Here is a 109993-nt window from a genome sequence, read left to right on the forward strand (position 1 = left end):
GAAGATCAGTGAGTGAGGCCCCGGCCCGCAACCCCCCAGCGCACCCGGGCGGTCACTACATACCGTCTAGTTCGCTATTGAGCTTCAATGGGCCCCGCGCCCCCAGAGATGTCGTCCCGCGGCATTAGCATGCATAAACAACGGATCCACGCCGCTGAGGACCAACAGAAGTGCCCACCGCTGGGTCACCCTGTTCAAACGTCAGTGGGTTTGTCCAAAGTCCGGCAATCGAGCTGGACGCTGAACCCACCCGGGAGGGCTCGCCATGGCCAAAGCTCACACTGAAGGTGTTGACGGGATCGACATCGACGACGCGAATGATGACGACCGGAAGGTCGTCGAGGACGAACGAGCCAAGCTACGGGATTTCGTCAAAGGGCTGAGCCCGGACGACATCAAGTCGGGAGGATGGTTTACCAAGCTCAGCGCGCAGGCCCTGGGCTCCTACACCGACAAGGTCAACTGGCAGTACTTTCAGGAACGGTACGAGGGCGTACCCGCGGACGCCATCGTCGACCAGCGGATCAGAATGGCAACGAGGTACGCCGCGCTCGAAGGCGGGCTCTCCGCTGGCGCCTACTCGGCGGCCATCATCGCTACCCTCGGGAGCCTCGGGGGCGCCTCGGCGGCGACTGTCCCGGCCGCCGTCACGACCATGATGGTCGATGTCGCGTACATCACCCGGCTCCAGCTCCGACTGGCCTACGACGTCGCGGTCCTCTACCGAGTTCCACTCGACCTGTCCGACCCTGATGACCTGTGGAAGCTCATTAGGGTGGCCTTCACGATCAAGAGCGGGGAAGCCGTGAGTGGGGGCGTGGTCAAGGCCGTCCCTGCCGTTATGCGGCCGGTGATCAAGCGCTTCTATTCCAAGGGAGTCCTGGCCGCTGGGAAGGGGCTTCCGGTAGTCGGCAAGTTCCTTCTGCAGCGCAACGTCATCAAAATCGGCATTCCGCTCGTTGGCGTTCCGCTCGCGGTGGTGCTGAACCGCTACACGACGTTGGTCGCGGGACGGCACGCGCAAGCTGTCTTCCGGAACGAGGCGCGGGTGATCGAACTCGCTGAGAATCTGAGTGAGTGGAGTCGGCATCCGCAGCTGATGCTGTGGGTCGCCTGGCTCGTCATCATGGCGGATGGCAAAATCACCGACGACGAGGCCCTGCTGATCCGTCACCTAGTGAGGCTGGTCCGGGATCAGCACCAGGTGGTCGATGAACAGCTTGCTCGCCTCGTCGACATAGACCCCGACAAGGTGTGGCGACGCCTGGACGCCGAACCAGGGAACCTGAGCGACGTTGTCGACGCAGCCGAGCGGGTGGCAACTGTGGACGGCGCCGTCAACACGCGTGAGAAAGCAGTCATTGCCGAACTTCGCGAGCGGTGCACCTGAAGCTGAAGGTCTGGCCGGAATATGGTGAGCCCATGACCCGCCCCGATCCCGCCGCCCTGCTGGCCGACCTGCGCCAGGAGGGAGACCTGCTCGAGGAGCTGCTGCGGCCGCTCTCCGCCGAGGACTGGGACCGCCCCACCCCGGCGGAGGGGTGGACGATCCGCCACCAGATCGCCCACCTCACCTGGACGGAGCGGACCGTGCTGACCGCCCTCGAGGAGCTGGAGGTCTTCGCGCAGCTGCGGGAGCGGTTCCGGGCGGAGGCCGACGTCGTCGACCGCGGTGCCCAGGAGGGTGCCGCACGGCCCCCAGCCGAGATCCTGGCGTCCTGGCAGGACAGCCGACGCCGCGTGCTCGAGCGGCTCGCCGCCGTGCCGGAGAGCGAGCGCATCCCGTGGATCGGCCCGCCCATGGGCGCACCCATGATGGCCAGCGCCCGGATCATGGAGACCTTCGCCCACGGCCAGGACGTCCGGGACGCCCTCGGGGTGCTCCCGGTGGCCTCGCACCGGCTGCGGCACGTCGCCCACCTGGGCGTGGCCACCCGCGACTACGCCTTCAAGCAGCGCCGGATGGACCCGCCGGCCGAGCCGTTCCGCGTCGAGCTCACCCACGAGGACGAGACCTGGACCTGGGGACCGGCCGAGGCGGCGCAGCGCGTCCACGGTCCAGCCCTGGACTTCGCCCTGCTCGCCACCCGGCGGCGGCACCGCCGGGACGGCAGTCTCGTGGCGGAGGGGCCCGATGCCGACGCCTGGCTCGACATCGTTCAGGCCTTTGCCGGGCGGCCGGGCCCGGGGCGGGCGCCGCTGACGCGGACCGCATGATGAACAGGCACGGGCTCAGCGGCGCCGGCCCGTTCCTTGCGGCGCGCACGACCGCGCCACAACACTGACCGATCCGGTGTTCAGCTCCTGCCACTCGCGGTACCGGGCCTCATTGGCCTCCTCGGCGTCCGAGGAGTAGTAGCGCCGTTCCGCTTCGAGGCGGGACATCCTTCGGCTGGTCCCGGTCGAGGCCGCTCGGCCTTTCGGGGATTGATCGGTCTTGAGCCCGGGCGTCTTGTCCTCCGCCGACGCCGCTGATCTCGACGCTCGCGGCGTCGGCAGTGCCTCAGGGCGGCCCGTGGCCTCCGGGGCGACAACCCTCTGCACCACCCGCCACGTCACCCGACGCTTTTCCCCGGCCAGGAACTCGGCACCGCTGCGCACACAGACGGACCGGCCGTTCACGGGGGAGCAGTGACGCGGGAACCGCCCCTCCAGTGAGAACGTCGGCTCCTTCGCCCCGCATTTGGTGCAGGTGACGGTGAAGAGCAACTGGTATCCATCCGGTGGCACCGGGAAGCGCCGCGGCGGTCCCGCCGTCGTCCGTTGTCCTCGTGAAGCCACCGTGGCACTCCTTCCGAAGCACTGCGCCAGATGCCTGGATCGTATGCGCCTGCATTCACTACTGTGAATGGGCAGATGTGGGGACGCCGGGGATCTTGCGCCGGCCCCGCTTACGTGGACGACAGGAGCAGTCATGGAAACAGCAGCAGTAACCCAGTGGATGTTCGTGGCCGAGTGCCCCATCCCGAACGACGTCGCCGAGCTCATGGTCCCGGGAGAACAGCCTGTGGCCGCCTACAAGACCTTCCGCGACAGCGCTGTCTTCACCACCAAGCGGTTGATCGTCCGCGACGCCCAGGGCATGACCGGTCGGAAGGTCGAGGTGTACTCCCTGCCGTACTCGGCGATCACCATGTGGTCGTCCGAGAACGCCGGCACCTTCGACCTTGACGGAGAGCTCGAGCTCTGGACCCGCGCCGGGCGCATCAAGATCAGGGTCGGCAAGAAGATCGATGTCCGGCGCCTCGACATGCTCATCGCGCACTCGGTGCTGGGCGTTGAGCACTGAGGCATAGGCCCACGAACACGGTCCCCCGCACGAGTGACCCGCAGACCGGTCTCCTGCGCCTCCGCACCACATCCGAACGCCGGCGCTGGCTTGATCCCCTCTGTGATCGGTTTCCGAGGCGCCCTGTGACATGACAACTTTTTTCGGCGTCCGAGCCCCAGGATACGTTTGCGCAGGTAATCATCCCCCGTCCGTGAATGGCGCCATGAAGTTCAACACACCCCCCAACTGGCCCCAGCCGCCCTCCGGCTGGACACCTCCGCCGAACTGGTTCCCCGACCCGGCGTGGGGTCCCGCACCCGACGGCTGGCAGTTCTGGGTCGAGGACGCGCATCCCGCCGCCTCCCCGTCCGTCACGAGGAAGAAAAAGAAGACATCGTCCTTCCTGACGCGGCTGAAGAAGATCTGGGCCTCCGCACTCTCCTCCGACAGTCGGCACTGGATCTTCGGCGGCACGGGTTTGATCGCCGGACTGCTTCTGGGAGTGATGGTGGGCGCCGGCGCATCGGGCCCGGTCACGCCTGCCGCTTCGGGTTCCGACATCACGCCGGACGCCGGCACCGCCGACATGGGCTTCGGGTCCACCGACATCGAGACCGCCGTCGAGGACTGCGGGCTGACGGACGCCGTCGGCATCACGATCGGGGACGAGGGGCACAGCGTATCGATCCAGACCATCGGCGAGGACAACACCTATGGTGCCGAAGTCTCCGAAATGGCGTGCGTCCTGCGGGGACTGGACGCCTCGGACAGCGTCATCGCTCGCATGGACAGCACGCGCGCCCTCGACGGGCGACAGACGGGCACGTGGGACGACTTCGAGGCGTCCTGGGGGTACCACCCCGACGACGGCATCAACCTGGTGATCGAGGAGGTGAAGTAGCGTGCCGGATCTGGACTTCGTGGCCGTGGACTTCGAGACGGCCAACGGAAAGAGGGAATCGGCGTGCGCCGTAGGCGTCGCTGTCGTCCGGAACGGCCGGGTGCAGTCCTCGGAGTCGTGGCTCGTCAAACCCCCACCGCCGGCGGATCACTTCGAGCGGAGGAACACCGCCATTCACGGCATCACCCGGGAGCAGTGCATGGCCGATGGACTCTCCTGGCGGGAGACCGTGCAGCGCTTGCACCGGCTCTGCGCCGACCTGCCCGTCGTCGCGCACAACGCGTCCTTCGACGAGTCCGTGTGGCGGGCCGCCAACCGGGCCTCGGGCGTGGAGGCTCCCCTGCCGCGGTTCCACTGCACGCTGCAGCTCTCGCGAGGCCATCTCGATCTGGTGGACCACAAGCTCCCCACCGTGGTGCGCCATCTCGGCCTGGACGACTTTCCGCACCACCAGGCTGAGGCCGATGCCCTGGCCGCAGCGCAGGTGACCGTCGAGCTGGCCCACCGCACCGGGGCGTCCACCGTGGACGAGCTCTGGCAACGAGCGTCGCGCCGTTCCGCCACTGGATCGTCGCCCGCACGTCCGGCGAGCTCCCGGCGTGCCCCGGAATCGGTGTACCGCACGTCCGTGGATCGGCCGGCCACCGGCCCGTCGCTCGCCGATCCCACCGTTTTCGCGCCGACCTCCCTCGAGGGCGAGGTCGTGCTGATCACCGGGGATCTCTCCTTCGGAACTCGCGAGGAGATCCAGGAGCGCATGCGCGGGGCCGGCGCCGTGGTCGCGCAGAATCTCACGAAGAAGGTCACGTGCCTGGTGATCGGCGCCGGGGCTCACGTCCGCAATCCACCGCTCACCGGCGCCACCGGCAAGGAGAAGAAGGCCGCCGAGCGCATCCAGGAGGGTCAGCGCATCGCCGTGATCGGGGAACCGGAGCTTCGGGAGCTGCTGGAACGGGCAGAGGCCGGAGCACCGGTCGAGGACGACGTCGACCCGCCCGCGGTGCTCGACGACGCAATTCCTGTGAACTCCATCCCTCCGGATTCGGCCACGGCCCCGCCGGAACCGCAGGTCGCCTCGGAGCAGTCCAGCACGTCCGTGCCAGACGCGGCGAGCCCAGCGCCTGCTGAGACCTGGACCGCCGAAACCCACGCGGTGCCGAGGATGGAGGCTCCGCCCCGGCCGGGTTCCGCGGAGTCCTCCTCGGCGCCGTACGCCGCCCCACCCCGACAGCCCTGGGACCCCCCGCTGTCCGTCCGCCCGCGGCAGCCGTGGGACCATCCGTTGCCTGCCGAGGCGTCACCGCAGGTGAAGCCGCGACGTCGCTGGGTGTTCCACGTCGTGATGTGGTCGATCATCCTGTTCCTGGTCGTGGGCATGACAGTCGTCGGCGCATTGTTGAGCCTCGTCGGGGTGCCGGAGTCCGTCTGGGCTGCCGTCGTCGGAATCTCTTGGCTGATCGCTCCGCTCGTGTTCGTCGCCTGGCTGGTTGTCACCGTCATCCGGTGGGTGAAAGGGCGTCAATGACGGGTCCATCGCAGGCGGGACGAGGACGACCTTCTACGGCAACCACCCGGAGATGGCCGATGCTTCCGGGCTCAGCATCCAGCGCTTCAGGACCGCACATTTCTGCATTGTGACCGCTCGGTAAGAAAGGGCGCCCACTCCCCGTTACGTTTGTGCTTGCAATCTCCGCTCGACCCCCTGGATGTCTCCATGCGCTTCAACGCTCCCCCCACCTGGCCGCAGCCCCCGGAAGGCTGGATTCCCCACCCCGGATGGTCCCCCGATCCCGCGTGGGGTCCGGCGCCGGACGGATGGCAGTTCTGGGTCGACGACGCCGAGGCCGATGCTGGTACGGGAAAGAATGGGCCTCTGACCCAGCCCCTGCCGGCCAGTGCTCCGGAAGCCGCACACGATGTGGGCGGTACGGACCGTCCCGCCTCTCGTCGCTCCGGCGCGGCACTCGCCGGTGCCTGGACGCGCGCCACGACGTCGTTCCGCCGTGACCGGTCCGGCATCGGGGCCGATTCGGCCGCCCCGGATCGGCAGAAGAGCAGGACCAAGCCGATCGTCATGGCGGTGGCCGGTGTCGCGCTCTTCGCAGGAGGCCTGGGCATCGGAGGTGCCGCGGCTTCGGACCCCACCTCGAGTGACGAGTACATCGCCCTGGCTTCCGCCAAGACGGGCGTCGAGGAGGACTACGAGTCCCTCCAGGAGGACTACGACACGATGTCGTCCGGCCTCCAGGACCGGCACACGGAGCTGCAGAAGCGCGAGGACGAGGTCACCGCTGCCGAGAAGGCGCTCGAGGAACGCGAGGACGAGGTCAAAGAGGCGGAAGACGCCGTCAAGGAACGTGAGAACGCTGTCTCCGGAGCCGAGCAGAAGAAAGCGGACAACACCATCCGCGAGGGCACGTGGACCGTCGGCGTGGACATCGATCCCGGCACGTACCGGTCAAGGGACGACGTGGGGTCGAGCTGCTACTGGGCCATCCTGACCTCCGGCACCAACGGGGACGACATCATCGCCAACGACATCCCCGGCGGCGGCCGGCCGTCCGTGACCCTGGCCGAGGGACAGGACTTCGAGACCAAGCGCTGCGGCACGTGGGAGCTCCAGTAACTGCCGGCTGTTGCTGATCCGGGAATCCCACTGACGCGTCGGGGCCTCTTCGGACGGACACGGAGCACACCGGGATGACGTCCCAGGCGGCGTCGCAGGCTCCGGCGCGTCGATTCCCAAGAACCACAGCCGTGGCTCACTGCTGGGATGTCGGCCCCACCGTCGCGTCCAGCGGCCGGTCCTCCCGCATCCGGGTGGTCAGCTCCGTGAAGAACGCCCGCAGCCGGGCCACAGCCTCCGCGTCGGCGCCCTCACGCAGCAGGTGCAGCATGTCCTGCCAGCCCTCGACCCACAGCGGCACCAGGTGCCCGGAGGGATAGAGCGTGATCCGCCGCAGCGAGCGCAGCATGACCTGCTCCGCCATGGCGGTCAGCTCGTCGTTGTCGGCGGCCGCGAGCAGCACCCGCACGGCGTCGATCAGGCCGGTGCGGGACTCCTCGAAGTGGTGCTGCCCCACCTCCTGGGTGAAGCGGGTGACGGTGTCGGCGAGCGCGTCGAGACGGCCGGCGTGTTCGTCTACCTCCACGGCGGCGGCTGGGTGCTGCAGGACATCGACGGCTACGACACCCTGGGCCGGCAGCTGGCCGAGAAATCGGGCTGCGCCGTCGTCCTCGTGGACTACCGCAAGGCCCCAGAGCACCCCTTCCCCGCCGCGGTGGAGGACTCCTGGACCGCTCTGACCTGGGCGGGCGAGCACCTGGCGGAGCTCGCCGGGGCGCAGGTCCCGCTCTACGTCGGCGGGGACAGCGCCGGCGGCAACCTCTCAGCCGTCATGGCCCTGCGGGCGCGCGAGAACGGCGGGCCGGCGATCGCCAAGCAGGTGCTGATCTACCCGGCTACCGACGCCGACTTCACCCGCCCCTCCTACACCGAGGAGGAGAACCAGACGCTGCTGACCACCGAGTTCATGTCCTGGTTTTGGGACCAGTACGTGCCCGACGCCGAGCAGCGCAAACACCCGGATGCCGCGCCGTTCCACGCCGAGGACCTCTCCGGCCTGCCCCCGGCCCTGGTCATCACCGCCGCCCACGACGTGCTCCGGGACGAGGGCGAGGCCTACGCCGAGAAGCTCCAGGAGGCGGGGGTCGAGGTCCACCAGCGCCGCTGGGAGGGCCAGATGCACGGCTTCTTCTCGATGGTCAACGTCCTGCCGGCCAGCGCCGAGGCCCTGGACTTCGTGGTGGAGTCGATCGCCTCGGACGTCCACGCCGAGCTCGAGGAGGCGGGCGAGCGATGAGCACGGTGCGCGAGCTGGACGTCGTCGTCGTCGGTGCCGGGTTCTCCGGCCTCTACCTCCTCCACCGCCTGCGCGAGCAGGGTCGGTCCGTGGCCGTGGTCGAGAAGGGCGACGGCGTGGGCGGCACGTGGTACTGGAACCGCTACCCCGGGGCCCGGTGCGACGTGGAGAGCCCCTACTACTCCTACTCGTTCTCCCCGGAGCTGGAGCAGGAGTGGGAGTGGACCGAGCGCTACCCCACCCAGCCCGAGATCCTGCGCTACCTCAACCACGTGGCCGACCGCTTCGACCTCCGCCCCGACATCCAGTTGGACACCGAGGTGGTCTCCGCGGTCTACGACGACGCCACCGCGCGGTGGGCCGTGACCACCCGCTCGACCGTGGACGGTGCGGAGGAGACGGTCAGCGCCCGGTACTGCATCATGGCCACCGGCTGCCTCTCGGCCGGGCGCGTGCCGGACTTCGAGGGCCTGGCCGACTTCACCGGAGAGGTCTACCACACCGGCTCCTGGCCGCACGAGGGCGTGGACTTCACCGGCAAGCGCGTCGCGGTGATCGGCACCGGCTCCTCGGGCATCCAGTCGATCCCCGAGATCGCCCGGCAGGCCGAGCACCTCACGGTCTTCCAGCGCACCCCGAACTTCAGCGTCCCGGCGCGCAACCAGCCGCTGGACCCGCAGGAGTGGGCGCAGATCAAGGCCGAGTACCCGCGGATCCGGGAGATCGCCCGGCAGACCCCGACCGGGCTGCCGTTCCCGCCCAGCACCGCCTCCGCGCTGGAGACCGACCCGGCGGAGCAGCGCAAGGTCATGGAGGAGCACTGGACGCTGGGCGGGTTCCGCCTCGGGCAGTGCTTCTCGGACCTGGCGATCAGCAAGGAGGCCAACGACGTCGTGGCCCAGTACATCCGCGAGCGCATCGACGAGATCGTCGAGGACCCGCAGGTCGCGGAGCTGCTCAAGCCCTACGACCACCCCGTGGGCACCAAGCGGATCTGCGTGGACACCGACTACTACACGACGTTCAACCGGGAGAACGTCTCCCTGGTCGACGTCCGGTCCGCGCCGATCACCCGGCTGACCGAGCGGGGGCTGGCCACCACGGAGCAGGAGTACGAAGTCGACGCGATCGTCTTCGCCACCGGTTTCGACGCCATGACCGGGGCCCTGAGCCGGATCGACATCCGGGGCACCGAGGGGCTCGCCCTGGCCGAGAAGTGGGCCGCCGGCCCGCGGACCTACCTCGGGCTGGCCACCGCCGGGTTCCCGAACCTGTTCCTGGTCACCGGCCCCGGCAGCCCGTCGGTGCTCAGCAACATGGTGACCTCGATCGAGCAGCACGTCGACTGGATCACCGACCACATCCGCTACCTCGAGGACCAGGGCCTCACCCGCTCCGAGGCCTCCCCCGAGGCGGAGGACGCGTGGGTGCAGCACGTCAACGACGCCGCGGACATGACCCTGTTCCCGCAGGCGAACTCCTGGTACCTGGGTGCCAACGTGCCCGGCAAGCCGCGGGTGTTCATGCCCTACGTGGGCGGGGTCGGCGCCTACCGCGCCAAGTGCGACGAGGTCGCCTCCCGGCAGTACGAGGGCTTCAGCGTCGCCTGACCGGTTGAACAGCCGAACGGAGGGCTCCGGTGCCGCGGCACCGGAGCCCTCCGCATGCCGGCAGGCCGGGGCTCCGGGGCGCATCCCCTCCTCGGCAGCCTGGTGCTCGGAGGACGCCAGGAGAGCGAGATCGACGCGCCGGAAACGCATTTCTTTCTTTTTGCGAATTCCTGACAGGACAACGGAGATCGCCGGAGGAGGTTGTTTTCCCGACCCAGGAGGAAGGGGCCGATCCCGTCGGCGATCTAATGTTCTGTGGACCTTTCCCGGCAAACAGTCACACCCTGCCACGGGTGCCGCCACCCGGCACTAGACCCCGGACAGGGGCATGCTTGCCCATCGGCATGACTCGGGCAGAGCCCCAGGTCAAGCCCACTTTCGTCTCGAGCTGAGCCTCCCGGGGGATTCCCTTGGGCACGCCTCATCGGACCACGGCGTCCGGGCGCGGAGGTGCAATGCCAGATCAGCACCAAAGCCGAGACGCGCCCGTGATCTAAACGTGACTTTCCCGTTATTTTTCGGTTAGTGTTCTCTCCGTGCTCATCGCATTAACGATCGGCATCTCCGTGCACATCGCCGAATTCTGCCGGTGCCCGGGGCCCCCAGACACATCGCTCGGCAGAAGCGGGGGAACCAGAAACGGTCCCTCCCCCGGGACCTAGGGGTTAAGTCGTCGGGGCCCCCACCCTGACGACCGGGTGTCTCCCACCCGCATCCAACAGCTCACCTCGCAGGCAAGAGGGAGGACATCACTCATGCCCGTTTTCCAGTCCCGCACGCCCCGCCATCGCGCCCAGAGCCCGTTCCGCCTCGGGCGCACCGCCATCCTGGCGGTCGCCGGCGGCGCCTTGGCGCTCAGCAGCGTGGCCCCGGCCCAGGCCGCCCCCGTCGCAGCCCCCCAGCAGGTCCTCAGCACCCAGTCCCAGGCCGGCAAGGCCGCAACCATCGCCGCCGCGGCGCGGAACCAGCTCGGCGTGCGGCAGGACTGCACCGCCCTGGTCACCAAGGCCCTGCGCGCGGCCGGGGTCAAGCACCACGGGTGGCCGGACTCCTACCTGAAGCTCGGCACGCGGGTCTCCGCCGCGCAGGCCCGGCCCGGCGACCTGGTCTACTACGCCAACGGCGGCATGGGCTTCGCCCACATCGCCGTGTACATCGGCGGCGGCAAGGCCGTCCACGGCGGCTGGAACGGCAACCAGACGGTCATCCAGACCGTCAACGTCGGCTCCGGCCCCGTCTACCTCCGCGTGCACTGACACTCCACGCCTGATGCGGGTGTGCGGTTCCCGTCCCGACGGGAGCCGCACACCCGCATCCCATGCGGCCGGCCTCTGAGCGCGAAGAACCTAGCGGCGATGTCCACGGTGGAAATCCATCGGGGAACCACTCTTCCCAGGCTGATATATGAGTCGTATGCTCGGTGCGGGTCCGCCAGCGGATCAATCACCAACTCGACGAGGAGTGGAACAGCATGCGGGAACTCGCACACCGGCTCGACCGGCTGGGCACCGAAACCGCCTTCAGCGTCGCCCAGGCCGCCGCCGCCTGGAAGGCGAAGGGGAACCGCGTGTACCCCTTCCACCTCGGCGACATCAACATCCCGACGGCCCCGCACATCGTCGAGGCGATGGACCGGGCCATCGCCGACGGCTACACCGGCTACGGCCCCGGCCCCGGCATCCCGCAGCTGCGCGAGGCCCTCGCCGAGGACATCGGCTCGCGTCGTGGCATCGACCTCAGCCCCGAGAACATCGTGGTGATGACGGGCGGCAAGCCCGTCATCACCAAGTTCCTGCAGGCGGTCATGAACCCGGGCGAGGAGGTGCTCTACCCGAACCCCGGCTTCCCGATCTACGAGTCGCAGATCGAGTACCTCGGGGGCACGGCCGTGTCGTACCGCTACCTGCCCACGGAGGACGGCTTCGCGATCGACCTCGACCAGGTGCGTGCCTCGATCACCCCGAACACGGTCGCCATCATCTACAACGACCTGCAGAACCCCATCTCGGCCGAGTCGACGGCGGCCGAGCGCGAGGCCGTCGCGCAGCTCGCCCAGGAGCACGATCTCTGGGTGCTCTCCGACGAGGCCTACTTCGAGACCCGCTACGAGGGGGTCTCGAGCTCGATCGCCTCGCTGCCCGGCATGGCCGAGCGCACCGTCATCCTCTACACGTTCAGCAAGAAGTTCGCCATGACCGGCTCGCGCCTCGGCTGCGCCGTCGCGCCGCGTGAGATCGCCACGGTGCTCAGCACCCTCAACACCAACGACGAGTCCTGCACCACGCACTACGTGCAGTGGGCCGGCATCGAAGCGCTCCGCGGCACCCAGGAACCCGTGCAGCAGATGCTCGACGTCCTGCGCGAGCGCCGGGACGCCGCCTGCGAGCTCGTGAACGCCACCCCCGGCATGCACGTGGCCGTGCCGCAGTCGACGTTCTACCTGTTCCCCGACGTCACCGCCGCCATGGAGCGCATGGGGTACACGGCGGTCGGAGACTTCGCCACGGCGGCGCTGCACGAGACCGGCGTCTCCTTCTGCACGCGCGAGCACTTCGGCCGGCGCCAGCCGGGCGAAGACCGGCAGTACATCCGGCTCGCCTACTCGGGCATCGACGTCGCGGACATCCGCGACGGCCTCGGCCGCCTGTGCCAGTGGATCGAGTCGGCATGAGCCGGGTCGTCGTCACGGGGCGGATTCCCGACGCCGCGATCGAGAAGCTCCGCGCCGAGCACGAGGTCGACGCCTGGCCGGAGGCCGGGCCGATCGGTCGCGAGGAGCTCCTGCGCCGGGTGGCCGGCGCCGATGGCGTCGTGAGCCTGCTCACCGAGCGCGTCGACGCCGAGCTGCTCGACGCCGCCGGCCCGCAGCTCCAAGTGGTCGCGAACGTCGCCGTCGGCTACGACAACATCGACGTGCCGGCCTGCGCCGAGCGGGACGTGGTGGCCACCAACACCCCCGGCGTGCTCACGGACGCCACCGCCGACATCGCGTTCGGCCTGATCCTCATGGCGACCCGCCGGCTCGGCGAGGGGGAACGGCTCATCCGCTCCGGCCAGGACTGGAAGTGGGGCATGTTCTTCCTGCTCGGCAGCAGCCTGCAGGGCAAGACCCTCGGCGTCGTCGGCATGGGCGGCATCGGCCAGGCGACCGCGCGCCGGGCCAAGGCCTTCGGCATGGAGATCGTCTACCAGTCGCGCAGCGAGATCGACCCCGGGATCGTCGCCGAGCTGGGCGCCCGGCGGGTCGAGCTCGACGAGCTGCTGGCCGTCTCCGACGTCGTGTCGCTGCACTGTCCTTATGGGCCCGCCACGCACCACCTGATCGGCGCCGAGCAGCTGGCGGCGATGAAGGACACGGCCTACCTCGTCAACACCGCGCGCGGACCGATCGTCGACGAGGCGGCGCTCGCCTCCGCGCTGCAGGAGGGCCGGATCGCGGGCGCCGGGCTGGACGTCTTCGAGCACGAGCCCCAGGTGCATCCCGAGCTGCTGGAGCTCGACAACGTGGTGCTGGTGCCGCACCTGGGCTCCGCCACCGTGGAGACACGCACCGCGATGGCGGTGCTCGCCGCCGACAACGTGCTCGCCGTGCTCGGCGGCCACCGACCGCCGACACCGATCGGGTAGCAGCAGGGCCGTCCGTCGCTCGGGAAGGACCACCGGCCCCACCTTGATTCCCCCAGAGCGCGGCCAACGTGATGCTCTTGTGGCCGTGCCTGGGGACGTTTCACCTGGCACCAGAGAGGAGCCGCCAGCCCGCTCGGACATCTTGCGCGACGGTAGAATCGGTCACCAGGAGGAGAGGAGGAGCAATGTCCCAGGACACCGAGATGAACCGGTCAAGCCTGCGCACCCTGTTGCTCCACCGATCGCTGGTCCCCAAGTTGAACGAGGAGACCCTGTCCTCCTGGACACCGCAGATTCTCCAGAACCTCGAGCGACTCAGCAGCTCGGTGCAAGGGCATCCGCACGTCGAGAACCTCGGCCGCTGGCGCCGCATCGTGGAGACCCGCGATGTGGAGACCCTGCGCACGGTCCTCGATTCCCCCGATCCTGGCAGCATCGAGATGCGCGAGGTCTCTCCCATGGGTGGCCTGATCGGCCAGGAAGAGCGGCTGTCCATCCTGAGAATGCCGCGCAACGGGGCCCTGGACGCCCTGGTCGAATCTGCCCGGTGACGGTCCGGGAGCTCGGCCAGTAACGGACCACGGACCGTTCCGACCGGATGAAGGAGTAAACCCAACGGGTCGACGGGTGCCGGCTGAGCTCATCGTGCCGCCCGGAACACGCCTGTCAGTGCTGGCGAGCACATTCCTCATGAGGTGCCGCGGAGCCAGTCCTCGAACCGTGTCGGGGCGGTCGTGAAGTCCCCTCGGGGCAGGAGGCCGCCGTTGCCGAGGGCGGTGAAGGACACCGGCACCCGGAGGATTCTCCGGTGTCCTCCGCGGCGCTCGGCGAGCGCACGGGCCAGCTCCGCCATGTCGCGGACCTCGGGGCCGGCGATGACGACGTCGTCGGATGTCGCGGTGCCGGAGGGCCCCAGAGCGCGGTCGGCGACGAACGCGGCGGCGTCCTCGGCGGCCAGCGGCCGGGAGTGCATCCCGGGCACCATCGAGAGCGGGCCGATGCGCAGCTGCGACAGCAGGGTCTCGGCCAGTTCGTACCACTGCGCCGAGGCCACGACCGTGACCGGGACCGGCCCGGCACGGTAGGCCTGCTCCTGGGCGGCCTTGCCCGCGTAGTAGCCCATCCACCGGTGCACCTCCGGTTCCCGGGCGTTGAGGATCGTGACGCACACGATCCGGGACACCCCGCTCCGCTGTGCCGCGGCCTGCACGTTGCGGGCGGTGGTGGTGAAGAAGTCGACGGCGCGCCGGCGGGACAGCGTCGGCAGGTGGAGGCAGTCCACCACCGTGGAGACCCCGTCGAACGCGGCTTCCAGGCCTTTCCCGGAGTAGACGTCGGTGCCTTGTCCGCGGGAGACCTCGACGACGTCGATACCGCGCTGGCGCAGCTGCGCCACCACCCGCGAGCCCAGCTCCCCGGTCGCCCCCAGGACCGCCACCTTGCGGCGCTCGCCCTCACCCGTGCTCACCATCGTCCACCGCCCTCTTCCCGTCCACCCGCACTTCGGTCCTGATGGCACCGATTCTCCTCATTTGCTCGCCCCACGACGAGTGGCATTTTTGCGGCTGTCATCGACTTCCTGCCGCCCTGCTGGAAGCATGGACCCATGATCAGCAACGTGGCCGTCATCGTGTTCGGCGAGGTCTCCCCCTTCGAGCTCGGTGTGGCCTGCGAGGCCTGGGCGATCGACCGCTCCGCCGACGGGCTGCCGGTGATGGACTTCGCGGTGTGCAGTCCCGGCGGGCGCCCGGTCCGCACGATCGCCGGCTTCGACGTGGCCGTCCAGCACGGGCTCGACCGGGTGACCGAGGCGGACCTCGTGGTCCTGCCGGCGATGTCCCGGGACCGGGAGGTCCCGGCCGAAGTGATCGACGCGCTGCGCGCGGCCTCCGACCGGGGTGCCCGGATCCTCTCCATCTGCTCGGGCGCCTTCGTCCTGGGGACGGCCGGGCTGCTCGACGGCCGCCGCTGCACCACCCACTGGATGCACACCGCGGAGCTGGCCGCGCGGTTCCCCGCCGCCCAGGTGGTGCCCGAGGTCCTCTACGTCGAGGACGGCGGCATCCTCACCAGCGCCGGCACCGCGGCGGGCCTCGACGCCTGCCTCCACCTGTGGCGCCAGGAGTTCGGCTCGGCGGCCGCCAACACGGTGGCACGGCGCATGGTCGTGCCACCGCAGCGTCAGGGCGGACAGGCCCAGTTCATCAAGGACCCGGTCCCCGAGCGCCGGGCCGAGACGCTGGACCCGCTGCTCACCTGGATCGTGGGACACCTCGACGAACCGCTCGACGTCGACGCCCTGGCCCGGCGCGCGGCCATGTCCCCGCGCACCTTCGCCCGCCGGTTCCGCGACGAGACGGGCACCACCCCGCACGCCTGGATCACGGCGCGGCGCCTGCACCGGGCCGAGCAGCTGCTCGAGGAGACCGACCTGCCGGTGGAGCGCATCGCCGCGGACGTGGGCTTCGGCAACGCGGCCACGCTGCGCCACCACTTCACCCGGATCCGCCGGCTCAGCCCGCAGCAGTACCGCCGCCGCTTCGCGACCACCTCCTGAGCACCGTCTCGGCCACGACAGCGCGGCCGAGGCGCTCCGTCATGGTCGCGAGGAGGACGGGAGAACTACCCCCTGCCCGCTCCGAGTCGAGGCGTGAGGAAGATGGCAGAAAATGATCGAAGACAGTCATTTCTGCCACTCGTGGGGAGAGTGCCGAGCGACCAGGCTTGTCAGCGTGAGAGTGAGCCGGATCGGCCGGCCCACGACGAGCAAGGAGCTCATCATGATCGCGTTCCTGTTTCTGCTGACAGCCACAGCCGCTGTGCTGTCGGTGTACATGGTGATCGGGCGCCTGGCTGCGCCCCTGGACGAGCGGGTGCCGTGGCGCGACCTCGGGTGGGACGGCTGGTCGCATACGCTGCGGCGCAGCCTGATCTTCCTGGGTGGCTCCGCCCCGCGCGGCGGTGCCCGCACCTGCTGAGATCGCCCGACATCCCGCCAGGCCGGATGTGCAGGCGAACCCGACCGTTTCCCGGAACGAGCGGCCGGCCACAGGTCCGGCCGCTCGGCGGGCTGCTCGACGCGACGGACCGGGCAGGAGACGATGACCTGATGAAGATCCTGATTCCCGACACCACCGACATCGACTCCGGCGACCTGACCGGCCACGAGGTCGTCCGCTACGCGGCAGCGGAGCCCGTCCCGCCGGAGCACGCCGACGCGGAGGCCGTCGTCGTCTGGGGCACTCCCGGCGACGTCCTGCAGGAGACGGCCCGACGGCTTACCCGTGTGAAGCTCGTCCAGGCGCTGGCGGCCGGGCCGGACAGCGTGCTGGCGGCGGGGTTCCGCGCCGAGGCGGTCGTCTGCTCCGGTGTCGGCCTGCACACCCGGCCCGTGACCGAGCACGCCCTGGCGATCCTGCTGAACCTGGTCCGCCAGCTGCCCGCCGCGGCCCGGAGCCAGGGCGAGCGCACGTGGGACCCGCAGCTGGGCGGCCTGCAGCCGCTGCACCCCGAGGGCCGGGTCACCACGCTCCTCGACGCCCGCGTCCTCATCTGGGGGTTCGGCGCCATCGGGCAGCACCTGGCCGACCTGTGCACCGCTCTGGGCAGCCAGGTCACCGGGGTCGCGCGGAGTTCCGGCGAACGGGGCGGGCACCCGGTCATCACCCCGGAGCAGCTGCCCGAGCACCTGCCCGGGACGGACGTGCTCGTCCTCGTCCTGCCCCACGACCCCGCGACGGAGCGCGCCCTGGACCGCGAGACCCTCGACGCCCTTCCGCCGCACGCCCTCGTGGTCAACGTGGGCCGGGGATCGACCGTGGACGAGGACGCTCTCGTGGAGGCCCTTAGCACCGGGTCCATCGCCGGCGCGGCCCTCGACGTCACCGCCCAGGAGCCCCTGCCCGCGGACTCCCCTCTGTGGACGGCCCCCAACCTCACCATCACCCCGCACATGGCCGGTGGCCGGCCCATCGGGGCCGCCGGCCTGCTGCGCGGGAACCTCGAGGCGTTGGCGCAGGGAGGCGGGTTCACCAACCGGGTCGCCCGGGCGCGAGCCTGAGATGGGGGCGGCCGTGGGACCTCAGGGCGTCCACCCGAGGACCGCTTCCCCGAACGTCATGACCGCGAACCAGGTCACCCCGGCCACGACGGGGACGAGGAGCACCAGGTAGGACCGGCGCTGCACCAACCGCACGCCGACGTAGGTGAGGAGCACCCACCACACGCCCAGGAGCACGATGGCCCACAGCGGTGCCATCAGGCCGCTGGCCATGTAGAAGTACCCGGCCACCAGCTGGGCCAGGGCCGCGATCACCACGGCCAGCACGAACAACGGCGTCGTCGTTCTCATAGCAGAACTGTGCGCCTCCGGGGAGGCGTCCGCAACAGGGACCACGCTCCCCGGCTCTCCTGCGCCCGGGCCCCGGCTACGTCCGGCCCAGCTCGTCCCACAGGTGGGCGAGTGTGGCGGCCCCGGCCAGCAGCAGGTCCGTGCGGACGCTCTCGTCGCTGTTGTGCCAGTTGTCCTCGAGCAGCCCGGTGCCGAAGAACACCACCGGTGCCTCCAGCGCGGTGGCGAGCAGGTCGGCCGGCCCGCCCCCGGCGTTGCCCATCCGCCCCACTTCGTCCACTCCGAAGCCGGAGGCCATGGCCCGGCCCAGGGCCTCCACCACGGGGTGGTCCGGGGTGCGGTAGGCCTCCTGGGAGGTCGTCGTCGACACGGTCAGCTCGTACTCGTAGCCGTCCCCGACCCGCTCGGCCACCCAGGTGCGCAGCTGCTCGGCCACCTCCTGCACCTTCTGCCCGACCACCGTGCGGATGCTCAGGTCCATCGCCGCCATCGAGGGGATCACCGCCCTCGAGACCTCCGTGGGGTCGCCGGCGATCAGGGCGATGACCTCCAGGGCCGGGCGTTCCCACAGCCGCTCCAGCACGGTGTAGCCGGCTTCCCCGCCGATGCTGCGCGTGTGGGTGCGGGCCAGCCAGTCCCCCTCGTCGAAGGGCAGCGCGGCCAGCTCCGCCCGCCGGGCGTCGGGGATCTCCGGGACGCGGTCGTAGAAGCCGGGCAGGGTGATCCGGCCGTCCTCGTCGTAGAGCTGGGCGAGGACCCGGGCCATCTCCAGGGCGGGGTTGGGGGCGACCCCGGACACGGCCCCGCTGTGGATGTCGGTGAAGGGCCCGTGGATCTCCAGGTGCGCGCTGAGCATCCCGCGCACCCCGGTGCACAGTCCCGGGTGATCGGCCCGCCACAGCAGCGTGTCGGAGAAGATCACCACGTCCGCGGCCAGCTCCTCCGGGTGGTCCTGGATCAGCTGGGCCAGGCCGGGGGACCCGGCCTCCTCCTCGCCCTCGACCAGGAACTTCAGGTTCACGGCCGGCGCCTCTCGCCCGGTGGCGGCCAGGTGCGCCCGGACGCCCCACAGGTGAGCGAGGACCTGGCCCTTGGCGTCCGAGGCACCCCGGCCGTAGAGGCGCCCGTCCCGGGCCACCGGGTCGAAGGGGGACGTCTGGTCCCAGTTCTCCTCCTTGACCGCCCGCACGTCGTGGTGGCTGTAGACCAGCACCGTGGGCGCACCGGGGGCCGCGCACCAGGCGGCGTGGACGGCCGGGCCGTAGGTACCCGGCCAGATCTCCGTGACGGGGAAGCCGGTGTCGCGCAGCGCCCCGGCCAGCCAGTGCGCCGAGCGCAGCAGGTCGTGCTCGTGCTCCGGGGCCGCGGCCACCGAGGGGATCCGCACCCACTCCTTGAGCCCGTCCAGCATCCCGGGCAGGTGTGCTTCCAGGTAGGAGTGCATCTCGTGGTCGGCGGTCACGGTCACCTCCGCGAAGACCTCCCGCGGCCGGGTCCTAGAGCTCGCGGTCCTCCACGACGTCGAGGTCCCGGAACACGGGCTCCCCGTCCATGAGCTCGGTCAGCTTCCGGGCGTACTCCTGGGTCTCCGGGAGCTGCGAGTTCTCCATGGCGGACTCGTAGGAGTCGAAGAAGACGATCTCGACGAAGCGCTTCGGATCGTTGCGGTCCTTCGCCGACACGACGCGGCGAGCCGTGCGTTTCCCCTGGGAGGACCGCTGCCACTCCGCGAGGACCCCGGCCACCTCCTCCGGCCTCGAGGTGGTGTATTCGATCAGCTGCACGAAAGCCATCACGCACGCTCCTCCGGAAAAGTCCGTTGCGGGTCTCCATTCTAGGTCCGGGCGGCCGGGGCTGGTCCGGACGAACGGGAGATGACGGCCTGCCCCCGAGAACGCGAGGTCCCCCGAGGCCTTGGGGCGCGCCGTCGCGCCTTCCGTGCTGCACTTCTGAACGCCGCCATCGCTTGGACGGGGCCGGTGTGGAGCAGCCCTGTCAGGTGCTCTTGAGCCAGGCGTGGAGGGCGTCGCGGATGACCTCGCTGGCAGTGGTGTTGTCGGCCTGCGCCCGCTGCTTCAGGGCGGCGTCCAGCTCGGGGTCCAGGCGGACGGGAACAACTCGGGCCGCGGCGGAGCCGATCGGCCTGCGTCCGCCGGATCGCCGGAGCTCCGCCGGATCGTATCCGGCCTCCGCCTCCCGAGCGAGGCGTTCGATCTGGTTCTCGGTGACAGGGCGGCCCTTGGAGGTCCGCGGTGTGCTGGTCATAGCTCTCCTCCTCATGGCAACAGGTCGAAGTACTGGGGTCTGGCTTTCATGGCGTGGATGACGAGTTCATCGCCGCTGTCGAGAAGCAGGACGACGATTTCGAGCAACCGACCGTGGGTGTCGAACCCGAGCCGAAGTTCCCGCACAGGGGCGTCGTCGTCGATCCGGTAGGCGACCAAGGAACTGCCCGCGGCGTGGGCGATGTCGGCGTCGCCGATGCCGTGCTTGCGGGCGGATCGGTGGATCTCCACACCATGAATCGTATTACGAAACCGGCCCGGCAGGAAGAGTCGTGGGCGCGGTCGTCGACGATCCGTTCGCGGTATTGGTGTCACACAGCACACGTGTTGAAGGGGCTGGGGCTAGGCTGACGCTGATCTTTTCCGAACACGTGGGGGCGTGCACATGAAGCAGAGACTGGGCGGACTTCTCGGTGGGGCGGCGGCGCTGAGCCTGCTGGCGGGACTCGTGGTTCCTTCGCCGGCAGCGGCCGTCATGGTGAAGGGCTACGAGATCGACGATCCGAAGAGCCCGACGGTGGTGGTGAACAAGCACCGTCCGCTGAACCCGGTCACCCACGTGCCGCAGCCCCTGACCCGGATCAAGACCGAACAGCTGCGCGCCGACGCCGCGCAGGCGTACCAGCAGATGGTCAAGGACGCCAAGGCGCAGCGGGTGAACATCGTGGCCGTCAGCGGGTACCGCTCCTACGACCACCAGGCCAGCCTCTACGACAGCTACGTGCAGCAGTACGGGCAGGAGACCGCCGACACCATCGCCGCCCGGCCCGGACACAGTGAGCACCAGACCGGCCTGGCCATGGACGTGGGCAACGCCTCGGGGGCGTGCGCGCTGCAGGACTGCTTCGAGGGCACTCCGGTGGGGGCCTGGGTGGCCGAGCATGCCTGGAAATACGGGTTCATCATCCGCTACCCCCAGGGCGAGCAGGGCACCACCAGTTACAAGTACGAGCCCTGGCACCTGCGCTACGTCGGGACCGACCTGGCGAAGAAGATCAAGGCGGGAGCCGTCGCCGGAAGCACATCCGACATCGACACCCTGGAGGAGTTCTTCGAACTCGGGCGGGCCCCGGACTACCTGTACTGAGACCTGGTCTCACGACTGCTCAGTGAGCCCTTCCGGAATCCGCACAGGATCGTCATATCCTTCAAGCCTCGGCGAGAGGTCTCAGAGCGGCCCTAAAATGGCGGTGCGTTCTGCTGCCGATGGATTCGCGGGCAGCGCGACGCGCTCGCCCCGACGGATGACCGGAGGTGAGGGCGGTGCGAGCACACTCCGAGTCTGCGTGGCAGTTGCCGTTGTTCTTCGTCCTGGCGTTCGCGATCACCTGGTCCGTGCAGATCCCGGCGATCATCTATGCGCACGGTCGCGGGCATTTCCTGAGCAACGAGGCCAACCTGCACCATCTGATGTCGCTGGCCCGTGGCGAGCTGGACTCCGGGTTCGCTGTGGTCCTGCTGCTGGCTCTCTTCTCGTTCGGCCCCAGTCTGGCCGGGGTGATCGTCACGGGACTGTTCCACGGCCGGGCAGGTCTGAGGGACCTGGCGCAGCGGTCGCTCAAGGTCGGCGTGCCCGCCCGGTGGATTCTGCTCGTCCTGCTGATGCCTGTGGGGCTGTGTGCGGGAAGCCTGCTGGTCGGGTGGGTGCTCGGCGGTTTCGCCCCGTATCGATTCGATCCGCTGGTGCCGTTGGCGTGGTCGGTGCCGTTGCTGCTGTACATGCTGGTGTTCACCGGTCTGGCCGAGGAGCTGGGCTGGCGCGGCTACGCCCTGCCGCGGCTGCAGCGCCGGCACACGGCCGAACGCGCCAGCTGGATCCTCGGTGTGCTGTGGGGGCTGTGGCACCTGCCGGCCAATCTGCTGGGCCCGTACCTGCGGGGGCAGCTGAGCGTTCCGATGGTCGTGGCCGTGCTGCTGGGACTGACCGTCGGGATCGTGGGCTGGACGATCGTGCTGACCTGGATCCACAACAACACCGGCAGCCTGTTCTGGATCATCGTCCTGCACGGGTGGGCCAACACCGTGCAGTCCTACCTGGTGCTCTCCTCCGGCAGTTTCACCGCCCAGGTCGCCTACGGGGTGCTGCCCTGGGCCATCGCCGTGGTCGTCCTCAAGCGCTGCGGTGCCGCGACCCTCACCGGCTCCGACCACGATGTCACCGGCTCCGCGGCACCAGCCTCATCGGACCGCAAGGATGGCACCGGCAGCATTGCGCACTGAGGCCGGGTCTCGTGATGTCACCCCAGTGAGTCGGCGCAGTTTGATGCGGACCTTGATGCACGCCGGCGCAGACAGCACCGACACCTCGGGGAGCCGTCGCCCTTGTCCGCGTACAGCTGCTTCACCCTGCGCCGGGGCCGGTCAGCTCGCCCCCGCTCCACGCGAAGGGCCCGCCCCCGAACTGGGGACATCAACTTCCCAGGTGATTGCATCTGCATTCGTAGACTGAAGGGGAACTGACGACTTCCTGACAGGACCCCCCGTGACGCCTCCCCCGGTTTCCCTCCGCCTGGGCGCCTCCGCCCTCGTCCTCCTGCTCCTGACCGGCTGCGGCGGATCGGCGGCCTCCAGCGACGCAACGCCGTCGTCGTCGAACACCTCCTCGACCGCAACGTCCGCCGCCCCGGAGCTGCGCGGCGAGCGCGCCGTGGTGGAGCGGGTGATCGACGGCGACACCGTCGACGTCCAGCGGGACGGCGAGGTGGTCCGCGTGCGGCTGCTCAACATCGACACCCCGGAGACCAAGGACCCGGACGAGATCGTCGAGTGCCTCGGCCCCGAGGCCACCGCCCTGCTGGAGGAGCTCCTGCCGCCGGGCACCGTGGTGGGCCTGGAGTACGACCAGGAGCGCACCGACTCCTACGACCGCACCCTGGCCGGGGTGTTCCTGCAGGACGGCACCCTGGTCAACGCCGAGATCGCCCGCCAGGGCCTGGGCACGCCGCTCTACATGGCGCCCAACGACCGGTTCCTGCCGCCGGTGGAGGAGGCCTTCGCCGAGGCCGAGCAGCAGCAGGCCGGCCTGCTCGACCCCGCCCACGGCTGCACCGTCCCGGCGCAGGTGCGGCAGGCCGCGAGCGCGCTCGCCGACGCCGCGCCGGCGGACCTCGCCGACCCGGCCGGTGAGGTCGCGGCCGCCGTCGCCTTCCTGGCGGCCCTCGACGCGATCGACGGCGACGCCCACCCGCACGTCCGCCACCTGGTGGGGCTGCCGTCGCTGAAGCGCGGGATCGCCGGAGTCCGCCAGGACGTCGCCGCCCTCCAGGAGCGCGCCGCCGAGCAGCGCCGCGCGGCGGAGGCGGAAGCCGCAGAGCGCGCGGCGGCCGACGAGGAGCGCCGACAGGCCGAGGCAGCACGCCAGGCGGAGGCCGACCGGCAGGCCGAAGCGGCCCGGCAGGCGGCAGCCGACGCCGCCCGCCAGGCCCCCGCGCCGGCACCGATCCCTGCGCCCGCGCCGATCCCTGCGCCCGCTCCGGCCCCTGCGCCCGCCCCCAGGCCGGCGCCTGCGCCCGCCCCGAAGCCCGCTCCGAACCCGGGCGCCAACATCGTCAACCAGGCCCCTCCGGGGTACTACGCGGACATTCCCGGCTACACCGGCCCGCGGTGCTACGCGCCGGGCGGAAAGTTCTTCAAGCCCTGCTGACCCTGACGGGTCCGGATCGCCCGGAGCCCGGGAGACGGCCCGGTCTCACCGACCGGGACCCGCTGGTGGTTGCCGGAGCCGGGGAGGATCATAGGACCCAGCACGACCTGTGCCCCGTTGCACCTCGAGGATGAGGGTCCTGACATGACCATCCACACGCTCCTGCCCCGCCGGGACACCCGGTCGGTCCTCGCCGCCCCCGGTGCGCGGCCCGGGCCAGGGGGGTGGATCCGGTGAGCGAGGCCTACCACCTCGAGCTGGCGGCCGAGGACCCGGAGGCCGTGATGCTGCTGTTCGACACCATCGGGGCCCGCTTCTCCTTCCAGCCCTCCGAGCGCGGCCTGTCCTACCGGGAGGAGAGGACCGGGGACGAGGACGTGTCCCTGGCCCGGGTAGAGGTGGAGGGTTCCTACTCCTCCTGGGGGGACACCGAGATGTTCAGCGTGGTCCAGCGCACCGCCGGCCGGTGCGACTGGTCCACCCGTACCGAGTCCGGCACCGGGATCGGCGCCCCGGTGCTGATCACCCCGTCCAGCCCGACCCTGTTCGTGGTGGACTCCCTGCGGGCCAGCAACGTCTACCTCACCACGGACCTGGTGCAGGACATCGCCGAGACCGTCTACGGCACCGAGAACACCCCGGTGGCGTTCTCCTCCGCCCGCCCGATCACCCCCCGGCTGGGGCAGTACTGGTCCTCCCTGACCGGCCTGGCCCAGGAGCTCGTGGACTCCGGGGCCTTCGACGCCCCGCTGGTGCGCGCCGGCCTCACCCGGCACCTGGCCGTGGCGCTGCTCGAGTGCTTCCCCCTGGTCGGGGACCAGGAGCTGCGCACGCTGTCCATGGCCGCGCAGACGCGCCGCTACCGCATCGCCAAGCAGTTCATCGACGACCACGCCCACCAGCCGATCACCGTCGACGACGCCGCCCGGGCGGCGAACACCCCCACCCCCACCTTGGTCCAGGCCTTCCGCGCCAACCACCCGCACCGGCTCAGCCCCACCGAGTACCTGGCCCAGGCGCGGCTGGCCGGGGCCCACGCCGAGCTCCTGCACGCCGATCCCACCGCCGGGGAGACCGTGGCCGGCATCGCCGCCCGGTGGGGATTCGCCCACTCCGGGCGTTTCGCGTCCCACTACCGCGCCGCCTACGGGGTGCCGCCCAGCGCCACCCTGTACCGCTGACGGCTGCCGTGTCGGACGCGCCGAGGACCCTGGTCCCTGAGACGATCGTCCTCCCAGCGACCCCGAGGAGCCCACCGTGGAGAAGACAGGTCAGCCCGTCGAGGAACACCTCGCCGGCGTCACGCCCCGGAAGCGGCAGGCCGATGCCGAGCGCCTCCTCCCCCTGTTCGCCCGGGTCACCGGGCAGCCGGCGGAGATGTGGGGCACCATCGTGGGCTTCGGGCAGTACCACTACAGGTACGCCAGCGGGCACGAGGGCGACGCCCCCGCGGCCGGCTTCGCGGCCCGGAAGGCGGCGACGACGGTCTACGTGTACGACGGCGTCGACGCCCACCGGGAGAACCTGGCGCGCTTGGGCCCGCACACCACGGGCGTGGGCTGCATCTATCTCAAGGACCTGGATGCGGTGGACCTGGACGTGCTCGAGCAGATCGTCGCCGACTCCTACGCCAAGCTCGGTGACGGCCCCTGGACGGACCGCGCCCGCGAGGGCGCCACGGGCTGACCGGTCCCGCGCGCCGGGCACGGGAGCTGCCTTCCGGGTCGTTCCTGCCGGAAACCCGGCCTCCCCGCCGGTCAGCCCGCCGGCCGGGTCGGGTCGGCGATGGTCGGCTCCGGTGTCATGGGCACACCCTCGGCGGTCCCGCAGACGGCCGACCCGAGGGCCGGGGCGGCCTCGTCCTCCGCCACGCCGTGACGGCGCTCAGCCCTGCGGGGCGCTGAGTCCCTCGAGGTGCTCCGCCTTGAGCCGGCGGTAGTGCGGCATGAGCTCGGCCGCGGTGTAGGTGGCGGTGGCGGTCACGGGGGTGCCGGCGTGACCGTGCTCGGCCAGGAGCTGCTGCAGCGCGGACTCGTGCTGGGCGAGGATCGTCTGGTTGAAGTACCCGTGGTGCAGCAGGGCGGCGATCCCCCCGGCGTAGGCCCAGGTCGGGGAGCCCTCGTCCATCGGTGCCCGGGGATCGTCCCAGTCGGCGGGCCCGCCGGTGGAGGCCAGTTCGGAGGCGAGGACGTTCTCGAGCACCTCGGCCTGGAAGGACAGGGAGAGCTCGGCGACCTCGTCGACGATCTCGAACCGGTCCACCCGCACCCCGGGGGGCGGCGCGGCCTGCACCAGCTCCCGGACGGCCTGCAGGATCTCGGGGGTGGTCATCGTCGTCTCGCTTCCTGGGGGGGGGAGGGCACAGAGCTCAGGTCGATGTGTTGTCATCAGCCTACTGGCTACCCGCGAGTCACAATTCAGCGGCTCTGTCCCCACAAGGGCCTACGGACGCGAGGCGGTTCCGTGGCCGCGACCCCTGCCACCCAGGGGGTCCCCGCGCTGGTGGGGACCCCCTGACGTGCACCGGGAGCTCCGCACGGCCCCGCTACCCGCCGCCCGGAGCCGCCGCCGGCCGGGACGTCACATGCACCCCGGGGCGTTTCTTGTGAAAACTCGTTGACCTAGGGTACGGGTCATCATCCGCACACCGGGACCAGTTGGGGGACAGATGAAGGTCACCGTGTTCGGGGCAACGAGTCCCATCGGCCAGGAGCTCGTCGAGGACCTCCTGTTCCGCGGCTACGAGGTTGCCGTCCTCGTGCCCGGCACCGCGCCGGTGCCGGCCGCATGGGGCGAGGAGGTGGAGGTGGTCACCGGGGAGATCACCGACCCCGCCGCGGTGGACGCCGCGCTCCGGGGTGCCGGGGCGGTGATCAGCACCGTCGATCCCCGGCTGCGGCCCCGTTCCCGCCGTCCGGACCTGGTCGAGGGCACCGCGCAGATCGTGGCCGGCATGCACCGCCACGGGATCCGCCGCTACATCGGCCACGGCACCCCGGTGGTCTCCCTGTGCCCGAAGGAACGGCCCACCGTCCACCTCCGGATCCACCGCGCCCTGGCCCGCCGCCTCGACCCGCACGCCTACCGGCAGATGACCGGGATGCTGCGGGTGGTGGCCGGCTCCGGTCTGGACTGGACGGTCGTGCGGTTCCTGCACGCCACCGCCGGGACGGCCCGCGGTCTGAAGTACGTGGGGTTCTTCGGTCCGGACGGGGCGGGGTCCTCGGCCACCGCGGCGGACATCGCCCGGTTCACCAGTGCCCAGGTGCTGGAGACCGCCTATATCCGTGACGCCCCGGCCGTCAGCAACTGACCCTCGACGGCAGCACCCGGGCCACCGGTGCGCGGCGCGGCCCTGGGCTACCGGTGCGCGGCGCGACGCCGGGCCGCCGGTGCTCAGCGCGGCCCCGGGGGCGGCCCGGACGCGGGGGACTGCCCGGTCCGCGACCCCCCGCGCGTCCGCACGGCCCGGCCCGCGCCGGCTGCCGTGGCCACGGCGGCGAGGGCGGCGTTGCGCACGGCCGTCCCGTGCCGCGCGGTGCTCACCCGGTTCGCGAGGCGGGCCAGGCGCACCGTGCGGGTGGTCGGGCGGCGGCGGACGGCGTCGTAGCGGCGCAGGGCACCGGGCACGTCGGCGGCCTCGGCGAGGGCGCCGACGAGGACGGTGGCGTCGATCAGCGCCTCGCCGGCGCCCCGGCCGAGGTTCGGGGCCATGCCGTGGGCGGCGTCGCCGAGGAGCACGGTCCGCCCCTGCACGTAGGAGGGCAGCCGGGGCACGTCCAGGAGCGTGCGGCGGTCGACCGCGGTGTCCTCGAGGAGCTCCAGGACGTGCCGCACGGCGGGGTGCCAGTCCCCGTAGAGCCGGCGGAGGAGCTCCGGCGCGCCGGTTCCGGATGCCGCAGGACCGGGCACGTCGGCACCGAGTGCGTCGGTGCTGAGGAGGTCTGCGCGGACGCTCGCGAACCAGTAGGTGTGCTCGGGGTCCTGCGGGGTGATGCCGAAGAGCCGCCCCGGCCCCCAGGTCTCCGTGGTGCCGTCCGACGCCCCCGGCACGGTGCCGCGGAGGGCGACCGTGCCCAGCGGCCGCGGGGCCGCCCCGAAGAGGGCGGCGCGGGTGGGGCTGTGGATGCCCTCGGCGGCGACGACGAGATCGGCCGCCGGCAGGGCGCGGTGGTCGTCCACCGGGGTGTTCCAGGCGACGGCGTCCGCGGGCAGGTCCTGCGCCAGGGCCGCCAGGAGCACGGTTCGCGGGAGCATCCGGACCGTGCGCTCGAGGTCGAGCCGGGCGATCTCGGTGCCGTCCGGGCGCAGGAAGCGGGCGCCGTGCTGCGCCACGGAGGCGGCCCGGACGGGGGCGCCCGCGTCCAGGCGGTCCAGGGCGTCCAGCGCCGCGGGCCACAGGCCCAGGGCCGTGCCGGTGCCGGGCAGGCCCGGCGAGCGCTCGAGCACGTGGACGTCCCAGCCCGCGGCGAGCAGGCCGCGGGCGCTGGCCAGGCCGGCGATGCCGGCCCCGATGATGACCGCTGACCCGCGCACGGCGCCTCCTGGGGTGGGTGGTTGCCGGGTCCGGCACGGCGCCGGCCCGGGCGTCGGCGCCGAGCCGGACCACGGGTGTCCGGGGCGCCGTGCGTCCAGTGTCTACCGCCGGGCCGCCCAGACGGTACGCCCGGACCGGAAGCGCAGGTCCTGGCGGTGCGGCAGGGCCTCGGGGTCCTGGGAGTCCAGGAGCCGGTCCAGGACCGCGAGGTCCCCGGCGGTCATCCGGTCCTCGAGGGCCGGGCGCAGGTGGGAGAGCCAGGCCTGGGCGTAGGCCACGACGCCCGGGGCCTCCGGGGATGCCGCGGTGGTCACGGTGTGCGGACCCTGGACGGAGAACCCGGTCCGTTCCAGCAGGGGGCTCCAGTCCGGATGGGCGTTCCACCCCGCCTCGGCCAGGACCCGGTGGCACCGCTGCTCGAGACCCGCGCGGCCGATCCCGAGGTCGTCGGGAAGGACGCGCGGCAGACCGTCCAGCTCGACGACCACCAGCAGCCCGCCGGGCCGCAGCGCCGCCCGGACGTTCGCCAGCACCTCCTCCGGGTGGGCGACCTCGTGCAGGACCGAGGAGGCCCACACCAGGTCCGCGAGGCCCGTCCGGGGCCAGGCGGTGTCCAGGTCGGCCTGGACCGGCCGCACCCGGTCCTCGAGGCCCTGGTGGCGTGCCGCGTCCCGCAGGCGATCGAGCATGGCGGTGGACCGGTCGACCGCCACCACCTCCGCGGCGGGGAAGCGACGGGCGAGGGCGATAGCGACGGTGCCCGTCCCCGTGCCGAGGTCGACGATCCGCGCCGGATCGCCCCGCAGGTGCTGCGCGGCCCACGCCGTCACCTCCTCCCAGGCGGCGGCGGACATGGCGGCGTCGAGGTCCAGCAGCCGCGCCAGATCGCCCTCGTGCCGGGGCCCGTGGGCGGGATCGAGGTCTGTCGGGGTGTGTGCGTGCCGGTGCATGCCGCCACCATAGCCTCCTCCTGCTCTGACAGCATCACTCCTTGCTGCATAAGCAAGATGCGGGCGCCGGCCGTGGCACGGCGGACTACCCTGGAGCACGCCCGGCCGGTAGGCCCAGAGCTCCCCCGGTTCCGGGGAGCTCGGCACCCCGGAGGTCATCACCGGGGAGTTCGGCGCCCGAGAGTTCGGCGCCCGGGAGTTCGGCGCCGAGGAAGCCGGCGGCGGCCCGCCGGCGGCACCGAGGACGGAGGTCCCCATGGACGAGCTGGAGCGGATCGCGGCCGCGTTCCCCGCCCTCACGTGGACCCGGGCGCGGCGGATCACGGAGGGCTGGGACCACGTCGTCGTCGTCCTGGACGACGCCCTCGTGTTCCGCTTCCCGCAGGAGGCGTCCTACCGGCAGGCCCTCGTCCGGGAGGTCGAGGTCCTGGACCACCTCGCCCCGCTGCTGCCCGTGCGGATCCCGCGCTACGACCGCGTGGCGCCGGACGGCTCGTTCGCCGGATACCCCCTGCTGCCCGGCCGCACGCTCACCCCCGCGGTCCTGGCCTCCCTGGACGGGACGGCCCGCGAGACGCTCGTGGACCAGCTGGCCGGCTTCCTCTCCGCCCTGCACACCGCGCCGGTGCCGGGCACCCCGCTGGAGCGCGTCCCGTCGTCGTCCCTGGCGGAGGACCAGGAGGACGTCCGCCGTGCGGCCGCCGCGCACCTGCCCGCGGTGCTGACCCCCGAGGAGCTCGACGACGTGGAGCGGATCCTCGCCGACGTCGACGCCCTGCTCGCCGCCGACCTGCCCGAGGCGGTCGTGCACAACGACGTCTACAGCCGGCACCTGCTCTGGGACGACGCCGCGGCCCGGCTCGGCGTCATCGACTTCAGCGACATGTGCCGCGGCGACCCGGCCGTGGACTTCGCCGAGCTCCACGAGTACGGCGCGGACTTCGTGGCCGCGGTGCACGCCCGCTACGCCGGGCCCAGGGATGTCGGGCTCCTCGACCGGGCCTGGAGCTACCAGCGCTGGATCGGGGTGTACATGCTCACCGACCACTTCGACGTCGGCAAGACCACGTGGGAGGTCGCCCGCGAGACCTTCGACCGCGTCCGGGACGGCCGGGGCGAGGGCTGACCCGGGCGCCGCTGTGGTCCGCGCGGCGCCCGCTTCCTAGGCTGGGGGCACGGACGGCACCGTGCCGCCCCGTACCGAGGAACGACCATGACCGCCACTGCGTTCACCATCCGCCCGGCGACCAGCGAGAGGTTCGACGACGTCGCCACCGTCCTGGGGCCGCGCAACCCCGAATCCCGGGTGTGCTGGTGCCTCACCTACCGGCTCCCGTCCCGGGTCAACCGCTCCCTGAGCGCCCGGGAACGCGCGCAGACGGCCCAGGAGCTGTGCGCGCGGCCGATCCCGCCGGGCGTCCTCGCCTACGACGACGACACCGTGGTCGGCTGGTGCGGAGTCGCCCCGCGGGCCGAGCTGCACGCCTTCACCCACGGGAGGACGATCCCGCACGTCGACGACCTCCCGGTCTGGGCCGTGTGGTGCTTCCGGGTGCGCGGCGGCCACCGGGGCCGGGGGGTGGCACGGGCCCTGCTCGAGGGCGCCGTGGAGCACGCCCGGGAGCACGGGGCGCCGGTTCTCGAGGGGTACCCGGTGGACAACGGGGACGAGAAGGTCGACACCACCATGGCCTACGTCGGCACCCGCGCCATGTTCGAGCACGCCGGGTTCACCAAGGCCGCGGACACCGGCTCGGTGCTCAACGGGTTCCCGCGCGTGCTCATGCGGCTGCCGCTGCGCTGAGCGCCACGTCCCGGTCACGCCGACCTGGCCCTTCGACGTCACGTTGCGCACGATCGGGACCGGCGGGTGTGAGAGTGCCCACTCGGACCGCGCATTCCCCGGTCCGTCCGGATAATGGGAACGGCTGGCCCGAGCAACGTCGCGGGGATCAGCACCCCCTTCCCCGCCAGCGAAGCAGGACAGCATGACTCTGGAACGACCACGCACCGAGGCCCCCGCGGCCGAGGACCATCCCCAGGCCCCGGTCTCCGCCGAGGCCGCCGAGCAGCCCGAGAAGAAGAGCCCGGCCCTGAACGTCCCCGGCCTGCTGGCCGGTGCCGCCACCGCCGCGACCATGTCCGTGATCGGCGGCCACCTCAGCGTGGTCGGCACCGTCCTCGGCGCCGCACTGACCAGCATCGTCTCCGGCATCGCTGTGGTGGTCTACTCCACTTCCCTCGAGAAGAGCCGCCGCGGCCTGCGGAAGGTGCGGACCACCGTGGCCGAGCGCGTCCTCGCCCGCCCCGGCCTGGACGCCTCCGGCTCGGACGGCAGCACCGCCGTGGCCGCGGAGAGCCGTTGGAGCACGCTGCGCCCCCGCTTGAAGCCCATCCTGGTCAGCACCGGGGCCATCCTCGGCCTGGCGGTCGCGGCGGTCTTCGGGATCCAGGCCCTCACCGGCACCGAGCTCTCCGGCGGCACGGGCACCATCCAGCGCTCCGTGACCGGCAGCGAGTCGGTGGCGGTGCGCAGCGCGTCCACGCCCGCACCGGCCGAGGACCCGGCGGCCGGCACCGGTGAGCTCGCCCCCGCGGAGGGCACCGCCCCGACCGCGGAGACCACCTCGGCCCCCGAGGGGATCGTCCCCGCCGAGACCGCCCCCACGGCGGGAACGGTGACCGGGGACGCCGGCACGTCCGGCGGGGAGCTCCCGGACACCGGCAGCCAGCAGCTGGACAGCGGCCAGACCGGGGCCGTGCCGCCGGACGCCGCCGGCCAGGGCGTGGCCGACGCCGGAGCGGTGCCCGCCGCGCCGTAGCCGGAAGCCGGCGGCGCCGGGACGGGGCGGGGACGTGGACACCACGTGCCCGCCCCGTCCCCGTTCCGGCACCGCTGTCCGGGTGCCACTGCCCGGGTGCCGGCCGCGCCATCTTTCGTCATCTTCGATTCCCGCCCCTGACCAGGCGCGATGTTCTCGGTGCCGTCCCGAGGTCTGGACTTAAGTCGACAGACATATGCCCTGGACGGCACCTAACTTGGGCTCACCCGGATGCAGCCGCAGACGGGCCGGAGACGACGAAGGGAAAGACCGTGGCAGGGGTTCGAGAAGTCCGTGGACATCAGGTGGCGCAGTGGCTGACGATCGCGGCGGTCGTGCTGTTCGTCGCCAACGGTGCCGTCCTGGCCCTGGGGTCCCAGGCCTACGGGTGGGCCACGCTGCTGTTCGCCGCGGCCGCGTACTCCGCGGTCTCCACCGGGATCGTGGGACGCCCCCTGCGGCAGCACTGATCTTCCGCGGGAGCAGCTGTCGGCGCGTCACTCGGACCGGGCCGGCTCCTCGTCGTCGTTCCGGCGGCGGTTCTGCACCACGGTCCGGCCGATGAGCCCCAGGATCAGCCCGGCGGGCACGCCGACGGCCACACCCAGGCCGATGTCCCCGATCAGCACCCCGAGGACGACGCCGAACGCCGGGCCGAGGGCAATGCCCAGGACGAACAGTTCGTCGCCGGGTGCTTCACGATCGCTCATGCGCTCACCGTAAGGCACGGAGTCCGGTCCCGGGCGGCACCCCGGCGGCCGTGTCGCCCTCAGGGCGCGCACGGCGGGCTCTGAGCCTCCTTGTCCAACTGGTATCGTCCCGGTGGTCCACCCCACACTGCGCACCCAGCGAGGACCACCATGTCGCGCTCCCCTGCCCCGCGGACGATCTCCGCCGACGCAGAAACCACCCTCTCCCCGACGACCACGACCCCGGCTCCGCCCCACACGGCCGCGACCCCCACGCCGGCCCCCGCTCCCCGGAGGCGGCCGTCCGCGGTCGACACCGGCTGGACGCTCGGCCTGTTCGGCACCGCCATCGGCGCGGGCATCCTCTTCCTGCCCATCAACGCCGGCGCCGGCGGCCTGTGGCCGCTGCTCGTCGTCACGGTCCTCATCGGGCCCATGACCTACCTCTCCCACCGGGCCCTCGCCCGCTTCGTCTGCGCCTCGCCGAAGCAGGGCGAGGACATCACGGTCGTGGCCCGGGACCACTTCGGGCAGGGCGCCGGACGGGTCATCACCGTCCTGTACTTCCTGGCGATCTACCCCATCGTCCTGATCTACGGGGTGGGCCTCACCAACACGGTCGACAGCCTGTGGGTCAACCAGCTGGGCCTGCCCCCGGTGCCCCGCGTGCTGCTCTCGGGGGTGCTCATCGCCGCGATGATGCTGGTCATGGTCGCCGGTCAGCGCCTCATGCTGGCCGTGACCCGGTGGCTCGTCTACCCGCTGATCCTCGCGCTGCTGGGCGTGACGGTCTACCTGGTGCCCACCTGGCAGCTGGGCGACCTCGCCGCGGTGCCGTCCGCCGACGAGCTCGCGCTCTCGGTGTGGCTGATCATTCCGGTGATGGTGTTCGCGTTCAACCACTCCCCGGCCATCTCCCAGTTCTCCCTCGCGATGCAGCGCGAGCACGGGGCGCACGCGCCGGAGGCCGCGTCCCGGGTGCTGCGCCGCACCACGGTGCTGCTGGTGGTCTTCACCATGGCGTTCGTCTGGTCCTGCGTCCTGTCCCTCGGCACCACCGGACTCGAGGAGGCCCGGGAGGCCAATCTCCCGGTGCTCTCGCACCTCGCCAACGTGCAGGGCAACCCCTGGATCGGCTACCTCGGGCCGGCCGTGGCGATCGTGGCGATCGTCTCCTCGTTCTTCGGCCACTACCTGGGCGCGAGCGAGGGCGCGGCGGGCATCGTGCGCAGCCTCCTGCCCGCCCGGGTCCCGCAGCCGCGGGATCGGACGCTCCGCCGTGCCATCGCGGTGTTCGTCTTCCTCACCACGTGGGCGGCCGCGGTCCTCAATCCGAGCATCCTGGGACTGATCGAGTCCCTGGCCGGTCCGGTCATCGCCGTGATTCTGTATCTCATGCCGATGTATGCCGTGCGCCGCATCCCGGCCCTGGCGCCCTACCGGGGGCAGCTCTCGAACGTGTTCGTGACCGTGGCCGGGATCGTGGCCATCAGCGGCATCCTCTTCACGCTCGTCCGCTGAGTCCGGGCGGCAGGCCTCGTGCGCTGAGTCCGGGCACTGAGCGCCCGTGCCGCCGTCGCTCAGCGCACGGAGTCAGCGGGCGAGGGCGGCGGCGCCGGGGCCCGCGAGCTCCCCGGGGCGGACCGGGCGCCCGGACACCGCGAGCAGCAGCGCGAGAACGCTCCCGCGGACCTCCGGTCCGGTCCCGATGGCGAGGTCGGCGTCGGTGGCCACGAGCCGCAGTCCGGCCGCCCGCTCCTTCCCGCCGCCGAACGCGCCGCGGGTCCGCACCTGGTACCGGAGGGCCTCCGCGACCGGCCCCGCCGGATAGGCGCGTCCCAGCCCGAGCGGGCGCCGGATGTCCTCACCGTGCACGAACGCCTCCACGAGCCGGGTGACCGGCGCCGCGGGGGCGCTCGTGGTGCGGTCCCCGACCGCGCGGAACGCGGCGAGGGTGTCCTGGGGGTCCGCCCGGCGCTCCCGGGCGACCCCGCCGGCGTTGCAGCGGTCGAAGTCGAACCGGGCGGCCGCGAGCCGGCGCAGGAAGCCCAGGCGCGTGGTCCGCGCGTCGTCGACCAGGTGGGCCAGGACGTCGTGCACGTCCCAGCCGGGGCACAGCGAGGGCGTGGACCAGTGCTCGGCCGGCAGGTCCGCCAGGTCGCGGGCCAGCGCCCGGCGCTCGGCGTGGACCACGGGCCAGATCCCGGTCATCCCGCCCCCGCTCCACCGCGCCGGGCCCGCGGGCCCTCGAGGTCCGGGCACGGCGGCTCCCGCCCGGGAACGGGATCGTGGTCGTCGGCGGGACGGTCCGCGCAGAGATCCGGGGTCATGCCTGAACGCTACCGGGGCGGGCACGTCCGGGGAACGCGCGTGCTCGTCGGCCCGGGTCCCGGAGGCCTCAGGGGCGCACCCGCACCCGCGCCGGCTCCCGGGTCCGGCGCAGGTCCCAGCCGGCGGCGTCGTCGTCGTCGGACGAGCGGACGGCCGCTCACCGGACTAGCGGACGTGCTCCCGCAGGAAGGCGACCGCGCGCTCCCAGGCCGCGGCCGCGGCCTCGGGACGGTGGTTCGGCCGGTTGCGGTCGTTGTGGAAGGCGTGCGGGGCGTCGTAGTAGTGGAACTCCACCACCGGGGCCGAGCACTCCCGGCGCAGCTGCTGCTCGAGCGCCTCGGCCGTCTCCACGGGATAGGAGGAGTCCTGCCGGCCGTAGTGGCCCTGCACCGCGGCGCGCACCCCGTGGAAGGCGTCCGGCACGCCCTGGCCCACCCCGTAGAACGGGACCGCGGCACCGATCCGCTCGCCCTGGTCGGCGGCCAGGGCGAGCACGAAGCCGCCGCCCATGCAGAAGCCGATCGCCCCGGCTGTGGAGCTGGTGACCGCCTCGTGGCCGAGCAGGAAGTCGACGGAGCCGGCGAGCAGCCGCACGCCCTCCTCCTCCGGCAGCCGGGACATCATCTCCGCGGCCTCCTCGCCGTCGTGGGTGATGGACCCGCCGTAGAGGTCCGGGGCCAGGGCCACGAAGCCCTCGGCGGCGAGCCGGTCGGCCACGTCCCGGATGTGGTCGGTGAGCCCCCACCACTCCTGGATGACGATCACGCCCGGGCCCCGGCCGGACTCCGGCAGCGCCAGGTAGCCGTGGGCCTCGCTGCCGGCGGAGGGGAAGGTGACGTTCTGGTGCGGGGTGGTCTCCACTGCGGTGCTCCTTCGTGATCGGGGCTGCGTCGGGACAGTGTAGGCAGGAGTGTGGACAGGCGGATCCTCGTCACAGTGCGCGGAACGGATGACGTCCTCTGTTTGCTTTCGTACACTTCACCACGGCGGCACGACCGCCCGCCCGAGCACAGAAGCCAGGAAGCATGCACCAGTCCGGTGGTACCACGCCGCATCGGGGAGCGTCGCCCCGGAACCGCGACCAGCACACCGCCGTGGCGCGCCCCCGGACCGCACCGAGCGGACGCACCCCGCAGTGGGTCCTGGACGACGCACTGGGGCAGCATCGGCAGGCCCTGATGGGCCCGGGCGCACGGCGGCGCCGGGACCGGCGGTCCGCCCGGCGCTGGGCGAAGGTGCCCCGCAGCCGCGGCAGGGCGTGGCGCGCGACGCCGGCCGTGGGCGTGGTGCTGGTGCTGATGCTCTGGTTCACCCCCGGGCTCGTTCAGGACTACGCGATGCCGGCCCTCCGCCCCTACCTCCCCAACGCGTCGGCGCCTCCGCGCGATCTCCAGGCCGCCCGGGAACCGCTCGGCACGCCGCCGGCGGTCGAGGACGCCGGCGGCTACCGCTTCATGGGCTCCCCGGATCCCGGTCAGCCGGTGGTCGCCTACGACCCGTGCCGCCCCGTGCGCTGGGTCGTGCGCCCGGACGGCGCCCCGCCGGGCGGGCAGCAGCTCGTCGAGGAGGCCGTCGCCGAGATCGCCGCGGCCACCGGCCTGCGGTTCGTCGCCGAGGGGACGACGACGGAGGCCCCGTCCGCGCAGCGCGCGCCCTATCAGCCGGAGCGCTACGGCCGGCAGTGGGCGCCCGTGCTCATCACGTGGTCCGACGCCACCGAGGTCCCGGACCTGGCCGGGAACGTGGTGGGGCTCGGCGGCAGCACGCCCCGGCGCGGGCCCGGGACGCCGTTCATCTACGTCACCGGCCAGGTCACCCTCGACGCCCCCGGGCTGACGGAGGTGCTGGACGGGCCGGGCGGGGCGGACCAGGTCCGCGCCACGATCGTGCACGAGCTGGCGCACGTGGTGGGGCTCGCCCATGTCGACGACCCCGCGCACCTCATGCACCCCGGCGGCGGGGCCACCGTGCTCTCCGCCGGGGACCGGGCCGGACTCGCGCGGCTGGGCTCCGGGGAGTGCGTGCCGCGGCTGTGACCCGGAGCGGCCGGCCGCCCCGCGGCGCGGGCCGTCAGCCGCTGCGCGCCCGGTCGCCCTCGTCCTCGCGGACGCGGTCGTGGCCGCGCCCGGCCCCCGGTGCCCACCGGGAGATCCCGACGAGGACCGAGGCCGTCGCCGTGATCGCCGCCGCGAGCACCGCGATCCACACCGCCACGGACCCGTAGCCACCGGCCGATTCGTGGGGGTCCAGGAACGGGTACGGGTACCACCACGGGTTGCCGGTGCCCTCGTCCAGCACGAAGGGCGCCCGCACCAGGGTGTAGACGGCCCACAGCACCGGATAGGCCACGACGGCCCCGACCGTCCACCACCGCACCGGGCGCCGCCCGGGGGCGAGCAGCCAGTCCAGGAGCGCGTACACCGGGACCACGGCGTGCAGGATCTCGTTGGACCACGGCTGCTCCAGGCCCGGGTCCAGGGGCAGCCCGCGCAGCAGCGCGTTGTAGACCACGCCCGTGGTGACCGTGTACGTCGCGGCCGCGGCGCGCAGGGCGGCGAGCCAGCCGGGGTCCGCGCCCCGCCGGGCGAGCAGGAACCACGCCCCGAGCGCGAACACCACGGCGTGGAACAGCGAGGACTGGATGGTGAAGTAGCTGAAGAAGTTGGCGACGTCCACCGCGACGGCCCGGTCCCCGCGGGCGGTCCAGAAGCGCAGGGAGACCTGCAGCTGACCGGTCACGGCCGCGACCAGGGCCAGGGCCGCCAGCACGCGGGCCACCGCGAAGAACCGTCTCATCCGTGCCTCCTCCGGTGCCGCAATCTACCCTGCGCGCCGACCTGCGAGAATAGGACCCCCGAGACCACCGGCCGGAGCGGAGGGCACACCGTGCGCAGCACCGCAGCACCGCGCGCCCGGGCCCTGGGGGCGGCGTCCGTGCCGCTCCTGCTCGCCCTGGGCCTGCTGGCCGGGTGCACCCCGCCGGCCCCGGAGGCCGCCTCCCCCGCCGAGCGGACCCTCGCCGCGCTGCCCGTCGAGGACGCCGGCGCCGGCGACGACTACGACCGGCTCGCGCAGTTCGGGGACTGGGCCGACCCGGACGGCAACGGCTGCGACGCCCGCAACGACGTCCTGGCCCGGGACCTGACCGGGGTGGTCGTCGGCGACGACGGGTGCACGGTGCTCTCCGGGACCCTCGAGGACCCCTACACGGGGCGGACGATCGCGTTCCGGCGCGGCCCCCTGACCTCCGCCGACGTGCAGATCGACCACGTGGTGGCGCTGAAGAACGCGTGGGTCTCCGGGGCCGACCGGCTCGCCCCGGAGACCCGGACGGCCCTGGCCAACGACCCCCTGAACCTGCTGGCCGTGGACGGGCCCACCAACGGCGAGAAGTCCGCGGCCGACGCCGCCGCGTGGCTGCCGCCGGAGGAGTCCTTCCGGTGCGAGTACGTGGCCCTCCAGATCGCGATCAAGACCCGCTACGAGCTGGCCGTGACGGCACCCGAGCGGGACGCCATGGCGGACGTGCTGGCCGGCTGCCCGGACCAGGAGCTGCCCGGCGGCACGGCTCCCACCGGGAACGCCGACCCCACGGGGCGGTCCGCTGCGGGCTCCCCCGCCACGGAGCCCTCCGCGCCGAGGTCCGCGGCCAGCGGGTCCGCGGCCGACGGGTCCGCGGCCACGGACGAGGTCCACTACGCGGACTGCGCCGCCGTGCGCGCGGCGGGCGCGGCTCCGCTGCGCTCGGACCAGCCCGGCTACCGCCCGGCACTGGACCGGGGAGGGGCCGAGGGCCTGGCCTGCGAGTGACCCCTCTCGCCGCTGGTGCCTGGGAACGCCGGCGGAACTCCTGCAGGCGCCCGCAGCGGATCGCTCAGGGAGCGGACAGCGCTTCGCCGACCCGGGGGGCGGCTCCGCGCCCGAGCCATCGGGCCACCGGCACGAGCACGATCAGGGCGAGGAAGCCGGCCAGCACCACTGTCGGCACAGCCAGGGAGTCCTCGAAATTGGCGATCACCACCACGGTGGCGGCGCCCATGTTCCGCTGGGACGCCGAGATCCCCAGCACAGCCCCACCGCCCGGCCTCCAGAAACCCAGGACCCATCCGAGGCCGAAGTTCAGGGCGATGAAGGCCAGGATCGCCATGATGGTCCCGGTGCCGACCAGCCCGGCCAGCTCCCGGTGATCGGCGACGAACTGGTTGGCCAGCATCACGACCATGGCCACGAGGCTCAGCCGACCGACGTGCCCCTGTGCCAGGCGCGCGGCCGTCGGGGTGAACTGGCGCAGCAGCACCGCTCCGACCAGGGGCAGGAACATGGTGAGCAGCAGCACGGAAGCGATGGCGCCGGGGGCGACCTCGACACCGGGCAGGAGGACGGGCAGCGCCACGGGCATGTACCCGATGGTGGCGAGCAGCATGACCGCCAGCAACGACGAGGACACCGCCATGTCCGCGCGCGCGAGCTTCGACAGTTTGAGCACGAACGGCGCCCCCGCGGCGCAGGCCAGCACCATGAGCCCAGTCCGGGCTTCGCCCGGGATGCCGAGTGCGGCGACGACGCAGAAGGCCACCGCCGGGGCGACGACGAAGTTGGCCGCCATTCCCGCCAGCACGAGCCGCACGTCCCGGAGCGGTGCGAGGAACTGCTGGACCGTGTGCCCCAGACCGACGGCCACCATGCTGGTGACCGCGAAGAGAGGCACCGCGACGGCGGCCACGGCGTCGGTGGCGGTCTGCAGGTCCATACAGCTCATTGTGGGCAGGCGCCCCGCTAGACTGGCCCCAGATTTCCATCCAGTGGAAGAGGAAAGCATGGCTGGGAACTCGGACGTCCCCGGACGCTCCGTCACCTCCCGGGTCCTGGAGGTGCTCGGGTCCTTCGATCCCACGCACACGAGGCAGACCCTGTCCCAGATCTCCCGGCGCAGCGGGATTCCGGTGGCCACCTGCCACCGGCTCCTGAAAGAGCTCTCCGGGTGGGGGGCGGTGAGCCGCCAGCCGGACGGCACGTACACGGTGGGGCCTCGGCTGGCCAAGCTGGGGATGCTCGCCCCCATCCAACGAGGGCTCCGTCAGGTGGCCGCTCCCTACATGCAGGACGTCCTCTTCGCCACGCGCCAGGTCGTCAACCTGTTCGTGCTGGACGGCACGGAGGCGCTGCTCCTGGACCGGATCGCAGGCACTCACGTCGGCGCTCCGATCGCCCGCCCCGGTGACAAGCTGCCGCTGCACACCAGCGCCGGGGGAAAGGTGCTGTTGGCCTACGGGCCCGCCGAGCTGTGGGAGGCCTGCACCCGGGCGCTCGTGCGGGAGACCTCGCACAGCATCGTGGACGTCCCCCGACTGGAGCAGGAGATGGCCTCGGTGCGCGAGCGCGGGTACGCGACGACCGACGGGGAGCACTCCCCCGGTGCGCACGGCCTCGCGGTGCCGATCCGGGACGCCGGCGGCAGCGTGATTGCCGCCCTGGGCATCGTCACCCTGGCGAGGATCAAGGACTCCCAGCGCATCGTTCCTGCGCTGCAGGTGGCCTCCGCGGCGATCACCCGTTCGCTGGGGATACCCGCCTGACACCCGCCCGGTGGGTCAGGCGGAACTGGTCGCGCGGGTGCCGGCGGGCACGACGGTGTAGACCTCGCCCGGACGTGCCACGCTGACGGGTCCGGCGTACTCCGCCGCGACCCCGGCGGTCCACTCCGCGTCGGTGGCGACGCCGGCCAGGTGGGACAGGACCACCCGGGCAGCCCCGGCGCGGGCGGCGACCCGGCCCACCCCGGCCGGGGTGGTGTGCGAGATCTCCTGGTGGTTGAGGAACTCCGGTCCGAAGTCCCGGGCCCGGTAGAAGTCGAGGTTCACGGCCTCGTGCACGAGCAGGTCCACACCGCCCGCCAGCGTCGCCGTGTTCAGGCTCTCCGTCGTGTCCCCTGAGACCACGACCGATCCGTAGGCGGTGTCGAAACGGAAGGCGAAGGCCGGGAAGATCGGCGGGTGCTCCACGAGGATGGCGCTCACCCGCACGAACTCGTCCTGGTAGACCACGAACGGGTCCATCTCGGGGGTGTGCTCGCCGTCGGCCCCGGCCGCGGAGTCCGGCAGCTCGATCTCGCCGACCTGCACGAGGTCGTACAGCGGCGGACGGCCCTCGTCGACGATGCGGACGTCGATGTCGTAGGAGTAGGCCTGCAGCACGTGCTGCACGAGACCTGCGATCCCGACCGCCCCGGCCCGGGGGTCGGCCGGGCCGGGGCCCAGGATCGGCACCGGCGCGGTGAAGCCCTGCACGGGCCGGCCCCAGTTCCACAGCAGGTAGGCGGGGATCTCGGCCACGTGGTCCGAGTGCAGGTGGGTCACGAAGCAGGCCTTCAGGTTCTCGCCGCGCAGGCCCGCCGCATGGGCGGCCCGGGTGACTCCGAGACCGAAGTCCACGAGGTAGAACCGGCCGTCCACCACGATGGCGGTCGCGATGCCGGGGCACTCGGACCGGATCGCGGGCCCGGCGGCCGTTCCCAGCGTGACCACGCGCAGACCGCCGGCCTTGTCGAGGGGGGCGTCGAGGGCAACGCGGTCAGTCATGGGGAGGCCTTCCGTTCGGGACGCATCCTGCACAGACGGGCAGGCGAAGTGGTCCCACTCTGCCCGAGCTCCCCGAGCGGGAGAACGTGTGCTTTTCACTGACCGGAAAACGTCCTATGTGCTCCAGTTCACAGACTCCTAGATTCGCAGGGACACTTCACCACGGTCCGCACTCTCTGTGGGTGCATGACGGGAGATCACCACCATGACCACCACTGCCGCACCCCGATCCGCCCAGCCGGTCCCGCCCGGACCGGGCATCGACCCCAAGGACCCGCGCCACTGGAGCGGCAGGAAGCGTTCCCGCTACGCCTGGATGCTGACCTTCCTCCTGCTGTTCCTCATGATGCTCAGCTGGGCGGACAAGGCCGTCCTGGGTCTGGCCGCGGTGCCGCTGATGCAGGAGCTGAACATCACTCCGGAGCAGTTCGGCCTGGTCGCCAGCGCCATGTTCCTCACGTTCGGGCTGGCCCAGCTCGTGGCCGCCCCGCTCGCGAACAAGTTCAGGGCCAAGTCCATCCTGCTGGTCCTGTGCCTGGTCTGGTCGCTGTCCGTGATGCCGGTCGTGGTCTTCGCCACCCTGCCGGCGCTGTGGGTCTCCCGGCTGGCGCTGGGCGCCGGAGAGGGTCCGCTCGCCCCGGTGCTCATGCACGCGGTCTACAAGTGGTTCCCCTCGAAGAAGGGGGCGACCCCGGCCGCGGTGGCCTCCTCCGGAGTGACCCTGGGGATCGTGGCGTTCGCGCCGGTGCTCGCCTGGGTCATCGCCCAGCACGGGTGGCGCGCGGCGTTCGTCGCCCTGGCCGTGGTGGGTGTGGTGTGGTGCACGGCGTGGATGATCCTCGGCAAGGAAGGCCCGTACACTTCCCTGGCGGCCGAGCGCGAGATCGAGGGCACCGAGATCGCGGTCTCCGCCCCCGGGGCCTCCCGAGTCAACGAGGAGAAGGTTCCCTTCTTCCGCAGCATCATGAACCCGACGTGGATCTTCGCCGTCATGGCCTCGTTCTTCGCCTACTGGACGTTCACCCTGGCCATGTCCTGGGGCCCGGCGTACTTCCAGAACGTCATGGGTTTCAGCGGCCAGCAGGCCGGCTCGCTCATCGCCCTGCCGGCCGCCTGGGGCGTCGTCGCCACCATCGGCCTGAGCGTCCTGATCCAGCGGATGGACCAGCGGGGCGTGCCCAGCCGCCGTTCGCGCGGTTGGACCCTGGGCCTGGCCGGGGCCGGTGCAGGCACCGCCCTGCTGGCCTCCACGTTCGTCTCCTCCCCGGTGCTCGGCGTGGCGCTCATGAGCATCGGATTCGGGACGGCACCGGCCATGTTCGCCATCACCTACCTGGTCGTGGGCGAGCTCACCACGATCTGCCAGCGCGGCGGGCACCTCAACGTGGCCAACGCCGTGCTGACCACCGGGGGTGTGTTCGCCCCGGCCGTCGGTGGTTTCCTGATCGGCGGGGCCGCCACCCCGGCCGACGGCTACCGGCTGGCCTTCCAGGTCACCGCCGTCCTGCTGACGGTCTTCGGCGTCCTCGCCCTGGCGTTCGTCAACCAGCAGAAGCAGCGTCTCCGGCTGGGCATCGAGGCCTGAGCAACCCTGCCCGGCAACGAGGGGCCCCGCACCGTTTTCCGGTGCGGGGCCCCTCGTTGTCCGTGCCGCGGGCGTCAGCCGGCGTGCGGGCGGGCGTTGACGGTGCGGGGCTCCAGGTACTCCTCCAGCCCCCAGCGGCCGCGCTCACGCCCCAGGCCGGAGCCCTTCCACCCACCGAAGGGCGCGTCCAGCTCCACGACGGTGTGCTGGTTGATCCACGCCGTGCCGACCTCGAGCCGGGAGGCCACCTCGTGGGCGCGCTCCAGGTCCGGGGACCACACCGAGGCCCCCAGGCCGAACTCCTGGGCGTTGAGCTCGTCCACGGTGGCGTCCAGGTCGTCGTAGGCCACCACCGGCAGCGCCGCGCCGAACTGCTCGCACGCCACCAGATCCGTGTGCTGCGGGGCGTCGGCCACGACGGTCGGCTCGAGGAAGTACCCCGGCAGATCGGTGCCCTGGTCGCCGCCGTGGGCGATGCGCCCGCCCTCGGCCACGGCCCTCGCCACGTAGTCCTTCACCAGCTGCTGCTGTCCGCTCGTGTGCATCGGCCCCATGGTGGTCCCTTCGGCCACACCGTGGCCGACCCGCAGAACGGAGACCGCCTGCACGAGGGCCTCGGTCAGGGCCGCCGCCTGCGCACGCGGGACGTAGACCCGCTTGACCGCCATGCACACCTGGCCGGCGTTGCGGAAGGCCGAGCCGGCGATCCGAGCGGCCGTGAGCTCGAGGTCCGCGTCCGGGAGCACGATCGCCGGATCGTTGCCGCCCAGCTCCAGCGTCACCTTCTTCACGGTCGGCGCGGCCTGGGCCATGATGGCGGCGCCGATCTCGGTGGACCCGGTGAAGGAGATCTTCCGCACCCCCGGCAGCTCCGACAGCGCCCGGGAGAGGACACCGCGGCCGGTGACGACCTGCAGCACGTTCTCGGGCAGGAACCGGTTGAGCACCTCGGCGAGCGCGCGGGTGGACATCGGGGTGGACGGGGACGGCTTGGCGATCACGGTGCATCCTGCCACCAGCGCCGGAGCCAGCTTCACCGCCAGCAGGGAGATCGGGAAGTTCCAGGGCGTGATGGCGCCCACCAGACCCACGGGGGCGTACTGGACCTGGACGGAGCGGCCGTCGCGCTGGGGCAGCACCTCGACCAGGTCCCAGTCGAGGTCGGCGTAGTGGCGCAGCAGCCCCGCCGCGACCTTGAACTCCTGGGTGGCCTCGGCCCAGACTTTGCCCTGCTCCAGCGACAGGATCCGGCCGAGGTCGTCCGCCTCGGCCAGCACCGCCTCGGAGGCCCGGCGCAGTGCGGCACGGCGGGCCTCACGGTCCGCGGCCCAGGGACGGGAGACCGTGGCCGCGGCGGCAATGGCTCGCTCGACGTCCTCGGGCCGGTGCAGAGGCACCTCTCCGACAGGGTCCAGCGTGGCCGGGTCGATGACTTCGTAGGTGGCAGGCACCGGATCTCCTTCTCGATCGTATTCCGGAAGTGCCCACCGGCCGGCAGACGGACTTCCCTGCCTCCAGCATCGAGCTCCCCTGTGACCGGACACACGCCATCTTCCACCCAGTGAAAAGCAGAGATGATCCGGCGTGCGCCGCGCCACATAGTGGAGGAGAACAGCCGAACCGCACGCGAAGGACCTCTCCAGCGTGCGGGGCCACCCTCCTGGAAGGACCACGTCCATGACCCTCGACGGACAGACTTTCGTCGTCACCGGCGCCGCCTCCGGCATCGGTGCTGCCACCGCTGCCCTGCTGTGCGATGCCGGTGCGGAGGTGATCGGCGTGGACCGCAACACGGCCGCCGACTTCCCGGGGACCTTCGTCCAGGCGGACCTCTCCACGGCCGCGGGCGTCGCCGCGGCCGCCGGGCAGATCCCGGAGGGCATCACGGGCCTGCTCAACATTGCTGGCGTCCCCGGCACCGCCCCGTGGCGCCTCGTGCTCTCCGTCAACGTCTTCGGCGTCCGCGACCTGACCCGGGCCCTGCTGCCCAAGCTCGTCCCGGGCGGTGTGGTCGTCAACCTGGCCTCCAACGTGGCCAGCGGCTGGGCGGAGCGCCGCGAGCAGATCATGGCGTTCACGGCCGCCGAGAACCGGGAGGCGGCCCTCGACCTGGTCGGCGCGGATCCCGAGGTCACCGGCAACTCCTACCGGTTCTCCAAGGAGTGCGTCCGCTGGCTGACCCTGGAGGCCGCCGCCACCGCACTGGGGACGGTGCGTGTCGTCTCGGTCAGCCCTGGTCCCGTCCAGACCCCCATCCTGGAGGACTTCAAGACGGACCACGGCCGGGACAAGGTCGAGGGCGCCGTCGCCCTGCTGGGCCGCGCCGGTCAGCCGACCGACATCGCCCGCGCCATTGGTTTCCTCGTCGGCCCGGAGGCCGCCTGGATCAACGGCACCGACGTCTGCGTGGACGGCGGCCTGAGCGCGCACCGCGCTGTGGCCGCGTCCTTGTCCGTGACCGCCTGACTGGAGGAATCATGACCACCGTGAACACCGTTCCCAGCCCCGTCACCGGGGGTCAGCCCGCGAACGGCTACCGGCACGAGGTCGAGGAGGTCCTTGTCGACCGGCTCGAGACCGTGGCGGAGGGCGTCCGCCGCGTGACGCTGCGCCTGCCCGACGGTTCCGACTTCCCGCAGTGGGAACCCGGCTCGCACATCGATCTGATCCTGCCCCACCACATGCGCCAGTACTCCCTGTGCTCGCCGCTGGCCGACCGCAGCCGGATCCAGGTGTCGGTGCTGCGCACCCGGGACTCCCGTGGTGGTTCCGCCTACGTGCACGAGGATCTGGCCGAGGGCGACACCGTCCACATCAACGGCCCCCGCAACAACTTCCCCTTCCTCGAATCCCGCAAGTACCTGTTCGTGGCCGGGGGCATCGGCATCACGCCGATCCTGCCGATGATCGAGGCCGCAGAGGCCGCCGGCCGCGAGTGGCGCCTGGCCTACGGCGGACGCAGCCGGGCGTCGATGGCCTTCGCCGACGAGCTGGTGGCCAGGTACGGGGACCGCGTCCTGCTCTACCCGGAGGACGAGGTCGGCCGCCTCGACCTGGAGGGCCTGCTGGCACTGCCCCGGGCGAAGATGCTGGTCTACGCGTGCGGGCCCGAGCCGTTGCTCCGTGTGATCGAGGACTACTGCACGGGCTGGCCCCCCGGCGCTCTGCACCTGGAGCGCTTCGTCGCGGCCAATCTCGATGCAGGGGCCAGCGCCGAGCCCTTCGAGGTGGAACTGACCGATACGGGCAGGACCGTCACCGTGCCCCCGGATCGCACCGTCCTGGAGGTGGTGGAGGAGCACGGGGTCCGGGTGCTGTCCTCCTGCCGCGCCGGGGTGTGCGGCACCTGCGAGACCCGTGTGGTGGACGGGGAGGTGGAGCACCGGGACGCCATCCTCAACGAGGAGGAGAAGCACTCGGGCGACGCCATGATGATCTGCGTCTCCCGCGCCGCGGCCGGGTGCCGCAAGCTCACCCTGGAACTCTGAACCGCCGACCCGCCACAGGAGCCACCATGACTGTCACCGCCACGAGGCACGAGGCCGTGTCCCTGCCCGACGATCCCTTCTCCGTGGAGAACATCTCCGATCCCTACCCGCTGCACGAGAAACTCCGGGACGCCGGTCCCGTGGTCTGGCTGGAGAAGTACGGCTGCTACGCCGTGACCCGCTACGAGTGGGTCTACGAAATCCTCACCGACTTCGAGTCCTACTGCTCCAGTGGCGGGCTCGGCCCCAAGGACATCCGCAAGGAGGCCGAGTGGCGCCCGCCCTCGATCCTGGAGTCCGACCCGCCCACGCACACCGTGATGCGCCGAGGCCTGGCCGGAGTCATCTCCCCGTCCACCATGCGCCGGCTGCGGGAGCAGTTCAGCCCCTTCGCCGAGGAGCTCGCCGATCAGGTGGTGGCCCGGGGCGACGTCGACGGCATCAAGGACATCGCCGAGCCCTACCCCCTGAAGGTGTTCCCCGACGCGGTGGGCCTGCGCCCGGAGGGCCGGGAGAACCTGCTCCCCTACGGTGCGATGGTGTTCAACGCCTTCGGCGCGGACAACGAGATCCGGGCGGAGGCCTTCACCGAGGGCGAGAAGGTGGCCGCGTGGATCATGGACAGCTGCGCCCGCGAGAACCTGTCGATCACCGGTCTGGGCGCCGACATCTGGAAGGTCGCCGAGGAGGGGCGCATCGCCCCGGAGCAGGCCACCCTGCTGGTGCGCGCCTTGCTCTCGGCAGGAGTCGACACCACGGTGTTCGGCATCGGCAACACCCTCTACAGCCTCGCCCGGCATCCCGAGCAGTGGGAGAAGCTCAAGACCGACCCCAAGCTGGCCAAGTTCGCCGTCGACGAGGCCCTGCGCGTCGAGTCCCCGTTCCAGATGTTCCATCGCACGTCCACGGTCGACACCGAGATAGGAGGGGTCCGGATCCCCGCGGACGCGAAGATCCTGCTGTTCATGGGCGCGGCCAACCGGGATCCCCGCAAGTGGGGCGAGAACGCCGACGTCTTCGACCTCGACCGCAGCGCCTCCGGTCATGTGGCCTTCGGCATGGGCCTGCACCAGTGCGTGGGGCAGCCCATCGCCCGGATCGAGATCGAGCTCGTCCTGCAGGCGCTGGCCAAGCGGGTGGACCGGATCGAGCTCACCGGCGAGCCGTCCCCGTGGGTCCACAACGTGCTGCGCGGCTTCGCCCGCATGCCCCTGCGCCTGACGCCCCTGGTGCGGACGAGCTGATGCACGTCCTGCGCACCGCCCGGGAGCGGACATCGGCTGCGGCGCAGGACGCGAAGGCCTCCCATGGATGAGCCGGCGCCCGAGCCAGAGCGACACCGGCTCTCGGCCCGCGTGCTGGGCGGCGGGACGGAACCGGACCCCCGGTTCACCCTGGCCAACGAGCGCACCTTCCTGGCCTGGATCCGCACCTCCCTGGCGTTCCTGGCCGGTGGCATCGCGGTCGAGGCGTTCACGGAGGATCTCTTCCCTGACGCGATGCGCACCTCTCTGGCCGTGGTCCTGCTGCTCCTCGGTGTGCTCATCAGCGCGGGTGCCGCGTGGCGCTGGGTGGGGGTGGAACGCAGCCTGCGACGCAAGTCCCCCCTGCCGCTGCCGCTGATCGCCCCTCTGCTGGGCATCGGCGGGGCCATCGCTTCCGGGGCCCTGGTCGTGTTCGTCCTCCAGACCTGACCGCGTCCGATCGATGAACAGTTCTCCCCCACGGATTCCGCGCTCGCGGACGACGGGAACGTCGCACGACGACCCCGGCCTGCAACCCGAACGGACCAGCCTGGCCTGGGGACGCACCGTGCTGGCGCTGATCACCGCCGCCGCCGTCTGCCTGCGCTGGGTCTCCCACCACGGTTCCTTCGTCCTGGCGCTCTTTGCGGTCGCCGTCATCACCGGCACGGCGATCTACGCGACCCAGCGGAGCCGATACCGGCGCAGCGCCTCGGGGATCACCGCCGATCGTGTCGCCGCCGACGTCCGCGGGGTGCTGGGCCTCAGCGCGGCCACGGTCGTTCTCGGGTCCCTGGCCATCTACGTCGTGGTGGTCCTCGCCTGATCGAGCAGCTCGGTGCCGGAGAGGACGATGCTTCGCCGCAGGCCGAGATGCGCAGCTCCGCCTCCGAGGTGCGCCACCGGTTCACGACGGATGGGCGGTGCCGGGCCCGGCCCGCCCGTCGGGCCGACGTCGCCCGGACCTCGCCTGCGCGTCACCTCGTGTTGATCCTGCCGTCTCTTCGGTCCCGTTGGCTGGGCCGTGCCACCGAAGTCGACCGGAAAGACACCCCCCATGAGCCTCCCCCGCCCCGTGCTCCGTCCGCTCCACGCCGCTGCTGCCGGTGCCCTGACGGCCGCCAGCGTGATCGGGGTGTCGGCCCCTGCTGCGGCCGCCCCCACCGGGTCCGCCGACACCGCGCCCCCGGCCGCCTCCACCGCCGCGGTGGACCGGCCCCTGGTGATCGGCCACCGCGGTGCCGCCGGCATCGCGCCCGAGAACACCGTGTCCGCGTTCAAGGACGCCCGCGCCGCCGGGGTCGACTACCTCGAGATCGACGTCCAGCTCAGCGCCGACGGGGTGCCCTTCCTCTTCCACGACAACACCCCGGCACGCACCACGAACGTCGCCGAGGTCTTCCCCGGCCGTGAGGACGACCCGATCACGTCCTTCACCTGGGCCGAGCTCCAGCAGCTCGACGCCGGCGCCTACTTCGACCAGAAGTTCACCGGCGAGAGGATCCCGCACCTCGACGACGCCGCGAAGATCGCCACCGTCAACACCGGCGTCTACATCGAGATCAAGTCCCCCACCAACTCCCCGGGCATCGAGCAGGTCGTCGCCGACGCCCTGGAGCAGGACAAGGACTGGGCGAAGCTGCTCGAGGCCGGCAAGGTCACCGTCATCGGCTTCGACGAAACCTCCAACCGGACCTTCTCCGAACTCGCCCCCGATGTGCCCCTGCAGCAGCTCACCGGCACCGTCCCCGACACCGCGACGCTGGAGCGGTGGGCCGGGTTCGTGGACTCCGTGGGCACCAACTACCGGGCCCTGGACGCCGCGGGCGTCGCCCGTGTGGACGCCGCCGGCCTGGACCTGGGGGTCTACACCGTGAACTCCCCCGAGGCCGTCCAGCACGTCGTCGACCTCGGGGTGGACATGGTCACCGGGGACTTCCCCGTCCAGACCGACCGCTACCTCGACGGGCAGGACCCCTATCCCGCCGACCACGGCGTGGTGATCGCCGACTCCGTCAACAACGTCCCGGGCGACGACGTCCAGCCCGAGACCGGCGAGCACGTGGTGCTCACCAACACCGGCACCCGCACCGTGGACGTCAGCGGATGGCTCCTGCGCGACGCCGCCAACAACGTCCTGGCCGTGGGCGAGAACTACCAGCTGGCCCCGGGCGCGCAGCTGCGCGTCCACACCGGCCCCGGCACCGACACCGCGGACGCCTTCTACAACGGCGGCACGTCCTCCGTGCTCAACAACGGCGGCGACTCCGTCGCCCTGTGGACCGACGAGGACACGCTGCAGGACGTCTTCGCGAACTGAGCCCGGACCGCTCCACCCGCTGCCGGACACGCGCTGCCCGGAGGGCGACCCGCCCTCCGGGCAGCGCGGCCCGGACCGGATCGGCGGCACCTCCCGGAGCGGGTCCGGCCCCGGGCGGCGGGACCCGTCACCGGTCCGGGTGCCCGGTGACGGACGCCGCGGCCGGGGCAGGGCCCCGGACTACACTGGGTGGCGCCGGCACGGTCCGTCCCGGCAACCGCCACGGACCGTTGCCCAGGCGTCATCCGATCTCGAAGGGCGTGATCCGATTGACCGACCGTCGCCAGGACAGCGCGGGGCCCAGGCTGCTCTCGGGAGGCAACCCCCAGATCCCCAAGGGCGAGGGCAACGGCCCGGTGCAGGACTACATCGCGGCCATGCCGGGCTGGAAGCGCGACCTCGGCCGGCGCCTCGACGACCTGATCGAGCGCACGGTTCCCGGGGTGCACAAGGCCGTGAAGTGGAACCAGCCGTTCTACGGCGCGGGGGACGAGGGCTGGTTCCTCGCCTTCCGGTGCTACGCGCACTACGTGCAGGTGCAGTTCTTCAAGGGCGCCCTGCTGGACCCGCCGCCGCCCAAGGCGTCCAAGCACCCGGAGGTCCGCTACCTCGACATCCGGGAGACCGACGAGCTGGACGAGGCCCGGCTCCGGTCCTGGATCGAGCAGGCCGCCCGGCTGCCCGGGGAAAAGGTGTAGCCGGGCCGCCGGACCTCGCCCTGCCTCCGCGCACCACCGGTGACGGGCGACCCGGCGCGCGGCACGACGCACGGACTGCCCGCCCTGACCGCCGGCGGGCCGCGGCGCAACGGCGCAGGAGCGGCCCGGCCGCACCCGCGGGGCGCAGCCGTTCAGCCGTCCTGCTCCGTGCCGCGCAGCCGGTCCCGGCCCACCCGGTGGACGCACTCGGTGATGCGGTGCAGCCGGGGCGAGTCCAGCGCCCAGCTCTGCCAGTAGAGCGCCACGTCGTGGTGCGCGTGGTCCTCCAGCAGGTCCAGGGACCCGTCCGCGAGGTCCGAGCCCAGCTGCAGCTCCGGGAGCATGCCCCAGCCCAGGCCCGCCCGGACGGCGGCGAGGAAACCCTCGGCGGACGGCACCGTGTGGGTGGGCGGGGGCCGGTCGACGCCGCGGGCGCGCAGGGCGCGCAGCTGCAGGTCGTCCTTGGCGTTGAACCGGAGCACGGGCATGGCCGCCCAGTCGATGCCGGTCGCGGTGCCGAAGCGCCGGCGCAGGGCGGGGGCGGCCACGGGGACGTAGCGCATGAAGCCCAGCCGCTCGAGCCGGCACCCGTTCACGGGCGAGGGGTCGGAGGTGACGGCGCCGATGACGTCCCCCTGGCGCAGGAGCCGGCTGCTGTGGTCCTGGTCCTCCACGTGCAGGTCCAGCGTGGTGTCGGACCACCCGGCGGCCTCGTGCAGCACGGGCACGAACCACGTGGCCAGGGAGTCGGCGTTGACGGCCACCGGGGTCACCGTCCGGGCGGTGGCGCCGTGGCCCAGGGAGTGCAGGGCCTCCGCCTCGAGGACCTGCATCTGGCGGGCGGTGCGCAGCAGCACGGCCCCGGCCTCGGTGGGGACGCAGGGGACGCCGCGGCGCACCACCACCTGCCCCACGGAGGTCTCCAGCGCCTTGATCCGCTGGCTGACGGCCGAGGGACTGATCCGCAGGGCGTCGGCCGCGGCCTCGAACGTCCCCTCGTCGACGACGGCGGTCAGGGCTCGCAGGTGCTCCAGGTTCATGAAGCAAATCTAATGCAGGCGTCAAATCATTCGTTTGTCTGCATCGCGCTTCCTGACTAGCGTCGGGCCCATGGTGAGCATCTGGGGAGCCGGCGCGCTGAGCGGCCTGGCACTGATCGTCGCCATCGGTGCGCAGAACGCCTTCGTGCTGCGCCAGGGCATCCGCCGCGAGCACGTGGGCGTGGTGGTGGTGCTGTGCGCGGTCAGCGACGCGGTGCTGATCCTGGGCGGCACCGCCGGGATCGGGGCGCTGGTGTCCCGGTTCCCCGGGGTCCTCGACGTGCTCCGGTGGGGTGGCGCCGCCTACCTGGCCTGGTGGGCCGTCCGGTCCTTCGTCTCGGCCCTGCGGCCGGCCGCCCTGACGGCCGAGGCCCCGCGCTCCCGCGGCTCGGTGGTCGCCACCACCCTGGCCCTGACCTACCTGAATCCGCACGTCTACCTCGACACCGTGGTGCTGCTGGGCAGCCTCGCCAACCAGCACGGACCCGACACCCGGTGGGTCTTCGCGGGCGGGGCCGTGGTGGGCAGCGTCGTCTGGTTCTCCGCCCTGGGCTACGGCGCCCGGGCCCTGTCCGGGGTGCTCAGCAGCCCGCGGACCTGGCGGGTGGTGGACCTGGTGATCGGCGTGGTGATGCTCGCCCTGGCCGTCAACCTGGTGTTGGGCTGAGTCCACCGCCCGCCCCCTCCGGTGGACGCGCCCCGGACGGCCCGCGGCGGCCCGCCGGCCACGGGACCGGTGTAGGTTGTCGCTCATGCCCTTGGAAGAGGCCCTGTTCCGCGCCCGGGTGCGCCGGCTCACCCGACGCTACGGGGCCCGCTCCCCCCGGGGTCTCCCGCGGCGGTCGCGGCGGAGCAGCGATCCGCGGGAGGTCACGCCGGCCCGGACCGCGCAGCTGATCATCGGCGGGTTCGCACTCGCCCTGGTCACCGGCACCGGTCTGCTCATGCTCCCGGGCGCACGGGTGGGCCCCGGGGGCGCCTCCTTCATGGAGGCCTTCTTCACCGCCACCTCCGCGATCTGCGTGACCGGGCTGATCGTGGTGGACACCCCCACCTACTGGACGCCCTTCGGGCAGGGGGTGGTCCTGGCCCTGATCCAGATCGGCGGGTTCGGGGTGATGTCCTTCGCCACCGTGCTCGGGATCCTGCTGGCCCGGCGGCTGGGCCTCACCGCCCGGATCATGAGCTCGACCGAGACGAAGAACCCGGGCTACGGGGACATGCGCCGCGTCCTGCTCCGCATCCTCGCCACCACGCTGGTGATCGAGGCGGCGGTCGCGCTCGCCCTGTCCCTGCGCTTCGCCGGCCACTACGGCTACGGGCCGGCGCAGGCGGCGTGGCACGGGGTGTTCCACGCGGTCTCGGCGTTCAACAACGCCGGGTTCGCCCTGTACACCCTCTCGATCATGGACTTCGCCACCGACCCGTGGATCAACCTCTCGATCGTCGTGGCCGTGGTCTCCGGCGGGCTGGGGTTCCCGGTGCTCTACCAGCTGCGCCGGGAGTGGCGCCGGCCCCGGCGGTGGAGCATGAACACCCGGGTCGTCCTGTTCGGCACCGCGGTGCTGCTCCCGCTGGGCACCGTCTTCCTGTGCGCGGTGGAGTGGTCCAATCCCGCCACGCTCGGACCCATGCGGGCCGACGAGAAGGTGCTGGCCGGGTTCTTCCAGTCGGTCATCGCGCGCACCGCCGGCTTCAACAGCATCGACATCGCCGCCATGCACCCGGTGTCCTGGCTGGGCCTGGACCTCCTGATGCTCATCGGCGGGGGACCGGCCGGCACCGCGGGCGGGCTGAAGATCACCACCTTCGTGGTCCTCGGCTTCATCGCCTACACCGAGATCACCGGCGGCGCGGCGGTCAACGTCCTGGGCAGACGCCTGTCCCGCTCGGTGCAGCGCCAGGCCATCACGGTGGTCGTGCTGGCCCTGGGCGCGGTGACCACCGCCACGATGGTCCTGATGCTGATGCACGAGGACCTGGGCCTGGACCGGATCCTGTTCGAGGTGATCTCCGCCTTCGCCACCGTGGGCCTGTCCACCGGGATCACCGCCGCTCTCTCACCGGCGGGCCAGGGCGTACTCATCGTCCTCATGGTCCTGGGCCGGCTGGGACCCATCACGGTGGCCACCGCCATGGCGGCCCGCCCGCGCAGGGCCCTCTACGAACTGCCCAAGGAACGGCCGCTGATCGGCTGATCCCCGGTCCCGCGCCGCGCACGGCGCCGGCGACCCCACGACCCACCCCGATCCCTCACGGAGGTTCCCCGATGTTCCCCTCGCGCCCCGAGACCACCCCGCACCGCCGCTCCGGCCGGCGCCGGCCGCCCGGCACGGTGGCCGTGATCGGCCTGGGCCGCTTCGGCGCGGCCCTGGCCCTGGAGCTCGTGCGCAACGGCGCCGAGGTGCTCGGCATCGACATCGACGAGGGCGTCGTGCAGGAGCTCAACGGGCAGCTGACCACCGTGGTGCGGGCCGACGCCACCCAGGAACAGGTCCTGCGCCAGCTCGGGGTCGACGAGTTCGACAAGGTGGTCGTGGGCATCGGCTCCGACGTCCAGGCCAGCATCCTGGTCGCCTCCCGCCTGCTGAAGTTCGGCCACCCCGAGATCTGGGCGAAGGCCATCACCACCCCGCACGCCGAGATCCTCGAGCAGCTCGGCGTCCACCACGTCATCAGCCCCGAGCGGGACATGGGCGTGCGATCGGCCCACCTGATCCAGGGACGGGTCCTGGAGTTCGTGGCGATCGACGAGGGCTTCGCGCTCATCCGCTGCGCGGCCCCGGAGACGGTCCAGCAGCGCCCGCTGGACACCCTCGCCATCCGCCGCACCTACGGGGTGTCGATCGTCGCGGTGCGCCGCCCCGGCCAGGGCTGGGAGGCCACCGAGCCCGGCACGGTCCTCTACGACAACGACCAGATCCTCGTCACCGGCCCCACGGCCGAGGCCGAGGCGTTCAGCGACCTGATCTGACGTCCTCCGCGGCCGGATCGCCGTCCGCCGGCCCCGGCGCCCCGGGGACCGGCTCCTGACCGCCGGGCTGGCCGGCGCCGGGCTGCTGGGTGCTGGGCTGCTGGGTGCCGGGCTGCTGGGTGCCGGGGTCCTCGGCGCTGGGGTCCTCGGCGCTGGGGCCCTCCGTGCCCGGCTCCTCGGCGCTGGGGCCCTCCGTACCCGGCTCCTCGGCGCTGGGGCCCTCCGTACCCGGCTCCTCGGCGCTGGGGCCCTCCGTACCCGGCTCCTCGGCGCTGGGGCCCTCCGTACCCGGCTCCTCGGCGCTGGGGCCCTCCGTACCCGGCTCCTCGGCGCTGGGGCCCTCCGTACCCGGCTCCTCGGTGCCCGGCTCCTCGGTGCCCGGCTCCTCGGTGCCCGGCTCCTCGGTGCCCGGTTCCTCGGTGCCGGGTTCCGGTGCGGCGGGTTCGGGCCAGGAGGGGCCCGGCTCGCGGGGCACCCCGGCGAGGAAGGCCTGCCGGACGGCCTCGGCCTGCTCCTCGGGCCCGGCGTGCTCGGCCGCGGCGATCACCGTGACGAACGCCTTCGTGTCCTGGACGAGCTCGGTGATCGTCTCGGGCGAGTCGACGCACCAGGCGTAGGCCGTCGCGTAGTCCACGGGGCGCCCGTTGGCGAGCACGGTCCCGTGCTCGTCGATCTCCACGCTCATCGGTCCTCCTCGGTCGGTGCTCCGGCGCCGGGGCGGGCCGGGCGTACGGCGAGAGTACCGCCGGGCAGCACGACGGGCCCGGAGGCGGTGTCCCGCCGGCCGGATCCGGTGCCGCCCACCCCGCCCCGCCGCCACCGCGGTGACAACCTGTCGTCAGGGCGTGTCAGCACCCCTCCCTAGACTGGAGGGGTGCAGGCCTGGCTGGAGTCCCTCCCCCTCGGCGCCGCGATCCTGTTCTTCTGGGCCGGGGCCGTCGTGCGGACCTGCACCGTCTTCGCCCTCGGCCGGGCCGCCACCACCGGGGGGAGCCGGCGCTCCGAGCGCGTCCGCGGGCTCATGGACACCGCCGTCTACCGGCGGGCCCAGCAGCTCGTGCACCGCTGGGGCGTCCTGGCCGTCCCGGCGTGCTTCCTGACCGTGGGCCTGCAGACCGCCGTCATCCTCACCACCGCCGTCACCGGCATGCCGCTGCGCCGCTGGATCCCCGCGATGCTCGTGGGCACCCTCATCTGGGGCGTCGTCTACGGCACGGTGGGCATGGCGGTCGTGTGGGCGTGGCTGGAGCAGCCGTGGGTGGTCGCGCCGGTCGTCGCCGTCGTGCTCCTGGCGGTCCTGGCCCGCGCCCTGCGCACCCGGTGCCGGAGCCGCGGCGAGCGCCGCGCGGAGGAGCTGCCGCTCCCCCGGTGACTCCCTCGGCTCCGGCGCGTCCCGGACCGTTGTGGTGTGCGGCGGGTCACAGTACGGTGGCCCCAGGATCCGGCGTTCCGCACCGCGGCCGCGCGCCGGGCGGCCCCCCGAGCGTGAGGATCTCCCGTGAGCCTGAGCTGGAGCATCGAAGAAGCCACCATCGACACCGTCCAGTCGGCCTACCGGGAGGGGAGGTCCACGGCCCGCGAGGTGGTGCAGGCCTACCTGGACCGGATCGCCGCCCTCGACGGCGCCGGGCCGGAGCTGAACTCCGTGATCACCGTCTCGGCGACGGCCCTGGACGAGGCCGACGCCCTGGACCGGCAGCACACGGCCACCGGCGAGCTGTCCGGGCCGCTGCACGGAGTGCCGGTCCTGGTGAAGGACCAGGTGGCGACCGGCGGGCTGAGGACCACCTACGGCAACCGGAACACGGCCGAGCACGTCCCCGAGCGGGGCGCCACGGCGATCGCCCGGCTGAGGGCGGCGGGAGCCATCATCCTGGGCAAGACCACGATGCCCGACTTCGCGACCTCCTGGTTCTCGACCTCGTCCGTGTCCGGGGTGACGAAGAACCCGTACGACCTCTCCCGGGACCCCGGGGGCTCCAGCAGCGGCACCGGCGCGGCGATCGCCGCGAACCTGGCGCTGGTCGGAATCGGCGAGGACACCGGCGGTTCCATCCGGCTCCCGGCGTCGTTCTGCAATCTCGTGGGGGTGCGCGTGACCCCGGGGCTGATCAGCCGGGACGGCATGTCCCCGCTGGTGGTGCCCCAGGACACGGCCGGACCGATGACCCGGACGGTGGAGGACGCCGCGAAGGTCCTCGACGTCCTGGTCGGCTTCGACCCGGCCGACGCCTACACGGTCGCGGTCCGGCAGCGCCGCCGGAGCCCGTCCTTCGCCGAGGCCGCCGCGGCCGGTTCGGTGCGGGGCCGGCGCCTCGGCGTGCTGCGCGGGGCCTTCGGCGACCGGGCGGCCCCCGAGACCGCGGCGGTCGTCCGCGTGGTCGAGGACGCGCTGACGCGGCTGGCCGAGGCCGGGGCGGAGCTGGTCGACGTGGAGATCCCCGGCCTGATGGACTACGTGGGCTTCACCTCGCTCTACTTCACCCGCTCCCGCCAGGACATGAACGACTTCTTCGCCGCCCACCCGGAGACGGGCATCCGCAGCGTGGACGAGGTCCGCGCGAGCGGCGGCTACGACCCGCACCTGGACCTCTTCGAGGGCATCACCGACGGCCCCGAGGACCCGCGCACGGACCCCGAATACCTGGACAGGGTGCTGACCCGCGAGGACTTCGTGCGTGCCGTGCAGGCGCAGTTCGTGGACCTGGACCTGGACGCCATGGTCTTCCCCGACGTCCAGCTGGCCGCCCCCACGCACGAGGACGTGCTGGGCGGCCGGTGGACGTGCCTCACCTATCCCACCAACACCGTGATCGCCTCGCAGCTGCACTTCCCGGCGGCCACCGTGCCGGCGGGCTTCACCGAGGACGGGCTGCCGGTCGGCCTCGAGATCATGACGTCCAGCTTCGAGGAGAACGACCTTTTCGCGGTGGCCCGCGGGGTGGAGGCGGCACTCGGCGCGCGCAGGGCACCCCGGCTGGAGCCCTGACCGGGTCACGGTCCTGTCGCACTCCGGGCGACCGGCGCCCGCGGGAGAACGGCCGTCCCCGCACTCCGTCTCAGGGTTCTCTTAAGAACGCAGGGTAGTGTTCCGGCAGTGATGTCAACGATGCACACCCCCGTCCCCCACATATTCGCCGCGCCCCTCTACGCCGCCGAGCGGCTGCTCGCCGAAGCCATCCACGACGAGCACGTCAGCGTCGACGCCGTGGTCGTCCTCGACGCCCTGGCCGAGCACGTCACCGAGGAGGAGCCCCCCGCCCTCGAGGCCGTCGCCGAGAACACCCAGCTGACCCGGGAGGAGCTCGCCGCCGCGCTGGGCGACCTGGACGACCTGGGCTACCTCGAGGAGCTGGCCGAGCACGCGCCGCCGCTGTCCCAGCTCCGCGCCTCGCTCTTCGGGACGGCCGCCTGACGGGACGGCCGCCCCGGGCCCGGGACGAGCTCAGTCCTGCTGGTCGGACTCCTCGTTCTCGGCGTCCCCGTGCTCGTGCGGGACCGGGGTCATCTCGGTGGTCATGTCGGCGTCGTCGTTGGAGGCCGCGTCCTCGATGGGGTCCGGGCCGGAGGTCGGCTGATCGCTCACAGGGTGCTCCTTCGTCGGGCGGGCTGGTGCCCTCAGACTACGGCCCCGGCCGGGGCCGCGGACAGCAGCCGCACCGCCTCCCGGGCGGCCGCCCGCCCCGCGCGGGTGGCCCCGAGGGTGGAGGCCGAGGCGCCGTAGCCGACCAGCAGCACGCGCGGCTCCCGGAGCACGCGCACCCCGTCCGTGCGGATGCCGCCGCCCGGTTCGCGCAGCCCCAGCGGCGCCAGGTGGTCCAGGGAGGCCCGGAAGCCGGTGGCCCACAGGATCACGTCCGCCCGGACCGCGCGGCCGTCGGCGAGCACGACGCCCTCCGGCGCCACCGCCCGCAGCGGCCCGGCCGAGACGAGGGTCCCCGCGTCGATCCCCGCCCGGTACTGCTCGGTCAGCGGCAGCCCGGTGACCGAGACGACGCTGGCCGGCGGCAGCCCCGCCCGGGTCCGCTCGGCCACCCGCCGCTCGACGTCCCGCCCCCAGTCCGAGTCGAACTCCCGGTCCGTGAAGCGCGGCGGCCGGCGGGTGACCCACGTGGTGGTGGCGCCCGCCTCGGCGAGCTGGAGCAGGAACTGCACGGCCGAGGTGCCCCCGCCCACGACCACCACGTGCCGGCCGCGGAACTCCTCCGCGGACCGGAAGTCGTGCGTGTGCAGCTGGCGTCCGCGGAACGACTCCCGGCCGGGGCAGTACGGCCAGTACGGGCGGTCCCACGTGCCGGTGCCGTTGATCACCAGGTCCGTGCGCCAGGTGCCGGCGTCCGTGAGCACGTCGAGCGGCCCGTCGTCGGACTCCGCCTGCACGCGGCGCACCGCCACGGGCCGGTGGACCGGCAGCCCGAAGCGGCGCTCGTACTCGCCGTAGTAGCGGGTGACGACGGCGGAGGCCGGCTCGGCCGGGTCCGGCACCCCGAGGGGCAGTCCCGGCAGGTCGTGGATCCCGTGCGCGCCCCCGAAGGTGAGGGAGGGCCAGCGGTGCCGCCACGCTCCCCCGGGACCGGGGTTGGCGTCGAGGACCGCGAAGTCCTCCCCGGGGACCAGCCCCCGGCGAAGCAGGTGGTGGGCGGCGGACAGCCCGGCCTGTCCCGCCCCGATGACCACGACCTTCATGCCACGCTCCTCATTGGTTGATGTATCACCAATTGCGGAACCGACCGCGCCCCGCGACTATTCCGCCCGGCTACCCTTCCGCGCGGAGCCGGCGGTCCGTGCCGGGCCGGGCGCCCCCGTTCCGGTGGCGGTCCGTTCCGGGCCGGGCGCGCCGTTCCGGTGGCGCTCCAGCCGGCACGGCGTCCGTCTCCTCCGCGGGCACGCACTGCCCGGGACGGCCGGTCCGACAGCGCCGGAGCGGACGAGGCGGCCGCGGAGGGCGCACCCTACTGGCACGCGGTCGTCACAGTTTGACAAATGACTTCTGATGACATCCGGCCTACCGGGACCGCCTGCGGGAGTCTACCGTCGCTTCCGGTTCGGGGTGCAGACCCCGATCGCTCCACCCCGTGGCTGACCGCCGAGCCGGACGCCCACCGCTGCTCCTGGAAGGATGCGCATGCGTGCACTCATCGTCCTGGCCGTGATCGGCCTCTTCGCCCAGCTCGTCGACGGTTCCCTCGGCATGGCCTACGGGGTGACCTCCACGACCCTGCTGCTGCTGGCCGGCATCGCCCCGGCCTCGGCCTCGGCCATCGTGCACCTCTCGGAGGTCGGCACCACCCTGGCCTCGGGAGCCGCGCACTGGAAGTTCGGCAACGTCGACTGGCGGGTGGTCGGGATCATGGCCGTGCCCGGCGGGATCGCCGCGTTCTTCGGCGCCCACGTCCTCGTCGGCCTGGACGGGGACGCCGCCAAGCCGGTCGTCTCCACCATCCTGCTGGTCCTGGGCGTCTACGTCCTCTACCGGTTCCTGCGCATGCCCACCTCCCGGCCCGTGTTCCAGGGCACCCTGCGCAAGCGCCTGCTCGTGCCCCTGGCCGTGGTCGCCGGCGCGCTGGACGCCATCGGCGGCGGCGGATGGGGCCCGGTGGGCACCCCGACCCTGCTGGCCTCGGGCAAGATCGAACCCCGCAAGGTCGTCGGCTCCATCGACACCTCCGAGTTCGTCGTGGCCCTGGGCGCCTCCCTGGGCTTCCTCACCGGGCTCGGAGCGGCCGGCATCGACTTCGCCTGGGTCCTGGCCCTGCTGGCCGGCGGTGTCGTCGCCGCCCCCATCGCGGCGTGGCTGGTCCGCCACCTGGCACCCCGCATCCTGGCGGTGGCCGCCGGCGGACTGATCATCGTCACCAACACCCGCACCCTGGTGCACACCGACACCGCACAGGCCCTGCTCGGGGCCCCCACGGGCACCGTCCTTCTCTGGGTCCTGCTCGCCGCCTGGGTCGCCCTCATCGCCTGGGCCGCGCGGCGCGAGCTCCGCACCCGCGCCGAGGAGCGCCTCGAGGAGCGCACCGCCAGCCCCGCCCCGCACTGACCGGCGCCCACGGATCGGAGCGGCGCGTCGCCCGTGCGGCGGGGCGACCGGTGACCACGGGCGCGGACGACGGACCATGGTTCCGGCGGCGGCCGGGACGCCGGCGAGGTGCCGCCTCCGGACCCTTCCCGCAGGAGGCACCCCGCCGGCTACGGGACGGGGTCGGAGCCGCGCTCCAGGACCCGGTGGGCGAGCTCGAGCACCGGCCGCCCGCTGCTGCGGGACTGCTCCAGCAGCAGGATCCGGGCCCGGTCCTGGTCCAGGTCGCGGCGTTCCATCAGGATCCCGACGGCCATGTCGACGGTCTGCCGGTCCCGCAGCGCCCCCTGCAGGGCGTCGCTGAGCCGCTGCGGGGCGTCGGTGGCCTGGCCCGCGCCGAGGAGGGTGGCCGCGGCGCCGGCCAGCAGCCCCAGCATGTGCTCGTCCTCGACCGTGAAGGCGCCGGCGGTGGTGGCGTAGACCTTCAGCGCGCCCAGCACCTCTCCGCGGACCACCAGCGGGGTGCTCAGCATCGAGCGCACCCCCATCGTCCGGGCGATCCCCGACCACCCCGGCCAGCGGACATCCTCGGCGGTGTCGTCGACCCGCTGGACGGTGCCGGTGGCCAGCGCGGACAGGCACGGTCCCTCGCCCACCTCGTACTGCAGGTCGTCGGCGGCCTCCACCAGGCGGTCCGTGGCGGCGGTGGTCATCTTCCGCCCCTCGGCTTCCAGCAGGGTCACACCGGCGCCGGCGGCGGAGTCGATCAGCTCACGGGCCACCTGGGCCAGCTGATGCACGGCGTGGGTGGACGCCTCCTGGCTGAGCAGCATCCCGTGGATGCGCGCGAAGGCGGCGGTCAGTTCGATGGCGGATGAATCAGGTGTCATGGCGGGTGAATCAGGATGCACAGGGGAGCTCGCAGCGTTCGGGTGTTCGTCCGGAGATGGCTCCGGCAGGCGACCTCCGGTCGGCGTCCACTACTTTCCACGGCCCTCGCAAGTCTTGACGGAGAATTCTACGCCTGTCCGCCCGGAACCGACATGGGAGCTGGACGCCCCTGACCGCTCGCGGCGCGCACGGCGGTGTCCCGCCCGTGCCCATCAGCCCGCACCGGCCTCGCCGGAAGGAGAACAGTCCGCGGCGTAGGGCGCCCGGCGCGGCCGGCCCCCGGCCAGTTCGTTGCCGGCACAGGCCAGCAGGTCGCGCTGCAGAGCGGGGAGGACCAGGGCGTGGTGCAGGTAGGCCTCCACCTCCATCACCCCGAGGTTCCCGCCGAGGCGGAAGTAGTGCAGCCACAGCCCGTCCAGCTCGACCCCGGCCGCCTCCAGGACGGTCGCCAGGCCGCGCGCCTGCGCCCTGGCGATCGCCGCCTCGTCCACCATCGGCACCCGCTACAGCCGCGGGTCGTCGGCGTGGCCCGCCACGCACGCGGCCAGGACGATGACGGGCATCTCGCGCCGGCGGGTCTCCGCGAGCAGGAGCCGGTGCGCCGCGTCCCGGTCGATCTGGTGGCGCTCCATGAGGATCCCCACCGCGATGAGGACCACCTGCCGGTCGGCCAGCGCGGACTTCAGCGAGGTCGACAGCCGGTGGATCTCGCCCGGGTCCTGGGCCGCCCCGAGCAGCGTGGCCGCGGCTCCGGCCAGCAGGTCCAGCAGGTGCTCCTCGTGCTCGGTGAACGCGTAGGGGCCGGAGGCGTACACCTTGATCGCCCCGACCTCCTGCCCGCGGAAGACGAGCGGGGTGCTGAGCACCGACCCCAATCCGGTGGCGACCGCTGCCTTCGCCCACTCCGGCCAGCGGGTGTCCTGCGCGGTGTCGTCCACGCGCTGCATGCTCACGGTGTCCCACGCCGTGAGGCAGGGCCCCTGGCCCAGTTCGTACTGGAGGCGGTCCAGGGCCTCCACGGCCGGATCCGTGGCCGCGGTGGTCCTCGGCTGCCCGTGCTCGTCCACCAGGGTGACGCCGGCCCCGGTGGCCATCGGGATCAGCTCGCGGGCGACCTCGGCCAGCCGGGCCACCGCGGCGGTGGCGGCCGGGGCGTCCAGCAGCATCCGCTGCACGTGGGCGATCGCAGTGGTCAGCTCCATGGCCGACACCTCGGATTCCACGGGAGATCCTCTCCTCGCCACGGCACCGGGAGGGGGGTGTACCGCCCCCGGGAAGCACAGGCTTCCATGATGCCTCATCACAGCGGTCCCGGCGCCTCCCCGGGGCGGAATTCTCAGCCTCCGCGCAGGTCACTCCCCGGTCGGTCCGCCGCCGGGGCAGGGCCTCGGAGCAGGGAGCGCACGTGCCCGAGGGCCCGCCGGGCCTCCGGGGTCCACCAGGCGCCCACGTAGACGTGGAAGGCGCCGGGCTCGTAGAGCAGCGCCCCGGCGTTGCCCGCCCGGGCCAGGTCCCGGGCGAAGGCCAGGGCGTCGGCGGCTAGGATGTCCCGGCCGCCCTGGATCACGTGCACCGGCGGGAGCCCGGCCACGTCCCCGTAGAGCGGGCTGACCAGCGGGTCGGTGAGCCCGCGGTCCCGCGCCCAGGCCGCGGCCATGGGCACCACCTGGTCGGTGCTCAGCATGGGGTCGTGCGGATCGATCTCGCGCACGGCGGGATGGGTGGCGGAGACGTCCACCGCCGGGGAGAAGCCCACCACGTGGTCGGGCATCCGCCGGCCGGCGTCCCGCAGGCGCATGGCCAGCCCGATGGCCAGGCACCCGCCGGCGGAGTCCCCCGCGACCACGATCCGCTGCGTGCCGGGCCGGCTCACGAGATCGTCCCAGGCCGCGGCGAGGAAGTCGTAGCCCTCGTCCACGTGGCCCTCCGGGGCCAGCCGGTACAGCGGGACCGTGACCGTGGTGCCGGTGCTCTTCACGAGCTCCCGGACGATCCACCAGTGCGCCGGCACCAGGGCGTTCACGAACGCCCCGCCGTGCAGGTAGATCAGGTGGGATCCGTCCGCCCCGGCACGCGGGGTGAGCCGCAGCAGCGGGCGCCCGGCCACCTCGGTGCGCTCCACCGCGTGCGTGCGGCGCAGGTCGGCGGGGATCCTGGCCGGCTCCGGGTACCGGCGCCCGTGCAGCCGCTCCACCGGGGTCCACGGCCGCAGCCGCGTGCGCAGGCGGACGGCCTGGGAGGTCACCGCCATGCTGATGCTCATCCGGGCTCCTGTCCTGGTCGCGGGCTCAGACCAGCCGTGCGGTCGTGAGGCAGGTGGGGCTGTCCGGGGAGGTCGCGAACTGCTCGACCGCCCGGCCGTGCTCCGAGTCGATCTCGATGGTGCCCGTGATGTCCTTGGGCAGCCAGAAGCCCACGAACCCGTTCTCGTAGCTGGTCACGGTCTCGTCCAGGAGCACGGCGCCGGAGCCGTCGGTGATCCGCACGTCGAAGTCCTCGCCCACGAGCTCGCCCTGGCACCCGGAGAGACTGTGGGAGTAGCACTCGTGCGTGGTGGTGGTCCACGGGGCCACCGCGAGGTAGAAGCGGTCCTCGGGCATGGGCAGGGCCGTCTCGGTGCTGCCGTCGCTGAGGAGGACCTCATCGTAGGTCACGGTGCCGGCGAGCCCGGCGGCGCGGTCCTCGTGCGTGCGGTCAAGCTGCTCCACGACCTCCTGGGTGCTCGCGCCGTCGAGCCCGTGCGCGCGCAGCAGGGCGTCCTGCTCGGAGCTCCCGCCCGCGCACCCGGAGACCAGGAGCAGGACGGCGGCGGACAGGGACAGCACGGCGGATCGCATGCCTCCAGGGTATCGGCGCGCGCCCCGGACCCCCGCCCCCGGAGCGTCCGGAACACCTGGGAGTTCCCGGCGGACCGGTCACAGAACCCGCCCCGGCGGCTAGAGTGGAATCCACGTGGGCGCAGGATTCGGGAGGATCCGCCATGAGGAACACCGAGAACGACGACGTCTCCGGCTTCGTGCTCCTGGTCGCCGGGGCGGTCGTCCTGTCCGTGATCTCGTTCGTGCTCGTCAACCTGGGCACGATCCTGCTGATCGCCGTGGCCGCAGCGGCCCTGTACGTGCTCGTCGCGCTCCTGCGGGCCCTCGCCCGTGACCTGAGGGAGCGCGCGCGGACCGGTCGCCGGAGCGTGCCGCGGACCCCGCGGGGCAGCACGCGCAGGAGCGTGGCGAGGACCCCCGGAAGGACGTCCCCCGGATCGGCCGCGCGGACCGCCGAGCTGGCCCGGCGGTCCGCCGCGGAGGACATGCGCACGGCGTGGATCCGGTGGCACCTCGGCACCCTGCCGCCGCAGCAGCGGCACGCGGACGCGACCTTCGTGGCCGCCCGGCTCGCCGAGATCCCGCACGCCGACTGGGAGCCGGCCCGCCTGCGGCGGCACGGCCAGGCCCTGTGGTCCGTGCGGGACGCCGCGGCCCGGACCCCGCTGCACCAGGAGGTCGAGGACCGCCTGGACCGGGTGGCCGCCATGCTCTCGGAGCTCACCGACGAGGATTTCGACACCCGCTGCGGGCAGGCCGACGAGCAGTACCTGTACCACCCGGACCGCGAGGTCCGGGCCGCCTACCTGGCCGGCGGCTCGCAGGCCGTCGAGACGATCATGGGCACCATCACCGCCGTGCGCGCCCGGGTCCGCGAGGACGCCGCCGCCAGGGCGGCCGCGGACGCCCTGGCCCGCGAGCGCAACGCCGCCCTCCGGGCCCTGCGGGAGACCCGCCGCCCGGCCGGGATGCGGGATGCCCACGCCGCCTGGGAGGCCCAGGCCGAGCAGATCGGCCGGTGAGCCACCGCGCGGGACCGGCTCAGCCGGCGGGAGAGGAGGGGTCGACGCGCCCGGCGTCCTCGAGTCCCTGTTGCATGTCGTCGATGGTCGTCGCGGCGGAGCCCTTCGTCCCGAAGAGCTCGAGTCCCTTGTCGAGGAGGAGCCAGCGGGTCATCTGCTTCTGCGCTTCACGGAGTCGGGCCAACCCACCAGGGTAGGACACCGCGTCCGCTCGCCGGCCTCGCGGTCCCGCGCCGCCCCGGGGCGGGTCTACGCCAGGTGCTCCTGCGGCTCGCCCTGGAACTCGCGCACCTCCACGGGCAGGGTGGTCGCCCTCGCCAGCTTCCGGCCCCACTCGATGGCGGCGTCGTAGTCCGGGGCGGCCACGATGCAGATGCCCCCGGCGTGCTCGTCCTCGCGCTCGTAGGGGCCGTCCGTGGTCACCACGTCGTCGCCGTGGAAGCGCACGACGACGGAGGCCTCCGCCCGGTCCAGGCCCCCGGCGAAGACCCACGCCCCGGCCGCCCTGAGCTCCTCGTTGAAGGCGGCGACGTCCCGCATCACCGGTTCCAGGATCTCCGGGGCCGCCGGCCCGCCGTCGGGCTGTTCGATGCTGAGCAGGTAGTGCTTCATGGTGGGCGAGCCTCCCTGGGCGTCGGATGGTCCTCGGAGTCTACGGTCGCGGCGGTCCGCCGAAATAGACCTGGGCGTCCACGACCTGCCCGTCCCGCACCGTGATCGCCTCCATGTTCCGGAAGGTGCCCCCGGTCCGGAGCTCGTACTCGTAGCGGACGAGCACGAGGCCCGGTGCGGCCTCGACCACCTCGAGCAGGTCCTGCCGGGCGACCCGTCCCGCCGTGGGGAAGCACCGCTCGAAGTACGCGTCCCGGTCGATGTGGTCGTCCTGCGGGGACGTGAACCGGAACCCGTCCCCGACGAGCCCGCGGGCCGCCGCCTCGTCCTGGGCGAGGTAGGCGGCGAAGAGCCGCCGGACGACGTCCGTGCTGCCGGTGCTCATGGGCGCTCCTGGGTCGGGCGGGTCGCGGGCCGGGCGGCTCCTGCGGGGCAAGCTACCCCCGGCCGGGGCCCGGGACAAGCACGGGTGCCCCGGAACGGCCCGGCATGGGCGATCATGGGGAGTCCGAGGGAGCGCTGAGGCGTCCGTCCCCGCCCGTCAGGAGGATCCGTGCCCAAGAGCAAGCCCCGCAAGAAGGCCGCAGCCAAGAAGAAGCAGCAGCGGCGGGAGTTCCACGCCGCCGCCGGCGCCCGCACCGTCGACATCGAGGGGGCCGAGCAGGGCACCTGGGACGACGACGCCCACGAGCTGCTCGTCGCCCGCGGCTGGGTGGCCTACCGGGACCTGGAGATGGACCAGCTCGGCGACGGCTGGGAGTGGCTGCCGTCCCAGCTGCCCCTCGACGCCGGGGTCGGCGGGGAGCCCGGGCCCACCACCGTGTTCGCCGCGGCCGAGGGCGGCTACGACGTGGAGCTGGCCACCGCCGGGGGCTCCGTGGACCCGGACCGCGCCGGCCACTACGACACCCTCGAGGACCTCGCCGCGGACCTGGACAGCCTCGAGGCCTGGCGCGTTCCGGCCGGGGAGTACGTGCTGCCGGACGCGCCGACCTTCTCGGCGGACACCCCGTGGGCGATCTGCCAGCTCTGGGCCGGGGGGATGATCGACCACTGGGAGCTCGTGGCGGACCTCATCCACTTCCCGTACGAGGAGACCGAGGAGGGCTTCGCCGCGGTCGAGCGCGCGCACCGGACCGGACTGGTCTCCGCGCCGCTCCTCGCGGCGATCCGCGCCGGCCGCGCCGGATAGAGGCCGGAGCCCGGCCGGGTCCCGGTCCCTTGTCGGGGTTCCGGGCCCGGCGTAGCGTGGGATCCGACCGGCACCCTGCGCAGCACACGAGGAGCGGCATGAGCGAGACCATCCCGGACCCGGCGGAGAACAAGCCCACGCAGGCCGAGGGGGACGTCCCCGAGGACCAGGACGTGCAGTCCGCCGTCGACCCCGACGACAACAAGCCCTCGCAGGCCGAGGGGGACGCGCCCGCGGACCCGCCGGGCGACGACTGAGCCCTGCGCCCGGAACCCGGGTGCCCCGGTCCGGGGCACCCGGGTTCCGGCACGTCCGCCGGGCTCAGCGGCGGGGCACTCCCCCGCCGTCCCGCGCGGAGGCGTTCTTCGGCGCCCATCCCACGAGGCCCAGGAGGTCGGCCACCTCGCGGTAGTGGCTCGTGGAGAGGATCCCGAAGCCGGCCTCGACCGCTCGGCGGTAGTAGTGCACGTCGAGGGCGTCGGCGGGCAGGTTCTCGTCGTAGCGGTGCAGCTCGAGCCGCATCGGCACGTTCCAGCTGCGCATCCGCAGGCTCTCCTCCATGTCCGGGATGTAGTGGCCGGCGAAGCCGATCACCCGGCGGAGGTCCGGCACCTCGCGCCGGACGTCGTCGACCGTGGGCAGGCCGTCCCGGTGGGTGGGGACGAAGTAGACGAGGTCGGGGGCGATCCGGCGGTAGACGCTCAGCTCCCGCAGCCCGTTCACCCCGACCACCACCTGGGCCTCGGCCCGGTGGCCGCGGACGAGCTCGACGACGGCCTCCGGGGACACGTTCCGGACGTCGAGCCACAGCACGGCGCCGGCCAGCACCGCCCAGGTGAGGAACTCGCCGGCCTCCCGGACGGGGAACCGGGTGACCTCGCCGTAGTTGTCCACCAGGTGCTGGCTGAGCACGTAGTCGGCCGACTGCTCGCTCACCGGCCCGGCGCCGGTGCTGCCGTGGCCCATGACGGACTCGTGCAGGACCACGCACCGGCCGTCCACCGTGGTGCGCAGCTCGATCTCGATCATGGTGCGCGCCCGGGTGGCGAGGACGTTCTGGGCGGACTCGAGCGCCGAGCACGGCCACGGCCCGTCGGGGTGGTATCCGGCGCGGCGGGCGAGCAGGAGCGGGCCGTCGGTGCGGAGGCGGTCGTGGCGGGTGTAGGCGGCCAGTTCGGCCGGGGAGTCGAAGACGATCGAGTGCCCTGCTCCGCGCGGCGCATCGGCGGTGACGTGGTGCGGCGGGTCCGGGCGGCGGTAGTCGTTCGGCATGGGAACTCCTGGGGGGATGGGAGCACGGACAGCGGCCGTGGGGGGACGGCCGGCGGACGGGAAGCGGGGGAACTGCCCGTCCACGTGCTCAGGGACCCTCGGTCGCCCGAGCACGCTCCAACTCTTCCACGTCGGAGGCCGAATACGTGGCTGCGATCTGCATGTCGTTGCCTCCGCGGAGCACATTCGTGGTGCTGAGCCCCCGGAAGAGGGTCCGCAGGATGGGCCGGTAGGCGGTGCGGCCGTCGGCGACGGGCCGGGTCGGCGTCCCGTTGCGCAGGGCGACGGCGTGCAGCCACACGTCGTCGGCCATCGGCGCGCAGGCGGTGAACGCGGTGCCGAGCTCGCGCAGGGCCTCGAGCAGGTGCGGCGGGTAGAGCACCCCGGAGGTGCCGGTGGCGAAGGTGCGGAAGGACGCCTCCGGCGGGGCCCCGGGGCTCCACGTGGCGTAGGGCAGGATCCGCCCTCCGGCGAGGCGGATCCGGTGGGTGCGGTGGGCGACCACGTCCTGGGGGTGGCGGTCGTGCACCGCCAGCAGCTCCTCGAGCCACGTCTCGCCGTAGAGCACGTCGTCGTCCGCGATCACCAGGGGCAGCGCGTGCCGGGGCTGGGAGCGGACGTAGGGGTAGTACTTCTGGTGGGGTCCCCAGTCCTCCGTGCACCGCAGCTCGAGGCCCCGGCGCACCAGCCGGGCCAGCGGCGGGGGCGGGTCGGCCACGACGTCCGCCTCCCGCAGCCACAGGATCAGCCGCCGCGGGCGCACGGTGCCGTGCACCATCGACTCCACGGCCAGGTGCACCGCCCGGATCCGGTTCCCGTAGGACGTCAGGCTCACCACCACGGGCGCATCCCCCCGCACGGGCCCGGAGGAGAAGCGGTTCCGGGCCCGGAAGTACAGGGCGCCGCGGCTCCTGCGGAACGAGCGCAGCCAGTCCCGGACCAGCTCCCGGGACAGCACCCAGCGCAGGGGGTGCCGGTGCTCCCCCGCCGGGCGGGTCCTCATGACGAGCGCGCCGACAGGGTCCGGGCCGCCTCGGCGCCGAGCTGCAGGACGCCCGTGTCGGTCGTGACGGCGATCCAGGAGAAGCCCTGTGCCCGCAGCGCGGCGGCGCGCTCCGGGGACCCGGCGTAGGCCCCGGCCAGGATCCCGGCCTCCCGGCACGCGCGCACGATCACCGGCAGGGGCGCGTCCTCGACGGTGTCCGCGAGCAGCTCGTCGACGTCCCGGCCCAGGGCGAGCGCCAGGTCGAAGGGACCCACGAAGACCATGTCCAGGTCCGGGACCCCGGCGATGGAGCGGACGTCGGCCACCGCGGAGGCGGTCTCCACCATGACCGCGCACAGCGGCCGGGGCGCGTCGGCCACGCCGCCGGCGGGGTCCCGGGACCCCGGCAGCGGGCCCCAGCTGCGGACGCCCCGCGGCGGGTAGTGCGCCGCGGCGACCGCGGCCCCGGCCTGCTCCGCGTCCTGGACCAGGGGAACGACGACGCCGTCGGCGCCGGCGTCCAGCGCCCGGCCGATGAGCACGGGGTCGTTCGCGGCCACCCGGACCAGCACCGGGGCGGACGGCTCGTGCCGCAGGGCGAACAGGCCGCGCACGGCGGCGTCGTCGAAGTGCCCGTGCTGGGCGTCGACGCCCACCCAGGCGAAGCCGGCGCGCCTGAGGGCGAGCGTGGTCCGGGCGTCGCCGAGCGTGGCCCACACCCCCGCCCGCACCCGGCCGCCGTTCTCGTCGCCGGTGCCGTGGCCGGTGCCGTTCTCGGGGCCGGTCTGGTGGCCGGTGCCGGAGGGATCTGCCGCGCTCATGGGCTCATTCTGGCAGGAGCCGCTCAGATCTCCGCGGTGGCCAGGATCGGTGGCGTGGGCGACTCGGAGCCACCGGCGGGCTCCACGGTCATGGCCACCGCCGCGGCCCGGTCCACGTCCCCGTCCAGCCAGACCCGGACGTCCCCTCCGCCGAAGTGCACGTCCGGCACCGGGGTCTCCTCCTGCACGAGCCACAGCTGGTACTCCCGGCCCTCCCCGGGTCCGGCGAGGTCGGAGGCGACGAACAGCGCCGCGTCCTGCTGCTCCGAGACCACCAGGGTGGCCGGACGGCCGTCCACCTCGAGCTGCCGGGTGGTGACGTCCGGAGCGCTCAGCAACCGGGCCTGCCGGTCCTGCTCCTGGGCCACGATCTGCTGCTGGCGCTGCTCGCTCTGCGTGCCGACGGCCCAGCCGCCCAGGGCGGCGGCGGGCAGGAGCACCGCGGCCGCGGCGGCGGTCAGCCGCCGGTGCCGGCGCCGGCGGCGCTCCGCCAGGGACACGGGCGCTCCCCCGGCCCCGTGCTCCGCCGGGTGCCCGGCGGGGTGGGCGGGCTGCTGCGCCTGCCGCGTCCCGCGTACGGCCGCGAGGACGTTCTCGCGCAGTTCCGGCGGCGGCGGGTCGGCTGTGGCGGAGGCGAGGTGGGCACCGACCTCCGCGAAGGCGGCCACCTCCTCCCGGCAGCTCGCGCAGCCGCGCAGGTGGAGCTCGAACGCGGCGCGCTCGCCGGGCCCGAGGGCGTCCACGGCGTAGAGCGCCGCGTCGGCGTGGACGTCGCCGGCCCGGTCGTCCCCCTGGATCTCCTTCACAACCGCACCCCCAGTGCCGATCTCAGATGGTTGAGCCCGTCGCGGATCCTGGCCTTCGCCGTGCCCAGCGGGACGTCCAGGTGCTCCGCGACCTGGCGGTGACTGTACCCCCGGTAGTACACCAGGCAGACGGCCTCCCGCTGGAGTGCGCTGAGCGCCCCCAGCTGCGCCCGCACCTCCCCCGAGTCCAGGGACTGCTCCACCTCGCTCCAGGTGGAGTCGGACGGGATCTCCGCCTGGCGGATCTCGTACTGCTGGTCCCGGTCCCGGTCCCGCTGGCTCTGCCGGATCCGGTCCACCGCGCGGCGGTGGGCCATGGTGCACAGCCACGCGAGGACCGTGCCGCGGCCCGCGTCGAAGCGCTCCGCCTGCTGCCAGGCCATCAGGTAGACCTCCTGGACCACCTCGGCGGTCAGCTCCGGGGAGCGGACCAGCCGCAGCACGAGCCCGTGGACGACCGCCGACGTCGCGTCGTAGAGCCTGGCGAAGGCGTCCTCGTCCCCGGCCGCGACCCGGCGCAGCAGCTCGGCCTGTTCCTCGGTCCGTCCCGGAGCGGGAACCGGGGCGCCGGCACCGCCGCTCCGGCCGGTGGGTCCTTCGCTCACACGATCTCGCAGTCCACTCGGGGAGCAGCCCCGCGCCCGGGGGCCGGACGGGAGCAGTGTCGAACTGCACCCTGCCACACCGGGGCGGTGGAATGCCGCCGACACACTTGCCGTCTCCATGACTGCTGTTCGTCGCAGGGCCCCCGGCGGACGGGTGCACCTGCTGTCCGGGGGCGGCGGAAAAACTTTTCGCCCCGCACCCGTCCGGGGCATCCACGGCGGCGAACTGACCGTGCACACACCGAACGTGCGCACACGGCACGACCCCCGGTACGACACAGGAGAGAATCTGATGCGCAAGTCCATGCTCCTCACAGTTCCCACCCTCGCCCTCGGCGCGCTCACCATGGCGGCCGCCCCCGCGTCCGCCCACGAGTCCGACATGTGGTCCTCCCAGGCGTCCCTGGGCTCCCTGAACAACTCCGGCACCACCGGCGACGTCATGGTCGACGTCCACGGCACCGAGGCCACCGTCACCATGGACGTGAGCGGCGCGGCCGAGACCTTCATGGACGGACCGTTCCCGCACGCCCAGCACATCCACATCGCCGCCCAGGGCATGTGCCCGCCCCCCACGGCCGACACCGACGGCGACGGCGTGGTCTCCACCCCCGAGGGCCACCCCTTCTACGGCATGATCGGCGCCTCCCTGACCACCGAGGGCGACACCAGCGCCGACTCGGCCCTGGCCGTGGAGCGCTTCCCGGGCGGGTCGGCCTACACCTACGAGCGGACCCTGCAGCTGGACGAGGCCACCGCCGAGTCGCTGCGCAACGGCACCGCGGTCGTGGTCGTCCACGGGGTGGACCCGGCCAAGATGCCCGCCGCCGCCGCCGAGAAGATGAGCCCGCTGAACGCTGAGCTGCCCCTGGCCGCCACCCTTCCGGCGGCGTGCGGGACCCTGACGGCCTCGCAGATGGGCGCGATGCCGGAGGGCGGCGCCGACACCGGCGTGGCCCAGGACACGGGCTCGGCCGCTGAGGCCGCGGCCCTCGGCGGCGGGGTGCTGGCCGCGGCGGCCGGCGCCGCCTGGGCCCTGCGCCGTCGCGCCGCGCGCGCCTGAGCCACGGAACGGCTCCTGCCATGACGGGATCGACCCCCGGCCGCCGTGGAGGCCTGCTGGCCTCCACGGCGGCCGCCGTCCTGCTCGCCACCGGCTGCGCCGCCCCCGGCGCCGGTCCGGAGCCCGGGGCCACCGGACCCGAACCGGTGGCGAGCGCACCGGCCACCGCGCCGGCCGGCACCGCGGCACCGGACGGGCCCGCCCCGGCGGCCACGGCCACCTCGGGCGCTGCTCCCTCGGGCGCAGCCCCCTCGGGCACTCCGTCACCGGCGCCGGCCGTCGCGGACCCGGTCTCCCTGACGGTCCCCGCCACCGGCACCGAGTCCGAGCTGCTGCACCTGGGGCTGCGCGAGGACGGGACGCTGGCGGTCCCGCCCGAGGGCCCGGGCTCCCCGGCGAGCTGGTACACCGGCTCCCCGGCGCCCGGCGAGCGCGGCCCGGCCGTGCTGCTGGGCCACGTCAACGCCACCGGCGGCGGCCCCGGGGTCTTCGCGGACCTGCGCGCCCTGGAGCCCGGCGACAGGATCGAGGTGGCCCGGCAGGACGGCTCCACGGCGGTCTTCTCCGTGGATCGCGGGGAGCAGTACGGCAAGGACGACTTCCCCACCCTCGAGGTCTACGGCAACACCGAGGACCCCGAGCTGCGGCTGATCACCTGCGACGGCTACGACCCGGCCACCGGGGAGTTCGAGGACAACTACGTGGTCTACGCCTCCCTGGTCGACTGAGCGGGCTCATCGGGGTCGCCGGAGGGCATCGCGGCCCGCACGAGCACCTCCGCGGCCCGGCGCGCCTGCGCCGCGGCCTCGGGGGTGCCGGCGATCGCGGCGGTGGTCTGGGCGCCCTCCGCGAGGAGACACAGCTGCGGGCCCAGCTCCCGGGGGCCGCCCGCGGCCTCGACGAGGCCGGCGACGTACTCCTGGAACGAGCGCTTGTGCGCCCGCGCAGCCTCGGCCACGCGCGGCGAGACGGCACCCAGCTCCCCGAAGGCGTTGATGAAGCCGCAGCCGCGGAAGGAGTCCTCGGCGAACCAGTCCGCGAGGTGGTCGTAGACGGCCAGCAGCCGCGCCCGCGGGGTGCCGGCGCGGTCGACGCGCTCGCGGACCCCCTCCTCCCACAGCGCGTGGCGCCGGGCCAGCACGGCGAGCACGATCTCCTCCTTGGACGGGAACAGGGCGTAGAGGCGCTTGAGCGGGACCCCGGACGCCTGCCGCAGCTCATCCATCCCCACCGCCTGCACGCCGCGGGCGTAGAACAGCCGGTCCGCCGTCTCGACGACGTGCCGGCGGGGGTCGGTGGGGTCCATCCTGCGAGTCTATTGCGCGGAGAACGGCCGTTCCCTAGGCTCGAGCGCAGAGAACGGTCGTTCTCTGCATCCGTCGCACCAGCGAGAGGAAGAACCTCCATGGGTCACATCACCGTCGGCACCGAGAACAGCACCGACATCGAGCTGTACTACGAGGACCACGGCAGCGGTCAGCCCGTCGTCCTCATCCACGGGTATCCGCTGGACGGCTCCTCCTGGGAGAAGCAGACCGCCGCCCTGCTCGGGGCCGGCTACCGCGTGATCACCTACGACCGCCGCGGTTTCGGGCGCTCCAGCCAGCCCACCACCGGCTACGACTACGACACCTTCGCCGCGGACCTCGACACGGTTCTGACCACCCTCGACCTCCAGGACGTGGTGCTGGTCGGCTTCTCGATGGGCACCGGCGAGGTGGGCCGATACCTCGGCACCCACGGGTCCGCCCGGGTCGCCAAGGCCGCCTTCCTCGGCTCCCTGGAGCCCTACCTGCTGCAGACCGACGACAACCCCACGGGCGTGCCCCAGGACGTCTTCGACGGCCTGGCCGCCGCCGTGACCGCCGACCGCTACGCGTTCTTCACCGAGTTCTTCGGCAACTTCTTCAACACGGACACGTTCCTGGGCACGGACCGGCTCAGCCAGGAGGTCGTGGACGCCTGCCGGGCCGTCGCCGCCCGCTCCGGGGCCGTGGCCTCGGTGGCCGCGCAGCCCACCTGGCTGACCGACTTCCGGGCGGACATCCCCCGGATCGACGTCCCGGCCCTGATCGTGCACGGCACCGCGGACAACATCCTGCCCGTCGACGCCACCGGCCGGCAGTTCCACCAGGCCCTCCCGCAGGCCGAGTACGTGGAGATCGAGGGCGCCCCGCACGGGCTGCTCTGGACCCACGCCGCGGAGGTCAACGAGGCCCTGCTGGACTTCCTGGCCCGCTGAGCCGTCCCGCCCCCCCGGGGCGGCCGTCCCCGCCCCGGACGAGGACGGACCCCGCCGGCCGCGCTCCGGGGCGCGGCCGGCGGGGTCCGGTGCCGGGACGCGCTCAGGGTCGGGGGTCCGGACCCTGCTCCTCGTGACCGGGCCGGTCACCGGGCACGCCGCCGGGCCGGTCACCGGTCCGGTCACCCGGCACGTCACCGGGCCGGTCACCCGGCACGTCACCGGGCACGTGCCCAGCCGCGCCACCGGGCACGTTCCCGGCCGCCCCCGTCCCCGGGGCTCCGGGCCGCCCGTCCAGGCGCTCGCCGGGGGTGGGGCCGCCCGCGGCCCGATCGCCGGAGCCGGGCCCGCCGGGGGCGCGGTCCCCGCCGAGGAACTGGCGCGCCTTCTGCTGGACCGTGTCCACGTGGCGCTCGTACTTGCGCCCGGTGCGCTTGTCCACGAAGCTGCCCGCCTGGTCGAGGACCTTGTCGACCTTGTCCGGGTTGCGCTGGGCGAGCTGCCGGGCCTTGGCCGCGAGCCCCTTGAAGTTCACCATCACATCTCCTTCCGAGAGAGGTCACCGCGCACGGGAACGCCGCGGTGCTGCCCCGAGTCCATCATGCGGAGCTGTCCGCCGGCTGGCCAGGACCGGGGGACGACCGGTCCTGGCCCACCACGTGCTGGAAGCGGAGCAGGTTGTCGGGGTCGTAGAACGCCTTGGCCCGGACGAGGCGGGCGTAGACCTCCTCGGACCACGCCCGGGCGTGCTTGCTCTCCCCGCCCGGGACCCCGTGCATGTTCACGAACGCCCGCCCGGTGGACCACGGGGCCATGTCCTGCAGGATCCCGGCCAGCGCCGGGGGCGTGGCCTCGGCCACGTGGGGCGCCAGCCAGCCGATGAGCTCCAGGAAGAACGCCGCGTCCCGGCCCGAGACCGCGTCCCGGATGCCGTCCGTGCGGGCGAGGGCACCGCCCATCAGGCGGATCCCCACCTCGGGCAGCGGGCACCCGCTGTCCGGACCGGCCCGGCGCAGGAGCGTCATGACGGCGGCGGCGTCGAAGTCCCGCAGGAACTCCCCCGTGAGCACGTAGAGCCCGGGCTCGGTGGCGTCCATGTGCACCTGGTCGATGTCCCGGTAGTCCAGGGGGCCCACGAGGTCCAGGAGCGGCCGGGCGGCCTCCCGCATGGGCGCGAGCACCCGGGCCCCCTCCTCCTCCGGGCCCACCCAGCAGAAGCGCAGGTGCACCAGCATCTGCCGGTGCAGCTCCTCGGGCACGGTCGGGTCGTGCGGCATCCAGCGCAGGGCCACGGACGTGGAGGCGTGCTCCGGCAGGGTGGGCGCCCACCGGCTGAACGCGCTCAGCACGTCCTGGGCGGCGGAGCCGGGGTAGAAGATCCCGCCGCCGTAGAGCTGCTCCAGGGGGACGAGGTCGAGGGTCATGGCGGTGACGAGGCCCAGGTTGCCCTTGCCCCCGCGCAGCAGGGCGAACAGCTCCGGCTCGTGCCCGGCGTCCACCCGGCGCAGCCTGCCGTCGGGGGTGACCACCTCGAGCGCCACGACGTGGTCGGCGGCGAAGCCGAACACCCGCCCGAGCACCGGCAGCCCGCCGCCCAGGGTGTAGCCCACCGCCCCGGCGTCGCTGGCCGAGCCGTTGAGGACCGCGAGCCCGTGGGGCGCGACCGCGTCGATCACGCGGCGCCACCGCACACCGGCGCCGACCCGTGCCGTCCGGCGGACGGGGTCGACCTCCAGCTCCTGCATCCGGTGGGTGGTCACCAGCAGCCCGCCCTCCATGGGCTGGTCCGCGCCGTGGCCCGTGGACTGGATCCCCACGGGCTCGTGGTGGGCTGCCGCCCACCGCATCACGGCCACCACGTCCGCGGCGTCGGTCACGCCCACGACCAGGTCCGGGTGGTGCACGCCGGCGAGGTTGAAACCGGCGAGCTCCTCCGCGAAGCCGTCGTCCTCCGGCAGCAGGACCGGGCCGCGGACCTGCCGGTGGAGTTCCTCCACGTCCGTTCTCGCGATCATGGCGGGCCCCCTCGGCGCCGACGATCCGCGGTGCGGGGCCGGACGCTCCCGCACGCGCCGCAGAACGGGACCATTCTCCCACGCGGACGCCCCGCCGCACCCTCCGGGCAGGTCTCGGATCGGGCACCCGGGCCCCCGTCCGGCCGCAGGACCGGCCACCGGCCCGGCGCCCCCGCACATCCCGGCAGGCGTCCCGGCGGGCATCCCGGCGGGGGCCGGGCCCGGGGCCCGTCAGCCGCGCTCGAGCGGCAGGGAGGGGCCGAGCCGGCGCAGCGACGTGAACGTGGGCACGAGCGCCTCGTAGAGCTGCTCGAACACCGGCTGCAGGGACGCGTGGACCGCGGCGTCGGCCGGGTCCGGGCGCACCGTGGACTGCACCTCCACGAGGTCCGCGGCCACGTCCACGGACTCGATCAGCCCGAGCGCCTGCATCCCGAGCAGCGCGGCCCCGAACCCGGAGCCCTCGTGCCCGGAGGCGAAGGAGATGTCCGTGCCCAGCACGTCGGCCAGCAGCTGCCGCCACAGCGGGCTGCGGGCGAAGCCGCCCGTGGCCCGGATCTGCTCCACGGCCAGACCGGCCGAGCGCATCGACTGCAGGACCAGGCCGAGCTGCTGGCACACCCCCTCCAGGGCCGCCCGCACCAGGTGCTCGCGGCGGTGCGCGCGGGTGAGGCCCACGTAGGCGCCCCGGGGCAGGGAGCTCCAGTGCGGGGCGCGCTCGCTCAGCAGGTAGGGCAGCATGAGCAGACCCCCGGACCCGGCCGGGACGCTCGCCGCGAGCGCGAGCAGCTCCTCCTCCGGCTCCTCCCCCAGGTCCGGGGCGAGGGTGTCACCGGCCCAGCCCAGGACCACGCCGCCGTTGTTGATCGCCCCGCCGACCACCCAGCGCCCGGGGGTCAGGGCGTAGCAGAAGACCCGTCCCAGCGGGTCCACCACGGGACGGTCGACGACGACGCGCAGCGCCCCGCTCGTGCCGATCGAGCACGCCGCGACCCCGGGCCGGACCGCGCCCAGCCCCAGGTTGGCCAGGGGCCCGTCGCTGGCCCCCACCACGACCGGCGTGCTCGCGGGCAGCCCGGTGGCCCGGGCCCCCGTCTCCGTGAGCCCGGGCAGGACGTGCGTGGTGGGCACCAGCTCGGGCAGCTGCTCGGGCAGGATCCCGGCGAGGGCGAGGGCCTCCCCGTCCCAGGCGAGCTCGTGGATGTTCATCAGGCCGGTGGCCGAGGCCACCGAGTGGTCCGTCACGAGCGCGTTGCACAGCCGCAGCAGCACGAACTCCTTGATGCCGGCCCAGAACGCCACGCGCTCGCAGAGCTTGGGCTCCTGGTCGTGGAACCACACGAGCTTGGGCAGCGGGGACATCGGGTGCACCGGGGTGCCCGTGCGCCGGTGCAGGGCGAGCCCGCCCGCGCTGGCGCGCAGCCGCTCCGCCTGGACGCTCGCCCGGGTGTCGGCCCAGGTGACGAGCGGGGTGAGGGGCTCGCCCTCCGGCGAGAGGCCGAGCAGGCTGTGCATCGCGGCGCTGAACGACAGCCCGGCCACGCGCTGCGCCCCGACCTCCTCCACCACCGCGCGGACGGTGTCCAGCACGGCCTGCAGGATCAGCTCGGGGTCCTGCACGGCGTGGCCGGGGTGCGGCTCCGTCAGGGGGTAGCCGGCCGAGGACGCGGCGAGCTGCTCCCCGCCCACCGCGAAGGCCACCGCCTTGGTGCTCGTGGTGCCGATGTCGACGCCCACCACCACGGCCTCCGGGCGCGCGGCGCCGTCCGGGCCCGGCCTCACTGCCGCTCCCCGGCGGCCAGGGACACGAGGACCTTGCCGGAGGCCGCGGAGTCCCGGGCCGTGGCGAAGGCCTCAATGGCCTGCTCGGCGGGGAACTCGTGGGTGACCACGTCCTCGATCCCGGGGCGCGCGGCGAGCAGCTCGATCGCCTCGTCGATCTCGTGGTCGAACCGGAACGAGCCCCGCAGCTGGAGCTCCCGGGAGACCAGCGGGGCGAGGTTCACGGGCCGCGCCTCGTCCGGCACCATCCCCACCTGGACCACGACGCCGCCGCGGCGCGCGCCCACCAGCGCGGGGCCCACGGCGGCCGGCACGCCGGAGCACTCCAGCACCACGTCGAACGCCCCGGACGGGATCTGCTCGGCGCCCACCCGCACGGTCCCGTGCGCCCCGAGCCCGCGGGCCCGCTCGAGCGGGCCCTCGAGCACGTCCGTGGCCACGACCTCGGCGGCGCCGCGGGCGAGCGCGGCGGCCACGGTGAGCAGGCCGATCGGTCCCGACCCGGAGACGAGCACGCGCCGGCCCCGCACGTCGCCGGCCACGGTGAGCCCGTGCAGGGCCACGGCCAGCGGCTCGGCGAGGGCGGCCCGGCGCAGGGGCAGGCCCGCCGGGAGCAGGCGGACCATGTCCCGGCGCACCACCAGGTGCTCGCTCATCCCGCCCTGGGTGTGGGGCCAGGTGGAGGCGCTGCCCAGGTAGGCCCCGCCGGGCCACAGGTGGCGCCGGTCCTCGATGCCGGGCTGGGGCGTGCCGAACGTGGCCGGGTGGACCGTCACGGGGGTGCCCGGTGCGAGCTCGCCGGCGGGGTCCAGGTCCACCGTGCCGGAGATCTCGTGCCCGGGCACCAGGGGTTCCCGGACCGTGTACTCGCCGTTGGCGCCCTCGGCCCAGTAGTGCAGGTCCGAGCCGCACACCCCGCCGTAGGCGACCCGGAGCCGGACCTGGCCCTCGGCCGGCTCCGGGGTGGGCACCTCCTCGACGCGCAGGTCGTCCTTGCCGTGGATCACGATGGCCTTCATGGGCTCTCCTCCTGGTGCGTGCCGGACGGCGCCGCGGGGCGGTGCGTGCCGGGCGTGGTGGTGCTGCGGGTCCGGGTCAGAGGACGGAGGTCATGCCGCCGTCGACCAGGACGTTGTGCCCCGAGACGAAGCTGGAGGCGTCCGAGCAGAGGTAGACCAGCGTCCCCACGAGCTCCTCGACCTGTCCCCAGCGCCGGGCCGGGGTGCGCTCGACCACCCAGCGGTCGAAGGCCTCGTCCTCGACCAGCGCCCGGTTCATCTCGGTGGCGAAGTAGCCGGGCGAGATCGCGTTGACCTGGATGTTGTGCCGGGCGAGGTCCGCGGCCATGCCCTTGGTGAGCATGACCACCCCGCCCTTCGTGGCCGAGTACGGGGCGATGGTCTGCCGGGCGAGCACCGACTGCACGGAGCCGATGTTGACGATCTTGCCCGAGCCGCGCTCCTGCATCCCCGGGGCCACGGCCCGGGACACGTGGAACACGCTCGAGAGGTTCGCCGCGACGATGTCCTCCCAGTCCTGGGCCGCGAACTCCGCGAAGGGCGCACGGCGCTGGATCCCGGCGTTGTTCACCAGGATGTCCGGCACGCCGTGCTCGGCCAGGACCGCGTCGATCCCGGAGCGCACGGCCCCGGCGTCGGTGAGGTCGAAGGCCGCCGTGGCCGGGTCGGTGCCCGTGGCGGCGGCGATCTCGTCGCGCACCCGGGCGAGCGCGCCGGCGTCGCGCCCGTGCAGGACCACGCGGGCGCCGGCCTCGGCGAGGCCCGTGGCCAGGGCCCGCCCCAGTCCCCGGGAGGACCCGGTGACGAGGGCGAGCCGGCCGGTGATGTCGAAGACGTTGCGCACCGGGACCTCAGGCGATGTAGAAGATGACGAGGACCACGGCGAAGCCCACGACGGACTCGAGGGCCTGCTGGACCGTCCACGTCTTCAGCGTGGTCTTCACGTCCATGCCCATGAGCCGGCCCACGAGCCAGAACCCGGAGTCGTTGACGTGCCCCGCGAAGACGGAGCCGGCGGCGGTGGCCAGGACCACGGCCGCGACCTCCACGGAGTTGAAGCCGCCCGCGGCCACGGCCGGGGCCATCAGGCCGGCGGCGGTGACGAGGGCCACCGTGGCCGAGCCCTGGGCCAGGCGCAGCACCACGGCGATGATGTAGGCCGCGAAGATCACGGGCAGCCCGATGCCGTCCAGCGAGGACGCGAGGGCGTCGCCGATGCCGGAGGCGCGCAGGATGCCGCCGAACATGCCGCCGGCGCCGGTGATGAGGATGACGGAGGCGACCGGGCCCAGGGAGGAGTCGATGACCTTCTCCAGGGCGGTGCCGTGCTCGCCGCGGCGGGTGCCCAGCACGAACAGGGCCACCAGGACCGAGATCAGCAGGGCGACCGGGGACTCGCCGAGGGCGGAGAGCACCTGGAACCACTCGGCGTCCTCGGAGACGGTGCCGGCGGCGCGCAGGAAGTCCAGGCCGGTGTTCATGAAGATCAGCACGAGGGGCAGCAGCAGCAGGGCGATGATGGTGCCGACCCGCGGCGGGTTGGTGGGCTGGTCCTGGTCCACGTCCCCGAAGAAGCCCGGGACGGGCAGGACGTACTTGGTGCCCACGCGCTTGCCCCACAGGTACGCGGAGACGTACCAGAGCGGGAAGGCCAGCAGCAGGCCGATGAGCAGGACCATGCCGAGGTCGGCGCCGTAGAGCTCGGTGGCGGCCACGGGCCCGGGGTGCGGCGGCACGAAGACGTGCATGACCGAGAACGCACCCGCGGCGGGGATGCCGTAGAGGAGCACGTTGTTGCCGCTCACCCGGCGGGCGACCGCGAAGATGATCGGCAGCATGACCACGAGGCCGGCGTCGAAGAAGATCGGGAAGCCCATGATCAGGGAGGCGACGCCGAGGCCGAAGGGCGCGCGCTTCTCGCCGAAGACGTCCACGAGCTTGTCGGCGAGCGCCCGGGCGCCGCCGCTGTGCTCCACGAGCTTGCCGAGCATGGCGCCCAGGCCGATGAGCAGGGCCACCGAGCCGAGCGTGCCGCCGAAGGCGGTGACGGCGGTCTCCACGATCAGGCCCGTGGGGATGCCGGTGACGAACGCCGTCAGCAGCGCCACGAGGATGAGGGTGAGGAAGGCGTGCAGCTTGAACTTGATCACCAGGATCAGGATCAGCGCGATCGCGGCCGCTGCGATGCCGAGCAGCGGCGCGGTGCCGAGTGTCTGTGTCCAGTCTTCCACTGAGGGTCTCCGATGGTGTTGGGCCCGGGAGCGGGCGCGGGGCTCGTCGTGATCCACGACACGCGCTAGGCTGGCAGAAAAATAATACTTTTGGCAACCCGTTGACGGGATGTGCGTCACACAGGAAGAGCGGAGGCGGGGATGCACGGAGTGGAGCAGCACGCCGGGGTGCTCGACCGGCTCGGCGGGAGCATCGCCTCGGGCTCGCGTGCCCCCGGCACGGTGCTCACCCTCGCCGGGCTGGAGGAGGAGTTCGGGGTCTCCCGCACGCTCGTGCGGGAGGTGGTGCGCGTGCTCGAGTCCATGGGGATGGTGGAGTCGCGGCGGCGGGTGGGCATCACGGTGCGGCCGCCGCGGGACTGGAACCCGTTCGACCCCCGGGTGATCCGGTGGCGGCTCGCGGGTCCGGGGCGGGACGAGCAGCTGCGCAGTCTCACGGAGCTGCGGGCCGCGATCGAGCCCGTGGCCGCCCGCCTGGCCGCGGCCCGGGCCGACGGGCCCACCCGGCGGCGCCTGGTGGAGCTGGCCGCCCGGCTGCGGGAGCTCGGCGAGGCCCACCGCGGCACGGACCCCGAGTACCTGGAGGTCGACACGGCCTACCACGCGCTGCTGCTGGAGGCCAGCGGCAATCCCATGCTCTCCGCCCTGCAGGACGCGGTGGCCGAGGTGCTGTCCGGCCGCACGGCCCTGGGGCTCATGCCCCGCCGTCCGGACCCCGGCGCGCTCGAGGACCACGAGGCCACGGCGGCCGCCGTCGCCGCCGGGGACGGGGACGGGGCCGAGGCCCGGGCCCGCTCCGTGGTGGTGGAGGTGCTCGAGGGGGTCGTCGACGTCCCGGACGGCGGACCCGAGCACGGCTGACGTGCGGGGCCCGCGCCGGGCCGGCGGGATCCGCACAACGTCCCGGTCCGGGCGGCGCGGGCCGGCGCTCCGGCCCGTAGGGTGGGCCCATGGGCATCTCGGAGACCGACCGCGGACACCTGCGACGCTGCGTGGAGCTGGCCCGCGAGGCCCTCGACGCCGGGGACGAGCCGTTCGGCTCGGTCCTCGTCTCGGCCCGGGGGGAGGTGCTGTTCGAGGACCGCAACCGGGTGGCCGGCGGGGACGCGACCCGGCACCCCGAGTTCGAGATCGCCCGCTGGGCGGCCGCCCACCTGAGCCCGGAGCAGCGCTCCGTGGCCACCGTCTACACCTCGGGCGAGCACTGCCCCATGTGCTCGGCCGCCCACGCCTGGGTGGGGCTGGGCCGCATCGTGCACGCCTCCTCCTCGGCGCAGCTCGCCCGGTGGCTGCACGAGCTCGGCGTCCCTCCCGCCCCCGTCGCGCCCCTGCCGATCTCCCAGGTGGCCCCGGGCGTTCCGGTGGACGGCCCGTGCCCCGACCTGGCCCCGGCCGTGCGGGAGCTCCACGAGGCACTGCACCGCCCTTGACCCGCGAGGTTGCGGCTCACGGCGACCGGGCACGGCTGCGTCGCCGTCAGCCGCAGTCTCGGCGCGGGGGTGGCCAGATCCCCCGTCCGGGGACCAGGATGGAGGAACAGCTCCGGTGGGCGGCGCCCACCGGAACCGCTCGACGAGAGGACACGGACATGGTGGACATCGGAGGATTCGCGGACAAGGCGAAGGATTTCGCGGACCAGCACCCGGACAAGGTGCAGGAGGGCATCGACCGGGGCGGCGACGCCGTCGACGAGCGCACCGGCAACAAGTACGAGAGCCAGGTGGACCAGGGTCAGGAGAAGGCCGGGGACTTCCTCGGCACCGGCGAGCAGGACCAGCAGAACTGATTTCCGGCCGTCCCGCAGCCCCCGCCCGCCGTCCGGCGCGCGGGGGCTGCGCCGTTCCGGGGCCCCTCCCGCGCCCCCCGCGCCGAGGTCGCAGCTGACGGCGACGCAGCCGTGCCCGATGGCCGACAGCCGCCATCTCGCGGACGGGGGAAGGAGGGGCCGGACGGGTCAGGGCAGGGCTGCGGACAGGTACGGGGCCGTGCGGCTGCGGGAGCAGCCGGCCACGTCCGCCGGGGTGCCGGCGCACACGATCCGTCCGCCGGCCTCGCCGCCGGACGGACCCATGTCGAGCACCCAGTCCGACGCCGCGACCACGTCCATGGCGTGCTCCACCACCACCACGGTGTTGCCGGCGTCCACCAGGCGGTCGAGCTGGCCCAGCAGCAGCTGCACGTCCTGCGGGTGCAGTCCGGTGGTCGGCTCGTCCAGCAGGTAGAGGGTGTGGCCGCGCCGGGCCCGCTGCAGCTCGGTGGCCAGCTTGATCCGCTGCGCCTCCCCGCCCGAGAGCTCGGTGGCGGGCTGGCCCAGCCGGAGGTAGCCGAGCCCCACGTCGAGCAGCGTGCGCAGGCTGCGCGCGGCCGCCGGGACGTCGGCGAGGAACTCCGCCGCGGTCTCCACGCGCATCCCCAGCACGTCCGCGATGCTCCGGCCCCGGTGCGTCACCTCCAGCGTCTCCGGGTTGTAGCGGGCGCCGCCGCAGTCGGGGCAGGGCCCGTAGGTGCCGGGCAGGAACAGCAGCTCCACGGCGAGGAAGCCCTCGCCCTGGCAGGTCTCGCACCGGCCGCCGGTCACGTTGAACGAGAAGCGCCCGGCCCCGTAGCCGCGGGCCCGCGCCTCGTCGGTGGCCGCGTAGAGCTTGCGGACCGCGTCGAAGAGCCCCGTGTAGGTCGCCAGGTTGGAGCGCGGGGTCCGCCCGATGGGCCGCTGGTCCACGCGGATGAGCCGGTCCAGGTGCTCGAGGCCCTCGACCGCGCCCACCCGGGTCCCGGCCGCCGGCGCGCTGCCGGGGGCGTCCTCGGGATCGGCGGGCGCCGCACCGCCGTGCACGTGCCGGCCGACCGTCTCGGCCAGGACCTGGCTGACCAGCGTGGACTTGCCCGAGCCGGAGACCCCGGTGACGGCGGTGAGCACCCCCAGGGGGATCTCCGCGTCGAGGTCCACCAGGTTGTGGCGGGTGACCCCGCGCAGCCGCAGCGTCCGTCCGGCCGTCCGGGGCGTCCGGGCCGCCGGTCCGCCCTCCCGGGGACCGTCCGCGGGCGCGCCCGGGGAGCCGCCGGTGGCACCGTCCGGGGAGCCGCCCTGCGGGCCGCCGGCGGAGCCCTCCGGGGAGGTGGCGGGGAACAGGAACGGGCGCGTGGCGGACTCCGCCACCTCGGCCAGGCCGGCCACGGGCCCGCTGTAGAGCACCGCGCCGCCGCGGTCCCCGGCCTGGGGTCCCACGTCCACGATCCAGTCGGCGCGCCGCACCACGGCCATGTCGTGCTCCACCACGAACACCGAGTTCCCGGAGGCCTTCAGCTCCTCGAGCACGGCCAGCAGCGGCTCGGCGTCGGCCGGGTGCAGGCCCGCCGAGGGCTCGTCGAGGACGTAGACCACGCCGAAGAGCCCCGAGCGCAGCTGGGTGGCGATCCGCAGCCGCTGCATCTCCCCGGGGGAGAGCGTGGGCGTGGCCCGGTCCAGGCTCAGGTAGCCCAGGCCCAGGTCCAGCAGCACCTGCAGCCGCGCGAGCAGGTCCTTGGTGATGGTCACCGCGGCCTCGCTGCGCTCCCCGGAGGACGGGGCGCGGGAGGCGGTGCCGGCGTGCTCCAGGGCCGCCGTGGGCCGGACCACCTCGGCCAGTTCGCCCAGGGACGCGGCGTTGAGCTCGGCGATGCTGCGCCCCGCGAAGGTCACGGCGAGCGCCTCGGGGCGCAGGCCGCTGCCGGCGCAGGCGGGGCAGGGGCCGGTGACCACGTACTGCAGGACGCGCTCGCGCATCTGCTGGCTCGCGGAGTCCGCCAGGGTGTGCAGGACGTAGCTGCGGGCGCTCCAGAACCGGCCCTTGTAGGGCTTCGCCACCCGGTCCCGCTGCGGGGTGATCTCCACGACCGGCTGCTCCTCGGTGAACAGGATCCAGTCGCGCTCCTCCCGGGACAGCTCGCGCCAGGGCACGTCGACGTCGTGGCCGAGGTGGCTCAGGATGTCGCGCAGGTTCTTGCCCTGCCACGCCCCGGGCCACGCGGCGATCGCGCCGTCCCGGATGCTGAGCGCCGGGTCCGGGACCAGGGAGGACTCGGTGACGTCGTGCACGGTGCCCAGGCCCGAGCACTCGGGGCACGCCCCGGCGGCGGTGTTGGGCGAGAAGGCGTCCGAGTCGAGGCTCCCGGCGGCGGACTCCGGGTAGCTGCCGGCCCGGGAGAAAAGCATGCGCATCGAGTTGGAGAGGGTGGTGAGGGTGCCCACCGTGGAGCGGGAGCTGGGCGCGCCGCGCCGCTGCTGCAGGGCGACGGCCGGCGGCAGCCCGGTGATCTCCTCGACCGCGGGGTTGTGCCCCTGCTGGATGAGGCGCCGGGCGTAGGGCGCCACGGACTCCAGGTAGCGCCGCTGGGCTTCGGCGTAGATGGTGCCGAAGGCCAGGGAGGACTTCCCGGACCCGGAGACGCCGGTGAAGGCGACGATCGCGTCGCGGGGGACGTCCACGTCCACGCGGCGCAGGTTGTGCTCGGAGGCTCCCCGGACCCGGACCATCCCGGTGCGGGGGACGTCGGGGGCGGGGACCGGACTGGTGTCAGGGTGGGTGCTCACCGCCTCCACCCTAGCCACCGGCGGGGCCGGGCGCGGACTCAGCCGCTCCGGTGCCGCTCCCGGCCCACCGACCAGGCCGTGCCCGCGGGGGCGGGGTCCACCACCCAGGCCGACCATTCGCCGAGCCCGGCGAACCAGCGGGCGCCGTCCCGGCCCGCGACCACGAGGGCCGTGGCGAGCACCCCGGCCAGCCGCGCGTCGGGGCCGACGACCGTCGCGGAGCGGGCGCCCGCGGCGGGCCGTCCCGTGCGCGGGTCGACGATGTGCGCGGGACGCTCGTAGGTGCCGGACGTCGAGACCGCGCCGTCGCCGGGCAGCACCGTCCATGTGACGGCGCCGGCGTCGTCGGGGTGGCGGATCCCGACCGTCCAGGGCTCGCCGGGCGCGGCGGAGCCGCGGGTCACCACGTCCCCGGCGGCCTCGACGCAGACGTTCGCGCACCCGGCGCGGACCAGGTCGTCCGCGATCCGCTCCGCGGCCCAGGCCGTGACGTACCCGGAGGGGTCGAAGCCCCCGCGCACGGCCCACGGGTCGAAGCAGCCGCCGGTCAGCTCCCGGCCCTCCCGGCAGCGCTGGAGCACGTCCAGCACGGCGCCCTGGGCGGCGTCCCAGCGGCTGAGCCGGCGCTCGTCCAGCAGCCCGGAGCGCAGCGCCGTCACGAGCGAGTCGGGGCGGTAGGTGGAGAAGACGGCGTCGACCCACCGCATGTTGGCCACGGCCGTGTCCAGCGCGTGCTGCACGGCGCGCTCCGGGGGCAAACCCTCCTCCCCGGCGCGGACGTCCACGGTCACGGCGGTGCCCCAGATCGTCTCCCGGTGGCGGTGGCAGCGGCCCTCGGGGCGGCGCAGCTCGACGGCGGGGGCGCTCACAGACCGGCCCTCTCGAGCAGCTCCCGGCAGGCCGTGCGGTAGCCGCGCACGGCGGGGTCGGGGCCGCTCACGACGTCGACCCGCGCCGGCCGCCTCGTGAGGGTCTCCTCGTGGGGGGCGGGCGCGGTGCGGTCCTCGAGCGGCTGCGGGGGGCGTGGGGGGAACGGTGTGCGATCGATGCTTTCGACTATAGGTCGGGGGGTGCGCCCGGTCACTGGACTTTCGGGCAGGGTTCCCGGCCGGGACCGGGACGTGCGGCGGCCCCGTCCCCGGGCGGGGACGGGGCCGTGGCACGGTCCCGCTAGTCGGTGATCTCGATGACCTGCAGCGGCAGGTTGGTGCCCGGCCCGCACACCTGCGTCGCCGCCGGGCACTCCTGGATGAACCCGGACAGCACGGCCGGTCCCTCGTCGAAGGCCATGTTGAAGGCCACGGCCTGGTACTCCAGCTCCACCTCGCCGCCCTCGCAGACCCACTGCTTGAAGTAGCTGCCGTTGGCGATCTGCCCGTCGGCGACCCGCTGGGTGATGCTGAGGGAGACGAAGATGTTCGTCCCCTCGGTGCAGGAGACCGTGTACGTGCCCTGCACGGCCGCCCCCTCGGCGAGCCGGGTGGCGTCGCTGATGTCGTAGATCTCCATCGCCTGCGCCGGTGCGGCCGCGACGAGGCCGATCCCTGCGGCGAAGGCGGCGGCCGTGACTGCCCTGGTGGTTCTTCTCATGGTTCTGTCCCATCCGGTGGAGAAGCGAGGACCGCTTCGCGACTGGTGCCGGCCCGCGGCGCGTTCCCCCGAACGCCCCTGGACCCCGTGTCTGGTACGACGTCACCAACGTAGGCGCAGGTCAGCGGTCATCGGCACGCATGCGCGAAGATGACGGACACGATTCGGACACGGCACGGACGCCCCGCGGGGCGGGCACCGGGGCGGGACGGGAGGCGGCTCAGAACGCGTCGTCGATGGGCACCGGGCGGCCCTGCCGGTCGTAGTAGTAGGCCCCCGGCGGCTCCGGCTCGTCGTCGCCGAGGCCCTCCGGGGACGTGGCCGGGAGGAGGGCACCCGCCTCCCGGGCGGTCACCGCGAGCACGCCCACGGCCGTGAGCAGCAGCAGCGCCACCGCCACCAGGGGTCCCGCGGGCACGGCCCGGACCAGCACGGCCAGGACCAGGGTCAGGGCGAGCAGCAGGAGCAGCACCCCCGTGGCGGCCGGCTCGAACGCGCGGGCGGGGCGCCCCCCGGAGGGCGTCCCGCCGGGGAACTCCGGCAGCTGGGGCAGCTCGGGAACGAGCGGAGAGGTCACGGCGGGGCCTTTCGCGTCCGGCTCCCCCCGGCGGCGCGGTCCCGGGGGCGAGCGCCTCCGGCGGCGACCTCGACCGGGTCCCCGGTCGCTCCCGCAGGAGGTGGTCCCATCCTGTCCTTCCGCCCGCCCGCACGCCTGCCCACACTTGTGGGGCCGGCTCAGGGGGACGGCACCGTCCGGGGGCGCCCGATCCGCGTCCGGAGGCCGGGCGAGAACAGCACCGACTCGGGCGGGCCGTGCACGTCGAGGCCCGCGGCGGCCACCAGCCCGTCCTCGAGGTGCGTGGTCGTGGCGGGGTGCAGCGGCCACGGTCCGTGCTCGATGGGCACGTGCACGGTCCGGCCCCCGGAGCGGCTGTGCAGGCCGAAGCGGGCGGTGAGCTCCAGCGACAGCGCGTCGTCGGCCGTGGCGTCCCGGTCCGCGCGCACCGCGAACGAGGACCCGGCCCCGCCGCGCCACCGCCGCACGTCGTAGCCGTGGGCGGGCTCCGCCCCGTCCGTGAAGACGGCCCGGCACCGCGACCACACGTAGGGGATGCCGGCGGCCCGGGCGCCGAGGACCACCGCGAGCCGCGGGGCGTCGAGGGACAGGAAGACCACTCCGCGGGTGCCGTCCGGCTCGCGGGAGTACAGGCGCACGTTGATCTCGGGGAAGCTGCCGAGCCACGGCAGGGGCACCGCGGCTCCGAGCCGGATCCGGTGCATGCGGAAGCCGACGAGCCCCACCCAGGCGGAGCCGTCGACCACGTCGGCACGGACCCCCGGCGGCATCCGGGCCGCCGCCGCGGCCACGGGGATCCGCCAGTGCAGGAAGACCGCGTCCTCCCAGCGCTGGTCCATCAGGGTCGGGCGGGGCAGCCCCGGCGCCGCCGGCCAGGGACCCGCCGGCTCAGCCGTCGTCGTCCTGCTCGGCCGGGCCCTCGCCCTCCGTGGGGCTCTCGCCCTCGGGCGCGGTCTCGCCCTCGGCGGGAGCCTCCTGCTCCGTGCCCTCCTCGCCGCCGGAGCCGGTCTCGTCGCAGCCCGCGACCCCCAGCGCGGCGAAGGACAGGACGCCGATCGCCAGCAGCCTCCGCCAGCGGCTCTGCTCTGCAGCACCCATGACGCCTCCTCCGTGGTCCCGCGCGGACGTCGTCCGCGCGGATCCTCACAGGCAAGCACTCTTCCCCCACCGGTTCAAGGGACGGGTGCCGGATTGACGGAACATGTCCAGGGACATTCCAGGCCGCGGCCGGTACGGTCGACAGCGGGACCGGAGCCGCCCGCCGGGGCGGTCCCGGACCTGTCCGTCGTCCGTCCGGGAACGAAAGGCGCACCGTGCGCACGATCCGTCGGGACCGCCGAGCCGGCCGCACCGCGGCACCGGGGCTCGCCCTGCTCCTCGCCGTCCTGCTCGGCGCCTGCGGCGGGGACGGGACCGGCGACCTGACGGCGGCCGCCCCCACGGCCGACCCCGCCGCCGAGGAGCTGGCGCAGCACCTCGAGGAGCTCTCCGGGGAGGTGCCCGGGGAGCTCGGGGTCGTGCTGCTGGACCCCGAGGGCACGGAGGTGGTCTCCCGCGAGGAGGACCGCCCCTTCACGAGCGCGAGCCTCTACAAGCTCTTCCTCGCCCACGCGGTCCTCGACGAGGTCGACCGCGGCACGATCACCCTCCAGGACGCCGTGCCGGGGCTGGGGACCACGGTCGAGCAGGCCCTCGACGTGATGATCAGCTGGTCCGACAACGCCTCCGGCGCGGCGCTGGGCGGGTGGCTCGGGTGGCAGGAGGTCGGGGACTTCGCGCACGAGCAGGGGTTCACGGCGACCACGTTCGACCCCGACACCGGGTCCGAGGACGTCGTGGCGATGACCACCACCCCCGCCGACGTCGCCGCGTTCCTGGACCGCCTGCGCCGGGGCGAGCTGCTGTCCGGGTCCTCGACCGAGCTGCTCCTGGGCTTCCTCGAGGAGCAGCACCTCGACTACGCGCTGTCCTCGGGCTTCTCCCCGGACGTCGGCTTCGCGCACAAGACCGGCCTGCTGCAGGACGTCTCGCACGACGCGGGGATCGTCGCGCTCGGCGGCCACGACTACGTCGTGGCCGTGCTGACCGACGGCTGGTCCGACTACGAGGACTCGGCCCCCTGGTTCGGGGACGCCGGGCGGGAGATCGAGGCGTACGTGCGCGCGGACACCGCCGCCCCGGCACTGACGCCGTCCCCGTGAGGGCGGCCCGGGCCGTTCACGGACCGGGCCGCACCGGGAGCACCCGGCCCCGCCAGCGCCGCCGCGCCCACCGGTCGTGCGTGGCCAGGACCACCGTGCCCGGGTAGTCCTCCAGGGCCCGCTCGAGCTCGTCGGCCAGGGCCGGCGACAGGTGGTTGGTGGGCTCGTCCAGCAGCAGCAGCGGGGCGGGCTCCGCGACCAGGGCCGCGAGCGCGACCCTCCGGCGCTGCCCGGGGGAGAGCTCCCCGAGGGGGCGGGCGGCCTCGCCGTCCCGCAGCAGGCCCAGCTCCTCCGGCGTCGGGGCGCGGTCCGGGTCCCGCAGCCGGGAGCGGAAGGCCGCCACGGCCGGGCACGCCAGGTCCGGCCAGGAGTCGTCCTGGGCGAGGCGGGCGACGACGACGGAGCCCTGCCGCTCCACGACCCCGCCGTCGGGGCGCAGCTCCCCGGCCAGCACGGCGAGCAGCGTCGACTTCCCGGCGCCGTTCGGGCCCTCGACCAGCACCCGGTCCCCGGCGCGCAGCTCGAGGTCGGTCGGCGCCAGCCGTCCCGCGACCGACACCCCGGCCAGGCGCACCAGCGGCAGACGGGGATCGGCCGGGACGTCCGCGCCCGGGGCGAACCCCGCGAAGCGCAGGGGCCGCGGCGGGGGCCCCACCGCGGTGCGCTCGAGCTCGGCCAGGCGCCGGCGGGCCGAGCGCACCCGGCCGCCGACCGTCTTGGCCGCGCGGTCGCTGTAGAACTTCCGGGTGACCCGCCCCTCGGACTTCGGCGCGGTGGTGTGGAAGATCTCCCGGCCGGAGACCGCGGCGATCTCCTCCAGCCGCTCCCGCTCCTGGTCCTGGGCGGTGAAGCGCTCGGCCCAGCGGCGGCGGGCGAGCTCCCGCTGCGCGAGGTAGGAGCTGTAGCCGCCGGCGCAGGCCGTGCCCTGCCGGGGTGCTCCCCCGGCGGACTCGTCGGGCCCGAGGGCCGGGTCGAGGTCGACCAGGCCGGTGGCCACCTCCTCCAGGAACCAGCGGTCGTGGCTGGCCAGGAGCACCGGACCCGGCCAGCCGGCCAGCTCGGCGGCCAGGAAGCCGGCGGCGTCGTCGTCGAGGTGGTTGGTCGGCTCGTCGAGCAGCAGCGCGGTGGGCCGGGACAGCAGCAGGGCCGCGATCGCGAGCCGGCGGCGCTGGCCGCCGGAGAGCTCCCCGAGCGGCCGGCTCCTCGGCAGCCGGCCGAGGCCGAGCCCGGCCAGGACCGTCTCGACCCGGGCGTCGAGGGTCCACAGTCCCTCGCGCTCGGCGTCCCGCAGCACCGCGTCGTAGGCGTCCGCCGTGGCGGTGTCCCCGGGGGCCGCGGCGATCGCGGTGGCGAGCTCGCCCAGCCGGTGCTCCAGGGCGCGGACCTCCGCGACCGCCTGCTCCACGACCTGCCCGAGGGTGGTCGTGGCGGGCAGGCCGAGCTCCTGGCGCAGCAGCCGGGTGCGGGCGGGGCGGTGCACGGTGCCGGTGTCCGGCACGAGGAGCCCGGCGGCCACGTGCAGCAGGGTGGACTTGCCGGCGCCGTTCTCCCCGATCAGGCCGATGCGCTCACCGGCGGTGACGCTCAGCGACACATCGGTGAGGACCCGGCGGCCGGGGTGGCTGACGCCGATGCCGTCCAGGCGCAGGTGGACGCGGCGGTGCGGGGCGGCGGTCGCCGCCGAGGGACCGGTGGCGGCCGGTGACGCCGTGGAGGTGGTGGAAGCCGTGGAGGTCACGGTGGGGTCCTGTCGATGCGGGGGCGGGGCCCACCGGGCCGGTGCGGCACCGGATGCGCGGGGCCGCTGGGGCCCGGATCGACGGTGCCGGCCGCGGACGCGGGCCGGGGCATCAGGACAGGAACATGGCCACCAAGCTACGCCTGCCCCCGCCCACCGGCAAGGGCTCGGACGCCCCGCTCGGACTGTTCGGCACAGCCGAAAGGTCGTGGAGAACTCTTTGCTGGTCCTTGGCAGTGCGGACTCCCACACTGGGAAGCACGACGGCGTGGCGACACCGCAGCCCGGTTCCCGCAGGGACCGCGTGGTCGCCGCCGGGCCCTGGAGAACGATCCGAGAGGAATCTGTCATGGTCTCGATCCTGTTCGTGGGAAGCGCTGTGCTGTCCGTCCTGGCCGTCTACACGGCCATCGGACGCCTGTCGGTCCCGTGGCGAGAGCGCGTGGCGCTGCCCGAGCCGGGCCTGACGGGGTGGCTGCGCACGCTCCGGGCCGGCCTGGTGCTGCTGGGCGAGGCCGCCCCGGGCCCGCGCCGCGTCCGCCCGGCGGGCCCGCCGGACCCGGCGGCCCGCAGCACGGCGCCCGTGCCGCCGCGGGCCGCGGTCGGCCCCTCCGGTGACTGAGCGCCGCGGATGCCCCACACTGTTGCCGTGATCTGTTCTCGTGGTCCGGTCCCCGGTCCGGCCGCGCGGTGAGGAAGGCGGTTCCCGTGCTCGACGTGCGCAGACTGCAGGTGCTCCGGTCGGTCGTGGCCACGGGCTCGGTCAGCGGGGCCGCCCAGGCCCTGGGCTACACCCCGTCCTCCGTCAGCCAGCAGATCTCCCTCCTCCAGCGCGAGGTCGGCGTCCAGCTCCTGGAGCACGTGGGGCGCGGCATCCGCCCCACGGCCGCCGCGCGGCTGCTGGACCAGCACGCCGGCACGGTGTTCGAGGAGCTGAGCCGGACGGAGCAGGCCCTGGCGGACTACCGCAGCGGGCTCCGGGCCAGGCTGCGGGTGGAGTACTTCAGCACCGCGGGACGCTCCCTGGTCGTGCCCGCCGTGGCCGCCCTCACCCGGACCCACCCGGACGTCCGGGTGGAGCTGCGGCTGCAGCCCGACGGCGACCCCACCCGGCGGGTCGGGCTCGGCGAGGTGGACCTGGCCCTGACCGTGTCCGAGCTGCCGCTGCCGGCCGACGGCGTGACGTGGACCCACCTGCTCCACGACCCGTTCGACGTGGTGCTCCCCGGCGGTCACCCGCTGGCCGCGGAGCCCGAGATCGCCCTGACGGACCTGGCCGAGCTCCCCTGGGTGACCCACGAGTGGCCCCTGGGAGCGTGCAGCCGGCGGGTGCTGGAGGCGTGCTCGGCGGCGGGCTTCACCCCGCAGTACCGGGTGGAGTGCAACGACGTCGACACCGCCATGGGACTGGTGGCCGCCGGGCTGGGCATCGGCGTGATGCCCCGCCTCGGCCTCGTCCGGCCCCACCCCGACGTCGTGGTCCGGGCGCTGCAGGGCCCGGTGCCGACGCGCCGGGTCCAGGTGCTCCACGGGTCCTCCCTGCACGAGTCCGAGGCCGCCACCGCCTTCCTCACCGACCTGCGCGCCGCCGCCGGAGCCGGGGAGGCCGGCGCCCGGGGCGCGGACATCTGGGCCCCGGCTGTCGACTCCGTCCCGGCCCGGGCGTAGCCTGCGGAGCATGGACTCCCAGGTGCGCCGGTCGGTGTTCACCACCCGCGACCCCGCGGAGGGCATGGCGGTGCTCGACGACGTCTTCGCCATCCGGGGCGTGCGGCGCTCCCCGGACGGCGGCTTCGACATGCGCCTGGCCGAGACCGGCATCGGGCCCGTGGGGTACGAGCGCGTGCGGCTGAAGGGCTCCTCGTGCGCCGGACGGACGGACGGCGCCGACGTGCTGCGGGTCTGCCACGTGACGGCGGGCGTGCTGAGCGCCACCAGCGCCGGCGACCGCTTTCCCCGCACCGGGCCCTTCCTCTTCCCCCAGCGCACCTTCAGCAGCTGGTGGGACGAGCTCGAGGCGATCACCGTCTCCCTGGACCCGGCCGCGGTGCAGGACCACGCCCGGCAGCTGCTGGGGGACGAGAACTTCCGGCTGTCGTTCGCCGGGATCCGGCCCGTCTCGCCGGCGATGACCCGCTACTGGCTGGGGACGGTCTCCCACCTGGCCCGCGACCTGCTGCCGGACGACCTGGCGATGAGCAGCCCCCTGCTCCGCTCCGAGGTGGCCCGCTCCCTGGCCACCGCCCTGCTGCACGCCTTTCCGGGCTCCTTCCTCGCCCGTGACGAGGCGCCGTCCGGGCAGACCCGTGCCGTGCCGGCCGGGGTGCGGCGGGCGGTGGCCTTCATCGAGGAGCACGTGGACGCCGACATCGGCCCGGCCGAGATCGCCGCGGCCGCCGGGATGAGCGTGCGCGGGCTCCAGGCGGCCTTCCGCCGGGAGCTGGACACCACCCCCACCGCCTGCCTGCGCGCCGCCCGGCTGGACGCGGTGCACCACGACCTGCAGGCCGCCGACCCCTTCACCGGCGCCACCGTGGAGGCGATCGCCGCGCGCTGGGGCTTCGCCCACCGGGGCCGCTTCGCCGCCGCCTACCGGCAGCGGTACGGTCAGCCCCCGGCCACGACCCTGCGGAGCTGATCCGCCGTGGACCAGCACCCGGAGACGCCGATCGACCTGCACATGGCGACCACCGACCCGGAGGTCGCCAACGAGGCCCTGCAGCAGGTCTACACCAGGGCGCGGATGGGCACGATCGCCGACCCCTCGTCCTTCCTGTACCGCCAGGAGGTGCGGGGGGACGCGGAGCTCAGCCTGGGGCGGCTCACCTTCCGCGGCAGCATCGCCGGCCGGATGGTGCTCGAGGACGTCTTCTCGGTCGTCCTGCCGCGTGCCGGCGGGGTGGACTGGACGATCGACGGCCGGTCCGGCACCGGGCTCGGGGTGTTCATGCTCCAGCCGGGCCAGGAGTACTACGGCGAGGTGGACCGGCTGCTGGTCGACTCGGTCACCCTCGGCCGCACCACGATGCGGGAGACCGCCCGGACGGTCTACGGGGACGAGGACCTCGACGTGTCCTTCCACGACCCGCGCCCGCGGTCCCCCGCCCGGGAGCGGTACTGGCGGAGCACCGTCGCGTTCGCGCAGCAGGTCATGGCCGACCCCGAGGTCGCCGCCCTCCCGCTGCTGCGCGCGGACCTGCGCCGGCGGATGTCGGTGGCGACCCTGGAGGCGTTCTGCCTGGCCGGGCAGGCGGATCCCCGGCGCGCGTCGCCCGCCGCCCAGCACGCGGCCTACCGGCGCGCGGTCGAGTACCTGCACGCCGCCGCGTCGTCGCCCATCACGGTCGAGGACGTGGCCCGGCACGTGGAGCTCAGCACCGTGGAGCTCACCCGGGTCTTCCGCTCCCACGCGGGGACCACCCCGGCCGCGTACCTGCGCGAGCTGCGGCTGGTGGCCGCCCACGACGACCTGGTGCGCGCGGACCCGGCCCGGGGCGACACCGTGCGCGCCATCGCCCGGCGCTGGGGCATGGCCCACACCGGGGACTTCGCGCGCCGCCACCGGCAGGCCTACGGCGAGAACCCGGCCGCCACGCTGCGCCGCTGACCGGCACGCCGCGACCCGTCCGGCCCCGGCGCGGGGCCCGCACGCACGAGGAGCACCGTGACCGGTCCCGGACTCCGCCGCGGCCCCGGCACGGACGAGGGACGCCGGCACGGTCGTGCCGGCGCCCCTCCCCCACGGTCCCCCGGACGCTCAGCCCTGGCCGGCGGAGTCGCGGATGTCCTGGTAGAGCTCGAGCTGCTCGCCCTCGAGGTTGTTCAGGAAGTAGTCCTGGGCCCGGGTGCGGAAGGCCTCGACGTCGACGTCCTCGATGACCTCCGGGGTGCCGGCGGCCTCCCACTCGTCGAGGACCTCCTGCTCCTCGGCCTGGGCGCACTCGAGGTTGTCGGCCCGGGCGTCCCGCACGGCCTCGGTCAGCGCGGTCTGCTGCTCCCCGGACAGCCCGTTCCAGGCGTCCGCGTTCATCACGACGAGCTGCGAGCCCACCGAGTGCCGGTTGAGGCTGACGTAGTCCTGGACCTCGTCGAAGCTGTTCTGCGCCGTGAGCTGCACCGGGTTCTCCTGGCCGTCCACGGTGCCCTGCTGCAGTGCCAGGTAGATCTCCTCGAAGGCCACCGCGACCGGCTCCGCGCCGAGGGCCTCGGCGTTCTGCAGGTGCACCGGGGAGTCGGGGAAGCGGATGCGCAGGTTGTCGAGGTCCGCGGGCGTGCGGATGGGCGAGTTCGCGGAGAAGGTCCGGTCGCCGTAGTACCAGACGTCCAGGATCTTCGCCCCCGTCTCGGCCTCGAAGTCGTCCTTCATCTGCTGGGCGGCCTCGGACTCGTCGAACCAGGAGAAGAGGTGGTCCACGTCGTCGAAGGCGTAGGCCATGTCCATCACGCCGATGGGCTCGTAGGTCGCGGCCAGCCCGGAGGAGCCCTGCAGGTCCAGCGCGATGTCCCCGGACATCACGGAGGTGAAGCGGTCGGTGTCCCCGCCGAGCTGGCTGGACGGGAAGATCTCCAGCTCGAGGTCGTCGTCGGCGACGGCCTCCTGCACCAGCGTGGCCCCGCACCGGTTGTGCGGGTGCTCCTCGGGGTAGCTGTTGGCGAAGCTCAGGGTCTGGGCCCCTCCCTCGCCGCCCCCGCTCCCGGAGCCCCCGCCGGCGCAGCCGGTGAGGAGGCCGAGGGCCAGGGGCAGGCTGACGGCGGCGGCCAGGCGCTGACGGGTGATGGATCGCATGGTGTTCTCCTGTGGGTCGGTGCGGTGGGTCGGTGCGGTGGGTCGGTGTCGTGGGTCGGTGCGGTGGTGCGTGGGCGTGGGGCGCGCCCCGGTCGCCGGGGCGGGTCAGAGGCCGAGCAGGGCCGGCAGCCCGGTGACGACCGGCGGGAAGAAGGTGATGATCAGCTGCACCACGATCAGCGGGATCAGGAAGACCGCGATGCCCCGGAAGACCTCGTCGACGCTGCGGCGGGTCACCGAGCTCATGACGTAGAGGACGCTGCCCACGGGCGGGGTCAGGAGCCCGATCATGAGGTTGACGATGATGATCACCCCGAGGTGGACGGGGTCGATGCCGAACTGGGTGGCGATGGGCATGATCACCGGGACGGTGATCATGATGACCGCGGTGGCGTCGATGACCATCCCCAGCAGGATCAGCAGCACGTTGAGCAGCAGCAGGAACACGATCGGGTTGTCGGTGATGGAGATGACGAACTCGGCGACCTCCTGGGGCACCCGCTCCCGGGCCAGGATCCAGCCCAGCAGGGCGGCAGAGGCCAGGATGAGGGTGATCGACGCTGTGATCGTGGTGGCCTCGCGGATCGCTTCCACGATCGAGCGCAGGTTCAGGGTGCGGTAGACGAAGCCCAGGACCACCATGTAGGCGACCCCGACCGCCGCGGCCTCCGTGGGAGTGAACAGCCCGAGCAGGATGCCGCCGAGGATGATCACGGGTGCCCCGAGCGGGCCGATCACCCGCAGGGTCGCGGAGCCGAGCCGGGACCAGCTGAACGGGATGGTCTCCAGTGCGGTGTTGCGGCGGGTCAGGACGAAGACGGTGATGGCGAGCCCCAGGGCGATGAGGAAGGCCGGGAGCACGGCACCGGCGAACAGGGCCCCGGTGGACAGCGCGGCCACGGAGGCATAGATGACGGCCGGGATGGACGGGGGCATCACCGGGGCGATCAGGGCCGAGGCGGCGGTCAGCCCGGAGGCGAACCGGAAGGTGTAGCCGGACTTCATCATGGCGGGAACCTGGATCTTGCCCAGGGCCGCGGCGTCGGCCAGCGCGGAGCCGCTCATCCAGGAGAACCCGAGGCTGGTGGCGATGTTGACGTAGCCGAGGTTGCCGCGCACCCGGCCCAGCAGCGCCAGGGCGAAGTCGAAGATGCGGTCCGCGATCCCGGCGCGGTTGGCGATGGAGCCCAGCAGGATGAACAGGGGCACCGCCAGCAGCGGGAAGGACGCGACCCCGTTGAAGGCCTGGCGGAAGCCGAGGCCGGCGGAGTTCCCCTCGAGGAGCATGTACAGGATGCTGGGGCCCAGGAAGGCCAGGCCCACGGGCGTGCGCAGGCCGATGAGGACGATGATGAGGACGGCGAGGATCCAGATGCTCATGCGCCGGCTCCTTCCGCGATGATCGGATCGGGCTCCGCGGCGATCGCGCCCGGGGCGAAGATCGCCACGGCGGAGCGAAGGGTGAGGGTGAGCACCCCGAGAAGGGGCAGCAGGTAGATCCACAGCATGGGGATCCCCAGTGCCGGGGTCGCCTGCGAGACGGAGTCGGTGAGCAGGAACCACACCTCGTTGAGCAGCAGCAGGGAGGCCAGCAGGACCAGGACGTGGGTCAGCACGTGCAGCGCCTTCGCGGTCCGCCCGGAGGTGTACCGGTCGATCACGAGCACCGCGATGTGCAGCCCGTGGCCGTAGAGGTAGCCGGCCATCAGGAACGTCAGCCCGGCCAGGGCGTAGCGGGAGAGCTCCCCCGCCCCCACCCACGTGCCCGTGGGCAGGTAGCGCTGCACGGCCTGCATCAGGACGAAGACGAAGATCACCAGGATCAGGAGCCCGCCGACCACCTGTTCCACGTAGCCCAGCCAGCGGAAGACGCCGATCTCCCGGGCGGGCGGCGGGTCGGCCGGCGCTGCCGGCTCAGGGATCGACGACATGGTCATCCACTCCTCTTCTCGGGACGGGAGGCTTCTCAGGACGGGCGGGTTCTCGGGACGGAGTCTCGGAACGGGCGGCGGCCGGGACGGCCGCCGGAGGGTCGGTGGGCACGCGCACGGGCAGCCCGGTCCGGGCGCTCTGCGCCACGGCGTGGACCACCCGCAGCGACTGCAGGCCCTCGCGGGCGGGCACGCGCGGGGCGGCCTCCCCGCGGAGCACCTGCTCGAAGTGCTCCAGCTGCAGCTCGAGCGGGTCCTGGCGCGGCGCCGCCACCGTGGTGACGGTCGCGGGCTCGGACCACGAGGCGACCCCCGGGTGGGTCCGCAGCCGCAGGGTCGGCACGGACAGCGCTCCCCGGGTGCCGGCCACGTGGTAGCAGTCCTCGTCCGGGGACGCGGCGTAGTCGGGGTTCTCCCCGGAGGTCTGCTCCCAGGACCGGGCGGAGGCGGCGGCGTCCGAGACGATGAACGTGCCCAACGCGCCGTTCGCGAAGCTCAGCGTGAGCGCGGCGGTGTCCTCGACCGCGAGACCACGGGCGGCGCTGCCGGCGACGGCCTGGACCTGCACGATCTCCCCGCACAGCGCGCGGAGGGCGTCGACGTCGTGCACCAGGTTGATGAGCACGGGCCCTCCCCCGGGCCCGGTGCGCCAGGGCGCGGCCGCGAAGTAGTCGTCGGGCTTGCGGAAGAGCGCCGAGCCCAGCACCGCCACGGGGTCCCCGATCGCGCCGGAGGCGATGACCTCCGCGGCGCGGGTCAGCAACGGGGAGTACCGCCGGTGGTGGCCGACCAGCACGGGCACCCCGCTCGCCTCGGCGGCCGCGACGATGTCCTCGGCCGCCTCGAGGGTGTCGGCGATCGGCTTCTCCACCAGCACCGGCACCCCGGCCGCGACGGCGGCCAGCGCGCCCTCGCGATGGGCGGCGTTCGGGGTGGCCAGCACCACGCCGTCCACGTCCCCCAGCGCCTGGGCGAGATCGGCCACGAGGACCGTGTCCGGGCCCCTGGGCACCCCCGTGGGATCCGCGTAGGGGTCGACGACGCAGCGCAGCTCCAGGCGCGGGTGCGCCAGGACCCGCCGGGCGTGCTGGCGCCCGATGAGGCCCGCCCCCGCGACGGCGATGCGCAGTGTCCGCTTCATCTCTCGACTTTCACATGTTGGCAACTGTTGCTGTTATTTGAATTATGAGCATGATATAGATCACAGATCCTGTCAAGGAAGGCTCCTCTCATGACGACCGACGCGTCCGGCACCGTGGGCAAGGCCCTGGGGCTGCTCACCCTGCTCGGGGACCACCCGCACGGCGCCACCGCCGCGCAGATCGCCGAGCAGGCGCACTACCCCTTCAGCACCGTCTACCGGTTGCTGAACACCCTGGTCAGCACGGACTTCGCGACCTACGACCCGCAGGACAAGCGGTACCGGCTGGGCCTGCGCGTCTACCAGCTGGGGCAGAAGGTGGCCAGCAGCCGTGGCTTCGAGGGCGCCGCCGTGCCGATCCTCCAGCACCTCACCGCGGTCACGGGGGAGAGCTCGATCCTCGGGGTGCTGGACGGAGCGCACTTCCTGACGGTGCGCAAGGTGGACGGGCCCCAGTTCCGCACCACCACCGACCCCGGGGACCACGGGTCCCTGCACACCAGCGCCGTCGGCAAGGCGCTGCTGGCCTTCAGCGACCCGGTCACCCGGGAGCACCTGCTGGAGACGATCGAACTGGTCCCCCGCACCGCACGCTCCCTCACCGACCGGGCGGAGCTCCGGCGCCAGGTGGAGCAGATCCGCGCCCAGGGCTGGGCGGGCCAGCAGGAGGAGAACGACGTGGGGATGGCGGCCGTCGCCGTGCCGGTCCTGTCCCCGTCCCACCGGCTGATCGCCGCCGTCGCCCTGGCGGCACCCCTGTTCCGCACCGACCTGGCCGGGCTGCAGGAGTACCTCCCGCACCTGCAGCAGGCCGCCACGGACCTGGCCCTGGAGCTCCCGCTCCGGCCGTGACCGCACTAGTGGCGACCGCCCGGCCCCCGCTCCGGCGTCGGCAGGTCCGGCAGGGCCGACGGGCCCGGGACGTCCCGCGGGCCCGGCCCGCCGGGACCGGGGCTACAGCAGCGGCCAGGGGATCCGGCGCCCGGTGACGTCCACCGGCAGGACCGCCTCGTCGAGCAGCCGGCGCACCCGCCGCCGCAGCGCGGCCTCCTCCGTGGCGTCGAGGAGCTCGGCGAGCTCGGCGGGGACCTCGTCGGCCAGCGGGGCGATGTCGCGGAGCAGGTCCTCGGGGACGGGCTCGCCGGAGAAGTCCCACACCACGGTCCGCAGCTTGAACGCCGCCGCGAAGCACAGGCCGTGGTCGATCCCCCAGATCCGGCCGTCGGCCCCCCGCAGCACGTGGCCCCCCTTGCGGTCGGCGTTGTTGGCCACGAGGTCGAACAGCGCGATCCGGCGCAGGGCGTCGTGGGTGTCGGGGGCGGCGTCGTAGAGGGTGAAGTAGTGCTGGCGCGGGTCGTGCTCCACGAACCGCTGCAGGGACCCCGCGCCGAACGGGCCGTCCTGACGCAGGACGGTGGGCGGGACGATGCCCCAGCCCAAGAGCTCGCTGAGCACGTACGCGGCGCGCTCCCGCCGGTGCAGGCCGGGGCGGAAGTCGATCAGGGGGCGCTCGCCCTCCAGGGGCTTGTAGATCCCCCAGACCGTCTCCTCCTCGAGCGTGACCTCCACGAGCAGCGCGGAGTTGCTGCTCTCCCGGATCAGCCCGAGAGTCTCGATCCGGCCCTCCGTCAGGAGCACGAGCTCGCCCATCAGCGGCCGTTCACGACGCTCTCAGGCCGGCCAGCGGCTCGTCGGTGGAGTTCACCGTCAGCACCGCCGGCGCCTGTCCCGGCGCGTAGGAGATGGCCGAGACCGAGCACGGGCTGACCACGATGCGCTGGAAGAGGTCCAGGTGCGTGCCCAGGGCGTGGGCGAGCGCAGCCTTGATGGGGTCGGCGTGCGAGAAGCAGACCACCACCCCGCCCTCGTGGGCCGCCCGCACCCGGTCGACGGCCCCGACCGTGCGGGCCTGCATCTCCGGGAAGCTCTCACCGCCGGGGAAGCGGAAGGTCGAGGGCGCCCGCTGGACGGTGGACCAGGCCTTGAGCCGGGACAGCCGGGAGAGCTCCTCGCCCGTCCACTCCCCGAAGTCGCACTCGAGCAGGCCCGGCTCCACGACGGCCTCCCGGCCCGTCCGGGCCTCGGTCGGGGCGGCGGTCTCGCGCGTGCGCTCGAGCGGGGAGGTGTAGACGGCGTCCACCCGGACCCCCGCGAGCCGTTCCGCCACCCGGTCCGCCTGCGCCCGGCCGCGCTCGGACAGGTGCAGACCGGGGGCCCGCCCCGGCAGGACCTTGCCCGTGGTGGGGGTCTCCCCGTGCCGCACGAGCAGGACGAGGGTGCTCCGTGGTGCCTTGCGAGTGACCATGATGCACCAGCGTACTGGCGGGACCCCCGCCGCCACAGGGGCCTGCCGCACCTGCCGGCCGGCCCCACCGCAGGTGCCCCTGGACCCGCCTCGCGGGCACCCCCTTGACGCCGGGGTTAAGTTGGCGCTGTGACTGATCGGACCGATCACCCCGAGATCCGCACGCTCGGCGAGCTCCGCGCCGCCGGCGTCGCCCACCGGACGCTGCGCGAGGAGATCCGCGAGAACCTCCTGCGCGTCCTGGCCGAGGGCGGTGACCCCTGGCCGGGCCTGCACGGGCTCGGGCGCACCGTCCTGCCGCAGCTGGAGCGGGCCCTGCTCGCCGGCCACGACGTGGTGCTGCTGGGCGAGCGCGGCCAGGGCAAGACGCGCCTGCTGCGCACCCTCGCCGGCCTGCTCGACGAGTGGTCCCCGGCCATCGAGGGCTCCGAGCTCAACGAGCACCCGCTGGAGCCGCTGACCGAGGCGTCCCGGCGGCGGATCCTGCTCGAGGGCGACGAGCTGCCGGTGGTCTGGCGGCACCGCTCGGAGCGCTACGTCGAGAAGCTCGCCACCCCGGACACGTCCGTGGCGGACCTCATCGGGGACGTGGACCCGATGCGCGTGGCCGAGGGCCGCCGGCTCGGGGACCCCGAGACCATCCACTACGGCCTGGTGCCGCGCGCGCACCGCGGCATCGTGGCGATCAACGAGCTGCCCGACCTCGCCGAGCGCATCCAGGTGGCCATGCTCAACGTCATGGAGGAGCGGGACATCCAGATCCGCGGGTACGTGCTGCGGCTGCCGCTGGACGTGCTCGTGGTGGCCACGGCCAACCCGGAGGACTACACCAACCGCGGCCGGATCATCACCCCGCTCAAGGACCGCTTCGGCGCGGAGATCCGCACGCACTACCCGCTCGAGCTGGAGGACGAGATCGCCGTCATCCGCCAGGAGGCGGAGCTGGTCGCCGAGGTCCCGGACACGGTCCTCGAGACCCTGGCCCGGTTCACCCGCCTGCTGCGGGACTCCTCCGCGGTGGACCAGCGCTCGGGGGTCTCGGCGCGGTTCGCCATCGCGGGCGCGGAGACGGTCGCGGCGGCGGCCCTGCGGCGGGCCACGATCCGCGGCGAGGACGAGGCCGTGGCGCGGATGGTGGACATGGAGACCGCCACGGACGTCCTGGCCGGCAAGATCGAGTTCGAGTCCGGCGAGGAGGGCCGCGAGCGCGCGATCCTCGACCACCTGCTCCGCCGGGCGACCGCCGAGACCGTGCGGGGCCGGTTCCGCGGCCTCGACCTCGGACCGGTCGTGGAGGCCTTCGACGGCAGCACCACGGTGTCCACCGGGGACGACGTCTCGGCCCGGGACTTCCTCGCCGGGCTCCCCGCGCTGCGCGCGGACGACGACGGCGCCGCGAGCGCCTACGACGAGATCGCCGCGCGCCTCGGGGCCAGCACCCCGGGACAGCGCGCCAGTGCCATCGAGCTGGCCCTCGAGGGCCTCTTCCTGGCCCAGAAGATCTCCAAGGACGCCGACGAGGGCGGCACCGTCTACGGCTGACGCATCCACCCGCACCCGGGCACGGCACCGCGACACCGCGGCGCCGTGGCACCGTGGCACCGCGGCACCGACCACAGGAGGCACTGACCGCACCGCGCCGGCCGCCCGGCACGGACCCGGCCGGGACAGCGGGACCCAGAAGACCCACGGGACACCGAAGACCCACGGACCACCGACGACACACGGGACACCGAAGACACAGAGGGGGCGTCATGCCCGCACACCACCGGTCCTCGAGATACGGCCGGTACACCGGAGGACCCGATCCGCTGGCCCCGCCGGTGGACCTCTCCGAGGCGCTCGAGGCCGTCTCGGAGGACGTCATGGCGGGGTACTCCCCGGAGGAGGCCCTGCGGGAGTTCCTCCGGCGCGGCGGCCGCGGCCGGGACGGCCTGGACGACCTCTCCCGGCGCGTGCAGCAGCGGCGCCGGGAGCTGCTGAAGCACCACCGCCTGGGCGGCACGCTCGAGGAGGCGAAGGAGCTGCTCGAGAAGGCGCTGCGGCTGGAGCGCGAGCAGTTCCTGCGGGACGCCCGGATGGACCCGATGGACCGCTCCTTCCGGGAGATGCAGCTCGACGGCCTGCCGAGCTCCACGGCCGCCGCCGTGAGCGAGCTCGCGTCCTACGACTGGCAGTCGGACTCCGCGCGGGAGGCCTACGAGCAGATCAAGGACCTCCTCGGCCGCGAGATGCTGGACCAGCGCTTCGCCGGGATGAAGCAGGCCCTGGAGAACGCCACGGACGCCGACCGGGAGGCCGTGGCGCAGATGCTGCGGGACCTCAACGAGCTGCTCGAGAAGCACGCGCGCGGCGAGGACACCGACGAGGACTTCCAGGACTTCATGGCCGAGCACGGGGAGCACTTCCCCGAGAACCCGCAGTCGGTCGAGGAGCTGATCGACGCCATGGCCCGGCGCGCCGCCGCGGCCCAGCGGATGCTGAACTCCATGTCCGCCGAGCAGCGGCAGGAGCTGATGCAGCTCTCCGCCCAGGCGTTCGGCTCCCCGGAGCTCATGGACCAGCTGGGCCGCCTCGACGCGAACCTGCAGGGCCTGCGCCCCGGGGAGGACTGGGGCGGGTCGGAGGACTTCGGCGGTCAGGACGGGCTGGGACTGGGCGACGGCACGGGCGTGCTGCAGGACATCGCCGAGCTCGACACGCTGGCGGAGCAGCTGGCGCAGCACCACCGCGGCGCCAACCTGGACGACATGGACCTGGACGCGCTCGCCCGCCAGCTGGGCGCCGACGCCGCGGTCTCGGCCCGGACCCTCGCCGAGCTGGAGCGGGCGATGCGGGACAGCGGCTACCTGCAGCGCGGCACGGACGGCGACCTGCGGCTCTCCCCGCGGGCCGTGCGGCGGATCGGCAAGGCGTTGCTGCGGGACGCCGCGCAGAACCTGTCCTCGCGGACCGGTCAGCGCGACACCCGCCTCGCGGGGGCGGCCGGCGAGCCCTCCGGCGCCACGCGCGAGTGGCAGTTCGGGGACGCGGAGCCCTGGGACACCACCCGCACCATCACCAACGCGATCCGGCGCACGGCCGCCGAGGGCGGCGACGCCCGCCGGGGGCTGCGCCTCGACGTCCGCGACGTCGAGGTGGCCGAGACCGAGGCGCGCACGCAGGCCGCCGTCGTCCTGCTCGTGGACACCTCGTTCTCCATGGCCGCCGAGGGCCGCTGGGTGCCCATGAAGCGCACGGCGCTCGCGCTCCACCACCTCGTCTCCACCCGGTTCCGGGGGGACCAGCTGCAGATCGTCGCCTTCGGCCGCTACGCCCGCGCGCTGCCGGTCGACGAGCTCACGGCGCTGCCGCCGGTGCGGGAGCAGGGCACCAACCTGCACCACGGGCTGCTGCTCGCCACGCGGTTCTTCCGCAAGCACCCGTCGATGCAGCCGGTCCTGCTCGTGGTCACCGACGGGGAGCCCACGGCGCACCTGATGCCCGACGGCGCGAGCTGGTTCTCCTGGCCCACGGAGCCGGAGACCCTGCGCGCCACGGTCGAGGAGCTCGACCGGCTGGGACGCATGGGCACCCAGGCGACGTTCTTCCGGCTCGGCGACGACCCCGGCCTGGAGCGGTTCCTGCGGCGGATGGCGGAGCGGGTCGACGGGCGCGTGGTGGCCCCCGACCCGGGGGACCTGGGCGCCGCCGTCCTGGACGAGTACCTCAGCTCCCGGTCCGGGGACCCCGAGGACCTCTGACGGGCGCGCGCCGCCCGGAGGCGCGCGGCCCCCGAGCGGCGTGCGCCCGGCTGCGGTCCGGGGATCCCGGGTCGGTGTCCCGGATCCGGGGTCCCGCGGTCACGGCCCGGCCGTCAGCGCCGGGTGTTCAGGGCCGGGTGTCCAAGACAGGGCGGTCAAGACCCGGCGTTCGGGGCCGGGTGTTCAGGGCCGGGCGTTCAGCGGGCGGCGGAGGAGCCCCCGTCGGCCGGCGGGGTGGGACCCGACGGGTCGGGCCCGGCGCTGCCGCCCTCCCCGTCGGCGTCCGCCGCCGGAGGACCGGCCGGGGAGGCCGCGGCCGAGTGCTTCCCGTGGTGCTCGTCCTGCGCCTCGTGGGCGCCGTGGGCGGCGTGCTCGGCCTCGTGCTCGCCCTTGCCGAAGGGCAGCAGCTCCCAGATCAGCACCAGCACGGCGCCCCAGGCGAGGCCCAGGACCGCGGAGAAGAAGGTGTTCGTGAGCCAGGCGAGCGCCGCGCCGAGGCCGCCGGGGACGGCGTCGTGCACGAGGGTCTCGACGTGGTGGACGGCCTCGTAGGGGGCGTGCCAGCCGAGTTCGTCGAGGCCGACGAGGATGATGTGCCCGCCCACCCAGAGCATGGCGGCGGTGCCCACCACCGAGATGACCGTGAGCAGCCCGGGCATGCCCTTGACCAGGCCGTGGCCGATCTTCTGCGCGGTCGGCGAGGGCCGCTCGGCCAGGTGCAGCCCGAGGTCGTCCATGCGGATGATCAGGGCCACCACGCCGTAGACCAGGACGGTGATGCCGACGGCCACGACCACCAGGATGGCCGCCCGCGAGAGCAGCGGTTCGCCCGCCACCTCGTTGAGGGAGATGACCATGATCTCGGCCGAGAGGATCAGGTCGGTGCGCACCGCGCCCCCGACCATCGTGTCCTCCGCGCTCTTGCCCTTCTCGACCACCGGGGTCTTGGTCTCGGCCCCGTGGCCCGAGAGCTTGGCCCAGATCTTCTCGGCGCCCTCGAAGCACAGGTAGCTGCCGCCGAGCATGAGGATCGGGGTCAGCAGCCACGGCGCGAACTGGCTCAGCAGCAGGATGACCGGGAGGATGAAGATCAGCTTGTTGCGGAAGGAGCCCTTGGTGATCCGCCAGATGATGGGCAGCTCGCGCGCCGGGGACACGTCCTGGACGTACTGGGGGGTCACGGCGGTGTCGTCGACGACGACACCGGCGGCCTTCATGCTCGCCCGGCCCGCGGCCGCGCCGATGTCGTCCACGGAGGCGGCGGTGACGCGGGCCAGGGCGGCGACGTCGTCCAGGAGGGCGATCAGACCGCTCATCGGAGGACCTCCGGCACGGTCTCGGCGGGGGCGGTCGGTGCCGCGGTGATGGTCAGCATGTTGACAGAGTAGAGCGTCGGGCGCCCGGATGCCCCCGTGCCGGCCGAACCCGTGCCGGAGCCCTCGGGGGTCGTGGCCCGAGCCGGCCGGAGCCCGGTCCGGGCCAGGCCGCGGACGGGCCCCTCAGACCCCCGGGTCCACGACCCCGACGGCCACGGCCAGGTCCTGCCAGGACATGCCCACGCCCTTGAAGACGTTGGGGACGTCGTCGCGACGGGCCACCGCCCCGGTGACCACGTCCCGCAGCGGCACCAGGGCCTCCGCGGCGAGCGCGCCCTCCGCGACGGCCAGGACCACGTCGCCGGCCTCCCGCAGCGCGGTGGCCACGTCCTCGACCACCACCTGGGACCGGCCCACGAGGCCGGCCTCCAGCTCGCGCCGGCCGGCCTCGTGCGAGCCCATGGCCACCACGCAGGCGCCGGCGCGGACCAGGGATCCGTCGAAGAGCGGATCGGCCGCGGAGGTCGCGCACACCACGATGTCGGCCCGGGCGACGTCGCCCGCCGTGCCGGCCACGAGCTCGGGGCCCGTGCCGGAGAGCTCCCCGAGGACCGCACGGACCCTCTCGGGGCGGCGTCCCACCACCGTGACGCGGCGGAGGTCCCGGATCCCGGCGAACGCCCGGACGTGGCCGAGGGTCTGCGGGCCGGTGCCGAAGACCACCAGGTGCTCCGCGCCGGGCGGCGCCAGGGCGTCGGCGGCCACGGCCGAGACGGCCGGGGTGCGCAGGGACGTGAGGGCGGAGCCCTCCAGCAGGGCCCGGACGGTCAGCGTCGCGGTGTCCATCAGGACGTGGACCGCCTGGATCCGGGGCAGACCCCGCGCCGGGTTGTCCGGGGCCACGGAGGCGACCTTGACGCCGGTCCACGCCGAGATCGTCGAGGGCATCAGCAGCAGGTGCCCCGACCCGGCCGGCGTGCTGGTCCGGGCCGGGTCCTCCGCGGGATCGAAGCCCCCGGCCAGGACCGCCTCGATCAGCCGCCGCGCGCGCTCGGGCGGGACCCGCTGCACGATCTGCGCGGCGGTGTACCAGGGCGGCCCGGCGTCGTTCACGGGCGGACCCCCGCGGTGCTCGGGAGCAGGGCCGGCAGCGGCTGCCGGCCCTGCTCCCTCCGTCCGCGCCGCGACGGACAGCACCGCGGCACGGACGGACGCCGGGGCCCGCTCACGCGGCCAGCAGGGACGCCGCCGGGGCGCGGTCCCGGGCGGAGCCGGCGTGCTCCACGAAGGCCGCGAACAGCCGGCGCCGATCCGCCCCCGGGGCGTGGGAGTCCTCCGGGTGCCACTGCACCCCCACGGTCCAGCGGCGCTCGCGGTGCTCCACCGCCTCGACCATCCCGTCCTCGGCCACCGCGGTCACCCGCAGGCCGGGCGCCACGACACCCACCGCCTGGTGGTGGCCGGACCGGACGGCGAGCCGCCCGGCGCCGAGGACGCCCGCCAGCAGGCTCCCGGGCGCCACGGTGACCTCCTCCTCCACGCACACCGGGTGCCCTGGCTCGCCCCGGTGCCGGTGCCAGGTGTCGAGGTGCGGGACGAGGGTCCCCCCGCACGAGAGGTTGAGCAGCTGGGCGCCCCGGCCGACGGCCAGCAGCGGGACGTCGCGCTCCAGGCTCCGGCCGATGAGCTCCAGGGTGTAGCGGTCGGACCGGGGGTCGACCCCGTACGTGTCGGGCACGGGGCCCTCCACGCCGTAGAGCGACGCGTCGACGTCGCCGCCCCCGAGCACCAGCACCCCGTCCGCCCCGGCGGTCACGGCGGGATCGGGCAGCTCCCGGGCGCTGGTGTCCACCAGGACCGGGCGGGCGCCGGAGTCGACCAGCGTCTGC

The 109993-nt window shown here is 73.5% G+C and carries 119 protein-coding genes and 1 riboswitch (1 of these 120 cut by a window edge); of the genes, 61 read left to right on the forward strand and 58 right to left on the reverse strand.

Going from position 1 to position 109993, the window contains the following annotated elements; all coding sequences use genetic code 11:
- The first annotated feature begins 265 nt into the window (after positions 1–265).
- Together QYM41_RS13315 and QYM41_RS13320 are read left to right on the forward strand one after the other, a co-directional pair.
- A complete protein-coding gene (locus QYM41_RS13315; protein ID WP_368800252.1) occupies positions 266–1390 on the forward strand; it encodes a tellurite resistance TerB family protein in 1125 nt (374 codons plus the stop codon).
- Positions 1391–1422: 32 nt separating this feature from the next.
- On the forward strand, positions 1423–2217 hold the full coding sequence (locus tag QYM41_RS13320; protein WP_368800253.1) for a TIGR03084 family metal-binding protein: 795 nt from the start codon (positions 1423–1425) through the stop codon (positions 2215–2217).
- Between the two features lie 15 nt (positions 2218–2232).
- Here QYM41_RS13320 and QYM41_RS13325 read toward each other — a convergent pair whose 3' ends face one another.
- On the reverse strand, positions 2233–2385 hold the full coding sequence (locus QYM41_RS13325) for a hypothetical protein (protein WP_368800254.1): 153 nt from the start codon (positions 2383–2385) through the stop codon (positions 2233–2235).
- Between the two features lie 529 nt (positions 2386–2914).
- Between QYM41_RS13325 and QYM41_RS13330 the strand changes: the two genes are divergently transcribed.
- The 4 genes from QYM41_RS13330 (at position 2915) to QYM41_RS13345 (ending at position 6798) form a co-directional block, all read left to right on the forward strand.
- Positions 2915–3289, forward strand: coding sequence for a PH domain-containing protein (locus tag QYM41_RS13330; protein ID WP_368800255.1), 375 nt, complete (start codon positions 2915–2917; stop codon positions 3287–3289).
- A gap of 205 nt (positions 3290–3494) precedes the next feature.
- Entirely contained in the window at positions 3495–4172 is a 678-nt protein-coding gene (locus QYM41_RS13335) for a hypothetical protein (RefSeq protein WP_368800256.1), read from the forward strand.
- 1 nt (position 4173) lies between these two features.
- A complete protein-coding gene (locus tag QYM41_RS13340) occupies positions 4174–5697 on the forward strand; it encodes an exonuclease domain-containing protein (RefSeq protein WP_368800257.1) in 1524 nt (507 codons plus the stop codon).
- A 549-nt stretch (positions 5698–6246) separates the two neighbouring features.
- The gene (locus tag QYM41_RS13345; RefSeq protein ID WP_368800258.1) at positions 6247–6798 is read left to right on the forward strand and encodes an Rv1352/Rv1906c domain-containing protein; all 552 of its coding nucleotides are present in this window, start codon (positions 6247–6249) and stop codon (positions 6796–6798) included.
- A 136-nt stretch (positions 6799–6934) separates the two neighbouring features.
- Here the strand turns inward: QYM41_RS13345 and QYM41_RS13350 are convergent, their stop codons facing one another.
- Positions 6935–7324: a hypothetical protein gene (locus QYM41_RS13350; protein ID WP_368800259.1), complete on the reverse strand. Its 390-nt coding sequence runs from the start codon at positions 7322–7324 to the stop codon at positions 6935–6937.
- Between QYM41_RS13350 and QYM41_RS13355 the strand changes: the two genes are divergently transcribed.
- The 6 genes from QYM41_RS13355 to QYM41_RS13380 all read left to right on the forward strand — a co-directional run bounded on the left by QYM41_RS13355 (position 7307) and on the right by QYM41_RS13380 (position 13823).
- Positions 7307–8035, forward strand: coding sequence for an alpha/beta hydrolase (locus QYM41_RS13355; protein WP_368800260.1), 729 nt, complete (start codon positions 7307–7309; stop codon positions 8033–8035). The two genes, QYM41_RS13350 and QYM41_RS13355, sit on opposite strands and share 18 nt — an antisense overlap.
- The gene (locus tag QYM41_RS13360; RefSeq protein ID WP_368800261.1) at positions 8032–9645 is read left to right on the forward strand and encodes a flavin-containing monooxygenase; all 1614 of its coding nucleotides are present in this window, start codon (positions 8032–8034) and stop codon (positions 9643–9645) included. The genes QYM41_RS13355 and QYM41_RS13360 overlap by 4 nt, the downstream gene beginning before the upstream one ends.
- A gap of 564 nt (positions 9646–10209) precedes the next feature.
- Positions 10210–10395, forward strand: a riboswitch (cyclic di-AMP (ydaO/yuaA leader).
- Positions 10396–10400: 5 nt separating this feature from the next.
- Entirely contained in the window at positions 10401–10901 is a 501-nt protein-coding gene (locus QYM41_RS13365; protein WP_368800262.1) for an NlpC/P60 family protein, read from the forward strand.
- A gap of 215 nt (positions 10902–11116) precedes the next feature.
- Complete coding sequence (locus QYM41_RS13370) at positions 11117–12316, forward strand: pyridoxal phosphate-dependent aminotransferase (protein ID WP_368800263.1); 1200 nt, start codon at positions 11117–11119, stop codon at positions 12314–12316.
- Positions 12313–13272 carry a 2-hydroxyacid dehydrogenase gene (locus tag QYM41_RS13375; protein ID WP_368800264.1) on the forward strand — a complete coding sequence of 320 codons (960 nt, stop codon included), beginning with the start codon at positions 12313–12315 and terminating at the stop codon, positions 13270–13272. The genes QYM41_RS13370 and QYM41_RS13375 overlap by 4 nt, the downstream gene beginning before the upstream one ends.
- Positions 13273–13457: 185 nt before the next feature.
- Positions 13458–13823, forward strand: a complete 366-nt coding sequence (locus tag QYM41_RS13380) for a hypothetical protein (protein ID WP_368800265.1) — start codon at positions 13458–13460, stop codon at positions 13821–13823.
- A gap of 137 nt (positions 13824–13960) precedes the next feature.
- Here QYM41_RS13380 and QYM41_RS13385 read toward each other — a convergent pair whose 3' ends face one another.
- The gene (locus QYM41_RS13385; RefSeq protein ID WP_368800266.1) at positions 13961–14740 is read right to left on the reverse strand and encodes an SDR family oxidoreductase; all 780 of its coding nucleotides are present in this window, start codon (positions 14738–14740) and stop codon (positions 13961–13963) included.
- A gap of 138 nt (positions 14741–14878) precedes the next feature.
- On the opposite strand from QYM41_RS13385, the gene QYM41_RS13390 reads away from it, so the two are divergent.
- The 3 genes from QYM41_RS13390 (at position 14879) to QYM41_RS13400 (ending at position 17332) form a co-directional block, all read left to right on the forward strand.
- Entirely contained in the window at positions 14879–15829 is a 951-nt protein-coding gene (locus QYM41_RS13390; protein WP_368800267.1) for a helix-turn-helix domain-containing protein, read from the forward strand.
- A 223-nt stretch (positions 15830–16052) separates the two neighbouring features.
- The gene (locus tag QYM41_RS13395; RefSeq protein WP_368800268.1) at positions 16053–16250 is read left to right on the forward strand and encodes a hypothetical protein; all 198 of its coding nucleotides are present in this window, start codon (positions 16053–16055) and stop codon (positions 16248–16250) included.
- Positions 16251–16381: 131 nt separating this feature from the next.
- A complete protein-coding gene (locus QYM41_RS13400) occupies positions 16382–17332 on the forward strand; it encodes an NAD(P)-dependent oxidoreductase (protein ID WP_368800269.1) in 951 nt (316 codons plus the stop codon).
- A 21-nt stretch (positions 17333–17353) separates the two neighbouring features.
- On the opposite strand, the gene QYM41_RS13405 is transcribed toward QYM41_RS13400, so the two are convergent.
- The 5 genes from QYM41_RS13405 to QYM41_RS13425 form a co-directional block, all read right to left on the reverse strand.
- On the reverse strand, positions 17354–17623 hold the full coding sequence (locus QYM41_RS13405) for a hypothetical protein (protein ID WP_368800270.1): 270 nt from the start codon (positions 17621–17623) through the stop codon (positions 17354–17356).
- 76 nt (positions 17624–17699) lie between these two features.
- Positions 17700–19085 carry a M20/M25/M40 family metallo-hydrolase gene (locus QYM41_RS13410; RefSeq protein WP_368800271.1) on the reverse strand — a complete coding sequence of 462 codons (1386 nt, stop codon included), beginning with the start codon at positions 19083–19085 and terminating at the stop codon, positions 17700–17702.
- A gap of 34 nt (positions 19086–19119) precedes the next feature.
- Complete coding sequence (locus QYM41_RS13415) at positions 19120–19416, reverse strand: hypothetical protein (RefSeq protein ID WP_368800272.1); 297 nt, start codon at positions 19414–19416, stop codon at positions 19120–19122.
- Positions 19417–19618: 202 nt separating this feature from the next.
- Positions 19619–19888, reverse strand: a complete 270-nt coding sequence (locus QYM41_RS13420; RefSeq protein ID WP_368800273.1) for a ribbon-helix-helix domain-containing protein — start codon at positions 19886–19888, stop codon at positions 19619–19621.
- Between the two features lie 11 nt (positions 19889–19899).
- Entirely contained in the window at positions 19900–20139 is a 240-nt protein-coding gene (locus tag QYM41_RS13425; protein WP_368800274.1) for a toxin, read from the reverse strand.
- A gap of 154 nt (positions 20140–20293) precedes the next feature.
- On the opposite strand from QYM41_RS13425, the gene QYM41_RS13430 reads away from it, so the two are divergent.
- The 5 genes from QYM41_RS13430 (at position 20294) to QYM41_RS13450 (ending at position 25237) form a co-directional block, all read left to right on the forward strand.
- Positions 20294–20995 carry a M15 family metallopeptidase gene (locus tag QYM41_RS13430; protein WP_368800275.1) on the forward strand — a complete coding sequence of 234 codons (702 nt, stop codon included), beginning with the start codon at positions 20294–20296 and terminating at the stop codon, positions 20993–20995.
- A 176-nt stretch (positions 20996–21171) separates the two neighbouring features.
- Positions 21172–22128: a CPBP family intramembrane glutamic endopeptidase gene (locus tag QYM41_RS13435; protein WP_368800276.1), complete on the forward strand. Its 957-nt coding sequence runs from the start codon at positions 21172–21174 to the stop codon at positions 22126–22128.
- A 262-nt stretch (positions 22129–22390) separates the two neighbouring features.
- Entirely contained in the window at positions 22391–23551 is a 1161-nt protein-coding gene (locus QYM41_RS13440; protein WP_368800277.1) for a thermonuclease family protein, read from the forward strand.
- Positions 23552–23784: 233 nt separating this feature from the next.
- Complete coding sequence (locus QYM41_RS13445; RefSeq protein WP_368800278.1) at positions 23785–24732, forward strand: helix-turn-helix domain-containing protein; 948 nt, start codon at positions 23785–23787, stop codon at positions 24730–24732.
- Between the two features lie 76 nt (positions 24733–24808).
- The gene (locus tag QYM41_RS13450; protein WP_368800279.1) at positions 24809–25237 is read left to right on the forward strand and encodes a DUF1801 domain-containing protein; all 429 of its coding nucleotides are present in this window, start codon (positions 24809–24811) and stop codon (positions 25235–25237) included.
- A gap of 198 nt (positions 25238–25435) precedes the next feature.
- Here QYM41_RS13450 and QYM41_RS13455 read toward each other — a convergent pair whose 3' ends face one another.
- Complete coding sequence (locus QYM41_RS13455) at positions 25436–25882, reverse strand: hypothetical protein (RefSeq protein WP_368800280.1); 447 nt, start codon at positions 25880–25882, stop codon at positions 25436–25438.
- Between the two features lie 337 nt (positions 25883–26219).
- Here QYM41_RS13455 and QYM41_RS13460 point away from each other — a divergent pair, with 337 nt between their 5' ends.
- Entirely contained in the window at positions 26220–26864 is a 645-nt protein-coding gene (locus QYM41_RS13460; protein WP_368800281.1) for an NAD(P)-dependent oxidoreductase, read from the forward strand.
- A gap of 83 nt (positions 26865–26947) precedes the next feature.
- Here the strand turns inward: QYM41_RS13460 and QYM41_RS13465 are convergent, their stop codons facing one another.
- Together QYM41_RS13465 and QYM41_RS13470 are read right to left on the reverse strand one after the other, a co-directional pair.
- A complete protein-coding gene (locus QYM41_RS13465; RefSeq protein WP_368800282.1) occupies positions 26948–28087 on the reverse strand; it encodes an FAD-dependent oxidoreductase in 1140 nt (379 codons plus the stop codon).
- 102 nt (positions 28088–28189) lie between these two features.
- A complete protein-coding gene (locus tag QYM41_RS13470) occupies positions 28190–29038 on the reverse strand; it encodes a class I SAM-dependent methyltransferase (RefSeq protein WP_368800283.1) in 849 nt (282 codons plus the stop codon).
- Between the two features lie 256 nt (positions 29039–29294).
- Between QYM41_RS13470 and QYM41_RS13475 the strand changes: the two genes are divergently transcribed.
- The 4 genes from QYM41_RS13475 to QYM41_RS13490 all read left to right on the forward strand — a co-directional run bounded on the left by QYM41_RS13475 (position 29295) and on the right by QYM41_RS13490 (position 32330).
- Positions 29295–30164, forward strand: a complete 870-nt coding sequence (locus tag QYM41_RS13475) for a phosphotransferase family protein (protein WP_368800284.1) — start codon at positions 29295–29297, stop codon at positions 30162–30164.
- A gap of 87 nt (positions 30165–30251) precedes the next feature.
- Positions 30252–30842, forward strand: coding sequence for a GNAT family N-acetyltransferase (locus tag QYM41_RS13480; RefSeq protein WP_368800285.1), 591 nt, complete (start codon positions 30252–30254; stop codon positions 30840–30842).
- Positions 30843–31026: 184 nt separating this feature from the next.
- Positions 31027–31860 carry a hypothetical protein gene (locus QYM41_RS13485; protein ID WP_368800286.1) on the forward strand — a complete coding sequence of 278 codons (834 nt, stop codon included), beginning with the start codon at positions 31027–31029 and terminating at the stop codon, positions 31858–31860.
- A gap of 305 nt (positions 31861–32165) precedes the next feature.
- Positions 32166–32330, forward strand: coding sequence for a hypothetical protein (locus QYM41_RS13490; protein WP_368800287.1), 165 nt, complete (start codon positions 32166–32168; stop codon positions 32328–32330).
- A gap of 27 nt (positions 32331–32357) precedes the next feature.
- Here the strand turns inward: QYM41_RS13490 and QYM41_RS13495 are convergent, their stop codons facing one another.
- The gene (locus tag QYM41_RS13495) at positions 32358–32570 is read right to left on the reverse strand and encodes a hypothetical protein (protein WP_368800288.1); all 213 of its coding nucleotides are present in this window, start codon (positions 32568–32570) and stop codon (positions 32358–32360) included.
- A 150-nt stretch (positions 32571–32720) separates the two neighbouring features.
- On the opposite strand from QYM41_RS13495, the gene QYM41_RS13500 reads away from it, so the two are divergent.
- The gene (locus tag QYM41_RS13500) at positions 32721–34070 is read left to right on the forward strand and encodes an SLC5/6 family protein (RefSeq protein WP_368800289.1); all 1350 of its coding nucleotides are present in this window, start codon (positions 32721–32723) and stop codon (positions 34068–34070) included.
- A 72-nt stretch (positions 34071–34142) separates the two neighbouring features.
- Here the strand turns inward: QYM41_RS13500 and QYM41_RS13505 are convergent, their stop codons facing one another.
- Positions 34143–34760: a maleylpyruvate isomerase family mycothiol-dependent enzyme gene (locus QYM41_RS13505; protein ID WP_368800290.1), complete on the reverse strand. Its 618-nt coding sequence runs from the start codon at positions 34758–34760 to the stop codon at positions 34143–34145.
- A gap of 285 nt (positions 34761–35045) precedes the next feature.
- Positions 35046–35741, reverse strand: a complete 696-nt coding sequence (locus QYM41_RS13510; RefSeq protein ID WP_368800291.1) for a dienelactone hydrolase family protein — start codon at positions 35739–35741, stop codon at positions 35046–35048.
- Positions 35742–35974: 233 nt separating this feature from the next.
- Between QYM41_RS13510 and QYM41_RS13515 the strand changes: the two genes are divergently transcribed.
- Entirely contained in the window at positions 35975–36916 is a 942-nt protein-coding gene (locus tag QYM41_RS13515) for a zinc metalloprotease (RefSeq protein WP_368800292.1), read from the forward strand.
- A 34-nt stretch (positions 36917–36950) separates the two neighbouring features.
- On the opposite strand, the gene QYM41_RS13520 is transcribed toward QYM41_RS13515, so the two are convergent.
- Positions 36951–37676: a Pr6Pr family membrane protein gene (locus QYM41_RS13520; RefSeq protein ID WP_368800293.1), complete on the reverse strand. Its 726-nt coding sequence runs from the start codon at positions 37674–37676 to the stop codon at positions 36951–36953.
- 90 nt (positions 37677–37766) lie between these two features.
- Here QYM41_RS13520 and QYM41_RS13525 point away from each other — a divergent pair, with 90 nt between their 5' ends.
- Positions 37767–38690 (forward strand): HNH endonuclease family protein, encoded by a 924-nt coding sequence (locus QYM41_RS13525; protein ID WP_368800294.1) that lies wholly within the window; start codon positions 37767–37769, stop codon positions 38688–38690.
- Positions 38691–38754: 64 nt separating this feature from the next.
- On the opposite strand, the gene QYM41_RS13530 is transcribed toward QYM41_RS13525, so the two are convergent.
- Positions 38755–39630, reverse strand: coding sequence for a bile acid:sodium symporter family protein (locus tag QYM41_RS13530; RefSeq protein ID WP_368800295.1), 876 nt, complete (start codon positions 39628–39630; stop codon positions 38755–38757).
- A gap of 67 nt (positions 39631–39697) precedes the next feature.
- On the opposite strand from QYM41_RS13530, the gene QYM41_RS13535 reads away from it, so the two are divergent.
- Positions 39698–40456, forward strand: a complete 759-nt coding sequence (locus QYM41_RS13535) for an IclR family transcriptional regulator (protein WP_368800296.1) — start codon at positions 39698–39700, stop codon at positions 40454–40456.
- 15 nt (positions 40457–40471) lie between these two features.
- Here QYM41_RS13535 and QYM41_RS13540 read toward each other — a convergent pair whose 3' ends face one another.
- Entirely contained in the window at positions 40472–41458 is a 987-nt protein-coding gene (locus QYM41_RS13540; protein WP_368800297.1) for an MBL fold metallo-hydrolase, read from the reverse strand.
- Between the two features lie 205 nt (positions 41459–41663).
- On the opposite strand from QYM41_RS13540, the gene QYM41_RS13545 reads away from it, so the two are divergent.
- Positions 41664–43043 carry an MFS transporter gene (locus QYM41_RS13545; protein ID WP_368800298.1) on the forward strand — a complete coding sequence of 460 codons (1380 nt, stop codon included), beginning with the start codon at positions 41664–41666 and terminating at the stop codon, positions 43041–43043.
- A 74-nt stretch (positions 43044–43117) separates the two neighbouring features.
- Here the strand turns inward: QYM41_RS13545 and QYM41_RS13550 are convergent, their stop codons facing one another.
- Positions 43118–44494: an aldehyde dehydrogenase family protein gene (locus tag QYM41_RS13550; protein ID WP_368800299.1), complete on the reverse strand. Its 1377-nt coding sequence runs from the start codon at positions 44492–44494 to the stop codon at positions 43118–43120.
- A gap of 226 nt (positions 44495–44720) precedes the next feature.
- Here QYM41_RS13550 and QYM41_RS13555 point away from each other — a divergent pair, with 226 nt between their 5' ends.
- The 7 genes from QYM41_RS13555 (at position 44721) to QYM41_RS13585 (ending at position 50793) form a co-directional block, all read left to right on the forward strand.
- The gene (locus QYM41_RS13555; RefSeq protein WP_368800300.1) at positions 44721–45509 is read left to right on the forward strand and encodes a coniferyl-alcohol dehydrogenase; all 789 of its coding nucleotides are present in this window, start codon (positions 44721–44723) and stop codon (positions 45507–45509) included.
- A gap of 11 nt (positions 45510–45520) precedes the next feature.
- Positions 45521–46531 (forward strand): PDR/VanB family oxidoreductase, encoded by a 1011-nt coding sequence (locus QYM41_RS13560; RefSeq protein ID WP_368800301.1) that lies wholly within the window; start codon positions 45521–45523, stop codon positions 46529–46531.
- A gap of 26 nt (positions 46532–46557) precedes the next feature.
- Positions 46558–47775 (forward strand): cytochrome P450, encoded by a 1218-nt coding sequence (locus QYM41_RS13565; RefSeq protein ID WP_368800302.1) that lies wholly within the window; start codon positions 46558–46560, stop codon positions 47773–47775.
- A 63-nt stretch (positions 47776–47838) separates the two neighbouring features.
- On the forward strand, positions 47839–48225 hold the full coding sequence (locus QYM41_RS13570; RefSeq protein WP_368800303.1) for a YidH family protein: 387 nt from the start codon (positions 47839–47841) through the stop codon (positions 48223–48225).
- 13 nt (positions 48226–48238) lie between these two features.
- The gene (locus QYM41_RS13575) at positions 48239–48601 is read left to right on the forward strand and encodes a DUF202 domain-containing protein (RefSeq protein ID WP_368800304.1); all 363 of its coding nucleotides are present in this window, start codon (positions 48239–48241) and stop codon (positions 48599–48601) included.
- A 231-nt stretch (positions 48602–48832) separates the two neighbouring features.
- Complete coding sequence (locus QYM41_RS13580) at positions 48833–50095, forward strand: glycerophosphodiester phosphodiesterase family protein (RefSeq protein WP_368800305.1); 1263 nt, start codon at positions 48833–48835, stop codon at positions 50093–50095.
- Positions 50096–50355: 260 nt separating this feature from the next.
- Positions 50356–50793 carry a DUF1801 domain-containing protein gene (locus QYM41_RS13585; protein ID WP_368800306.1) on the forward strand — a complete coding sequence of 146 codons (438 nt, stop codon included), beginning with the start codon at positions 50356–50358 and terminating at the stop codon, positions 50791–50793.
- 152 nt (positions 50794–50945) lie between these two features.
- Here QYM41_RS13585 and QYM41_RS13590 read toward each other — a convergent pair whose 3' ends face one another.
- A complete protein-coding gene (locus QYM41_RS13590; protein WP_368800307.1) occupies positions 50946–51833 on the reverse strand; it encodes a LysR family transcriptional regulator ArgP in 888 nt (295 codons plus the stop codon).
- A gap of 70 nt (positions 51834–51903) precedes the next feature.
- On the opposite strand from QYM41_RS13590, the gene QYM41_RS13595 reads away from it, so the two are divergent.
- The 3 genes from QYM41_RS13595 to QYM41_RS13605 all read left to right on the forward strand — a co-directional run bounded on the left by QYM41_RS13595 (position 51904) and on the right by QYM41_RS13605 (position 54807).
- Complete coding sequence (locus QYM41_RS13595; protein WP_368800308.1) at positions 51904–52500, forward strand: LysE/ArgO family amino acid transporter; 597 nt, start codon at positions 51904–51906, stop codon at positions 52498–52500.
- 85 nt (positions 52501–52585) lie between these two features.
- Positions 52586–54031, forward strand: coding sequence for a TrkH family potassium uptake protein (locus QYM41_RS13600; RefSeq protein WP_368800309.1), 1446 nt, complete (start codon positions 52586–52588; stop codon positions 54029–54031).
- A 71-nt stretch (positions 54032–54102) separates the two neighbouring features.
- The gene (locus QYM41_RS13605; RefSeq protein WP_368800310.1) at positions 54103–54807 is read left to right on the forward strand and encodes a potassium channel family protein; all 705 of its coding nucleotides are present in this window, start codon (positions 54103–54105) and stop codon (positions 54805–54807) included.
- Here QYM41_RS13605 and QYM41_RS13610 read toward each other — a convergent pair.
- On the reverse strand, positions 54791–55492 hold the full coding sequence (locus QYM41_RS13610) for a hypothetical protein (protein ID WP_368800311.1): 702 nt from the start codon (positions 55490–55492) through the stop codon (positions 54791–54793). The genes QYM41_RS13605 and QYM41_RS13610 overlap by 17 nt on opposite strands.
- Positions 55493–55681: 189 nt before the next feature.
- Here QYM41_RS13610 and QYM41_RS13615 point away from each other — a divergent pair, with 189 nt between their 5' ends.
- The 3 genes from QYM41_RS13615 to QYM41_RS13625 all read left to right on the forward strand — a co-directional run bounded on the left by QYM41_RS13615 (position 55682) and on the right by QYM41_RS13625 (position 58222).
- Positions 55682–56179 carry a DedA family protein gene (locus QYM41_RS13615; RefSeq protein WP_368800312.1) on the forward strand — a complete coding sequence of 166 codons (498 nt, stop codon included), beginning with the start codon at positions 55682–55684 and terminating at the stop codon, positions 56177–56179.
- Positions 56180–56305: 126 nt separating this feature from the next.
- Entirely contained in the window at positions 56306–57796 is a 1491-nt protein-coding gene (locus QYM41_RS13620) for an amidase (RefSeq protein ID WP_368800313.1), read from the forward strand.
- Between the two features lie 111 nt (positions 57797–57907).
- A complete protein-coding gene (locus tag QYM41_RS13625; RefSeq protein WP_368800314.1) occupies positions 57908–58222 on the forward strand; it encodes a hypothetical protein in 315 nt (104 codons plus the stop codon).
- A gap of 30 nt (positions 58223–58252) precedes the next feature.
- Here QYM41_RS13625 and QYM41_RS13630 read toward each other — a convergent pair whose 3' ends face one another.
- Together QYM41_RS13630 and QYM41_RS13635 are read right to left on the reverse strand one after the other, a co-directional pair.
- Entirely contained in the window at positions 58253–58393 is a 141-nt protein-coding gene (locus QYM41_RS13630) for a hypothetical protein (protein ID WP_368800315.1), read from the reverse strand.
- Positions 58394–58425: 32 nt separating this feature from the next.
- Complete coding sequence (locus QYM41_RS13635) at positions 58426–59493, reverse strand: FAD-dependent oxidoreductase (protein WP_368800316.1); 1068 nt, start codon at positions 59491–59493, stop codon at positions 58426–58428.
- A 439-nt stretch (positions 59494–59932) separates the two neighbouring features.
- Here QYM41_RS13635 and QYM41_RS13640 point away from each other — a divergent pair, with 439 nt between their 5' ends.
- A complete protein-coding gene (locus tag QYM41_RS13640) occupies positions 59933–60850 on the forward strand; it encodes a sulfite exporter TauE/SafE family protein (RefSeq protein WP_368800317.1) in 918 nt (305 codons plus the stop codon).
- 149 nt (positions 60851–60999) lie between these two features.
- Here the strand turns inward: QYM41_RS13640 and QYM41_RS13645 are convergent, their stop codons facing one another.
- From QYM41_RS13645 to QYM41_RS13665, 5 genes are all read right to left on the reverse strand, one after another.
- Positions 61000–61719: a GAF and ANTAR domain-containing protein gene (locus QYM41_RS13645; RefSeq protein WP_368800318.1), complete on the reverse strand. Its 720-nt coding sequence runs from the start codon at positions 61717–61719 to the stop codon at positions 61000–61002.
- Between the two features lie 213 nt (positions 61720–61932).
- Positions 61933–62214, reverse strand: a complete 282-nt coding sequence (locus QYM41_RS13650; protein WP_368800319.1) for a hypothetical protein — start codon at positions 62212–62214, stop codon at positions 61933–61935.
- A gap of 9 nt (positions 62215–62223) precedes the next feature.
- Positions 62224–62943: a GAF and ANTAR domain-containing protein gene (locus QYM41_RS13655; RefSeq protein ID WP_368800320.1), complete on the reverse strand. Its 720-nt coding sequence runs from the start codon at positions 62941–62943 to the stop codon at positions 62224–62226.
- A 113-nt stretch (positions 62944–63056) separates the two neighbouring features.
- A complete protein-coding gene (locus QYM41_RS13660) occupies positions 63057–63983 on the reverse strand; it encodes an alpha/beta hydrolase (protein ID WP_368800321.1) in 927 nt (308 codons plus the stop codon).
- A 25-nt stretch (positions 63984–64008) separates the two neighbouring features.
- Positions 64009–64557 (reverse strand): CueP family metal-binding protein, encoded by a 549-nt coding sequence (locus QYM41_RS13665; protein WP_368800322.1) that lies wholly within the window; start codon positions 64555–64557, stop codon positions 64009–64011.
- A gap of 143 nt (positions 64558–64700) precedes the next feature.
- On the opposite strand from QYM41_RS13665, the gene QYM41_RS13670 reads away from it, so the two are divergent.
- Positions 64701–65561 carry a hypothetical protein gene (locus QYM41_RS13670; protein WP_368800323.1) on the forward strand — a complete coding sequence of 287 codons (861 nt, stop codon included), beginning with the start codon at positions 64701–64703 and terminating at the stop codon, positions 65559–65561.
- A gap of 19 nt (positions 65562–65580) precedes the next feature.
- Here QYM41_RS13670 and QYM41_RS13675 read toward each other — a convergent pair whose 3' ends face one another.
- The 3 genes from QYM41_RS13675 to QYM41_RS13685 form a co-directional block, all read right to left on the reverse strand.
- Positions 65581–65745: a hypothetical protein gene (locus QYM41_RS13675; RefSeq protein WP_368800324.1), complete on the reverse strand. Its 165-nt coding sequence runs from the start codon at positions 65743–65745 to the stop codon at positions 65581–65583.
- 65 nt (positions 65746–65810) lie between these two features.
- Positions 65811–66173: a YciI family protein gene (locus QYM41_RS13680; protein WP_368800325.1), complete on the reverse strand. Its 363-nt coding sequence runs from the start codon at positions 66171–66173 to the stop codon at positions 65811–65813.
- A gap of 40 nt (positions 66174–66213) precedes the next feature.
- Positions 66214–66558 (reverse strand): nuclear transport factor 2-like protein, encoded by a 345-nt coding sequence (locus QYM41_RS13685; RefSeq protein ID WP_368800326.1) that lies wholly within the window; start codon positions 66556–66558, stop codon positions 66214–66216.
- A gap of 168 nt (positions 66559–66726) precedes the next feature.
- On the opposite strand from QYM41_RS13685, the gene QYM41_RS13690 reads away from it, so the two are divergent.
- Complete coding sequence (locus QYM41_RS13690) at positions 66727–67365, forward strand: hypothetical protein (RefSeq protein ID WP_368800327.1); 639 nt, start codon at positions 66727–66729, stop codon at positions 67363–67365.
- Between the two features lie 98 nt (positions 67366–67463).
- Positions 67464–67622 carry a hypothetical protein gene (locus tag QYM41_RS13695; RefSeq protein ID WP_368800328.1) on the forward strand — a complete coding sequence of 53 codons (159 nt, stop codon included), beginning with the start codon at positions 67464–67466 and terminating at the stop codon, positions 67620–67622.
- A 64-nt stretch (positions 67623–67686) separates the two neighbouring features.
- Here QYM41_RS13695 and QYM41_RS13700 read toward each other — a convergent pair whose 3' ends face one another.
- The 5 genes from QYM41_RS13700 to sigK form a co-directional block, all read right to left on the reverse strand.
- On the reverse strand, positions 67687–68637 hold the full coding sequence (locus QYM41_RS13700; RefSeq protein WP_368800329.1) for a hypothetical protein: 951 nt from the start codon (positions 68635–68637) through the stop codon (positions 67687–67689).
- Positions 68638–68725: 88 nt separating this feature from the next.
- The gene (locus tag QYM41_RS13705) at positions 68726–69640 is read right to left on the reverse strand and encodes a hypothetical protein (RefSeq protein WP_368800330.1); all 915 of its coding nucleotides are present in this window, start codon (positions 69638–69640) and stop codon (positions 68726–68728) included.
- On the reverse strand, positions 69637–70443 hold the full coding sequence (locus tag QYM41_RS13710) for an HpcH/HpaI aldolase family protein (RefSeq protein ID WP_368800331.1): 807 nt from the start codon (positions 70441–70443) through the stop codon (positions 69637–69639). The genes QYM41_RS13705 and QYM41_RS13710 overlap by 4 nt, the downstream gene beginning before the upstream one ends.
- Positions 70444–70466: 23 nt before the next feature.
- On the reverse strand, positions 70467–71249 hold the full coding sequence (locus tag QYM41_RS13715) for an anti-sigma factor (RefSeq protein WP_368800332.1): 783 nt from the start codon (positions 71247–71249) through the stop codon (positions 70467–70469).
- Positions 71246–71854, reverse strand: coding sequence for an ECF RNA polymerase sigma factor SigK (sigK, locus tag QYM41_RS13720; RefSeq protein WP_368800333.1), 609 nt, complete (start codon positions 71852–71854; stop codon positions 71246–71248). Before sigK ends, QYM41_RS13715 begins: the two co-directional genes overlap by 4 nt.
- A gap of 118 nt (positions 71855–71972) precedes the next feature.
- On the opposite strand from sigK, the gene QYM41_RS13725 reads away from it, so the two are divergent.
- Both QYM41_RS13725 and QYM41_RS13730 read left to right on the forward strand, forming a co-directional pair.
- Positions 71973–72917, forward strand: a complete 945-nt coding sequence (locus tag QYM41_RS13725) for a hypothetical protein (protein WP_368800334.1) — start codon at positions 71973–71975, stop codon at positions 72915–72917.
- A 20-nt stretch (positions 72918–72937) separates the two neighbouring features.
- Positions 72938–73645 carry a class F sortase gene (locus QYM41_RS13730; protein ID WP_368800335.1) on the forward strand — a complete coding sequence of 236 codons (708 nt, stop codon included), beginning with the start codon at positions 72938–72940 and terminating at the stop codon, positions 73643–73645.
- On the opposite strand, the gene QYM41_RS13735 is transcribed toward QYM41_RS13730, so the two are convergent.
- Entirely contained in the window at positions 73624–74223 is a 600-nt protein-coding gene (locus tag QYM41_RS13735) for a TetR/AcrR family transcriptional regulator (RefSeq protein WP_368800336.1), read from the reverse strand. The two genes, QYM41_RS13730 and QYM41_RS13735, sit on opposite strands and share 22 nt — an antisense overlap.
- Before the next feature lie 99 nt (positions 74224–74322).
- Between QYM41_RS13735 and QYM41_RS13740 the strand changes: the two genes are divergently transcribed.
- Complete coding sequence (locus tag QYM41_RS13740; protein WP_368800337.1) at positions 74323–75159, forward strand: alpha/beta fold hydrolase; 837 nt, start codon at positions 74323–74325, stop codon at positions 75157–75159.
- Between the two features lie 103 nt (positions 75160–75262).
- Here QYM41_RS13740 and QYM41_RS13745 read toward each other — a convergent pair whose 3' ends face one another.
- The 6 genes from QYM41_RS13745 to QYM41_RS13770 form a co-directional block, all read right to left on the reverse strand.
- Entirely contained in the window at positions 75263–75697 is a 435-nt protein-coding gene (locus QYM41_RS13745; RefSeq protein ID WP_368800338.1) for an antitoxin, read from the reverse strand.
- A 61-nt stretch (positions 75698–75758) separates the two neighbouring features.
- Positions 75759–77174 carry an FAD-binding oxidoreductase gene (locus QYM41_RS13750; RefSeq protein WP_368800339.1) on the reverse strand — a complete coding sequence of 472 codons (1416 nt, stop codon included), beginning with the start codon at positions 77172–77174 and terminating at the stop codon, positions 75759–75761.
- Between the two features lie 231 nt (positions 77175–77405).
- Entirely contained in the window at positions 77406–78956 is a 1551-nt protein-coding gene (locus QYM41_RS13755; RefSeq protein ID WP_368800340.1) for a gluconokinase, read from the reverse strand.
- Entirely contained in the window at positions 78953–79975 is a 1023-nt protein-coding gene (locus tag QYM41_RS13760; RefSeq protein ID WP_368800341.1) for an L-idonate 5-dehydrogenase, read from the reverse strand. Before QYM41_RS13760 ends, QYM41_RS13755 begins: the two co-directional genes overlap by 4 nt.
- 76 nt (positions 79976–80051) lie before the next feature.
- Positions 80052–80819, reverse strand: a complete 768-nt coding sequence (locus QYM41_RS13765; protein ID WP_368800342.1) for an SDR family oxidoreductase — start codon at positions 80817–80819, stop codon at positions 80052–80054.
- Between the two features lie 7 nt (positions 80820–80826).
- Complete coding sequence (locus QYM41_RS13770) at positions 80827–82206, reverse strand: GntP family permease (RefSeq protein WP_368800343.1); 1380 nt, start codon at positions 82204–82206, stop codon at positions 80827–80829.
- 141 nt (positions 82207–82347) lie between these two features.
- Between QYM41_RS13770 and QYM41_RS13775 the strand changes: the two genes are divergently transcribed.
- The 3 genes from QYM41_RS13775 (at position 82348) to QYM41_RS13785 (ending at position 83992) form a co-directional block, all read left to right on the forward strand.
- Positions 82348–83067, forward strand: coding sequence for a FadR/GntR family transcriptional regulator (locus QYM41_RS13775; RefSeq protein ID WP_368800344.1), 720 nt, complete (start codon positions 82348–82350; stop codon positions 83065–83067).
- A gap of 89 nt (positions 83068–83156) precedes the next feature.
- Positions 83157–83636 (forward strand): nucleoside deaminase, encoded by a 480-nt coding sequence (locus tag QYM41_RS13780; protein ID WP_368800345.1) that lies wholly within the window; start codon positions 83157–83159, stop codon positions 83634–83636.
- A gap of 158 nt (positions 83637–83794) precedes the next feature.
- Positions 83795–83992 (forward strand): antitoxin, encoded by a 198-nt coding sequence (locus QYM41_RS13785; protein WP_368800346.1) that lies wholly within the window; start codon positions 83795–83797, stop codon positions 83990–83992.
- 168 nt (positions 83993–84160) lie between these two features.
- Here the strand turns inward: QYM41_RS13785 and QYM41_RS13790 are convergent, their stop codons facing one another.
- The 6 genes from QYM41_RS13790 to QYM41_RS13815 form a co-directional block, all read right to left on the reverse strand.
- Positions 84161–86719, reverse strand: coding sequence for an excinuclease ABC subunit UvrA (locus QYM41_RS13790; protein ID WP_368800379.1), 2559 nt, complete (start codon positions 86717–86719; stop codon positions 84161–84163).
- Positions 86720–86814: 95 nt separating this feature from the next.
- Complete coding sequence (locus QYM41_RS13795; RefSeq protein WP_368800347.1) at positions 86815–87645, reverse strand: FAD:protein FMN transferase; 831 nt, start codon at positions 87643–87645, stop codon at positions 86815–86817.
- 301 nt (positions 87646–87946) lie between these two features.
- Entirely contained in the window at positions 87947–88366 is a 420-nt protein-coding gene (locus QYM41_RS13800; protein WP_368800348.1) for a hypothetical protein, read from the reverse strand.
- Between the two features lie 220 nt (positions 88367–88586).
- Positions 88587–88943, reverse strand: a complete 357-nt coding sequence (locus QYM41_RS13805; protein WP_368800349.1) for a hypothetical protein — start codon at positions 88941–88943, stop codon at positions 88587–88589.
- Positions 88944–89101: 158 nt separating this feature from the next.
- Positions 89102–89782 (reverse strand): YqjF family protein, encoded by a 681-nt coding sequence (locus QYM41_RS13810; protein ID WP_368800350.1) that lies wholly within the window; start codon positions 89780–89782, stop codon positions 89102–89104.
- A gap of 49 nt (positions 89783–89831) precedes the next feature.
- The gene (locus QYM41_RS13815) at positions 89832–90041 is read right to left on the reverse strand and encodes a hypothetical protein (protein ID WP_368800351.1); all 210 of its coding nucleotides are present in this window, start codon (positions 90039–90041) and stop codon (positions 89832–89834) included.
- Positions 90042–90256: 215 nt separating this feature from the next.
- Between QYM41_RS13815 and QYM41_RS13820 the strand changes: the two genes are divergently transcribed.
- Positions 90257–91144, forward strand: coding sequence for a serine hydrolase (locus QYM41_RS13820; protein WP_368800352.1), 888 nt, complete (start codon positions 90257–90259; stop codon positions 91142–91144).
- Positions 91145–91160: 16 nt separating this feature from the next.
- On the opposite strand, the gene QYM41_RS13825 is transcribed toward QYM41_RS13820, so the two are convergent.
- Positions 91161–92882: an ABC-F family ATP-binding cassette domain-containing protein gene (locus QYM41_RS13825; protein WP_368800353.1), complete on the reverse strand. Its 1722-nt coding sequence runs from the start codon at positions 92880–92882 to the stop codon at positions 91161–91163.
- 349 nt (positions 92883–93231) lie between these two features.
- On the opposite strand from QYM41_RS13825, the gene QYM41_RS13830 reads away from it, so the two are divergent.
- The 4 genes from QYM41_RS13830 to QYM41_RS13845 all read left to right on the forward strand — a co-directional run bounded on the left by QYM41_RS13830 (position 93232) and on the right by QYM41_RS13845 (position 96489).
- Positions 93232–93504, forward strand: coding sequence for a hypothetical protein (locus QYM41_RS13830; protein WP_368800354.1), 273 nt, complete (start codon positions 93232–93234; stop codon positions 93502–93504).
- A gap of 95 nt (positions 93505–93599) precedes the next feature.
- Positions 93600–94550, forward strand: a complete 951-nt coding sequence (locus QYM41_RS13835; RefSeq protein WP_368800355.1) for a LysR family transcriptional regulator — start codon at positions 93600–93602, stop codon at positions 94548–94550.
- A gap of 10 nt (positions 94551–94560) precedes the next feature.
- Positions 94561–95520 (forward strand): AraC family transcriptional regulator, encoded by a 960-nt coding sequence (locus tag QYM41_RS13840; protein ID WP_368800356.1) that lies wholly within the window; start codon positions 94561–94563, stop codon positions 95518–95520.
- Positions 95521–95526: 6 nt separating this feature from the next.
- The gene (locus QYM41_RS13845; RefSeq protein ID WP_368800357.1) at positions 95527–96489 is read left to right on the forward strand and encodes a helix-turn-helix transcriptional regulator; all 963 of its coding nucleotides are present in this window, start codon (positions 95527–95529) and stop codon (positions 96487–96489) included.
- A gap of 150 nt (positions 96490–96639) precedes the next feature.
- Here QYM41_RS13845 and QYM41_RS13850 read toward each other — a convergent pair whose 3' ends face one another.
- From QYM41_RS13850 to QYM41_RS13865, 4 genes are all read right to left on the reverse strand, one after another.
- Entirely contained in the window at positions 96640–97668 is a 1029-nt protein-coding gene (locus QYM41_RS13850) for a DctP family TRAP transporter solute-binding subunit (protein WP_368800358.1), read from the reverse strand.
- Between the two features lie 105 nt (positions 97669–97773).
- A complete protein-coding gene (locus tag QYM41_RS13855) occupies positions 97774–99048 on the reverse strand; it encodes a TRAP transporter large permease (RefSeq protein WP_368800359.1) in 1275 nt (424 codons plus the stop codon).
- Complete coding sequence (locus QYM41_RS13860; protein WP_368800360.1) at positions 99045–99599, reverse strand: TRAP transporter small permease; 555 nt, start codon at positions 99597–99599, stop codon at positions 99045–99047. Before QYM41_RS13860 ends, QYM41_RS13855 begins: the two co-directional genes overlap by 4 nt.
- Entirely contained in the window at positions 99583–100740 is a 1158-nt protein-coding gene (locus QYM41_RS13865) for a Gfo/Idh/MocA family protein (RefSeq protein WP_368800361.1), read from the reverse strand. Before QYM41_RS13865 ends, QYM41_RS13860 begins: the two co-directional genes overlap by 17 nt.
- Positions 100741–100830: 90 nt before the next feature.
- Here QYM41_RS13865 and QYM41_RS13870 point away from each other — a divergent pair, with 90 nt between their 5' ends.
- Positions 100831–101592 carry an IclR family transcriptional regulator gene (locus QYM41_RS13870; protein WP_368800362.1) on the forward strand — a complete coding sequence of 254 codons (762 nt, stop codon included), beginning with the start codon at positions 100831–100833 and terminating at the stop codon, positions 101590–101592.
- A 102-nt stretch (positions 101593–101694) separates the two neighbouring features.
- Here QYM41_RS13870 and QYM41_RS13875 read toward each other — a convergent pair whose 3' ends face one another.
- A complete protein-coding gene (locus tag QYM41_RS13875) occupies positions 101695–102390 on the reverse strand; it encodes an SCO1664 family protein (protein WP_368800363.1) in 696 nt (231 codons plus the stop codon).
- A gap of 10 nt (positions 102391–102400) precedes the next feature.
- Positions 102401–103045 (reverse strand): MSMEG_4193 family putative phosphomutase, encoded by a 645-nt coding sequence (locus tag QYM41_RS13880; protein WP_368800364.1) that lies wholly within the window; start codon positions 103043–103045, stop codon positions 102401–102403.
- A 129-nt stretch (positions 103046–103174) separates the two neighbouring features.
- Between QYM41_RS13880 and QYM41_RS13885 the strand changes: the two genes are divergently transcribed.
- Both QYM41_RS13885 and QYM41_RS13890 read left to right on the forward strand, forming a co-directional pair.
- Positions 103175–104587: a sigma 54-interacting transcriptional regulator gene (locus tag QYM41_RS13885; RefSeq protein ID WP_368800365.1), complete on the forward strand. Its 1413-nt coding sequence runs from the start codon at positions 103175–103177 to the stop codon at positions 104585–104587.
- Between the two features lie 212 nt (positions 104588–104799).
- Entirely contained in the window at positions 104800–106788 is a 1989-nt protein-coding gene (locus QYM41_RS13890; protein WP_368800366.1) for a vWA domain-containing protein, read from the forward strand.
- 197 nt (positions 106789–106985) lie between these two features.
- On the opposite strand, the gene QYM41_RS13895 is transcribed toward QYM41_RS13890, so the two are convergent.
- The 3 genes from QYM41_RS13895 to QYM41_RS13905 all read right to left on the reverse strand — a co-directional run.
- On the reverse strand, positions 106986–108104 hold the full coding sequence (locus tag QYM41_RS13895; protein WP_368800367.1) for a DUF808 domain-containing protein: 1119 nt from the start codon (positions 108102–108104) through the stop codon (positions 106986–106988).
- Between the two features lie 183 nt (positions 108105–108287).
- The gene (locus tag QYM41_RS13900) at positions 108288–109217 is read right to left on the reverse strand and encodes an ornithine cyclodeaminase family protein (protein WP_368800368.1); all 930 of its coding nucleotides are present in this window, start codon (positions 109215–109217) and stop codon (positions 108288–108290) included.
- Positions 109218–109329: 112 nt separating this feature from the next.
- Positions 109330–109993 carry the 3' portion of a gamma-glutamyl-gamma-aminobutyrate hydrolase family protein gene (locus QYM41_RS13905; RefSeq protein WP_368800369.1) on the reverse strand. Its footprint extends 164 nt past the window's final position, so 664 of the gene's 828 nt are visible here — the last part of the coding sequence; its start codon lies beyond the right edge, outside the window — the gene reads right to left on this strand; its stop codon occupies positions 109330–109332.

This window comes from Kocuria oxytropis, assembly GCF_040981195.1.
GTDB lineage: Bacteria > Actinomycetota > Actinomycetes > Actinomycetales > Micrococcaceae > Kocuria > Kocuria oxytropis.

Bases quoted from the DNA above. Each gene is read 5' to 3' on its own strand.
- QYM41_RS13315 (WP_368800252.1), top strand. From the start codon at position 266: ATGGCCAAAGCTCACACTGAAGGTGTTGACGGGATCGACATCGACGAC.
- QYM41_RS13320 (WP_368800253.1), top strand. From the start codon at position 1,423: ATGACCCGCCCCGATCCCGCCGCCCTGCTGGCCGACCTGCGCCAGGAG.
- QYM41_RS13325 (WP_368800254.1), bottom strand. From the start codon at position 2,385: ATGTCCCGCCTCGAAGCGGAACGGCGCTACTACTCCTCGGACGCCGAG.
- QYM41_RS13330 (WP_368800255.1), top strand. From the start codon at position 2,915: ATGGAAACAGCAGCAGTAACCCAGTGGATGTTCGTGGCCGAGTGCCCC.
- QYM41_RS13335 (WP_368800256.1), top strand. From the start codon at position 3,495: ATGAAGTTCAACACACCCCCCAACTGGCCCCAGCCGCCCTCCGGCTGG.
- QYM41_RS13345 (WP_368800258.1), top strand. From the start codon at position 6,247: ATGGCGGTGGCCGGTGTCGCGCTCTTCGCAGGAGGCCTGGGCATCGGA.
- QYM41_RS13360 (WP_368800261.1), top strand. From the start codon at position 8,032: ATGAGCACGGTGCGCGAGCTGGACGTCGTCGTCGTCGGTGCCGGGTTC.
- QYM41_RS13365 (WP_368800262.1), top strand. From the start codon at position 10,401: ATGCCCGTTTTCCAGTCCCGCACGCCCCGCCATCGCGCCCAGAGCCCG.
- QYM41_RS13370 (WP_368800263.1), top strand. From the start codon at position 11,117: ATGCGGGAACTCGCACACCGGCTCGACCGGCTGGGCACCGAAACCGCC.
- QYM41_RS13375 (WP_368800264.1), top strand. From the start codon at position 12,313: ATGAGCCGGGTCGTCGTCACGGGGCGGATTCCCGACGCCGCGATCGAG.
- QYM41_RS13380 (WP_368800265.1), top strand. From the start codon at position 13,458: ATGTCCCAGGACACCGAGATGAACCGGTCAAGCCTGCGCACCCTGTTG.
- QYM41_RS13390 (WP_368800267.1), top strand. From the start codon at position 14,879: ATGATCAGCAACGTGGCCGTCATCGTGTTCGGCGAGGTCTCCCCCTTC.
- QYM41_RS13395 (WP_368800268.1), top strand. From the start codon at position 16,053: ATGATCGCGTTCCTGTTTCTGCTGACAGCCACAGCCGCTGTGCTGTCG.
- QYM41_RS13400 (WP_368800269.1), top strand. From the start codon at position 16,382: ATGAAGATCCTGATTCCCGACACCACCGACATCGACTCCGGCGACCTG.
- QYM41_RS13405 (WP_368800270.1), bottom strand. From the start codon at position 17,623: ATGAGAACGACGACGCCGTTGTTCGTGCTGGCCGTGGTGATCGCGGCC.
- QYM41_RS13415 (WP_368800272.1), bottom strand. From the start codon at position 19,416: ATGGCTTTCGTGCAGCTGATCGAATACACCACCTCGAGGCCGGAGGAG.
- QYM41_RS13420 (WP_368800273.1), bottom strand. From the start codon at position 19,888: ATGACCAGCACACCGCGGACCTCCAAGGGCCGCCCTGTCACCGAGAAC.
- QYM41_RS13430 (WP_368800275.1), top strand. From the start codon at position 20,294: ATGAAGCAGAGACTGGGCGGACTTCTCGGTGGGGCGGCGGCGCTGAGC.
- QYM41_RS13455 (WP_368800280.1), bottom strand. From the start codon at position 25,882: ATGACCACCCCCGAGATCCTGCAGGCCGTCCGGGAGCTGGTGCAGGCC.
- QYM41_RS13460 (WP_368800281.1), top strand. From the start codon at position 26,220: ATGAAGGTCACCGTGTTCGGGGCAACGAGTCCCATCGGCCAGGAGCTC.
- QYM41_RS13470 (WP_368800283.1), bottom strand. From the start codon at position 29,038: ATGCACCGGCACGCACACACCCCGACAGACCTCGATCCCGCCCACGGG.
- QYM41_RS13475 (WP_368800284.1), top strand. From the start codon at position 29,295: ATGGACGAGCTGGAGCGGATCGCGGCCGCGTTCCCCGCCCTCACGTGG.
- QYM41_RS13480 (WP_368800285.1), top strand. From the start codon at position 30,252: ATGACCGCCACTGCGTTCACCATCCGCCCGGCGACCAGCGAGAGGTTC.
- QYM41_RS13485 (WP_368800286.1), top strand. From the start codon at position 31,027: ATGACTCTGGAACGACCACGCACCGAGGCCCCCGCGGCCGAGGACCAT.
- QYM41_RS13495 (WP_368800288.1), bottom strand. From the start codon at position 32,570: ATGAGCGATCGTGAAGCACCCGGCGACGAACTGTTCGTCCTGGGCATT.
- QYM41_RS13500 (WP_368800289.1), top strand. From the start codon at position 32,721: ATGTCGCGCTCCCCTGCCCCGCGGACGATCTCCGCCGACGCAGAAACC.
- QYM41_RS13505 (WP_368800290.1), bottom strand. From the start codon at position 34,760: ATGACCGGGATCTGGCCCGTGGTCCACGCCGAGCGCCGGGCGCTGGCC.
- QYM41_RS13520 (WP_368800293.1), bottom strand. From the start codon at position 37,676: ATGAGACGGTTCTTCGCGGTGGCCCGCGTGCTGGCGGCCCTGGCCCTG.
- QYM41_RS13530 (WP_368800295.1), bottom strand. From the start codon at position 39,630: ATGGACCTGCAGACCGCCACCGACGCCGTGGCCGCCGTCGCGGTGCCT.
- QYM41_RS13535 (WP_368800296.1), top strand. From the start codon at position 39,698: ATGGCTGGGAACTCGGACGTCCCCGGACGCTCCGTCACCTCCCGGGTC.
- QYM41_RS13540 (WP_368800297.1), bottom strand. From the start codon at position 41,458: ATGACTGACCGCGTTGCCCTCGACGCCCCCCTCGACAAGGCCGGCGGT.
- QYM41_RS13545 (WP_368800298.1), top strand. From the start codon at position 41,664: ATGACCACCACTGCCGCACCCCGATCCGCCCAGCCGGTCCCGCCCGGA.
- QYM41_RS13555 (WP_368800300.1), top strand. From the start codon at position 44,721: ATGACCCTCGACGGACAGACTTTCGTCGTCACCGGCGCCGCCTCCGGC.
- QYM41_RS13560 (WP_368800301.1), top strand. From the start codon at position 45,521: ATGACCACCGTGAACACCGTTCCCAGCCCCGTCACCGGGGGTCAGCCC.
- QYM41_RS13565 (WP_368800302.1), top strand. From the start codon at position 46,558: ATGACTGTCACCGCCACGAGGCACGAGGCCGTGTCCCTGCCCGACGAT.
- QYM41_RS13570 (WP_368800303.1), top strand. From the start codon at position 47,839: ATGGATGAGCCGGCGCCCGAGCCAGAGCGACACCGGCTCTCGGCCCGC.
- QYM41_RS13575 (WP_368800304.1), top strand. From the start codon at position 48,239: ATGAACAGTTCTCCCCCACGGATTCCGCGCTCGCGGACGACGGGAACG.
- QYM41_RS13580 (WP_368800305.1), top strand. From the start codon at position 48,833: ATGAGCCTCCCCCGCCCCGTGCTCCGTCCGCTCCACGCCGCTGCTGCC.
- QYM41_RS13590 (WP_368800307.1), bottom strand. From the start codon at position 51,833: ATGAACCTGGAGCACCTGCGAGCCCTGACCGCCGTCGTCGACGAGGGG.
- QYM41_RS13595 (WP_368800308.1), top strand. From the start codon at position 51,904: ATGGTGAGCATCTGGGGAGCCGGCGCGCTGAGCGGCCTGGCACTGATC.
- QYM41_RS13600 (WP_368800309.1), top strand. From the start codon at position 52,586: ATGCCCTTGGAAGAGGCCCTGTTCCGCGCCCGGGTGCGCCGGCTCACC.
- QYM41_RS13605 (WP_368800310.1), top strand. From the start codon at position 54,103: ATGTTCCCCTCGCGCCCCGAGACCACCCCGCACCGCCGCTCCGGCCGG.
- QYM41_RS13610 (WP_368800311.1), bottom strand. From the start codon at position 55,492: ATGAGCGTGGAGATCGACGAGCACGGGACCGTGCTCGCCAACGGGCGC.
- QYM41_RS13625 (WP_368800314.1), top strand. From the start codon at position 57,908: ATGTCAACGATGCACACCCCCGTCCCCCACATATTCGCCGCGCCCCTC.
- QYM41_RS13635 (WP_368800316.1), bottom strand. From the start codon at position 59,493: ATGAAGGTCGTGGTCATCGGGGCGGGACAGGCCGGGCTGTCCGCCGCC.
- QYM41_RS13640 (WP_368800317.1), top strand. From the start codon at position 59,933: ATGCGTGCACTCATCGTCCTGGCCGTGATCGGCCTCTTCGCCCAGCTC.
- QYM41_RS13645 (WP_368800318.1), bottom strand. From the start codon at position 61,719: ATGACACCTGATTCATCCGCCATCGAACTGACCGCCGCCTTCGCGCGC.
- QYM41_RS13650 (WP_368800319.1), bottom strand. From the start codon at position 62,214: ATGGTGGACGAGGCGGCGATCGCCAGGGCGCAGGCGCGCGGCCTGGCG.
- QYM41_RS13660 (WP_368800321.1), bottom strand. From the start codon at position 63,983: ATGAGCATCAGCATGGCGGTGACCTCCCAGGCCGTCCGCCTGCGCACG.
- QYM41_RS13665 (WP_368800322.1), bottom strand. From the start codon at position 64,557: ATGCGATCCGCCGTGCTGTCCCTGTCCGCCGCCGTCCTGCTCCTGGTC.
- QYM41_RS13670 (WP_368800323.1), top strand. From the start codon at position 64,701: ATGAGGAACACCGAGAACGACGACGTCTCCGGCTTCGTGCTCCTGGTC.
- QYM41_RS13680 (WP_368800325.1), bottom strand. From the start codon at position 66,173: ATGAAGCACTACCTGCTCAGCATCGAACAGCCCGACGGCGGGCCGGCG.
- QYM41_RS13685 (WP_368800326.1), bottom strand. From the start codon at position 66,558: ATGAGCACCGGCAGCACGGACGTCGTCCGGCGGCTCTTCGCCGCCTAC.
- QYM41_RS13695 (WP_368800328.1), top strand. From the start codon at position 67,464: ATGAGCGAGACCATCCCGGACCCGGCGGAGAACAAGCCCACGCAGGCC.
- QYM41_RS13700 (WP_368800329.1), bottom strand. From the start codon at position 68,637: ATGCCGAACGACTACCGCCGCCCGGACCCGCCGCACCACGTCACCGCC.
- QYM41_RS13705 (WP_368800330.1), bottom strand. From the start codon at position 69,640: ATGAGGACCCGCCCGGCGGGGGAGCACCGGCACCCCCTGCGCTGGGTG.
- QYM41_RS13710 (WP_368800331.1), bottom strand. From the start codon at position 70,443: ATGAGCGCGGCAGATCCCTCCGGCACCGGCCACCAGACCGGCCCCGAG.
- QYM41_RS13725 (WP_368800334.1), top strand. From the start codon at position 71,973: ATGACTGCTGTTCGTCGCAGGGCCCCCGGCGGACGGGTGCACCTGCTG.
- QYM41_RS13730 (WP_368800335.1), top strand. From the start codon at position 72,938: ATGACGGGATCGACCCCCGGCCGCCGTGGAGGCCTGCTGGCCTCCACG.
- QYM41_RS13735 (WP_368800336.1), bottom strand. From the start codon at position 74,223: ATGGACCCCACCGACCCCCGCCGGCACGTCGTCGAGACGGCGGACCGG.
- QYM41_RS13740 (WP_368800337.1), top strand. From the start codon at position 74,323: ATGGGTCACATCACCGTCGGCACCGAGAACAGCACCGACATCGAGCTG.
- QYM41_RS13745 (WP_368800338.1), bottom strand. From the start codon at position 75,697: ATGGTGAACTTCAAGGGGCTCGCGGCCAAGGCCCGGCAGCTCGCCCAG.
- QYM41_RS13750 (WP_368800339.1), bottom strand. From the start codon at position 77,174: ATGATCGCGAGAACGGACGTGGAGGAACTCCACCGGCAGGTCCGCGGC.
- QYM41_RS13760 (WP_368800341.1), bottom strand. From the start codon at position 79,975: ATGAAGGCCATCGTGATCCACGGCAAGGACGACCTGCGCGTCGAGGAG.
- QYM41_RS13775 (WP_368800344.1), top strand. From the start codon at position 82,348: ATGCACGGAGTGGAGCAGCACGCCGGGGTGCTCGACCGGCTCGGCGGG.
- QYM41_RS13780 (WP_368800345.1), top strand. From the start codon at position 83,157: ATGGGCATCTCGGAGACCGACCGCGGACACCTGCGACGCTGCGTGGAG.
- QYM41_RS13785 (WP_368800346.1), top strand. From the start codon at position 83,795: ATGGTGGACATCGGAGGATTCGCGGACAAGGCGAAGGATTTCGCGGAC.
- QYM41_RS13790 (WP_368800379.1), bottom strand. From the start codon at position 86,719: ATGGTCCGGGTCCGGGGAGCCTCCGAGCACAACCTGCGCCGCGTGGAC.
- QYM41_RS13800 (WP_368800348.1), bottom strand. From the start codon at position 88,366: ATGAGAAGAACCACCAGGGCAGTCACGGCCGCCGCCTTCGCCGCAGGG.
- QYM41_RS13810 (WP_368800350.1), bottom strand. From the start codon at position 89,782: ATGGACCAGCGCTGGGAGGACGCGGTCTTCCTGCACTGGCGGATCCCC.
- QYM41_RS13815 (WP_368800351.1), bottom strand. From the start codon at position 90,041: ATGGGTGCTGCAGAGCAGAGCCGCTGGCGGAGGCTGCTGGCGATCGGC.
- QYM41_RS13830 (WP_368800354.1), top strand. From the start codon at position 93,232: ATGGTCTCGATCCTGTTCGTGGGAAGCGCTGTGCTGTCCGTCCTGGCC.
- QYM41_RS13840 (WP_368800356.1), top strand. From the start codon at position 94,561: ATGGACTCCCAGGTGCGCCGGTCGGTGTTCACCACCCGCGACCCCGCG.
- QYM41_RS13850 (WP_368800358.1), bottom strand. From the start codon at position 97,668: ATGCGATCCATCACCCGTCAGCGCCTGGCCGCCGCCGTCAGCCTGCCC.
- QYM41_RS13855 (WP_368800359.1), bottom strand. From the start codon at position 99,048: ATGAGCATCTGGATCCTCGCCGTCCTCATCATCGTCCTCATCGGCCTG.
- QYM41_RS13860 (WP_368800360.1), bottom strand. From the start codon at position 99,599: ATGTCGTCGATCCCTGAGCCGGCAGCGCCGGCCGACCCGCCGCCCGCC.
- QYM41_RS13865 (WP_368800361.1), bottom strand. From the start codon at position 100,740: ATGAAGCGGACACTGCGCATCGCCGTCGCGGGGGCGGGCCTCATCGGG.
- QYM41_RS13870 (WP_368800362.1), top strand. From the start codon at position 100,831: ATGACGACCGACGCGTCCGGCACCGTGGGCAAGGCCCTGGGGCTGCTC.
- QYM41_RS13875 (WP_368800363.1), bottom strand. From the start codon at position 102,390: ATGGGCGAGCTCGTGCTCCTGACGGAGGGCCGGATCGAGACTCTCGGG.
- QYM41_RS13880 (WP_368800364.1), bottom strand. From the start codon at position 103,045: ATGGTCACTCGCAAGGCACCACGGAGCACCCTCGTCCTGCTCGTGCGG.
- QYM41_RS13890 (WP_368800366.1), top strand. From the start codon at position 104,800: ATGCCCGCACACCACCGGTCCTCGAGATACGGCCGGTACACCGGAGGA.
- QYM41_RS13895 (WP_368800367.1), bottom strand. From the start codon at position 108,104: ATGAGCGGTCTGATCGCCCTCCTGGACGACGTCGCCGCCCTGGCCCGC.